The 109,826-nt window shown below is 69.7% G+C and carries 75 protein-coding genes and 3 pseudogenes (1 of these 78 cut by a window edge); 45 read left to right on the top strand and 33 right to left on the bottom strand.

All coding sequences use genetic code 11. The features are described 5' to 3' along the window. Window positions 1-408 carry the beginning of a hypothetical protein gene (locus QHF85_RS02780; RefSeq protein ID WP_281325452.1) on the bottom strand. The gene continues 921 nt to the left of window position 1, outside the view, so only the first 408 of its 1,329 coding nucleotides appear in the window; its start codon is at window positions 406-408; its stop codon lies off the left edge, out of view. A 246-nt stretch (window positions 409-654) separates the two neighbouring features. Here QHF85_RS02780 and QHF85_RS02785 point away from each other — a divergent pair, with 246 nt between their 5' ends. The 3 genes from QHF85_RS02785 to QHF85_RS02795 are packed head-to-tail and all read left to right on the top strand — an operon-like array spanning window position 655 to window position 5,767. After that, on the top strand, window positions 655-3,168 hold the full coding sequence (locus QHF85_RS02785) for a serine protease (protein ID WP_281325453.1): 2,514 nt from the start codon (window positions 655-657) through the stop codon (window positions 3,166-3,168). Between the two features lie 18 nt (window positions 3,169-3,186). Next, complete coding sequence (locus QHF85_RS02790) at window positions 3,187-5,283, top strand: caspase family protein (protein ID WP_281325454.1); 2,097 nt, start codon at window positions 3,187-3,189, stop codon at window positions 5,281-5,283. 37 nt (window positions 5,284-5,320) lie between these two features. After that, a complete protein-coding gene (locus QHF85_RS02795) occupies window positions 5,321-5,767 on the top strand; it encodes a CoA-binding protein (protein WP_281325455.1) in 447 nt (148 codons plus the stop codon). Between the two features lie 10 nt (window positions 5,768-5,777). Here QHF85_RS02795 and QHF85_RS02800 read toward each other — a convergent pair. Then, a pseudogene (locus QHF85_RS02800) lies at window positions 5,778-6,197 on the bottom strand (hypothetical protein); the annotation flags it as partial. Window positions 6,198-6,209: 12 nt separating this feature from the next. Continuing rightward, window positions 6,210-6,608, bottom strand: coding sequence for a hypothetical protein (locus tag QHF85_RS02805; protein ID WP_281325456.1), 399 nt, complete (start codon window positions 6,606-6,608; stop codon window positions 6,210-6,212). 112 nt (window positions 6,609-6,720) lie between these two features. Here QHF85_RS02805 and QHF85_RS02810 point away from each other — a divergent pair, with 112 nt between their 5' ends. The 6 genes from QHF85_RS02810 to ftsH all read left to right on the top strand — a co-directional run bounded on the left by QHF85_RS02810 (window position 6,721) and on the right by ftsH (window position 15,847). Continuing rightward, window positions 6,721-9,435, top strand: a complete 2,715-nt coding sequence (locus tag QHF85_RS02810; protein WP_281325457.1) for a serine/threonine protein kinase — start codon at window positions 6,721-6,723, stop codon at window positions 9,433-9,435. A gap of 12 nt (window positions 9,436-9,447) precedes the next feature. Further along, window positions 9,448-10,842: a sigma 54-interacting transcriptional regulator gene (locus tag QHF85_RS02815; protein WP_281325458.1), complete on the top strand. Its 1,395-nt coding sequence runs from the start codon at window positions 9,448-9,450 to the stop codon at window positions 10,840-10,842. Between the two features lie 198 nt (window positions 10,843-11,040). Further along, window positions 11,041-11,586, top strand: a complete 546-nt coding sequence (locus tag QHF85_RS02820; RefSeq protein ID WP_281325459.1) for an AgmX/PglI C-terminal domain-containing protein — start codon at window positions 11,041-11,043, stop codon at window positions 11,584-11,586. Window positions 11,587-11,632: 46 nt separating this feature from the next. Continuing rightward, on the top strand, window positions 11,633-13,474 hold the full coding sequence (locus tag QHF85_RS02825; protein ID WP_281325460.1) for a VCBS repeat-containing protein: 1,842 nt from the start codon (window positions 11,633-11,635) through the stop codon (window positions 13,472-13,474). Between the two features lie 49 nt (window positions 13,475-13,523). After that, a complete protein-coding gene (locus tag QHF85_RS02830; RefSeq protein ID WP_281325461.1) occupies window positions 13,524-13,838 on the top strand; it encodes a hypothetical protein in 315 nt (104 codons plus the stop codon). 110 nt (window positions 13,839-13,948) lie between these two features. Further along, window positions 13,949-15,847, top strand: a complete 1,899-nt coding sequence (ftsH, locus tag QHF85_RS02835) for an ATP-dependent zinc metalloprotease FtsH (protein WP_281325462.1) — start codon at window positions 13,949-13,951, stop codon at window positions 15,845-15,847. On the opposite strand, the gene QHF85_RS02840 is transcribed toward ftsH, so the two are convergent. After that, a complete protein-coding gene (locus tag QHF85_RS02840) occupies window positions 15,742-16,200 on the bottom strand; it encodes a hypothetical protein (RefSeq protein ID WP_281325463.1) in 459 nt (152 codons plus the stop codon). The genes ftsH and QHF85_RS02840 overlap by 106 nt on opposite strands. Before the next feature lie 185 nt (window positions 16,201-16,385). Here QHF85_RS02840 and QHF85_RS02845 point away from each other — a divergent pair, with 185 nt between their 5' ends. From QHF85_RS02845 to QHF85_RS02900, 12 genes are all read left to right on the top strand, one after another. Further along, window positions 16,386-17,144, top strand: coding sequence for a class I SAM-dependent methyltransferase (locus tag QHF85_RS02845; protein ID WP_281325464.1), 759 nt, complete (start codon window positions 16,386-16,388; stop codon window positions 17,142-17,144). A 134-nt stretch (window positions 17,145-17,278) separates the two neighbouring features. Beyond that, complete coding sequence (locus tag QHF85_RS02850; RefSeq protein ID WP_281325465.1) at window positions 17,279-17,761, top strand: CheW domain-containing protein; 483 nt, start codon at window positions 17,279-17,281, stop codon at window positions 17,759-17,761. Next, on the top strand, window positions 17,758-19,248 hold the full coding sequence (locus QHF85_RS02855) for a CheR family methyltransferase (protein ID WP_281325466.1): 1,491 nt from the start codon (window positions 17,758-17,760) through the stop codon (window positions 19,246-19,248). The genes QHF85_RS02850 and QHF85_RS02855 overlap by 4 nt, the downstream gene beginning before the upstream one ends. A gap of 27 nt (window positions 19,249-19,275) precedes the next feature. Further along, the gene (locus QHF85_RS02860; RefSeq protein ID WP_281325467.1) at window positions 19,276-20,751 is read left to right on the top strand and encodes a CHASE3 domain-containing protein; all 1,476 of its coding nucleotides are present in this window, start codon (window positions 19,276-19,278) and stop codon (window positions 20,749-20,751) included. A 197-nt stretch (window positions 20,752-20,948) separates the two neighbouring features. After that, on the top strand, window positions 20,949-21,536 hold the full coding sequence (locus QHF85_RS02865; RefSeq protein WP_281325468.1) for a chemotaxis protein CheW: 588 nt from the start codon (window positions 20,949-20,951) through the stop codon (window positions 21,534-21,536). 22 nt (window positions 21,537-21,558) lie between these two features. After that, window positions 21,559-23,625, top strand: a complete 2,067-nt coding sequence (locus QHF85_RS02870; protein ID WP_281325469.1) for a response regulator — start codon at window positions 21,559-21,561, stop codon at window positions 23,623-23,625. Beyond that, the gene (cheB, locus tag QHF85_RS02875; RefSeq protein ID WP_281325470.1) at window positions 23,622-24,767 is read left to right on the top strand and encodes a chemotaxis-specific protein-glutamate methyltransferase CheB; all 1,146 of its coding nucleotides are present in this window, start codon (window positions 23,622-23,624) and stop codon (window positions 24,765-24,767) included. Before QHF85_RS02870 ends, cheB begins: the two co-directional genes overlap by 4 nt. 30 nt (window positions 24,768-24,797) lie before the next feature. Continuing rightward, window positions 24,798-25,892 (top strand): response regulator, encoded by a 1,095-nt coding sequence (locus QHF85_RS02880; RefSeq protein ID WP_281325471.1) that lies wholly within the window; start codon window positions 24,798-24,800, stop codon window positions 25,890-25,892. Window positions 25,893-25,922: 30 nt separating this feature from the next. After that, window positions 25,923-26,252 (top strand): hypothetical protein, encoded by a 330-nt coding sequence (locus QHF85_RS02885; RefSeq protein WP_281325472.1) that lies wholly within the window; start codon window positions 25,923-25,925, stop codon window positions 26,250-26,252. Next, window positions 26,179-27,000: a Smr/MutS family protein gene (locus QHF85_RS02890; protein WP_281325473.1), complete on the top strand. Its 822-nt coding sequence runs from the start codon at window positions 26,179-26,181 to the stop codon at window positions 26,998-27,000. The genes QHF85_RS02885 and QHF85_RS02890 overlap by 74 nt, the downstream gene beginning before the upstream one ends. Before the next feature lie 110 nt (window positions 27,001-27,110). After that, window positions 27,111-28,031 carry a branched-chain amino acid transaminase gene (locus tag QHF85_RS02895; protein WP_281325474.1) on the top strand — a complete coding sequence of 307 codons (921 nt, stop codon included), beginning with the start codon at window positions 27,111-27,113 and terminating at the stop codon, window positions 28,029-28,031. A 2-nt stretch (window positions 28,032-28,033) separates the two neighbouring features. After that, a complete protein-coding gene (locus QHF85_RS02900) occupies window positions 28,034-28,693 on the top strand; it encodes a hypothetical protein (protein WP_281325475.1) in 660 nt (219 codons plus the stop codon). Here the strand turns inward: QHF85_RS02900 and QHF85_RS02905 are convergent. The 3 genes from QHF85_RS02905 to QHF85_RS02915 are packed head-to-tail and all read right to left on the bottom strand — an operon-like array spanning window position 28,690 to window position 31,261. Next, window positions 28,690-29,310 carry a hypothetical protein gene (locus QHF85_RS02905; RefSeq protein WP_281325476.1) on the bottom strand — a complete coding sequence of 207 codons (621 nt, stop codon included), beginning with the start codon at window positions 29,308-29,310 and terminating at the stop codon, window positions 28,690-28,692. The genes QHF85_RS02900 and QHF85_RS02905 overlap by 4 nt on opposite strands. A 17-nt stretch (window positions 29,311-29,327) precedes the next feature. After that, window positions 29,328-30,419 carry a hypothetical protein gene (locus QHF85_RS02910; protein ID WP_281325477.1) on the bottom strand — a complete coding sequence of 364 codons (1,092 nt, stop codon included), beginning with the start codon at window positions 30,417-30,419 and terminating at the stop codon, window positions 29,328-29,330. Then, window positions 30,416-31,261, bottom strand: a complete 846-nt coding sequence (locus QHF85_RS02915; protein WP_281325478.1) for a hypothetical protein — start codon at window positions 31,259-31,261, stop codon at window positions 30,416-30,418. Before QHF85_RS02915 ends, QHF85_RS02910 begins: the two co-directional genes overlap by 4 nt. A 556-nt stretch (window positions 31,262-31,817) precedes the next feature. Between QHF85_RS02915 and QHF85_RS02920 the strand changes: the two genes are divergently transcribed. Then, window positions 31,818-32,672: an OmpA family protein gene (locus QHF85_RS02920; RefSeq protein ID WP_281325479.1), complete on the top strand. Its 855-nt coding sequence runs from the start codon at window positions 31,818-31,820 to the stop codon at window positions 32,670-32,672. Between the two features lie 25 nt (window positions 32,673-32,697). Here QHF85_RS02920 and QHF85_RS02925 read toward each other — a convergent pair whose 3' ends face one another. Then, the gene (locus tag QHF85_RS02925; RefSeq protein WP_281325480.1) at window positions 32,698-33,459 is read right to left on the bottom strand and encodes a hypothetical protein; all 762 of its coding nucleotides are present in this window, start codon (window positions 33,457-33,459) and stop codon (window positions 32,698-32,700) included. A 57-nt stretch (window positions 33,460-33,516) separates the two neighbouring features. On the opposite strand from QHF85_RS02925, the gene QHF85_RS02930 reads away from it, so the two are divergent. Beyond that, window positions 33,517-34,908: a cytochrome P450 gene (locus QHF85_RS02930; protein WP_281325481.1), complete on the top strand. Its 1,392-nt coding sequence runs from the start codon at window positions 33,517-33,519 to the stop codon at window positions 34,906-34,908. 1 nt (window position 34,909) lies between these two features. Here QHF85_RS02930 and QHF85_RS02935 read toward each other — a convergent pair whose 3' ends face one another. Next, window positions 34,910-35,587: a VTT domain-containing protein gene (locus tag QHF85_RS02935; protein ID WP_281325482.1), complete on the bottom strand. Its 678-nt coding sequence runs from the start codon at window positions 35,585-35,587 to the stop codon at window positions 34,910-34,912. A gap of 46 nt (window positions 35,588-35,633) precedes the next feature. Further along, complete coding sequence (locus QHF85_RS02940) at window positions 35,634-36,254, bottom strand: hypothetical protein (RefSeq protein ID WP_281325483.1); 621 nt, start codon at window positions 36,252-36,254, stop codon at window positions 35,634-35,636. Between the two features lie 607 nt (window positions 36,255-36,861). Here QHF85_RS02940 and QHF85_RS02945 point away from each other — a divergent pair. The 3 genes from QHF85_RS02945 to QHF85_RS02955 all read left to right on the top strand — a co-directional run bounded on the left by QHF85_RS02945 (window position 36,862) and on the right by QHF85_RS02955 (window position 40,668). Next, window positions 36,862-37,596, top strand: coding sequence for a hypothetical protein (locus QHF85_RS02945; RefSeq protein ID WP_281325484.1), 735 nt, complete (start codon window positions 36,862-36,864; stop codon window positions 37,594-37,596). A 119-nt stretch (window positions 37,597-37,715) separates the two neighbouring features. Continuing rightward, window positions 37,716-38,795 carry a hypothetical protein gene (locus tag QHF85_RS02950; RefSeq protein ID WP_281325485.1) on the top strand — a complete coding sequence of 360 codons (1,080 nt, stop codon included), beginning with the start codon at window positions 37,716-37,718 and terminating at the stop codon, window positions 38,793-38,795. A 112-nt stretch (window positions 38,796-38,907) separates the two neighbouring features. After that, entirely contained in the window at window positions 38,908-40,668 is a 1,761-nt protein-coding gene (locus QHF85_RS02955) for an amidohydrolase family protein (RefSeq protein WP_281325486.1), read from the top strand. A 7-nt stretch (window positions 40,669-40,675) separates the two neighbouring features. Here the strand turns inward: QHF85_RS02955 and QHF85_RS02960 are convergent, their stop codons facing one another. The 9 genes from QHF85_RS02960 to QHF85_RS03005 form a co-directional block, all read right to left on the bottom strand. Continuing rightward, window positions 40,676-41,500: a nucleotidyltransferase domain-containing protein gene (locus QHF85_RS02960; protein ID WP_281325487.1), complete on the bottom strand. Its 825-nt coding sequence runs from the start codon at window positions 41,498-41,500 to the stop codon at window positions 40,676-40,678. An 8-nt stretch (window positions 41,501-41,508) separates the two neighbouring features. Further along, window positions 41,509-42,774 (bottom strand): nucleotidyltransferase domain-containing protein, encoded by a 1,266-nt coding sequence (locus QHF85_RS02965; protein WP_281325488.1) that lies wholly within the window; start codon window positions 42,772-42,774, stop codon window positions 41,509-41,511. Between the two features lie 63 nt (window positions 42,775-42,837). Then, window positions 42,838-46,716 (bottom strand): hybrid sensor histidine kinase/response regulator, encoded by a 3,879-nt coding sequence (locus tag QHF85_RS02970; RefSeq protein WP_281325489.1) that lies wholly within the window; start codon window positions 46,714-46,716, stop codon window positions 42,838-42,840. Window positions 46,717-46,777: 61 nt separating this feature from the next. After that, on the bottom strand, window positions 46,778-48,757 hold the full coding sequence (locus QHF85_RS02975) for a vWA domain-containing protein (RefSeq protein ID WP_281325490.1): 1,980 nt from the start codon (window positions 48,755-48,757) through the stop codon (window positions 46,778-46,780). A gap of 328 nt (window positions 48,758-49,085) precedes the next feature. After that, complete coding sequence (locus QHF85_RS02980; protein WP_281325491.1) at window positions 49,086-49,763, bottom strand: hypothetical protein; 678 nt, start codon at window positions 49,761-49,763, stop codon at window positions 49,086-49,088. 734 nt (window positions 49,764-50,497) lie between these two features. Then, the gene (locus QHF85_RS02990) at window positions 50,498-51,010 is read right to left on the bottom strand and encodes a hypothetical protein (protein WP_281325492.1); all 513 of its coding nucleotides are present in this window, start codon (window positions 51,008-51,010) and stop codon (window positions 50,498-50,500) included. 66 nt (window positions 51,011-51,076) lie between these two features. Then, window positions 51,077-51,580 carry a hypothetical protein gene (locus QHF85_RS02995; RefSeq protein WP_281325493.1) on the bottom strand — a complete coding sequence of 168 codons (504 nt, stop codon included), beginning with the start codon at window positions 51,578-51,580 and terminating at the stop codon, window positions 51,077-51,079. 203 nt (window positions 51,581-51,783) lie between these two features. Next, a complete protein-coding gene (locus tag QHF85_RS03000; protein WP_281325494.1) occupies window positions 51,784-52,674 on the bottom strand; it encodes a hypothetical protein in 891 nt (296 codons plus the stop codon). 263 nt (window positions 52,675-52,937) lie between these two features. After that, entirely contained in the window at window positions 52,938-55,781 is a 2,844-nt protein-coding gene (locus tag QHF85_RS03005; RefSeq protein WP_281325495.1) for a CHAT domain-containing tetratricopeptide repeat protein, read from the bottom strand. A 50-nt stretch (window positions 55,782-55,831) separates the two neighbouring features. Here QHF85_RS03005 and QHF85_RS03010 point away from each other — a divergent pair, with 50 nt between their 5' ends. Genes QHF85_RS03010 through QHF85_RS03035 form a run of 6 tightly spaced genes read left to right on the top strand, consistent with a single transcriptional unit; the run spans window position 55,832 to window position 67,091 of the window. After that, window positions 55,832-59,572: a DUF4132 domain-containing protein gene (locus tag QHF85_RS03010; RefSeq protein ID WP_281325496.1), complete on the top strand. Its 3,741-nt coding sequence runs from the start codon at window positions 55,832-55,834 to the stop codon at window positions 59,570-59,572. Next, window positions 59,569-60,654, top strand: a complete 1,086-nt coding sequence (locus QHF85_RS03015) for an AAA family ATPase (RefSeq protein WP_281325497.1) — start codon at window positions 59,569-59,571, stop codon at window positions 60,652-60,654. Before QHF85_RS03010 ends, QHF85_RS03015 begins: the two co-directional genes overlap by 4 nt. Before the next feature lie 4 nt (window positions 60,655-60,658). Then, window positions 60,659-62,899, top strand: coding sequence for a DUF5682 family protein (locus QHF85_RS03020; protein WP_281325498.1), 2,241 nt, complete (start codon window positions 60,659-60,661; stop codon window positions 62,897-62,899). Next, window positions 62,896-64,029: a VWA domain-containing protein gene (locus QHF85_RS03025; protein ID WP_281325499.1), complete on the top strand. Its 1,134-nt coding sequence runs from the start codon at window positions 62,896-62,898 to the stop codon at window positions 64,027-64,029. Before QHF85_RS03020 ends, QHF85_RS03025 begins: the two co-directional genes overlap by 4 nt. Continuing rightward, entirely contained in the window at window positions 64,026-65,858 is a 1,833-nt protein-coding gene (locus QHF85_RS03030; RefSeq protein ID WP_281325500.1) for a hypothetical protein, read from the top strand. Before QHF85_RS03025 ends, QHF85_RS03030 begins: the two co-directional genes overlap by 4 nt. Window positions 65,859-65,867: 9 nt before the next feature. Next, on the top strand, window positions 65,868-67,091 hold the full coding sequence (locus tag QHF85_RS03035; protein ID WP_281325501.1) for a pyridoxal-phosphate dependent enzyme: 1,224 nt from the start codon (window positions 65,868-65,870) through the stop codon (window positions 67,089-67,091). A 9-nt stretch (window positions 67,092-67,100) separates the two neighbouring features. Here QHF85_RS03035 and QHF85_RS03040 read toward each other — a convergent pair whose 3' ends face one another. Both QHF85_RS03040 and QHF85_RS03045 read right to left on the bottom strand, forming a co-directional pair. Beyond that, window positions 67,101-67,802, bottom strand: coding sequence for a hypothetical protein (locus tag QHF85_RS03040; RefSeq protein WP_281325502.1), 702 nt, complete (start codon window positions 67,800-67,802; stop codon window positions 67,101-67,103). Continuing rightward, on the bottom strand, window positions 67,802-68,608 hold the full coding sequence (locus QHF85_RS03045) for a hypothetical protein (protein WP_281325503.1): 807 nt from the start codon (window positions 68,606-68,608) through the stop codon (window positions 67,802-67,804). The genes QHF85_RS03040 and QHF85_RS03045 overlap by 1 nt, the downstream gene beginning before the upstream one ends. A 115-nt stretch (window positions 68,609-68,723) precedes the next feature. Here QHF85_RS03045 and QHF85_RS03050 point away from each other — a divergent pair, with 115 nt between their 5' ends. Together QHF85_RS03050 and QHF85_RS03055 are read left to right on the top strand one after the other, a co-directional pair. Next, the gene (locus QHF85_RS03050; RefSeq protein WP_281325504.1) at window positions 68,724-70,505 is read left to right on the top strand and encodes a VCBS repeat-containing protein; all 1,782 of its coding nucleotides are present in this window, start codon (window positions 68,724-68,726) and stop codon (window positions 70,503-70,505) included. A 74-nt stretch (window positions 70,506-70,579) separates the two neighbouring features. Continuing rightward, window positions 70,580-71,449: an SDR family oxidoreductase gene (locus tag QHF85_RS03055; RefSeq protein WP_281325505.1), complete on the top strand. Its 870-nt coding sequence runs from the start codon at window positions 70,580-70,582 to the stop codon at window positions 71,447-71,449. A 10-nt stretch (window positions 71,450-71,459) separates the two neighbouring features. Here the strand turns inward: QHF85_RS03055 and QHF85_RS03060 are convergent. Next, window positions 71,460-71,765: pseudogene (locus QHF85_RS03060) on the bottom strand (ArsC family (seleno)protein); the annotation flags it as partial. Between the two features lie 200 nt (window positions 71,766-71,965). Between QHF85_RS03060 and QHF85_RS03065 the strand changes: the two are divergent. The 3 genes from QHF85_RS03065 to QHF85_RS03075 are packed head-to-tail and all read left to right on the top strand — an operon-like array spanning window position 71,966 to window position 75,087. Beyond that, window positions 71,966-73,270, top strand: coding sequence for an APC family permease (locus tag QHF85_RS03065; RefSeq protein ID WP_281325506.1), 1,305 nt, complete (start codon window positions 71,966-71,968; stop codon window positions 73,268-73,270). Window positions 73,271-73,312: 42 nt separating this feature from the next. After that, window positions 73,313-74,344, top strand: coding sequence for a C-type lectin domain-containing protein (locus QHF85_RS03070; RefSeq protein ID WP_281325507.1), 1,032 nt, complete (start codon window positions 73,313-73,315; stop codon window positions 74,342-74,344). Then, on the top strand, window positions 74,341-75,087 hold the full coding sequence (locus QHF85_RS03075; protein WP_281325508.1) for an alpha/beta hydrolase: 747 nt from the start codon (window positions 74,341-74,343) through the stop codon (window positions 75,085-75,087). Before QHF85_RS03070 ends, QHF85_RS03075 begins: the two co-directional genes overlap by 4 nt. On the opposite strand, the gene QHF85_RS03080 is transcribed toward QHF85_RS03075, so the two are convergent. Further along, a complete protein-coding gene (locus tag QHF85_RS03080; RefSeq protein ID WP_281325509.1) occupies window positions 75,084-76,394 on the bottom strand; it encodes a glycosyltransferase family 4 protein in 1,311 nt (436 codons plus the stop codon). The genes QHF85_RS03075 and QHF85_RS03080 overlap by 4 nt on opposite strands. A gap of 149 nt (window positions 76,395-76,543) precedes the next feature. On the opposite strand from QHF85_RS03080, the gene rseP reads away from it, so the two are divergent. Both rseP and QHF85_RS03090 read left to right on the top strand, forming a co-directional pair. After that, window positions 76,544-78,217, top strand: coding sequence for an RIP metalloprotease RseP (gene rseP, locus QHF85_RS03085; protein WP_281325510.1), 1,674 nt, complete (start codon window positions 76,544-76,546; stop codon window positions 78,215-78,217). Then, window positions 78,210-79,559 (top strand): transcription antitermination factor NusB, encoded by a 1,350-nt coding sequence (locus tag QHF85_RS03090; RefSeq protein WP_281325511.1) that lies wholly within the window; start codon window positions 78,210-78,212, stop codon window positions 79,557-79,559. The genes rseP and QHF85_RS03090 overlap by 8 nt, the downstream gene beginning before the upstream one ends. 25 nt (window positions 79,560-79,584) lie before the next feature. Here the strand turns inward: QHF85_RS03090 and QHF85_RS03095 are convergent, their stop codons facing one another. From QHF85_RS03095 to QHF85_RS03115, 5 genes are all read right to left on the bottom strand, one after another. Continuing rightward, window positions 79,585-80,973 carry an FAD-dependent oxidoreductase gene (locus QHF85_RS03095; RefSeq protein WP_281325512.1) on the bottom strand — a complete coding sequence of 463 codons (1,389 nt, stop codon included), beginning with the start codon at window positions 80,971-80,973 and terminating at the stop codon, window positions 79,585-79,587. Window positions 80,974-81,064: 91 nt separating this feature from the next. Then, the gene (locus QHF85_RS03100) at window positions 81,065-81,619 is read right to left on the bottom strand and encodes an ion channel (RefSeq protein ID WP_281325513.1); all 555 of its coding nucleotides are present in this window, start codon (window positions 81,617-81,619) and stop codon (window positions 81,065-81,067) included. Between the two features lie 3 nt (window positions 81,620-81,622). Next, window positions 81,623-83,797: a flotillin domain-containing protein gene (locus QHF85_RS03105; protein WP_281325514.1), complete on the bottom strand. Its 2,175-nt coding sequence runs from the start codon at window positions 83,795-83,797 to the stop codon at window positions 81,623-81,625. Window positions 83,798-83,896: 99 nt separating this feature from the next. Then, window positions 83,897-84,727, bottom strand: a complete 831-nt coding sequence (locus QHF85_RS03110) for an OB-fold-containig protein (RefSeq protein ID WP_281325515.1) — start codon at window positions 84,725-84,727, stop codon at window positions 83,897-83,899. Window positions 84,728-84,776: 49 nt separating this feature from the next. Beyond that, window positions 84,777-86,291, bottom strand: coding sequence for a hypothetical protein (locus tag QHF85_RS03115; RefSeq protein WP_281325516.1), 1,515 nt, complete (start codon window positions 86,289-86,291; stop codon window positions 84,777-84,779). A 192-nt stretch (window positions 86,292-86,483) separates the two neighbouring features. Here QHF85_RS03115 and QHF85_RS03120 point away from each other — a divergent pair, with 192 nt between their 5' ends. Both QHF85_RS03120 and QHF85_RS03125 read left to right on the top strand, forming a co-directional pair. Further along, window positions 86,484-87,575 (top strand): hypothetical protein, encoded by a 1,092-nt coding sequence (locus QHF85_RS03120; RefSeq protein ID WP_281325517.1) that lies wholly within the window; start codon window positions 86,484-86,486, stop codon window positions 87,573-87,575. 17 nt (window positions 87,576-87,592) lie between these two features. Then, window positions 87,593-88,546 carry an amidohydrolase family protein gene (locus QHF85_RS03125; protein ID WP_281325518.1) on the top strand — a complete coding sequence of 318 codons (954 nt, stop codon included), beginning with the start codon at window positions 87,593-87,595 and terminating at the stop codon, window positions 88,544-88,546. Here QHF85_RS03125 and QHF85_RS03130 read toward each other — a convergent pair. From QHF85_RS03130 to QHF85_RS03140, 3 genes are all read right to left on the bottom strand, one after another. After that, a complete protein-coding gene (locus tag QHF85_RS03130) occupies window positions 88,538-89,305 on the bottom strand; it encodes a DUF1295 domain-containing protein (protein ID WP_281325519.1) in 768 nt (255 codons plus the stop codon). The genes QHF85_RS03125 and QHF85_RS03130 overlap by 9 nt on opposite strands. A 3-nt stretch (window positions 89,306-89,308) precedes the next feature. Next, a complete protein-coding gene (locus tag QHF85_RS03135) occupies window positions 89,309-90,289 on the bottom strand; it encodes an SDR family oxidoreductase (protein WP_281325520.1) in 981 nt (326 codons plus the stop codon). A gap of 121 nt (window positions 90,290-90,410) precedes the next feature. Continuing rightward, window positions 90,411-92,888, bottom strand: coding sequence for a tetratricopeptide repeat protein (locus QHF85_RS03140; RefSeq protein ID WP_281325521.1), 2,478 nt, complete (start codon window positions 92,886-92,888; stop codon window positions 90,411-90,413). Between the two features lie 444 nt (window positions 92,889-93,332). Here QHF85_RS03140 and QHF85_RS03145 point away from each other — a divergent pair, with 444 nt between their 5' ends. Next, window positions 93,333-94,127, top strand: coding sequence for an enoyl-CoA hydratase-related protein (locus tag QHF85_RS03145; RefSeq protein WP_281325522.1), 795 nt, complete (start codon window positions 93,333-93,335; stop codon window positions 94,125-94,127). A 113-nt stretch (window positions 94,128-94,240) separates the two neighbouring features. On the opposite strand, the gene QHF85_RS03150 is transcribed toward QHF85_RS03145, so the two are convergent. Next, window positions 94,241-95,137, bottom strand: coding sequence for a 3-hydroxyacyl-CoA dehydrogenase NAD-binding domain-containing protein (locus tag QHF85_RS03150; RefSeq protein ID WP_348652708.1), 897 nt, complete (start codon window positions 95,135-95,137; stop codon window positions 94,241-94,243). A 312-nt stretch (window positions 95,138-95,449) separates the two neighbouring features. Between QHF85_RS03150 and QHF85_RS03155 the strand changes: the two genes are divergently transcribed. From QHF85_RS03155 to QHF85_RS03165, 3 genes are all read left to right on the top strand, one after another. Then, window positions 95,450-106,687, top strand: a complete 11,238-nt coding sequence (locus QHF85_RS03155) for a tetratricopeptide repeat protein (RefSeq protein WP_281325524.1) — start codon at window positions 95,450-95,452, stop codon at window positions 106,685-106,687. Between the two features lie 89 nt (window positions 106,688-106,776). Further along, window positions 106,777-107,382: a lysophospholipid acyltransferase family protein gene (locus QHF85_RS03160; protein WP_281325525.1), complete on the top strand. Its 606-nt coding sequence runs from the start codon at window positions 106,777-106,779 to the stop codon at window positions 107,380-107,382. A 20-nt stretch (window positions 107,383-107,402) separates the two neighbouring features. Continuing rightward, window positions 107,403-108,281 (top strand): aminotransferase class IV, encoded by an 879-nt coding sequence (locus QHF85_RS03165; protein ID WP_281325526.1) that lies wholly within the window; start codon window positions 107,403-107,405, stop codon window positions 108,279-108,281. 58 nt (window positions 108,282-108,339) lie between these two features. On the opposite strand, the pseudogene QHF85_RS03170 reads toward QHF85_RS03165, so the two are convergent. Continuing rightward, window positions 108,340-109,826: pseudogene (locus tag QHF85_RS03170) on the bottom strand (hypothetical protein); the annotation flags it as partial.

A 109,826-nucleotide genomic window follows, 5' to 3' on the forward strand; every position in this document is an offset into this window, starting at 1 on the left:
GCGGTAATCGAGGCCGCTCTGATCCAGGATCTGAGCGAAGTTCACGTTGATGTTGTTCTGAACGCCGATGATCTCCTGGCTCATGCTGCCGGAGTTGTCGGTCAAGATGATGACGTCGACCGGCTTCTTCACGAGCGTCGCCTCGGAGCTCTGGCTCACGCAGGCGCTGTCCTCCGTCAAGCCGCCGTCGCCCGGCCCGGCGTCGAAGAAGTTGATATCGCCGCCGCCATTGCCGCCGCCCCCTTGCCCATTACCGCCGCCGCCCTGCGACGAGCCGGACGAGTTGCCGCCCGTGTTGGCCGAGCCCGAGGCCGAGTTCTCACCGCCGGAGCAGCCCACGCCGAGCGCCGCGCCGCCGAGAGAGAAAGCAGCGAACGCGCAAAGGAAAAAGGTTCGTTTCGTGCGCATGTTATTCCTCCGAGCTCCAAGCATCGGGCAGGGCGCTCCTGAATGCAAGGACTCGAAGCCCGAAGCAGCGGCAAAACCACACCCGCCCGCGGGGCCTTTCGTGGCGCTCGGCACCCCTGGCCCTCGAAGATCCAGTGACATCGGCCGTCCAAGGGGACCGCGCGAAGCACCGTTCGCGGCCGGGGGTTTCTGAACGGCCCCGAATTTGGTATGGGTCGAGAGCGGTAGCGCGCTCGGAGGAAACACATGGGCAAGCGATGGTTCGGCAAGGTGGGCGGGTCCTCGGGGTACGTCGCGGCGGCGATCCTCGGGCCCCTCGTCGCGGGTTGCGGCGGCGCGACGCCCGCGCCTCCGCCCGATCCCGCGAGCGCGAAGAGCGAACCTGTCGCCGCCGCGAAGGCCGCGAAAGCCGACGCGCCGAAGGCCCAGGCGCCGAGCTCCGCGCGCGTCCCGAGCCGCGGCATGCTCGACCTCTTGCGCCGCGCCGAGCTTTTGCCGAGCCCCGACGCCGCCAGCACGAAGAGCGCCCTCGCGTCCTTGCCCGAGGGCGGCAAGGGCGACGTGCGCGAGAACTACCGCGCCGTCGCGCCGGCCACCGTGATCATCCGGACGCCCACGGGCCTCGGCACCGGCGTGATCGTCGGCCCCACCGGCTGGATCCTCACGAACAACCACGTCATCGACAGCGGCGAGCGCGAGGACTTCCGCATCAAGGTCTCGGTCGAGCTCGGCAAGATCGACAAATCGGGCGCCATGGAGCGCACGAACAAGCCGATCACGGCCTGGGTGCACAAGGCCGATCCGGTGCGTGACCTCGCGATCATCAAGCTCGAAGGCAACCCCAAAGACCTGCCCTTCATCCGCCCGGCGGCGAAGGATCCGGCCCCTGGCGAGCCCGTCGCGAGCCTCGGCCACGCCGGCTCGGGCCTCGTCTGGGCGATCAAGGACGGCGAGGTCGCGGCCGTCGGCAAGCTCGCCACGCACCTCTCGCAGCTCGTCTCGCTCGAGTGCAGCGGAGCCGAAACCGCGGGCGACGACGCATGCCCGAAGCGCAAGCAGGAGATGTTCGAGGGCCTGAAGAAGGTGTTAGAACACGACAAACCCCTCATGGTCGTGCAATCCACCTGCCCGAACTGGCCGGGCGACAGCGGCGGCCCGCTCGTCAATCGTGGGAACGAGCTCGTCGGCTTGAACAGCTTCGGCTACGGCAACAGCGAGAACCGCGCGACCTTCCACGTGCACGTCTCCGAGATCCGCGCGTTCCTCTCGGAGATCCCGGTCCAGCCTGCGGACGTCCTGCCCGACCCGTGGTTCGACGGCGGCGAGGAGGCGACGATCGAGGACGCGGATCTCGACGGCCGCTACGACGTCCTGCGCACCGAGGGCCGTGCGGCCATGGCGCGGTTTTACGATCTCGACCAGAGCACGATCGGCGAGGGCGCGGGCAAACCCGACGTCGCCGCGCTCTACGGCAAGCGCGGGTTCGACGCGGAGGTCATCTACCTGGCCACGCCGGCCGGCAGCTTCGCCTGGTACGACACCGACGACGACGGCCGGTACGACGTGGTTCTTCATGACGAACGGGGCTCGGGCCGCGTCACCCACGGCTACCGCATCGGCAAGAACGGCAAGCTCGGCCGCGACGACGCGCTCGGCTCGGGCGGCCCCATGATCCAGCCCGATCTCGTCGGACAAACCGCCGAGCGAAGCGCGCTCGCGCGGCTCGGGGCGATCACGCTCGGCGCGTCGATGGTCGAGTCGCGCGGCGGCGAGCTCGCGGAAAACCTCCCGAGCCCGCTGCTCGGCGGCGGCCGCGAGGTCGCGATCGAGGACATGGACGGCGACGGCCGCACGGACACGCTCGTCACGCGCTCGGTCTACAGCCATGGATTCGTCTTCGACGTCGATCAGGGCACGCTCGGCGAGGTCCACAAGAACGACGCGGCGCAGGCGCTCCTCGAAAAGCAGGCGGTGGACGCCGAGGCCACGATGATCGCGCAGGGCCCGCGGCTCTGGGTCTATTACGATCGAAACGACGACGGCAAATTCGATTTCCTCACGTACACGAGCCGCGTCGGCACGGGCGTCGCGCTCGAAGCGTACCGCCTCGGCCCCGACGGCCGGAAGGAGCCCGCGCCCGAGCACGTGGGCCGCAAGATGTTGCGCCCGCGCCTGCTCGAAAATGGCACGCTCGCGACGCGGCTCGGCCGCGTGGCGGTGCGCGCCATTCCCTCGGCGACCTCGGCGATCGCCGACGACGGGCTCGACTCGTTCCCGGATCCGCTGCGGCACGGAGGCATTTATTTCAGCTTCGGCGACACCTCGCGATGGAGCACCGCGTTCGGCCCGAAGACCGGCTGGGACAAGGCCGTCATCGTCTCGGCGGGCATGACGTCGACCTCGCTCATCGTCGACGTGAACAAGGACAGCCCCGCCCCGGGCAAACTCTCGGCGCAGGAAGTGATCACGGGCGGCAAGTTCAAGCCCGAATTCGCGTTCCTGCATCGCGACGGCGCCGAGTGGACCTATTACGACACGGATCAGGACGGCCGCTTCGACCTCGTCCTTTTCACCGGGACGCCCTCCGCGGGCGTGGCCGACCGCGCGTATCGCATCGACGCGAGCGGCGCCGTGACGATGGATCCTGCGCTCGCGGGCGGCAAGATGGTGCGGTCTTCGGTCTTCGCGAAAAAGCCCACCCAGGCGCAGTTCAAGAAGGTTGCCGGCGAGCTCTTCCAGGCCCGATCGCTCGAACAATAATCGTCGAGGAACGTCACCATGAGCGTCTCCGGTCCTCTCGCAGGTCTCTCGCTCGTATGGGCCGCGGACGGCGTCCGCCCCGAGGGCGCGACGCTCTGGCTCGATCGAAAGGCCGCGGCGGGGCACGATTCGCTCTCGCTGCTCGTCTTTCGCGGCGAGGCCCCGTTCGCCGCCGAGGGGCCCGCGCTCGAAGGCGCCACGATCGCGATTCGATCGTTTCCGCACCTCGACGAGGTCTGGGCGCTTTACCTGCTCACCTGCAAGCGCCGCGGCGAGCCGCTCCCGGCCGCGTGGGAGGCGATGTGCCGGTATGCGGGCGACGTGCGCCAGGGCCTCTGGCCGGACCGCGTCCTACCCGAGCACGCGACGCAGGCGGTCTACCTCGCGCTCGCGCAGCACCATTTGCTCGAAGACCCGCCGCGGCGGGAGGCATTCCTGGACGACGCGCTCGCATTTTGCGCGATCGTCGGGAAAAAGCTCGCCGCGGGCGCGCGCCTCTATGACGACGACCTCGTCGCGGGTGAGGCGCGGCTCGAACGGTTCGTCGCGCTGCTCGCGCAGGACCACAAGCTCTACGAGGAGGACCTCGGTCGGAGCCTGGGCTTCGTCGCCGCATTGCCTGCGTCGATGAGCGGCGGCGTCGCGCGGACGCTCCCGCTGCTCTGCATTCAGCGGCCGATCGCGACGCAATTCAAGCTGTGGGCGAGGACGGACGCCCGCGCGCCGGGCGGTCGTGGATATCCGCTCCTGCTCGTCGAGCAGGAGAACAAGATGATCGTCCTCAGCGCCGATCCCGCGAGCCGCGCGAAGGTCGGGCTGCTGGCGAAGGCGCTCGGGGAGCGGGAAAACCGAGCGCGCGCGGCGCAAGGGAAAGAGGCGGCGCCCTGGTACGACGGCAAGGATCACGGCGGCACACTCGCGGCGGCGCCGCGCGACGGGACGGCGCTCTCGTTCGAGGAGGTCGTCGCATGCCTCGAAAAGGAATTGCGGCTCCGGCCCATTCGAAAGGGGAACGGGCGCGGGCGGCTCGTCGCGGCGGGCGCGCTCGCGGCCGCGGCGCTCGCGGGGGCGCTCGGGGTTGGTTTTTTCCTGCGCAAAGAGGACAAACCCGCGGCGGTCGCAGACGCGCGGCCGGCGGCCCTTTCGGACGGCGATACGACCGAAGCGACCTCTCCCGCGAAAGAGGGCCGTCCGCGGGGCAGCAAGGGGGATCCGCTGCCTGCGGCGGAGGTGATCAGCCTCATCGCGAAGAATGACGGCCCTCGCTCGATCGAGCCTTACGCGCTCATCGCGGGCGTGTGCGGCTACGAGGGCGAGCACGCCTTGCATTCGCCTTGCCGCGACGCGCGGGCCATGCGCGATCTGCTCGTCCACAAATACGGCTACAAGCGCGAAAACATCATCTACCTCGTCGACCAGCCCGCGCCGGGCGACAAGGCGGACGGCGCTCCGACGGCCGAGGGCCTCAAGCTCGCCGTGGAGAAATTCCGCGCGCGGTTCGGCGACAAGGAGGACAGCTCGTTCCTCTTTTATTACTCGGGCCACGGCGGTTACATCAAAGGCGCGCGCCAGGATTACGGCGTCCTCCAGCCCGCGGAGTTCTTCGGCAAGCTCGCGAGCCTGCCGAGCTCGCACAAAGGCTGGGACATGCAGGACCTCGTGAGCGACATCCGCAAAGGCGTGCCCTCGAAACACGTGATGCTCCTGCTCGATTGCTGCTACAGCGGGTGGGCCGTGGGCGCGAAGGGCGACGACGAGCTCGAGACGCACCTCGGCTCCTTGTGGAAAGAGCGCGCCGAGGTCGTGCTCACGGCAGGCAGCAAGGGCCAGCGCGCGTGGGAGGACGACCCGGACGAGCGCGCGTGGGCCTGGGGCGGGCATTCGGCGATGACGGCGTTCCTCCTCGAAGGGCTCAGCGTCTCGGCCGCGGGCACGGCGGGGGCCGACGCGAACGAGGATCACGTGGTGACGGACGAGGAGCTCGCGAAGTTCGTCAAGGAGCGTGTTCCCCGCTCGGTGCAGGACAAGAAGGACGCGAAGCAGACGCCGACCCTCTTCCGCTTCGACGCGAGCTTGCCGAAGAGCGGCCAATTCCTGTTCGTCCCGAAGCCGTGACGTGCGCGCCCCGGCGCCCGTGGTTAGGCTCCGCCGCATGGCCACAGCCGAACCGAAGGGACGCATCGTCACGGACAGCCGGCGCATCGCGGAGATCGCCCGCCATGCAAAGCGGGTCGCCGTCCTCGGCATCAAGACCGAGCAGCAATCCGACCAGCCCGCCCATTACGTGCCCGCGTATCTCCAGGGCGCGGGCGTCGAGGTCGTCCCCGTGCCCGTGTATTACCCCGACGTCACGCGCATCCTCGGCCAGCCCGTCTATCGGCGCCTCGCGGACGTGCCCGGCGAGATCGACATCCTCGACGTCTTCCGGCGCCCGAGCGACCTCCCGCCGCACGTGGACGACATCCTCGCAAAACGCCCGAAGGTCGTCTGGCTACAGTCGGGCATCCGCAACGACGAGGTCGCCGAGCGCCTCGCCGCCGCGGGGATCGAGGTCGTGCAGGACCGTTGCTTGATGGTCGAGCACCGGCACGCGCGCTGAAACGAATTTGCTATTTGGCGAGCTCGGCCTCGATGGCCTGGACGATGGGGTTCGTCTCGAAGCTGTCATTCGGGTTCTGGGGATCGTCGCCGGGATAGGTCGACGAGGTCCACTGCGCCACGAGCTTTCCGTCCTTCGAGATGAGGTACTTGTGGAAGTTCCACAAGGGCTCGATCGTGGGCGCGGGGCCGGGGTTTTGCTGCGCGAGGATCCATTGCCACACGGGCTGCGGCGTCTCCGGCCCGGCGCCGTCCGGATCCTTCACGTGGCCGATCGCGAATTGCTTGAAGCTCAAATGATAGCTGTCGATGCACCCGCCGATCTGCTCGTCCGAACCTCCTTGATTGCCGAAGTCGTTGCTCAAAAAGCCGAGCACGTGGAACGCTTGACCGCTGAACTTTTCCTCCAAGACCTGGAGGCCCGCATATTGCGGTGTATAGCCTCAAGCGGCCGCGGTGTTGACGATGAGCAAGACCTCCCCGCGGTACTTGCAGAGCGGCACCGCGTCGATGTCGTTCACGTCGTAGGACTCGACCGCGTGCTCGTAGAGGCTGCCCGGCTCGGCGGGCGGGTCGCATACGAACCCCATCGATCCGCCGGCGCCGCCGGAGCCCACGCTCGCCGATGAGCTCGCCACCGCGCCCACGCTCGACGACGACGACGCGACCGCCATCGTCCCCGCATTGCCGCCCGAGCCCGGGCCCCCAACGCCCCCAACGCCCCCCGCGCCAGCCGTGCCGCCGCCGCCCGCGCTCTCGCCGCCGCCCGAAGAGCAAGCGAATGCGCCGAGCGTGATGGCCAGGGCGACGCACCATCGCTTTCCATCCTCCAAGGTAACCATCGCGAACCTCTCCGCGGCCCGAGGCCGCTGCCAAAGGATTCGGCGAGTATACCAAAAAGATACCTCGCCTCCGAGAGACCGTGCAGAATCCGGCTCGCTCGATCACGTCCCCATGCTCCCCGAGAACACGGTCTTCGCCGGACGTTACCGGCTCGTACGTCGAATCGCCGCGGGCGGCATGGGCGAGGTCTACGAGGCGCGGCACCTCGAGACCGAGCGGCCCTCGGCGCTCAAGGTGATGCTGCCGCACGTCGCCGAGAGCCCGGCGCTGCGCGAGAGGTTCCGGCTCGAAGCGCGCGCCGCCGCGCTCGTCGAGAGCGCGCACGTCGTCGAGGTACTCGACGCGGGCGTCGACGAGGCGACCGAAAGCCCGTTCCTCGTGATGGAGTTGCTGCGCGGCGAGGACCTCGGCCGCAGGAAAGCGCGGCTCGGCCCGCTCCCGCCCGAGGAGGTCGCGACGTGGATCACGCAGACCGCGCGCGGGCTCGACGCGCTGCACGCCGCGTCGATCGTGCATCGCGATCTGAAGCCGTCGAACCTGTTCGTGGCCGAGCGCGCGGGCGAGGCGCCGCGCATCAAGCTGCTCGATCTCGGCGTGGTGAAGCGCGTGGCCGAGACGGCAGGATCGACCGCGGCCGTCGGGACGCCGTTCTACATGGCGCCCGAGCAGCTCCGCAACGGCAAGGTCGGTCCGCAGGTGGACGTGTATGCGCTCGGCATGGTCGCGTATTCGCTGCTCGCCGGGCGCGAGTACTGGGCCGACGAGGCGAAGGCCTCGGAGAACACGCTCTCGTTCGCGCTCGTGACGCTCGACGGGCCGAAAGAGCCCGCCTCGACGCGCGCGGCGAAAGCCGGCGTCACGCTGCCCGCCGCGTTCGACGCGTGGTTCGCGCGGGCGACGGCGAAGGAAGCCGTGGATCGTTTCCCGAGCGCAGGCGCGGCGGCCGAGGCGCTCGCGTACGCGCTCGACGTGAAGGCGGAGAGCGCGATGCAGGCGGCGCCGGAGCCACGCGCGCGCGTGGCCTCGCCGGACGCGGAGACGGTGCCCGAGGTCGCGGACGCGGAGCCGCGGACGCGGACGCTTTCGTTTGGGGGCGAAGAGAAGAGCGCCGCGCCAAACCCGAAGGTCGTCACCGTGAAGGAGGCCGCGGCGATCTCGCAGGCGCCCGCGGACGAGCCGAAGGCGAACGGGCGATCGCTCGGGCGGAGGATCGCGGCGGCGCTCGGGATCGCGGCGCTCGCCGTGAGCGGCGTCTTGCTCCTGCGACGAAACCCGGAGGCCCCGACGCCGCCTCCGCGGCCCGCGCCCCCCGTGATCGTCGAAGCGGTCCAGTGCACGGCCGCGACGATCACCGGGCCGGGCGCCACGGAAAAGCTCGGCGACGCGCTCGGCAAAGGGGCTTGCGCGCGCCTCGCGGTCGAGCTCGGCGTGGTTTGGAAGAACGAACCCGCCACGCAGCTCGACGTGACCGCGGAGCTTGGCGACGGCACGACGAAGGTCACGCTCGCCATCGCCGGCAAGCGGGCCGAGGGCAAGGGCGAGACGCCGATCGCCGCGACGAACGCCGCGATCCAGGCGCTCCTGCCCGCGCTCACCCGGCCGGCTCCGTCGAAGGAGTACCTCGTGCGATGGGGCGCTTCGGACGAGGCGAGCGCGTTCCGGATCGAGCGCTTCGTGCGGCGGCGCGCGTTCGGCTTCGCGGCGCGCGACGGCGTCGAAGCGGAAGCGCTCGTCCGGACAGACCCAGGATCGGCCGTGCCGCATGCGCTCCTCGCGTATGATCTGCGGAACAAGGAAGATCCGGCGAAAAGCCGGGCGGCGAAGGAAGCCGCGCTCGGGCGCCTCCAGGGTTTGCCCAAGGGTCGCGCGAGCGTCATCGAAGGCCTGCTCCGCACGTACGTACAACCCGCGAACGACGACGAGGTGGGCCGGGGCGTGACGCTCCTGCTCCAATCGTACGGCGAGCTCGCGGAGGACCCGGATTTCGCGGCGCTCTACACGTCGTGCGGGTGCATCGTGACGGATCAGACGTTGCCGATGGCGGATTGGCTCGCCAAACGCTGGCCCACGATGGCGCTGCCGATCCTGTACTGCGCGCTCCCCTCGGCCGACGAGGACGACGCGCGGTTCTCGCGTTTCCTCGGCTGGACGAGCGCGACGCTGCCGGAGCTCCGGGGCATGTGGGTCCCGACGCTGCTCAGCGCAGGCCGGATCGAGGAGGCGCGCGAAGCGGAGGCGCTCCGGCGGATCCTCGGCGTGGAGTCGGCGACGCGCGCGGGGCTCGCGCGGGATCGCGCGCTCATCGCGCTCGCTTCGCTCGACGGGGCGGCGGCGATCACGGCCGCGGAGGAGCTCCTCGGCGAGCCCGATCCCGAGGCGAACCACGAAGGCGCCACGCTGCGCATCGGCGCGATGCTCCTCTCCGGGCGCGTGGACGACGCGCTCGAAGCCTGGAGACTCGAAGGCGGGCGTCAGAAGGCCCTCGGGCGCGAGAAACAAGCGGAGGCGCTCGCCAAGGACGAGAAGCGGATCCGCCGCTTGCTCGGGCGCGAGAAGGGAGCGGCCGAGGGCAAGCGAGGGTCTTTCGAAGAGGCCCTCGCGCTGGAGACGCGCGGCGCGAAGAAAGAAGCGGAGGAGGCGTACCGGGACTGCCTCGTGCTCCCGTGGCGTGCGCCGTTCGACGCGATCGCGGCGCGCATCCGGCTCGCGGAGATGCTCCGCGCGGCGGGCAAGCCGGACGAAGCGCGCGAGCTCGACGTCGCCGTGGACAAGGCCTGGGCCGGGGCGGATCCGGGCCTGCGCGACTTCGTTCGCCGCATGAAGTAAAACGGCTCTTCGATGACGAGCAGCGACACGAAGACGCTCTCGCCGACGCGAGACGCGGGCAGCGATCGCGGGGTGATCCGCGCGCCGCTCCTGTTCCTCTGCCTCGAGAGCCACCGCCCGTTCGCCCCCGCCGCGCGCCTCTCGCTCGCGGGCCTCGACGAGGTCACCTTCGGCCGCGGCTCCGCGCGATCGTTTGAGCACGTACCATCACGGCGGCTCGCCGTGCGCGTGGACGACGCCTGGATGTCCACGAACCACGCGCGCATCGGAAAGGTCCTCGGCCGGTTCACGATCGAGGACAGCGGCTCGAAGAACGGCACGCGCGTGAACGGCGAGACGATCACGCGCGCGGCGCTCGCGGACGGAGATCTGATCGAGCTCGGCCGCACGTTCTTCGTCTTCCGCGAGGGACTCGGCGTCGCGCCCGACGATCCGCCCATCGTCGAGGTCTCGTGGGACAAGGCGAAGGCGCCCGGCCTCGCGACGCTCTTGCCCGCGCTCGGCCGCGCGTACGAGACGCTCGCGGTGATCGCGCGGGCGACGCTGCCGATCCTGGTGACGGGCGAGACGGGGACGGGCAAGGAGGTCACGGCGCGCGCGATCCACGCGCTCTCGGGGCGATCGGGGGCGTACGTCGCGGTGAACTGCGGCGCGCTGCCGGAGTCGCTCGTCGAGGCGGAGCTCTTCGGGCATCGGCGCGGCGCGTTCTCGGGTGCGCTCGAGGATCGTCCCGGCCTCGTGCGCGCGGCCGATCGCGGCACGTTGTTCCTCGACGAGATCGGCGAGCTCCGGCCGCCCGCGCAGGCGGCGCTGCTCCGCGTGCTCGAAGAGCGCGAGGTGCGGCCCGTGGGGGCGACGGCGCCGGTGAAGGTCGACGTGCGGTTCGTCTCGGCCACGAATCGCGGCCTCGAACGCATGGTGGAGGCGGGCACGTTCCGCGCGGACCTCTTCCATCGGCTCGCGGGTCATCGCGTCGAGCTCTTGTCGCTGCGGGATCGTCGCGAGGATCTGTGGCTCGTCGCGGCCTCGCTGATCGAGCGTCACGCGGGGGCCGAGGCGGCGCGCGTGCGGCTTCATCCGTCGGCGGCGCGCGCGATGTTCGAGCATGCGTTCCCGGGCAACGCGCGCGAGCTCGAGAAGGTGCTCGGCGCGGCGCTCGCGCTCGCGGCCGGGGGCGAGGTCACGCTCGACCACCTGCCGTCCTGGGCGCGCGACGAGGCGCCCGCGGAGGCGCCTGCGACGGCAAAGGACGGCGAAGGCGAGCCCTTGCGCGAGGAGCTCGTGCGGCTCTTCCGCGAGCACAAGGGCAACGTCTCGGCCGTCGCACGCGCGACGGGCAAGGCGCGGATGCAGGTGCAGCGCTGGATGAAGCGGTACGGGATCGACCCGGAGGCGTTCAAGAAGTAGGGGTGCAACGGGTGCAACGGGTGCAACAGGGGGGTGCAACCGGTGCAACCACCACGCGGCAGCCGAAAATGGGCGCGTTTCGGAGGGCCAGCCCACGAATCCTCGTGCTACGGCGCCCATCTTGGCCTGGCACGCCCGCTGCAATGGCTCCTCCACGAAGCCAGCGACAACCCCGGCTGAATGAATTGGAGGTATCCCATGACGACGCTCAAGCTCTCGCTCCTCTCGCTCACGATTGGCCTTTTCTCGGCGATGTTCATCGGCGGCTGCGCGGCCGAGGCGGCGGGTATCGACGAGGACACGACCGCGGAGGCGGCCTCCGAGGCGGGCGACGCGAAGAAGGGCGATTACGGGTATGAAATGAAAGACCTCCGCCTCGTGTCGGGCGAGGCCGTGCCCGCGGCGGACGCGGTGACGCCGGATGGGCGCGTCGCTCCGGAGGAGGTCATGCGCCAGGCGACCGCGAAGATCCCGGCGCTCCGGGCCTGTTATGCGGAGGCGTTGAAGAAGGAGCCGGGCCTCGGCGGCAAGGTGATCGTCCGGATGCACGTGGAGAAGGACGGCTCGGTGAGCTCGTCGCGCGTGAGCGGCGGCTCGATCGGCGACGCGGCGCTCGGGAGCTGCCTCGCGAAGGAGCTCGGCGCGATGACGCTGCCGGCCGCGACGAAGGGCGCGCTCGAGGTGATCTATCCGATCGAGCTCGTGCCCGAGGACGTGACGAAAAGCGCGCCCTCCGGCGCCTGATGCCCGAGCGCTCGACATCGGGGCGCGTGCCGCTACCCTGCGCGGCATGCGCCCTCGATTCTCAGCTTGTCTCGCCCTCCTTACCCTCACGAGCGTCCCCATCGCCGCGAACGCCGCGCCGCTCTTCGTCGAAAAGACGGAGAACCTCGGCTCCCCGCAGCCCTGCGCCGCCTCGAACGAGGGTTGCTACTCCCATTACGTGCTCCTCGTCGACCTCGACGGCGACAAGGACCTCGACGCCGTGTTCGCGAACGGCGGCGGGTATTACACGCCGTCCACCGCTGCCCCGCTCGCGGCGTACCTCAATGACGGCGCGGGCCAGTTCACGGAGGTCGGGGGCACCTCGTTCGGGGGTTTTTCCGGGCGCGTGCGGCAGATCGCGGCGGCCGACGTGGACGGCGACGGCGACCTCGATCTCTACGCGCCGGACTCGTACGGCATGCAGCCCGACGCGCTCTTCGTGAACAACGGCCAGACGCCGCCCATGTTCACGAACGAGGGGGCGACGCGGATCGGCGTATCGTCGCGCTCGGCCGGCGCGCGGTTCGGCGACCTCGACGGCGACGGCGACCTCGACCTCGTCTCGACGGAATGGGGGTCTGCCCCGCCAAACTCAGCCGGCACCGCGCGGGTCTACCTGAACGACGGCGCCGGGTTTTTCCAGGAGAAGGCCGAGGCCGTGCCGCAGGGCACGGACGCGATCGGCACGGGGCCCATCGACGCGGACCTCGTCGACGTGGACGGCGATTTCGATCTCGACCTCTTGCTCGCGAGCCGCCAGGGGGAATCGCTCCTGTTCCGGAACGACGGCACGGGCACGTTCGTCGACGCGAACGGCGATCTGCAGGATCAACCGGGCCCGTACGTGTATGGCCCGGACGCGTGCGACATCGACGGCGACGGCGACCTCGATCTCTGGCTCGACAACGGCGCGGCGAACCTGCGCGAGCAGCTCCTCGTGAATGACGGGAAAGGCGTCTTCGCGGACGAGACGGCGGCGCGGGTCGTGGGAAACCCGAGCGCCGACGACAACGAGGTGCAATGTGCGGACATCGACGGGGACGGTGATTTCGACGCGGTGATCGCGTCGCTCTCGGGGAACGAGCGGGTCCTCGTGAACGACGGCACGGGCCATTTCACGCTCCTCGCTTCCACGTTCCCCACGGTGAACGACGCCACGCTCGGGCTCGATCTCGGCGACGTGAACGGCGACGGGATCCTCGACGCGATCACGGCGCAGGGCGAGTTCGGAGATTTCCTCAACCGGCTGTATTTCGGGGTGGCGCCGCAGCCGGTCGACACGGTGCCGCCGGTGATCCGCGCCGTCGAGGCGCTGCCGAGCGGAATGCCGGGCGGCGAGCGGGTCGTGCGTTTCGCGGTGAGCGACGTGTCGACGACGGACACGGGGCCGCGGCTCGGAAAAGCCTTCGTCGAGCTGGAGGCAGCGGGCGGCGTCGCGGACGCGCACTTCATCGGGGGTGATCTTTTCCGGGCGACGTTCGTGGCGCCGGGAGACGCGACGGTCGTGTATCGGGCGTGCGCCGAGGATCGACAAGGAAACAAGGCTTGCAGCGCGTCGCAGAGCTTCACGACGGGAAACGGGAACGGTAGCGGAGGCGCAGGCGGCAGCGGCGGCGCGGGCGGCAGCGGAGGCGCAGGCGGCAGCGGCGGCGTGGGCGGCAGCGGCGGCGGAAATGGTGGAATGGGCGGCGCGGGCGGCGGGGACAAACCCGACCTCGAGATCGACGACGACGCGGGGTGCGGCTGCCGGATCCCCGGATCCCGAGGGCCCGAGGGCGGCACGCTCGGCCTCGCCGCGCTCGCCTTCGCCTGGCTCCTCCGGCGTGGAACCTCGCGTGACCACGCGATATCACGCCGGAAACGTTGAAATCGAGCCGCGGGTCGCGCGCGGGGCGCTCTTCTGGTACGATCGGCCCATGAAGAACTTGCTCCTTTCCGCGATCCGCCCGCTCTTCCTGCTCACGTTCCTCGCCGCGGCCCTGCCCGCGTGTCGCACCGACGCCGAGGCCGTGTGCGACTTCAAGTGCGAATGCGAGGGCTGCAGCCCTTCCCAGGCCGACGACTGCTATCGTCACGCCGCGGACGAAGAATTCGAGGCCGACCGCCGCAACTGCCTCGATTACTGGGACGATCTCCAGGCGTGCGAGTACGACACCGGGCGCTGCGGGGGCTCGGATTGGACGACGGCCTGCAAGGTCGAAAAAGAGCGCTGGGACAATTGCAGGAAGTGACGCGCGTTCGGCCGCTTTCCCCCGGATGATCCCGGCCGCTCCTTCACCATGGAAAGCGTGGGCGCAAGCGGGTTACGGAGGCGCCTCGTCGTCTCCATGGCCCCCTCGGAATGCCCGAGGTCAATCCAAAACCGCGCGCGTGGAGCTGGCTTTTCTATGCGTTCCTGATCTTCGCGGCGCTCGCGTTTTCGGGCGTCTTCGGGCCCACGGGCGCGCGCACCGTGCCCTACGACGAGGCCGTGCGGCTCGTCGAACAAGGGCGCGTCGAATCCGCCTCGATCACGGCCGATGACGTCGTCCTCCGGCTGAAGCCGGAAGGCCCGCCCCCCGCCGAGACCTCGAAAAAGCCGTCCCTCTTGCCCACGCCGCCCCCGAAAGGCGAGGAGGTGCGCACCGGCCGCATCCCGGGCGTCGAACAAGAGCCGCTCGTAAGCGCCCTGCTCACGAAAGACGTCGCCGTCGACGCGCAGCCCTCGCGCACGCCGTTCTGGGTCATGGCGCTCTGGTGGATCGTCCCGCTCGTGGCCATCAATCTCCTGTTTTTCGCGGCCTTCCGGCGTGGGGCCGGGGGCGGCGTGGGCGGGCCGCTCGGGCTCACCCGTGCAAAGACCCGGCTCTACGACCGCGCGGCGCGCGAGCCGGTCCATTTCTCCGACGTCGCCGGCGTGGACGAGGCCAAGGACGAGCTCGTCGAGGTCGTCGACTTCCTCAAGCGCCCGGCGCGCTACCGGGCGCTCGGCGGGCGGATCCCACGCGGGATCCTGCTCGTCGGACCGCCGGGGACCGGAAAAACCCTGCTCGCCCGGGCCGTCGCCGGCGAGGCCGAGGTGCCGTTTTTCTCGCTCAACGCGAGCGAGTTCGTGGAGATGTTCGTCGGCCTCGGCGCCGCGCGCGTCCGCGACCTCTTCAACGAGGCCCGCAAGAGCGCGCCGTGCATCGTGTTCATCGACGAGATCGACGCCGTCGGCCGCAGCCGCGGCGGCCTCGGCGCGCTCGCGACGCACGACGAGCGCGAGCAGACGCTCCAGCAGCTCCTCGCCGAGCTCGACGGCTTCGATCCACGCGCCACGGTCATCCTGATGGCCGCGACGAACCGGCCCGAGGTGCTCGATCCCGCGCTGCTCCGGCCCGGTCGCTTCGATCGGCAGGTGATCGTCGATCGACCGGATCTCGCCGGGCGCGAGGCGATCCTCGCCGTGCATGGAAGGCGCCTGCCGCTCGGGAGCGACGTCAACCTCGGCGCGGTCGCGCGGCGCACGCCCGGCATGGCAGGAGCGGATCTCGCGAACATCGTGAACGAGGCCGCGCTCGCCGCGGCGCGCAGGAGCGGCACCGAGATCACGCAGGCCGATTTCGAGGACGCGCTCGACCGCGTGCAGCTCGGCCTGCGCCGCCGCGGCATCATGATGACGCCCGGCGAGCGGCGTCGCGTCGCCGTCCACGAGTCGGGCCACGCCCTCGTCGCGCTCGCCTTGCCCGAGGCTGATCCCGTCGAGCGCGTGTCGATCGTGGCGCGCGCGGTCTCGCTCGGCGTGACGATCCAGGTCCCGCGCGACGAGCGGCACGTGCTCACGGAGACCGAGCTCGAAGCGCGCGTGATGGTGCTGCTCGGCGGCCGCGCGGCCGAGGAGCTCTGCGATGGCTCGCCATCGACGGGGGCGCACGACGACCTCGGGCGGGCGACCGCGATCGTGCGGGAGATGATCACGCGCTTCGGGATGAGCCGGCGGCTCGGGCTGCCCGCGCTCACGCGCAACGTGGGCGCGCCGCTGCTCGGCCTGACGCAGGAGGAGCGTCTTTGCAGCGACGAGACCGCGCGCGAGATCGACGAGGAGGTGCGCGACCGGCTCGCCGAGCTCTTCGGTCGTGCGAGGGCCTTGCTCGAAGGCCAGCGCGCTGGGCTTCAGGCCGCGGCGGAGGCGCTGCTCGAGCGCGAGACCTTGACGGGCGCCGAGCTCAAACGCGTCGCGGACGAGGCGACCGCGCGCGAGCGAGCGGGCGCGGCCTGAGCGCGGAGGGCCGGGACGAGCCCAAAGGCGCCGAGGGCGAGGAGCGGGTATCCCGCGAGCAGGAAGGCCGCGTCGCCGACGAGGAAGCCGACGAACAGCATCATCAGCACGATGCACATGCCCACGAGCGCTTTGTCGCGATAGGACAGGCGCGGATCGACGGCCGCGAGGCCGACGGCGGCGACGCTCGCCGCGACGGAGCCGATGGAGCCGGCGATCAGGACGCCGAGCCCGCCGCGACCGATGATCACGGCGGCGAGCCCTGCCGCGGTGAAGATGCTCGCGAGGACGAGGTCCTTTCGGGGCGAGAACAGCGCAGCCTGTCCATGCTGCGTCGATTTCGTGCGCTCCATGAACATCCCCGCTGTGCACCTCGCGTGCCCGCCCGGATCCAGTGGGAAAAACGGCGGGCAAATCGCGAAAAACTCACGCTACGGCAGGCGCGCGGATTGCGCGTCACGTGCATGATTTGCGTTTCGATTGCGGGACGATGACATGATATCGTTACGCAACGAAAGTACGTTCGATGGAGCCTTCGATGCCTGATCATGTCGAGAAGAACCGGAAGTACTGGAACCGAATCGCCGGCGAATACCAGAAGGAGCACGCCGAGCAGCTCGGCATCAAGGAGCCGACCTGGGGCGTGTGGAGCATCCCGGAGCGCGACCTCGGCATCCTCGGCGACGTCGCTGGCAAGGACGTGCTCGAATTCGGCTGCGGCGGCGCGCAGTGGTCGGTGGCGCTCGCGCGCCGCGGGGCGCGCGTGACGGGGCTCGACCTGTCCGACGAGCAGCTCCGCCACGCGCGGGCGCTCGTCGAGCGGGAGGGCGTCTCCGTGACGCTCGTGCAAGGCAGCGCCGAAGCGGTCCCCCTGCCGGATACGAGCTTCGACCTCGTGTTCTGTGATCACGGAGCGATGACGTTCGCCGATCCGTACAAGGCCGTCCCGGAAGCGGCGCGGCTCCTGCGCCCGGGCGGGATGTTCATCTTCAACATGGCGACGCCGCTGCTCTACCTCGTCGTCGACAAGGCCACGGATCGGGTGGTGCCCGCGCTCGTGAACGATTACTTCGGCATGAAGACGTGGGAGGACCTGGACGGCGCGACGACGTTCCAGCTCCCGTACGGCGAGTGGATCCGGCTCTTCCGGCGCTCAGGGTTCGTGGTCGAGGACCTCGTCGAGATCCGGCCGCCCGAGGACGCGAAGACGACGTACGAGGGGTATGTGCCGCTCGAATGGGCGCGGAAGTACCCGGCCGAGCACGTCTGGAAGGTGCGGCGCGAGCCGGCGCGGTGAAACGACATCACGCCGACACTTGACCAGCCATTCGCGGTTTACCGAGCCCGCAGGGTCGATGTTTTGACGCTCGGGAAACACCCCATATCCGCTTTACAAGCGGTGTCGGCGCGTGCGATGGAGGAAGGTGGCATATGTGGGATCCCACGGGTCGACGCACCGTTTTGCTCGTCCGGGCGCGCTCGTGGGTTTGCGCGTTGCCCGCGTCGTCGGTCATCGAGACGATGCGCCCGCTTTCGATCGACCCCGTCGCGAACGCGCCACGCTTCGTCGTGGGCCTGTCCGTGATCCGTGGTGAGGTCGTTCCCGTCGTCTCGTTATCGTCCGTTCTGGGTGGAGGCGCGCGCGAGGAGGCGCGGCGGCTCGTGCTGGTGCGCGCCGGCGAGCGGCGGATGGGGCTGCTCGTCGAGGACGTGGTGGGCGTCGAGGAGCTCGACCTCGCGCGCCTCGAAGCGCTGCCGCCGCTGCTCGGCGAGGCGCTGCCCGCGGAGGTCGAGCGCCTGGGTTCGCTCGATGGCCAGGCGCTCGCGGTGCTCGACGCCGCGCGCCTGCTCCCGCAAGCCACGTTCGCCTCGCTTCCGGGCGGCGATTCCCTCGCCGCCGCCGCGTCGAAATGAACGCCCCGCGCGACGCCAAGGGCATCGAGGACCTCGTCGAGGCCCGCTTCGGCCTCGCGCCCTCGGGCTTTCAGCGCGATCGCATCGAGATGCTCCTCGGCGAAAAGCCGGCCCGCAGCGGCGGGCCGATCCCGCTCGAACGCCTGGTCGAGGCGGTGACGGTCGGCGAAACCTATTTTTTCCGCGAGCCGATGCAAATCGACGCGCTCGTGCGGCGGGTCCTCCCCGAGCGCGCGCTCGTGGGGGCGCGCGGGCGCAAGCTCCGTATCCTCTCGGCGGGCTGCTCCTCCGGCGAGGAGCCCTATACGATGGCCATCGCGGCCGAGGTGGCCACGCCGGAGCTCGCGCCGCTGCTGTCGATCACGGGGCTCGATCTGAACGGGGCGGCCATCGAGAAGGCCAGGCGGGCGCGTTATTCGTCCTGGGCCGTGCGCGGGGCCTCGCAGGGGATCCGCGAGCGGTTTTTCAAGAAAGACGGCGAGACGTTCGTGCTCGAGCCGCGCATGCAGGGCCGCGTATCCTTCGAAGAGGGTAACCTGCTCGAGCTGCTCGCGCGCGTGCCGGAGGCGACGTACGACGTCGTCTTTTGCCGCAACGTGCTCATTTATTTCTCGGAGCGCGCGCTCCACCGTGCGCTCGCGGGGTTTGCCCGGGCGCTCCTGCCGGGCGGGTACCTCTTCCTCGGCCACAGCGAGTCGCTCCGCGGGATCTCCGACGATTACGAGCTCGTCCACGAAAACGACGCCTTTTACTACCGATTGAAGAGCGCGAGCGCGTCCTCGGCGTCGACGACGGCGCCGCTCTTCCCGCGTCCGCCCTCGGAGCCCCCGATGCGCGCGCCTTTGCCGGCGCCGGAGGAAGGGGCGGTCTCGTGGGCCGAGGAGATCCAGCGCTCGACGGAGCGGATCGCCCGGATCGCGGAGACGCGGGAGGTCGAGGGCGCGGCGAGCCAGGCGCGGGCGGCGGAGAGGCCTTCCGCGCTCGCGCGCGTGCTCGACATGCTCGAAGCCGAGCGGCACGACGACGCGCTGCTCGTGGTGACGGCCGCGGGCCCGGACGCGCCGCCGGAGCTCGAGCTTTGCCGGGCGGCCATTTACGGGGAAAAGGGTCGACTGCGGGACGCGGAGCGCACGCTTTGTGCTCTGCTCGCGCGGGGGCAATGCGAGACGGGCGCGCATTACCTGCTCGGGCTCCTGCGCGAGAACGAGCGCGACATCGAGCGGGCGGCGTGGCATTACGGCGAGGCGAAGCGGCGGGATCCGCGCTTCTCGCTGCCGCGCTTGCGGCTCGGCATGGTGCTCCGGCGCTCGGGCCAGGGCGAACGAGCGCGCGCGGAGCTCGAGCACGCGCTCGAGTTGCTCGAACGCGAGGAGCGCGCCAGGATCGTGATGTTCGGCGGGGGGTTTCGCAGGGAAGTATTGCTCGAGTTGTGCAAGGCCCAGCTCTGCTCGCTGGGCGTCCCGCAGCGGGATCCTTCGCCCGTGTGATCGTTCTCGGGGAGGGAGGTAGGATTCGTGGGCAAGTCATGGACGGTCGGACAGCAAATCGCGGCGGGCTTCTTGCTCCCGCTCCTCATTCTGATCGCGCTCGGCACGTTCTCGTACCGCAGCACGCAGCGGCTGCTCGCGACGAGCGAGTCCGTCACGCACGCGCACGAAGAATTGACCGGTTTGTCGAGCTTCCTCGCATCGCTCGACGAGACCGAGACGGGCAAACGTGGATACGTGATCACGGGCCGCGAGGATTTCTTGCAGCCCTATCACACGGGTAAAAGAGGCGTCACCGCCGAGCTCCGGCAGCTCGAGGAGCTCTTCGGCGCCGACGCCGATCAGAAAGAGCGCATCGTGCAGCTCCGGCCCCTCGTGGAGGAGCGCCTGCGCGAGATCGACGAGACGATCGAGGCGCGGAGGATCCGCGGGTTCGACGCGGCGCTGAAGCTCGTGGTCGAAGGCAACGGCCCGAAGGTGATGGAGCAGATCCGGCGCATCGTGACCGACATGAAAACGCACGAGCAAAAGCTCCTCACGGAGCGGAACAGCGAGGCGAAGCAGGCCGCCATGTGGCTCAGCCAGATCCTGCTCTTCGGCACGCTCGTGGCCGTCGTGATCGTGGCGGGCGTCGGGATGCTCGTGACCCGCGGCCTCGGTGCGCGGATCGGCGCGGCCGTGCAGCACATCCGGAGCGCGGCGGCGGAGCTCGAAGCGGCCGCGACCCAGCAGGTGAAGGGCGCGAAGGGACAGGTCTCCGCGGCGACCGAGGTGAGCACGACGGTGCGCGAGCTCGTCACGACTTCGCGCCAGATCTCGGACAGCGCGCAGCGGGTCACGCAGGTCGCGAGCGAGACGGCGCTGGCCGCGAGGGGCGGCAACCAGACCGTCGAGGGCGCGCAGGAGGCGATCGAGGTGGTGCGGCGGCAGGTCGATCAGATCGTCGCGCACATGCTCGATCTGGGGCGCAAATCGCAGGAGATCGGCGGGATCCTCGACATCGTCTCGGAGCTCAGCGAACAGACGAACATCCTCGCGATCAACGCGACGATCGAGGCGGTCGCCGCAGGCGAGACGGGGCGGCGCTTCGGGGTCGTGGCGGGCGAGATCCGCAAGCTCGCGGATCGCGTGGGTGGTTCGGCGAAGGAGATCCGCCGGCTCATCGAGGAGATCCGGGCCGCGGCGAACACGACGGTGATGGCCACCGAGGACGGCGCGAAGGCCGTGGAGGCGGGGACGCGCCGGTTTGGCGACGTGGCGCAGAGCTTCCGGCGGATCGTCGAGTACGTGGGCTCGACCGCCGAGGCGTCCCGCGAAATCGAGCTGAGCACGAAACAACAAACGAGCGCGATGGAGCAGGTGGCCTCTGCCATTGCAGACGTCGCGCAGACGGCGCGCGAAAGCGAGTCCGGTTCGTCGCAGACATTGAACACCGCGTCCCAGCTCTCGGGGTTGTCCGGGGATCTCGTGCGCCTCATCCGACGCGAGGAGCTGCCTGCGTGAGCCGGAGGCGATCATCGCGGCGCCATGGCCCAGACGCCCGCCGGACGCTCGCATTGCAATCGTCGAAACGGAGGGGCGCTCCTGCGGGAAAACGACATGCGCAAGGACCGAGCGGAATCGGACGAGGGCAAGGGATTGTGCGGGCCCGAGGGCCCGTGGTATCCTCGTGATTCTTTTTTGCGGATCGAGGGGGCAGGATGAACGTTCATTCGCAAGAACGGGACAAGCCGAGCGAAGGGGCACAGCGTCCCGGGGTCGCCATTGCATCCGAGCGACACGTGGCGGAGCTGCGCCGCGCATTCGACGCCTCGTTCGCCGCGCCGCCCCGCGACGCCGAGCGGTCCGGTGAGCTCGTCCTCGCCATTGAAGCGGGGGGCCAGGGCTACGCGATCCGGCTGTCCGACATCGACGGCGTCCACGAGTGCCGCAAGCTCGTGCCGCTGCCCGGCAGCCCGCCGGGCTTGCTCGGTCTCACGGGGATCCGCGGCCGGCTCTTCGCCGTGCACGCGCTCGGGTCGCTCCTCGGTCTGCCGGCCGCAAACGAGACGCCGCGCTGGCTCTTGATCGCGGGCGGCGCCGAGCCCGTGGCCATCGGCGTCGCGTCGATCGAAGCCTGCCTCGAAGTGAACCCGGCCGATCTCGTGCAGGTCGAAGCCATGGACGGCGAGGGGCACGTCCGCGAGATCGTCACGCTCGCCGGGCGAGCGCGCGGCGTCCTCGCCCTCGAATCGCTCGTGGCGATCGCGAAGCAGCGGGCCGGGGATCACCGCGAGGGGGCGCAATGAGGGCATCCCGGGAGAATCGGCGATGAACGGGCTCGAGGACTATTTTCGGAGCGAGGCGAACGAAATCGTCGAAGGGCTCACGCGGGACCTGCTCGCGCTGGAGAAAAACCCCGTCGATGCGACGATCCTCGCCCGCTGCCTGCGGCTCGCCCACACGCTGAAAGGCGCGGCGCGGGTGGTCCGGCAGACGCGCATCGGCGAGATGGCGCATACCATCGAGGACGCGCTCGCCCCGTTCCGCGACGGCGAGGACACGATCACGAGCGATTACGTGAGCGACCTCCTGCGCATCCTCGAAAGGATCCGCGAGGAGATCACGAAGCTCGGGCCCGCGCGCGCGCCGGCCGCGGAGGACCCGGGCGCAAGCGTGGCCCCGTCGCCGCCGATCGAGGATCGGCTGGAGACGGTGCGCGTCGACATCGCCGACATGGACGCCTTGCTCGAAGGTTTGTCCGAGGCGTCCATCCAGATCGGCCCGTTGAACGGCGGCCTCGTCGCGCTCCAGCACGCGCTCCGGCTCGCGGGCGTCGTGCGGCAGGAGCTCGAGCTCGGGCAGGCCACGGGCGATCGCGGCCGAGGCGCGCGGCTCGGCGCCACGATCACCGAGATCGCGCAGAGCCTCGCGCACGCCGAGCGGGACATCGGCGCGGCGCTCGGTCGGATCGAGCGCGAGCTCGGCGAGGTGCAGTCGCGCGCGGCGACGCTGCGGCTCCTTCCGGTGGGCGCGATCCTCGGCACGCTGGAGCTCGCGGCGCGCGACACGGCCGAGACGCTCGGCAAGAACGTGAGCTTCTCGGCGCGCGGCGGCGACGTGCGCCTCGAAGGGCACGTGCTCTCGGCGGTGCGCGATGCGCTCCTGCACGTGGTCCGCAACGCGGTGGATCACGGCATCGAGGCGAGCGAGGAGCGGCTCGCGCAAGGCAAGTCGGAGATGGGCCGCATCCACCTCGACATCGAGCGGCGCGGCCGGATGGTGGCGTTCCGCTGCACCGACGACGGGCGCGGGATCGACGCCGCGGCCGTGCGGAGAGCGGCCGCGCGCCGTGGCCTCGCCACGGGCGGCGAGGAGCTCGACGAGGAAGCGACGCTCGCGCTCGTCTTCCGCGCGGGGCTCACGACGGCCGCGGAGGTGACGGAGTTCTCGGGGCGCGGCGTGGGGCTCGACGTCGTGCGCGAGGTGGCGAGCCGGCTGCGCGGATCGGTTCACCTCTCGAGCAAGCTCGGCGAGGGCACGACGATCGAGATCGAGGTGCCGGTGTCGCTCTCGTCGATCCCGGTGCTGTCGGTGATGTTCGGCGGATCGACGGCGCTCGTGCCGCTCGACGCCGTGCGCGGCACGCGGCGCGTGACCCAGGCGGAGCGGATGCAGGGGCCTGACGGAGAGCGGATCCTGTTCGGGGATCGGGCCGTGCCGTTCACGCCGCTCGGCGCGGTGCTCGCGCCCGAGGGCGAGGGGCACGATCTGCCGCAGGCGTGCTCGGCGGTGATCGTGCAGTCGGGCGAGACGTGGATCGCGCTCGGCGTGGATCGGCTGCTCGGCACGATGGACGTCGTGCTCCGGCCCTTGCCGCCGGGCGCAGGCGCGCCGACGGCCGTGGCGGGCGCGGCGTTCGACGCGCAGGGGGATCCGCTGCTCGTGCTCGATCCGCCTGCGCTCTCGCGCGCGAGTGCGCGCAAGGCGACAACGACGGCGACCACACGTGTGGCGCCGAAGCGGCTGCCGATCCTGGTCATCGACGACTCGCTCACGACGCGCATGCTGGAGCAGAGCATCCTCGAGGCGGCCGGCTACGAGGTGGACCTCAGCGCGTCGGCGGAGGAGGGCCTGCGCAAGGCGAAGGCGCGCAAGTACGGCCTGTTCATCGTGGATGTCGAGATGCCGGGCATGGACGGCTTCGAGTTCACGGCGACGACGCGCGCGGATCCGACGCTCCGGGACGTGCCCGTCATCATCGTCACGTCGCTCGCCACCACGAAGGATCGCGAGAAGGGCTCCGCGGCCGGAGCCTCCGCGTACATCGTGAAGGGGGAGTTCGACCAGAAGCACTTCGTCCGCAAGGTCGCCGAGCTTCTGGGAGTGGCCTCGTGACGAAGACACGCGTTCTCGTCATCGAAGACTCGCGCACGGTGCGACGCCGGCTCGTCCAGGCGCTCGAGGCCGATCCGGGCTGCGAGGTGGTGGGCGAGGCCGAGGACGGGGCGCGGGGCATCGCGCTCTGCGAGTCGCTCCGCCCCGACGTGGTGACGCTGGATCTGATCCTGAAGACCGGCACCGGCGTCGAGGTCACCGAGCACATCATGGCGTTCTGCCCGACGCCGATCGTGATCGTGTCGGCCTCGTTCAACCGCGGCGAGATGATCAAGACCTACGACGCGCTCCGGGCCGGCGCGCTCGAGGCGATCGAGAAGCCGACGGGGGACGAGCCCGACGAGGCCTGGTCGCGGCGCTTCGTCGAGACCGTGAAGATCGCCGCGAAGATCCGGGTGATCACGCATCCGCGGGCGAAGCTGAAGACAAGTGCGAACGCGCTGGCCCAGCCGCCGAGCCCGCCACGCCCGCGGCCGCTGGAGCGTTTGCCCGAACGTTTGCCCGCGCGCGTGCCTGTCGCAACCACGCCCATGCCGCTCGCCGAGCCGGGCGCGTCCCCCTCGCTCATCGCGATCGGCGCCTCCACCGGCGGGCCGGGCGCGCTCGTGCAGATCCTGCGCGAGCTGCCCGAGACCTTCCCGCTCTCCGTGCTGCTCGTGATCCACATCGGACAGCCGTTTGGTCGCGCGTTCGCCGAGTGGCTCGACGGCATGGTGCCGCTCCCCGTCATGGAGGCGAAGCACGGCGAGCTCCTTCCTCCGCCGGGCGCGGCGCGCGTCCTGATGGCGCCTCCCGAGCGTCACCTCATCGTGCGCGCGGGACGGCTCTGGCTCGACGACGGCCCCGAGCGGCACTCGTGCAAGCCCTCGGTCGACGTCCTGTTCGAATCGGTCGCCGAGGAGATCGGCAGGACGGCGATCGGCTGCCTGCTCACGGGGATGGGCAAGGACGGCGCGCTCGGCCTCCTCGCCATGAAACGCGCCGGGTCGATGACCCTCGTGCAGGACGAGTCCACGTCGGTCGTCTTCGGCATGCCGCGGGAGGCCATCCGGCTCGGCGCCGCCAGCCGCATCCTCCCGATCGGCGACTTCGGGCGCACCCTGCTCACACTCAGTCGCCCAGGTCGCGGCGGAACCGTGTAAAAAGGGAAGATCGGGCACCAAGGGGGTTCGATGAAACCGCATGTCCTCGTGGTCGACGACAGCCTCACCGTCCGGATGGATCTACGCGGCGCCCTCTCGGCCGCGGGCTTCTCCGTGACCACCTGCGAGACCAAGCGCGACGCGGAGAAGGCCCTCCGCGAGCGCACCTTCGCCCTCGCCGTGCTCGACGTGATCCTCCCCGACGGCAGCGGCATCGATCTGCTCCGCACGATCCGCGCGAGCGCGGGACTCTCGCGGATGCCCGTCATCGTCCTCTCCACCGAGGCCGAGGTGCGCGACCGCGTGAAGGGTTTGACCACGGGCGCCGACGAGTACGTGGGCAAACCCTACGACATCACCTACCTCGTCCACCGCGCGCGCTCTCTCTGCGAGCGGACGAGCCACGAGGGGACCGGACCCGTCGCGGCCGCGCGCCGCATCCTCGCCGTCGACGACTGCCCCACGTTCCTCATGGCGCTCGCGTGCAAGCTGCGCGAGGACGGCCACGACGTCGTGCTCGCGCGCTCCGGCATCGAGGCGCTCGAGCTGCTCGCCGTGCAGTCCGTCGACTGCGTGGTGCTCGACTTCGTGATGCCCGACGTCGACGGCCTCGAGACGCTCCGCAGGCTCCGATGCTTGCCCGGCCGTGAATCCACGCCGGCGGTCATGCTCACCGCGAGCGAGGATCCGACCGTCGCGCGTCGCGCCACGGACGCGGGCGCGTCCGACTTCGTCCACAAGAGCCTCGACCTCGACGCGGTGCGCGCGAAGATCAGGAACCTCCTTCGCAACCGTCGCGCCGCGCAGACCGCGGCGCCGCCCGCGCGCGCGTCGAGCGCCGATCGACCGCCCGCCTCACGCCCGAGCGGACCGACCTCGGAAGGCCCCTTGTTCCCGCGCATCGTCGCGGCGACGGGGCTCTCGCCTCTGCTCGCGCGCAGCGTGCTCTCGAAGGCGTGTACGCGCGCCGGCGTCGACGCGAGCGCGCTCGGCGTCGAGGGACTCAGGCGAGCTCTGCCGTGCATCCGCGAAGCGCTTCAGATGTTCTACCCGGCGGAGGAAGTGCAGCGTCGCGCGCAGGCGATGGCTGCGTTGATCACGCCCGCCGATCATCCGGAGGCGTGACACCTCGGCCCTTTTGCTACGCTCCGGGCCATGAATCGTGCTCCGGACGAACGGCAGCTCTTCGAGCGGATCCTCTCCCTCGTCGAAGCGATGGAGGAGAACCAGCGGCAGAAGGTCCTCTCCCTGGCGCGGCGCCTCCTGCCGGGGCTCACGCCGGAAGACATCCGGAATCCTCATGATTTCCCGGACCTCGATGACCCCGACTGGCACTTCGAAGATGGGCAACTGACGGGAATTCAGTCCGTGCGGTTTGCGCTACGGGCGCTCTCGGGTGAAGTTCTGTCTCATGGCGACCAAGGCGCGAGCCGGGCGGACGAGCACAAAGAAGACGCAGAAGAAGCCGAGCAAACAGGCGGCTGATAGCCCCTTCTTCCGCCCGTTCGCGAAGCTCGCGTCGAAGGGACGCAAGGGCAAAGCGGAGAAGGGCGACAAGCCCGAGAAGGCCGAGAAGCCCGAAAAATCTGCGTCCTCCGCGAAAGCAGAGAGCGGGACGAAGAAGCAGACGTCGTCACGTGTACCTGTACAGTTGGCGGCCGAGCAGGCAGAGCCCGAGGCGCAACCGAGCGACGCCGAGACGTTCGCGATGTACATGGCGGGCGTGCGCACGCTCGAGGATCGCAAGGCACGCGTCCCTCGCTCCGCGACGCCGATCGAGCCGAAATCCAAGGCTCCGCGCGTGACGAAGGACCACGATGCCGACGCGCGTCACATGCTGCACTCGCTCGTCGCCGAGGGCGTCCGCTTCGAGGTCACCGACGACGGCGAGCGCATCGAGGGACGCAGGCTCGACGTCGATCCGCGCGAGGTGCGCCGCCTTCGACGCGGTGCGTATACGGTCGATGGTCGGCTCGATTTGCATGGGATGAACGCAGGCGAGGCGCGTCGTGAGGTGGAGAAGTTCGTGCGCAAGCGTCGCGCGGACGGAGATCGCGTCGTGGCTCTGATCCACGGGCGTGGAAACCACTCGCCGCGAGGAATCGGCGTGCTGCGCGGGGAAATCGCGGCGTGGTTGAGCCAGGGTCCGGTCGCCCACCATGTGGCTGCGTTCGCGTCGGCACCGGAGGACGAAGGCGGCACGGGAGTCGTGCTCGCGCTCTTGGCACGATGACGGGATCGGGCTACTTCCTCTCTCGCACTCCCCCCTCGCAGCGGACGGCGAACGCGGGGGAAAGGGCATCGAAGGAAGCTCGGAGCGACGAACCTCCGAAGGAGCGCGCGATGGTCGACAAGCTGAAGAAGATCTGGATGGAAGGCGAGTTCGTCGACTGGGACGACGCCAAGGTGCACATCCTGACGCACTCCTTGCACTACGGGCTCGGCGCCTTCGAAGGGATCCGCGCCTACCGCAGGGCCGATGGCGGCACGTACGTGTTCCGGTTGAAGGAGCACATCGATCGGCTCTTCGACACGTGCAGGCTGCTCGCGATCCAGCCGCGGTTCACGCGGCAGCAGGTCGCCGACGCGACGGTGGAGACCCTGCGCCAGAACGACATGCAGGAAGGCTACATCCGCCCGCTCGTGTACATGGGCGACGGGCCGATGGGCGTGTACGCGCACGACAACCCCGTGCGCACGACGATCGTCGCGTGGCACTGGGGCCAGTACCTCGGCAAGGGCGCGACCGAGAACGGCATCCGCGCGAAGATCAGCGCGTTCGCTCGGCACCACATCAACGTGGGTTTGCCCAAGGCGAAGATGATGGGGCAGTACACGAACAGCTCGCTCGCCAAGCGCGAGGCGCGCGTCGCCGGCTACAACGAGGCGATCCTGCTCGATCCGAACGGCTACGTCAGCGAGGGCTCGGGCGAGAACATCTTCGTCGTGCGCCGCGGCCGGCTGCTCACGCCGCCGCTCTCGGCCTCGATCCTCGAGGGCATCACGCGCGACACGATCCTCACGCTCGCGCGCGAGGAGGGCATCCCCACGTCGGAGGAGATGATCACGCGCGACCAGCTCTACCTCGCCGACGAGGCGTTCTTCACGGGCACGGCCGCCGAGGTCACGCCGATCCGCGAGGTCGACGATCGCACGATCGGCGAGGGCCAGGTCGGACCGATCACGCGCAGGCTCCAGCAGCGCTTCTTCGGCATCGTGCGGGGCGAGGACAACTCGCACCCCGAGTGGCTCACGCGCGTCTGACCGTGCGCGCGCCTCTCGCGCTCGCCTTTGCGCTGCTGCTCTGCGGATGCGGCAGCGCGCCCCATCCTCCCCCGACAAACCCGCCGCGCCCGCTCCCCTCCGCGGGGAGCGCGGCGGCCCCACGCCAGGCACCGGATGCGATCGCGGCGGCCACGTCCTTCAAGACGTTCGCCTCCGCGCGCTTCGACCTCTCGCTCCCGCTGCCCGACGGCGCGGCCTTCCGCGTCGACGATCAGACCGAGCGGTGGCTCGTCGCCCGGCACGACGCGACGAGCTCGGTCCTGCTCGTGCGCACGTGGCGCGAGGACGACGTCGGGGGCCGCGCGCGATGCGAGGCGCGGGCGCGCACCTGGCGCGACCTGCCCGCGCGGGAAGGAAGCCGCCTCGTCTCGGCGTCGCGCCTCGCGGTGCCTCCGGATCACGACACCCTCGCCGAGGTCCTCCTCGGCCCCCGCGCCACGAACGGCGAGGGCACGGACGGCTTCGTGCTCGCCTTCGGCGGCTGGGCGAAGCGGTGCTTCGCGTACGTCTTCAGCACGCGCGGCGCGAGCGAGCGCGTCGTGATGGAGCGCCTCGCGGTCATGGTGGACGGTTCGCTCCGGCGCATGCGCTTCCAGAGCGAGCTCTCGCCTGCGCGTCCTTCGCGCGGGGGTTTGCCCTAGAGCCCCGCGAACGTCTGGCAGAACTTGCTCGTCTTCGCCTCGTCCTCCACGAGGATCCACGTCCCCTGCGAGACCTCCCCGTTCGGCGCCGCGCCGAGCATCTCGGGCAGGACCAGACAAACCACCTCGTACTGCCCCTCGATCACGCCCGCGGGGAACGCCGCGTCCGTCGTCTCGAACTTCCCCGTGAGCTTGCCGTACGACGTGCGCAGCGAGAGCGTACCGGGACCGATGATCTCCGCGCCGCTCTGCGACAGCTGCGCGAGCGTTCCTCCGCCGTACCCGTCCGACAGCGCCACCGAGAAGGTCTGCTCGAGCAGCTCCTCCGTAGTCACGTCGAACGCGATGCTGAGCCCGTAGCCGCGTCGATCGGCCGTCGAGAGCGTCACCGACGCCGTCGCTGGAGGGCCGTTCGGCAGCGGCGCCCGGATCTCGATGCTCGCCGGATCGCCTCGGAAGATGCGCCCGTCGGGCAAACGGATCGTGAGGTCGTCGTTCACGGTCGGCGTCCGAAACGCGAACAGATCACTCACATCACCCACCGAGCAGGCCGTGGTGCTCATGGCGGCGGACGCGGCACACACGCCCAGTAAGAAAAGGTTTTTCTCGTCCTTCATCGACGTATCCTCTGGCTTCAGCACCCGCAGTCGAGCACCTGGATGGTGAGCGGGTTGTGGATGACGTTGTCGCTCTCGGAGCTCTCCACGACCGCGTTGCCCGCGTCGACCTGGTGGTAGAGCCAGTACAAACCCTTCGGCGTCCCGCACGGCACCGTGGTCGTCACGCTCGGGTGGACCTGCTTCTCGGCGTTGACCGTCGCGCCGAACCACGTCCCGAGCGTGATCCCTGCCCACGCGTGTGCGGTCGGGCTCGGCGCGATGAAAAAGCGCTGGTCCGATGCCACGGTCTTCGTCCCCGTGTTGGCCGTGGTGAAGTGAAACGAGAACGTGTCGCCGCGACAGCGCTGGATCGTTTGCCACGGCGCCGTGCTGCGGATGTTGCCGCTCGTCAGGCGCTGCGCGGAGGCCATCAGGTTCGTCTCGCCGACCGTCGACGGGTACAGAAAGCGCCCGCCCGCGGCGTCGTCGGGCATGGGCTGGGCGAACATCGCGCTCGGCCCGCCGCCGAGCGGCACGGGCGGCGAGGGCCGCATGATCGTGAAGTCGAGCGTGTGGTTGTCCGGTCCGCCCGGGGACGAGATCGAGAGCCCGTGCGCGTGACCGAGCTCGTGGAGGAACGTGGACCTGCCCGTCCGCGTCGGGCTGTACGGGCATGCGCCCGAGGCGAACGCCTCGTCGGGGTTGTCGAAGCTCTGCGTCGAGAGGTTCGCGAGCAGCACGTTCACCTCGTCGATCTGATCGCAGTTCCGCACGACCACCGTCGTCCCGAGCGAGCCGTCGATGCTCGACGCCTCGACGAGCGCCACGTCGTTCCAGCCGTCGTCGAGGTCGACCCAGCAGTGGCTCGTGGACCAGGACCCGTAGTGGTAGACCATGTCCTGCATGCCGCCGACGCCGCGCCACTGCCCGATCGCCGCGGCGTAGGCCTTCGCCTGGCTACTGCCCGAGGGGATGCTGCAAAGGTTTTGCACGAGCCCGAACGACGACTTCCACCGGACGTTCTTGCCGTTGCAGGTGAGGTAGCGGAACGCGTCGGCGCGGCTCGTGAGCGTCAGGCACGCGAGGACGACGCACGCGAGGACGACCAGGAGATGCATGCGCATCACGGCGCACCTCCGTCCTCGCACACGGCGAGCTCCTTCGTCGACGTGTCGGCGAGGCCCACGGGCGGGTCGTCGAAGCACGCGAGCAGGCCCTCGGTACTCGCGGGGCTCTCCGTGGGCGTGGGCGCGCGCCACGTCGTCACGCGCCGCCACGGACCTGCCGACATCGGCGCGGGCGAGAACGAGCCGTTCGGCCACGCGCCCGTCGCACGGGCGAAGATGCGCAGCCCCTCGGCGAGCTCCTCGGCGTCGAGCGCGCGCTCCACGTCCGCCTCCGTGATCCACGTCGAGAGCCGCGGCGGCGCCGATCCATCCACGGCGCCGCTCGGCTGCGTCCAGAGCAGTGGCCCGGCCACGATCTCGGTCGCGCTCACGCCGGCGATGAGCCGCCCGTAGGCGTCCACGAGCGCGCGCTTCGTCCCGACGGTGTCCACGCGGAACACGTGCCCGAACGCGATCGGCGACAGCGTCCACTCGGTGTTGCGCAGAAACAGGAAGTACCGTTTGCCCGGGGCGAGCTCGGGCACGTGCGTCGCCACGATCTCGCGACCGTCGGGCAAGTACCCGCCGAACGATCGGATCACGACGGAGCTCGGCGTCGATTTGCCGAGCGAGCCGAGGTGGACGAACACGTTCGTCACGGTCGCGATCGTCCGCGGCCCTTCGACCTCGTCGAATTGGAAGCTCACGTCCTCCACGTCGCCTTCGATCACGGCGGCGGTTTGTCGCAGCACGTCGGCGAGCGTGTCCGCGGGCGAGGGCAGCGGAGAAGCGTGGGCGGCGTGGGCCCCGAGCGACGCGCTGACGATCACGGAAGCGATGAAACTCGGACGGACGGATCGCATCGAACCTCCGGCGGTTGGGTCTTTTTCGACGCGGCGGCGCGGCCTTCCTCGCGCGCGGCGTCGAAACCACCGCGCCTCGTCCTGCCTGCGCGGCGGCGTGACCGGGCCGGGACGAACGTGGTCCCGACGAACGCGAAGGATCTGCCGCATCGGGAATAAAAGGACCATCGGGCAGTCGGGGCCGTGTGTTCGAGGATCTTCCCGTCTTCGTAGGGAAAACGATGTACACGCCCCGGACCCTCGCGATCGCGCGGGGGATCTCGGGTCCGCCCGGTTTGTCCTTCTGGAGCCTGGTTTGTCTGTCTCGACGTGCCGGTTTGTCCTTCGCGGCGGCAGCGTGCGAGCAAGATCACGTCTCGGGTGCGGACCGGAACCATCCCGCAGGGGGCTCCCCGGCCCTTCGAAGCAAGAATCCCTACATGGAGGCCCGAGAGCGCGGGATCTGCCGGGGACCTCCGTCGGAATGGACTTTCGCGGGACGGACGACCTCGCTACCGTTCAAGGATTGCTCGTCCCAGGGACGTATTTTCCCCTGGGATGCACCGGGGAGAATGTCATGAACGTGCGCATCCTTGCTGCCTCCACGCTCGCCGCGGCGCTCGCTGTGAGCGGCTGCGGGTATTCCGAGGAAGAGTGGCAGGCGCAGCTCGGCAAGTACAACCAGCTGCTGGCCGACAAGAACGCGAGCGATCAGGCCGCGGCGGCCGCGCAAAAGAAGCTCGCTGAGGAGCTCGCGGGCGAGCAGGCGAAGGTCTCGGAGCTGACGAAGAAGCTCGCGGACGCCGGCGTCGACATCAGCAAGCTGAACGAGAGCCTGCAGGCGTCGGCGACGAAGGTGTCGGCGCTGAGCTCGACCTTGGAGGAGCGCGAGAAGGCGCTCGCCGAGTACAAGGCGCGCGCCAAGCAGCTCGAGCAGATCAAGGCGCGGTTCGAGATGCTGCGCAAGAAGCTCGACGAGCTCACGAAGCTCGGCCTCGCGGTGAACATCCGCAAGAACCGCATGGTCATCTCGCTCCCGGGCGACGTGCTCTTCGACTCGGGCCGCGAGACCCTGAAGAAAGAGGGTCAGGAGATCCTCACGAAGGTGGCGGGCATCATCAAGAACGACGCCTCGCTGCTCGGCCGCGACTACCAGGTCGCGGGGCACACGGACAACAAGCCCCTCGCGGGCGGCGTCTTCCGCGACAACTGGGGCCTCTCGCTCATGCGCGCGCGCGAGGTGCTGCTGTACCTCGTGAGCGAGAAGGGCGGCAACATGCCGACCGCGAAGTGGAGCGCCGCGGGCTTCGGCGACACGGACCCGATCGCCACGAACGACACGGACGAGGGCCGGCAGAAGAACCGCCGCTGCGACGTCATCGTGGTGCCGAGCGTCGAGGAGATGCTCGACCTCAAGGCGATCACGCAGTAGCCCGCGCCGCCTCCCGCCCCCCGCCTCAGGGACAGCCGCCGTCGTCGTACCAGGGATTCTGGCTCTGGATCAGGCTGCACTGATCGAAGCACGTCCCGCCGGCGCACCCCTTCCCCTTCGCCCCGGTCACCGAACACGAAATGGGCATGCCCCAGCAAACGCCCGTGGCCATGGGTGAACACGCGTTCGCCTCCGCCACCATGCGATTGCAATGACGCGTCCCGGGGCAAGGCGTCTGCGGATCGCAGGCCAAGGCCTCCGCCGCGGGGCAGACCCCCGCTGATTTCACGCTCGACCCGAACACCTCGGCGATCTCCGCATTCCAGTACGTGACGCCGTCGCACCCGCACGCGGGGTCCCGCGCCTGCGATTGCAGCCCCGGCGGCGGCTTCTGCGCGCACACCCCCGCCCCGCACCCGGGCGCCTTGCAATAAAGACCCGGATCACAACCGCCGACGCCGCCATTGCACGGCGCCCCGACCCCATTGCCGCCCCCCGCGCCGCCGCCGCCGCCGCTCGCGCTCCCGCCCCCGCTCGCGCTCCCGCCGCCGCTCGCGCTTCCGCCTCCGCTCGCGCTCCCGCCGCCGCTCGCGCTCCCGCCTCCGCTCGCGCTCCCGCCCCCGTTTCCGCCGCCGCCGCTCCCGCCACCGCCCCCGGACGCACCCGTTCCCGCGCCGCCGGACGCCCCGCCCCCCGGGGTCCCCTCGCCCTCGTCGGTGCAGGCCGAAACGACGGCGCACAGGCCGGCTGCAAATATCACCGAAATCAGGATCGATTGCGCTCGCATACGGCCATCTTACACCGGATCTCCCCGCCACGCGGCGTCGCTGATACGCTGCCCCCCGTGACAACCGCCTCGCGCCCGCCCTCCGCACCCGCCGCGCCGGGACCTCGGGGAATGCCGCTGCTCGGCAACCTCCCCGCGCTTCGCCGCGACCGGATCCGCATCTTCCTCGACGCCGCCCATACCTACGGCGACGTCGTTCGCTTTCAATTCGGCCCCGGCGCGAAGCGCACCGGCCACCTCCTCCGCCACCCCGACCACATCAAGCACGTCTTCGTCGACGCCGCCGAGCGTTTTACCAAGCAAACCCCCGGCGTCCGCGAGGTCCGCGCGCTCCTCGGCGACGGCCTGCTCACGAGCGAAGGCCCCCTCTGGCGCAGGCAACGCCGCATTGCCCAGCCGGCCTTTCACAAGCAACGCATCGCCGCGTTCGCCGGCGTCATGGTCCGCGCCGCCGACGAGCTCGTCGACGGCTGGATGCGCAGGCCCCGCCCCGACGCGCCCGTCGACGTCGCCGGCGAGATGATGCGCGTCGCCCTGCGAATCGTCACCGAGACCCTGCTCGGCACCGACGTGCCCATCGACGCCGCCGCGACCGCGGGCGCCCTCGACTTCATCCTCGAGGAGACACGCAAGAACCTCACGCGCGTCCTCCGGATCCCCCGGAGCGTCCCCACCGCCGACAATCGTCGATTCCTCGACGCCGTCGCCGTCCTCGACCGCGAGGTCCTCCGCATCATCGAGCACCGCCGCAAGTCGCGCGAGATCGGCACCGACCTCGTCTCCATGCTCATGGCCGCCCGCGACCCCGAGACGGGCGAGGGAATGACGGACCGCCAGCTCCGCGACGAGGTCATGACCATGTTCGCCGCGGGGCACGAGACCACCGCGAACGCGCTCACGTGGACCTTTTATCTGCTCTCCACGCACCCCGACGTCCGGCGCCGCGCCCGCGACGAGGTCTTCCGTGTCCTCGAGGGCCGCCTCCCGGATTCCGCCGACGTCGGCGCCCTCGACCTCGTCGGCCGGGTGTTTCAGGAATCGATGCGCCTCTATCCGCCGGCGTGGATGATTACCCGACGCGCGGCCGAAGACGACGTCGTCGGGGGGTATTTGATCCCCAAGGATTCCCTCGTCCTCTTGAGCCCCTACGTCACGCACCGCCATAACGCGTACTGGGAGAACCCGGAGGGCTTCGATCCCGACCGCTTCGCCGGCGGCGCGCTCGCGCGGATGCCTCGTTTTGCTTATTTTCCGTTCGGCGGCGGGGCGCGCCAGTGCATCGGATCGAGCTTCGCCACGGTCGAGGGGACGCTCGTGCTCGCCACGATTTTGCGCCGCGTCCGCCTCGACCTCGTCCCCGGACAGATCATCGAGACCGAGCCGGGCATCACGCTCCGGCCCCGGGGCAGCATTTACATGCGCGTCGTCCCCGAGCCGTTGCCTACCTGAATTACGACGACTTCGCCTTCTCCGCGCCCGCCGCCTTCTTCGAGGCGAGGTGCGTCCGGACGGCGCCGACGATCGGCGGGAGCACCGAAATCACGATGATCAGGTAAACGACCTTCTCGATCTCCTTCGCGCCGAGCACCTTGCCGAGGAAGTAGCCGAGGAACGTCATCGACACGACCCAGCCGATGCCGCCGAACACGTTGAACGTGATGAAGCGGCGATAGCTCATCTTGCCGATGCCGGCGACGACGGGCGCGAACGTGCGGGCGAACGGCATGAAGCGGGCGAGCACGATCGTCTTGCCGCCGTGCTTCTCGTAGAACTTCTGCGTGGCCACGAGGTAGTCGCGCCGGAAAAACAGGCTTTGCTCCCGGCTGAAGAGCTTCGGGCCCGCCTTGTACCCGATCGAGTAGCCCACCGTATCGCCCACGATCGCCATCACGCAGAGCACGGCGTTCATGAGCAGCAGGTTCGAGAACGTCGAGAGCTCGAACGGGTTGATCATATTCGCGTTGACGAGCACGCCCGCCGTCACGAGCAGCGAGTCACCCGGAAGGAAGAACCCCACGAGGAGCCCGGTCTCGGCGAAGATGATGGCCATGAGCACCGGGTAGCCGCCCCAGGTGAGCAGCTCCTCGAGGTGGCGCAGCTTGGAGAAGAACTCGCGTAGAAGATCCACGGCCGACCGACTAGCGCACCTTCGGGTTTTTGTCGACGTTCGAGCGCTACTCCCAGCTCACCTCGCGCCGCACGCACACCACGTCCATCCCGTGCGCGCGCCCCTCCGGCACCTGGGAAAGCCAGCGATGCCGCACCCGCCGCGCTCCCGCGAGCTCGAGCGCGTGCACGACGCCGATCTCCGTCGCCGCCATGTATGCGGGCGCCGCGACCGCCGGGACCCCCGAGGCGCTCGACGCGAACGTCCTCGGCCGGACCTCCGCCACGTCCACGCGCACGAAATCGTAATACGTGCCGCTGATGCGAGCCAGGTTTCGCATGGTCATTTCGGGCGAGGCCATCTTGAGCAAGAACCTGTAGAGCCCCGTGAACTGCCGCGGGATCCGCGCTCGGGAGATCATTCGAATGACCTCCAGGAAGGGCTGCCCCGCCACCATGGACACCGATCCGTGCATCGCGAGCAGTGGAAACACATCGTACCAGCCGCCGACCACGAACACGCGACCCAGGAATTCACGCAGCGCGGCATTCGTCACGCGCTCGAGGACCGCGGCCCGACCCCCTCGCACGTTCTCGTCGATGAAATCGAGCGTATCGACGTAGAGCACGCCTTTGCAGCGGAACGGCGAGGTGCCCGGCGCGAAGGGAATGCCATCCATCGAGAACATGGTCCCCCACCTCTCTCCCGCGTGCCCCGGGCCGAGCGCCCATCTTGCACCCGATCACGGACGAACGGCAAGATGGTCGGAATCGACGCCGGCTTTTCGCCGCGCCCCGCCCCGTGGAGCTTCTCCCGCCTGTCCGACGTCCGCGCGCAGAGCGCGAGGTCCTGCCCGGGCCACGAGGGGAAACGCCTAGGGCCCCTCGCGTCGCCCTGACCTCCTCCTCCCCGCGCCCCAGGGGCTCGCGACTGCGCCTCCGCCGCGATTTTCCTCGATCGCGCCTCGAATGGCATCCCCGGGTTTCCGCTCCTGACGCATTGGCCGCGACGTGCCGCGTCGGGGGATGCCACCGCGCACGGACGGACACCGGGCGGTTCCGTATCGGTCGGGCGTGAGGGTCCGTGCCGGTCATGTGCGGAATCACGCCCGCTCCCTGTATCCGTCCGTGCCGCACTTTGCGGGACGCAGGAGCGCCGGGCCCACGATTCACGCGGAAATACGCGCGGCGCCGGGGACGGCAGGAGCCTTGCAATCGTGTCCCGCAGCGTGAACGAAGCCGGTCGAGGCGCGCTCGCCCGGTCTCGCCACGTGAAACGAAGTGGAGGAGGATCCCATGCTCAAGCACATCGCAGCCGCCGCTCTCGTCTCGACCTTCGCTCTCGGCGCCACGGCATTCGCGCAGGGCGCTGGCCAGAACGCGGGGCTCAAGCAGCTCTCGTGGCAGCAGCTCCAGTCGGCCTGTCAGAACCCCGCGGCGTTCCAGAGCCAGCGCCAGCCGAATGCCATCCGGCTGACCTGCGAGGACACGCAGCTCGTCTGGGAGGCGGAGCAGACCGACAACGTGGAGATGGATAACTCGCGGCAGATCACGGCGTCTCTGAGCTCGGACAAGTATTACATCATTCGCCAGGACCAAGCGGTGCCGATGAGCGTGTCGCAGACCATGTGTCCGCGATTCAAGGAGGTCCAGGTCTCGTTCACGCAGAGCTTCTCGCTCTCGTGCCAGGAGATCCAGAGCTTCCAGGGCAACATGAACGACTTCTGCAAGGCCCGCCTCGACTCCGCGGTGAAGGGCAATCAGCAGCTCGCCACACGTACGGCCACGGGTCGCGTGTACGACATGTGCGCGGCGCCCGCGCTCGTGAACGAGCCCCCGAAGGCCCCGGCGCAGCCGGCGCAGCCGTCGCAGCCCGCGGCCCCGGCGCAGAGCGGCGGCGGCAAGGCGGCCCCGGCGGCCCCGGCCCCCGTGCAGCCGGTGATCCCGAGCCGCCAGCTCGGCGCGCGTCGCCCGGGCATCGGCGGACAGCTCCCGGTTCTCCCGGGCCTCGCCGGTCGGAAGTCGCGCTGAAGAGTCGCGCTGAAATGAAATGAGCGCGCTCGTCAGGCGGCCGGGCCGCGTGGCTCGGCCGCCTGACCTTTTTCAAAAATCCCCTGAGCATTCCGGGACAACCTCCAAGGAGAGGGCTCATGGCGATTCGTATCGTGACGACCTCCACCATCCTCGCGATCGGCCTCGTAGGCGCCGGTTGCGGCACCGGCGGCTTCTTCGGCGACGGCCAACCCGATTGCGAGCAGACCGGGGATTGCCCAGACAATACCGGCGGACAGGGCGGGGGCGGCGGAAGCGGCACCGGCGGAAGCGGCACCGGCGGAAGCGGCACCGGCGGAAGCGACACCGGCGGCGGCGGGAGCACCTCGGTGGGGCAGCCGCTCTACTGGGTCGAGAAGGGAGAACGCACGGCGGAAGCAACCAAGAAGCCCTGGTCGTCGTGGTGGTACCCGCTCTGGGAGGACACGCTGTTCCAGGGGAAAAACGAAGAGCCTTCGACGCTCGAGAAATACGACGCCTGGGCGAAGGAATTCGAGAATACCCAGACGTCGGCCGCGGCCTACGAGCGCAAGGAGCTCTACCAGCCGCGCGCGGCCTCGTGGTCGGGCCTCTGCGACGCGTGGGCCCTGGCGGCGATCCTCGAGCCCGAGCCGACGCGCCCCGTGAAGCGCGGCGAGCTGACGTTCTCGGTCGCCGACCAGAAGGCGCTCCTTCTGAAGACGTACGAGAAGGTCCCGCCGCTCAAGTTCGTCGGCAGCCGATTCAACGGCGAATGGGACGACGTCTACGAGGACGTCCTGCCCCACGAGCTGCACCGGGTCCTCGAGACCGAGCTCATCGGCCGAAAGCGCGCGTTCATCATCGACGAGGACGCGGGCCCCGAGGTGTGGAACGAGCCGGCGTGGAAGACCATCACGCGGGTCGAGCAGGACCCGAAAGACAAGAGCGTGGCGCACGTGCGGACCTGGCTCTACCTGGCGAGCCCGCACGTGGAGGATCGCAATTTCGTGGGCATGGTCGAGGACACCCGCGAGTACACCTACGACCTCAAGGGCAAGTGGCAGGGCGATCGATTCGGCGTATCGTCGAGCGCCTGGACCGACCGATCGCAATGGGATCACCCCGATTACGTGATCCTCGTGCCCGACCGCCTCGCACGCGGCAGCCACAACCCGCAGATCCGAGCCGAGTTCGTCGACCGCATCCGCGGCCGGTGAATCACGGCCCTCCGGGTCGTTCCCCGCGAGGCCCTCCGTCCGAGGCGCGCCCCCGGGCCCGGGATCCGAATGCCCTTGCCAGGGCCTCGGGCTTCGGCCGATGATCGGCGCCATGTACGACGTCAAGATCGTGGGCGGCACCCTCGTCGACGGCACGGGCGCGCCGGCGTATTCCGGCGATATCGGCATCAAGGACGGCAAGATCGTCGACGTCGGCGACTGCCCCGAGGGCGCGGAGCGCACGATCTCGGCCCATGGTGCCCTGGTCATCCCGGGGTTTGTGGACATCCACACGCACTACGACGGGCAGATCTCGTGGGACGAGGAGCTCGCGCCCTCGTCGCTCCACGGGGTCACGACGTGCGTCATGGGCAATTGCGGCGTCGGATTCGCGCCCGTCCGGCCGACCGACCACGAGAAGCTCATCGAGCTCATGGAAGGCGTGGAGGACATCCCCGGCAGCGCGCTCGCCGAGGGCCTCACGTGGGGCTGGGAGAGCTTTCCCGAGTACATGGACGTCCTCGAAAAGAGGCGCCGCGCGATCGATTTCGTCTGCCAGGTCCCGCACGACGCCCTGCGCGTGTACGTGATGGGCGATCGCGCCATCGCCGAGGAGAGCGCGACCGAAACCGACATCGAATCCATGCGCGCCCTCCTCCGGGAGGCGCTCCTCGCCGGCGCGGCCGGCTTCTCCACGGGCCGCACCGACAACCACAGGAGCGCCCGCGGCAAACCCACGCCCGGCTCCGAGGCCCGGGGCGACGAGCTCGCCGGCATCGCCCGCGCGTTCGCGGGCCTCTCGCACGGCGTCGTCCAGGCCGTCAGCGATTTCGACATGTTCCGCGGCGAGGACTGTTTCCCGGCCGAATTCGACCTGCTCGAACGGATGGCCGAGGCCTCCGGCCGCCCGCTCAGCGTCTCCACCATGCAGCGCGACCACGCTCCGCGGCAATGGGAGCGCATTTACGAGCGCGCCGAGCGCGCCGCCCTCGCGGGCCGGGACATTCGTTGCCAGGTCGCGGCGCGGCCCATCGGCGTCTTGCTCGGCCTCACGGCCACGTTCCACCCCTTCATGGGATTCCCGAGCTACAAGGAAATCGCCTCCTTGCCGCTCGACGCGCGCGTCGCGCGGATGCGCGATCCCGCCTTCCGCGACCGGCTCCTCTCCGAGAAGAGCGGCAAGGTCGCCGGCGACGGCAGCCCCTTGCCGCCGCTCGCCGACTTTTTCCTGGCGAACCCGCTCCTCGTGGCGATGCGCCTCTTCCGGCTCGGCGAAGTGCCGAACTACGAGCCGTCCGGCCTCACGAGCCTCGCGGGCGACGCGTCGCGCGGGGGTTTGCCGCTCCTCTCGGTCATCTACGACGCGATGCTCGAACAGGACGGCCGCGCGCTCCTCTACTTCCCGCTCTACAACTACACCGAAATGAACCTCGACGTCGTGCGCCGCATGCTCATGCACCCGCTCTCGCTGCCGGGCCTCGGCGACGGCGGCGCGCACGTCGGCACCATTTGCGACGCGAGCCTTCCGACGTTCCTGCTCACGCACTGGGCCCGCGACCGGGCCGAGGGCAAGATCGCCATCGAGCGCCTCGTGAAAATGCAGGCGCACGACACCGCGCGGTTCCTCGGGCTCGACGACCGCGGCGCCTTGAAGCCGGGGCAGCGGGCGGACATCAACATCATCGATTTCGACAACCTGCGCCTCCGATCCCCGTTCATGCAGCGCGACCTGCCGGCCGGGGGGCAGCGCCTCATGCAGCAGGCGGACGGTTACATCGCCACGCTCGTGGCCGGCGAGGTCATCGTGGAGAAAGGTCGATTCACGGGGGCGCGGCCGGGGCGGCTCGTGCGGGCGGGGAAAGGGCGGGGCTAGGGCGCAGTCAAAACCGCTCTTTGCGAAGCGCGACGAGCCACCCCGAGAGCGCGCGAAACGCCTCGTCCGAAGGCTTCTCCGGCAGGACCGACGTATCGCGCGACGCTTCGAGCAGGCGCATCGCGCGGTCGAGGCACTCGCGGAGCCGCTTCACGTCCTTCGCGGAGAGCTTCGTTCGTTCGCCGGCGCGCTTCACCGCGACGAGCGCGCTCGCCTCCTCGAAGCCGTATTCGGGAAACAACCTCCCCACGTCCGTCACCACCTCCCCCGCGCGGAGCAGGTGCGTCCCCGTCAGCGCCGTGCGCAGCACGTAGAGCACGCGCTTCGCCGTCGTCCCGCCTTCCTCCTCGGCGGCCTTGCGCTGGTTCTGGGCGAACCCTGCGTAATGCCGGTACACGCGCCGCGACAGCGCCGCGCGCACGAGCGGGCGCAGCCCCTCGAGCAGCGGGCTCTCCACGAGCGCGGGCGCGCCGAGGATCCGCTCCACGTAATTGCCATTTCCGCCGAGGATCCCCGCGAGCACGGGGCCGACCTCGTTCGAGGTGTAATCGATCTCCACCCCCTCGATCACCTCCATGCGGTCCCGCGCGGCCGGCGCCATTTCGAGCCCCACGAGCAAGGGCGTCGGCGCCACGTGCACCGCCTTCAGATCGAGATCGCTGTCGGGCGAGGCGAACCCATAGGCATGCGCGCCGCTCAAGAGGACGACGAGGTGCTCGCGGGCCTTGCCCTCTTCTTCCAGGACGCCGCGAGCCACCCGCGCTTGCTCGTCGGGCAGGACATCGAAATGCGTCGCGTGCTCGATCGCCTGCTCTCCATGTTCCTTCGTCATTGCATCCCTCATTCGTCCCAGCGCGCCTCCGGTGCGGTTGGCGCGTCCTTGCCGAAGGGCCCCTCCCTGCCCTCGAAAAACCTCCGCGCCGCCTCCTCGCGGACCTTGCGCAGCGCGACCTCGGCCCGCCGCACGTCCGCGCGCCGCGGCAGCTTGCTCTCCCGCCGCGCCGCTTCGAGCTCCGGCGTGAGCGACTCCGCCAGCGTGATCACCTCCGCGAGCGGCACGCGCCCCTTTTTGATGTCGAGCAGCATGGGCCGGAGCTCGTCTCGCACCCGCAGCTCCGGCTCGCCCGTCCGGAGCCACCGGATCGACAGATCGATGAGGCGCACCAGGTTGTAGGCATTCTTCGGCCGCAGCTCGCGCGGCGTCGGCAACGAGGCGCTCTCGCCCGCGCGCGCGTACGCGGCGAGCGCCGTCCACTCGCGCCCTTCGAGCAGGCCCTGATCGGCCATCGAGCGATAGAGCTGCTTCAGATACTCGCGCGCCCGGAGGAGCGCGTCCTCGGGCGTCGGCGCCACGATGTGCGTCTCCTTCGCGAGCCGCGCGGCCGCTTCGTCGAGCGCGAGCGTCGGATCGTCGCGCAGCCAGCCGAGCACGATCGCGCGGTGCTCGGCGAGGCGCGTGTCGTGCGACAACCGCGAGAGCTGCGAGAGCGCGTACCGCCCGAAGCTCGCGTGAATCTCCACCGAGACGAACGCGTCGCGCGCCTCGACGAGCCAGCGGCCCATCGGATCCTTCTCGCTCGCGGGCTGCGACGCGGCCGCGAACAGCATCTCCAGCGTGTTCGGATCGGCCCGGAGCGCCTGCCGGATCGCCTTGCCCATCTCCCAGTACGTGCGGCTCCCGTCCTCGGACACAAGGTCCTGCGGCGGCTCGACGAGCCCGCTCGTGAACGGGAACGGCAAGACGAACACGCCGCGCCGATCCTCGTCCGAGGTCTCGTCCGAGAGCCCCCACGTCCGCGAGCCGACGACCGCGTCGACCACCACGCAAGGCAGGAGCAGAGACCACGCGTCCTCGCGCCGCCGCGCATACCGCACCTGGCCGACCTTGCGCGGCACGAGCTCCTCGCGCGAATACCGCACCGTCCCCACGCCGACGACGAGGACATCAAAGAAGCCGTCTCCCGACCCGACCACGCGCCCGAGCGCGCCTTGCGGGACCAGCCGCTCGCCGAGCGTCCGGTCCACGCGGGTCGTCACCTCGGTCCCATGCGGGAGGGGTACGGCGAGGGGATCGACGTCCCCCATGCCGGAGAGCCTTCGCGACATGGGGCCGAGCTTATCGCTGCCGCGCGGCGCGAGCCACACGAATGCGGCGCGCGACCCATGGGCTCACCTTGGCCCGAGCTTCTCCTGGAGCTCGCGAAGGCGATACGTCTCGGCGAACGCTCGCACCTCGCTCACCCACGCAGAGAGCTGCTCGTCCTCTGCTGCGAGCGCCTGCAACGCCTCGAGCAGCTCCGGGATTCGTCCTCGCTCGGCGAGATCCGACAACTGCGCCACGACGTCCGGAGGCGGCTCGATCCGGGGCGCGGGCGCCTCGTCCCGAGGAGCCTCCTCCATCGCGCGCGGCGCGCGGATCCAGGTGAGGCCCAGGCGCCGCGCGAGCAGCGCGAAGAGCGCCGCGAAGCGCACCGGCTTGGGGAGAAACTCGTCGCAGCCGGCCTCCTGTGCGCGTCGCCGCTGCGCCTCGTCGCCGCTCGCGGAGCAGGCGACGATGGGCATTCCCTCGAGCGCGGGAAGCCGACGCAGGCGGCGCGCGACCTCGTCGCCGTGCATGTCCGGCAGGACGAGGTCCAGGATCACCAGATCCGGCTCCCTTTCCTCGACCCGGGCGAGGGCGCGCGCGCCGTTCTCGGCCTCCTCCACCAAAAATCCGAGCGGGCCGAGCGTGTCGCGCAGGAGCGCCCGGTTGTTCTCGTTGTCGTCGACCACGAGCAGCACCCGCCGCGCGCCCTCGTAGCCCGTGATCGGCTCGGAGGGACGCTCCTCGATCGCCGTCGTTTGCTCCGAAACGCCGGGCAGGCGGAGCGCGACCGTGAACGTGCTGCCCTCGCCCAGCACGCTCTCTACCTCGATTCGACCGCCCATCTGCTCGACGATGGCGCGGCTGATCGACAGCCCGAGCCCCGCGCCCTCGGCGCGCGCGCGCCGATCCCCCGATTGCTCGAAGGGCTGGAAGATGCGCGCGACGTCCGCAGGCGCAATGCCCGGCCCGGTGTCTTCGACGTGAAAGAAAAACGCCTCGCCCCGAGCCTCGACGCGGAGGATGACGCTCCCCGTCCGGGTGAATTTGATCGCATTGCCGAGCAGATTCAGGAGCACCTGGGTGAGCCGCTTCTCGTCGGCCCGCACCCAGGTCGGCGCGCCCTCGGCGGGCAGGTAATGAAATGCGATCCCCTTGTCCTCTGCGCGCACCCGGCAGAGGTCCACGACGCCCTGCACGAGCAGGGGCAAATGGACGTCCCCCGGGGCAAGCTCCATCTTGCCTGCCTCGATCCGGGCCAGGTCGAGCAGGTCATCGATCAACGCGAGCAGGTGCTCGCCCGACCTCTGCACGACGCCGAGCCTTTCGACGTTCTCCCGTGACACTTCAGACGATCGGGCGACGAGCTGCGTGTAGCCGAGAACGCCATTGAGGGGCGTGCGCAGCTCGTGGCTCATGCTGGCGAGAAAGCTCGATTTCGCGCGGTTTGCCCGATCGGCCGCCTCCTTGGCGGATTTCAACTCCGCCGTGCGCTCCTCGACCTGCCGCTCTAGCTCCAGATTCCGCCTCGCGAGCGCCCGGAGCCGCACGCGCACCCCTCCCCAGACGAGCCCCGAGAGCGCGAGCGCATACCCGAGCCAGGCCCACCACGTCCGCCAGGGCGCGGGTTTGACCTGGAAGGCCATCGATACGGGCCCCGCCACGTTCCCGGCATAGTCGCGCCCCCAGACCTGAAAGGTGTACGCGCCTGCGGAGAGGTTCGTGTAGCGCGCCTTGACGTCCGTGCTCCAGTCGCTCGGCGAGGGGTCGAAGCCGGCCATCTGCGTGCGATAACGCGTGTCGCGCTCGCGGAAGAAGGAGAGGAGCGCGTAATCGAAGGACACGGTGTTCTCGTCCCAGGCGAGCGCCATCCCGGGCTGGAGCGCCCCGCCCGACGTGCGGCCCGCGGAGAGGACGAGCGGCTTCGGCGTCATGTCCTCGAGCTCGTCTGCGGGATCGAAGACGGCCGCTCCTCCCGCCGTCGTCACCCAGATGCGGCCCCGGCTGTCGACGAGCGAGCCGTTCTGCTGGCAATCGTTGCTCGGCAGCCCGTCGTCCGTGGTGAAGGTATACATGGAAAACTCCGCCGGGTCCTCGGGCGTGGGCGCGCGCGGCGAGAGGCGCGCGATGCCGCGGGCCGTGAAGAGATAGGTGCGGCCCCGTCCGTCGGCGCGCACTTGCATGATGTTGTCGTCTGGCAGCGCCGGGCGGCTCTTCGTATCGAGCCTGCTGAGCCACGCCTCGGCGTCGAGGTCATAACGAGCGACGCCGCCGCCCAGGGTGCCGATCCAGAGCACGCGCGCCCCGCGCCCATCACGAAGCTCGCCGAGCGTCATCACGAAATCGGAGCCGAGCGGCGCGCTCGCGGCGGTATGATTCGTCCACGCGCCCTTCTCCATACGCGACAGGCCCTTGCCCGTCGCAAACCACGTGCTCACCCCGCCCCCCGGGCGGGTCGTCTCCAGGACGGCGTTCACCTGGTCATCGACGAGGGGCGAGCTCTTTTTCTCGAAGAGCGTAAAGGCGCCCTGCTCGTCGATACGCGCGGCGCCGCTGAACGTCCCCACCCACAGCGCGCGCCCGTCGAGCGACTCGCGCAGGTCATACACGGCGTGCCCCGGGTGCAGCGCGCCGTGGTCGTCGTAGCGCGTCAAGCGGCCGGCCTCCCAGCGGTGCACGCGGGTGGTGTCGCTGCCGATCCACACCACGCCGGGCTCGCGCTGCGACGGCAGGATACTCGTGATCACCGTGCCCAGCGTGTCCGTCGCCGCGGGAGGGAGGACCGGCGAGAATCCCTCGTCCGAGAGCCGGAGCAGTCGGTTCTCCGCGCCGAACCAGATCTCGCTCTTTCCCGCCGCGTCGCGCACCTCGCTCAGACCGAGGATCGTGCCGGTGAGGGGCGAATTGCGCGGGGTGAACGCCGTCCACCCGTCGTGCCGGAGCCGCCCGAGGCCGCCTGTATTGGTGCCGATCCAGAGCACGCGGCCTGTCGTCGCGAGCGAGATGACGTAATCGTCGGGCAAACCGGAGCTCGCCGCCGTGAGCGTCGTCCATGCACCGTCCGAGAAGCGAGCGAGGCCGCGGCGGGAGGTGCCGGCCCAGATCGTTCGCTCCCCCGCGCCATTCACCGTCTCGGCCAGCGCCATCACCGGGTCGCCCTGCACGGGCGAGGACGGGGGCGAGACGCTCTCCCAGTGCCCGTCCGCGAGGCGGACCACCTCCCCCTGCGTCGCGGCCCACAGCTCGTGCCGGCCCCCCGCGCCCGTCGTCTGCAAGAGCGCGCCGATGTGCTTGGCGAGGGTCGAGGCGCCGTCCGCCTCGAAGGGAGCGCAGCGCCCCCTCTCGCAATGAAAGAGACCGGCCCACGTGCCGGCCCAGAGCGTCGGCTCGCCGGACGGTAATGTCCCCTCGCGAAGGGCCAGGACGTCCACATGCTCGGCGCCCGGCCCGAGATCCACCCGATGAAAGCGCCCGCTCTCGAACCGATAGAGCCCATCGAGGGTGCCCACCCAGACCGCAGGCCCGCCCGGCGCGCGCGGCGCGACCATGGCCCGGATCGGGCGCGCATCCGTGAGACCCTCGGCGGCCCCGAACCGGTGGAAAGAGCCTTCCGCGTGACGGAGGACCGTGCCGTCGACCATCCCGAGCCAGACGGAGCCGTCCTCGCCCGCGGCGATGGCCTGCACCCAGCTCGAGGCGCCGGTCGGGAGGGGCAAGGCCGTGAAGCGCTGGCCATCGTGGTAGGCCGCGCCGCCCATCGTGCCGATCCACACGCGGCCCGTGCCAGCCACGGCGATGGCATTGACGGATCCGGGCACCTTCTCGTCAGGGCTGATGGTGCGAATCGTGGGCGCGCCGAACGTGGCGATATCGGCGGCGTGGGAGGGGCGCGCACCCGACAGGACGAGCCCCAAGCCGAGGGAGGAGAGCGCGCGGCGATGGCGGGAGGAGGGTCGGACGGTCACGCGGCGCGCATGTTACGCGCGTTCGCAGGTCGCGGGGGAACCCATGCTCGTACGGACCCGCTCAGGGCTGCTCGACGTATTCCTGGCAGCAGCAGAACTCGGTCGTGGTGGTCGTGCTCGATTTGCTGCCGCAGATCACCTTCTCGAGGAGAGCCTGGAAGCCATTCAGCGTGTCCTTCGAGGTGAACGCCTTGCCGCCCGTCTCCGTGGCCACGCGCGCGAATTCGTCCTCCAGCGCCTTGCGCTGCTTCTCCTTCGCGCCGCTCGTGCCGAGGTAGGTGTGAACGCGGACGTCGCTCTTCTTGGCGGCGTCGATGGCGCGGCTCGCCGCGGAGATATCGTCCTTGTCGACGTTGCCGCCGCCCTCGAAGGCCTCGTCGCCGAGGAAGAAGATCGCGCGCTTGGCGTCGGGCCGCCAATCGTAATGGGCGACGACGTCCTCGATGGCGCGCGCGCCGTCCTCCTGCGCGCCGCCGCCCGTGACCGTGCCCTTCTTGCGGCCTTGCAGCGCGGCCTCGTCCGCCTTGGCGACGTCGGTCAGGTACTTGCGGACCGTGGTCTCGAAGCGCGTGCTCTTGAACGTCCCTTCAATGCCCAGGTACGTGACGCGCAGGTCCGAGGGGCACTTGGTCTTGGCCGCCTCGATGGCCGCGCCGACGGCCTGGTTCAGCGCGTCCGCCTCGTCCTTCATCGACACGCTCGAATCGATGACGACGACGAGATCGACCGCAGGAACCGAGGTGCTCTCCTCGGTGGCCGTGGTCCCCGTGGCGAGCTTCGGGAAGTCGATCGTCTTGCCGAGATAGCTCTGCGGGCCTTCGCCGCCGATTCCGGTGAGCTGCGCCGGCAGGGTGGTGTCGGCGGTCAGGCTGCAGATCCCCTTGGCCGGGGTCCCGGTGACGAACGTGAAGCGTTTGTCCTCGCCCTCCGGATCGAAATAGAACGTCTGGACGTGGCTCTGGTTGATCGTGCCGACGATCTTGTCGTTATAATAAAACGCGGTCAGCTTCGGCGGGCCGCCGTCGGCCGGGGTCTCGTAGGTGAAGCAGCCCTTGCCCGCGATCGAGCCGTCCGGGTTCTTCACGGTATAGGTATGGCTGGTCGTGGTCCCCGGCTTCCCGGGGTCCTTGATCACGACCGTGGGTGTGGCCGGCTTCGCGGGCGTGGGCGGCTCGGCAGCCTTGGGCGGCTCGGCGGGCTTGGCCGGCTCCTGGGCCTTCGGCGGCTCGACGGGCTTCGGCGGCTCGGCGGGCTTGCGCGGGAAGGCGGAGGCGACGTACAGCCCCGAATTGTCGATGCGCGGCCCCCAGCTCCCCGCGATCGGGTAGATGTCGTAACTCAAGCGCAGGGTCTTGCAGCCGGCCGCGTCGAGCCGCACGAGGCCCATCACGGTGTCGATCGAATTGGCCTGGCCCCCGGGAGCCGGCCTGTTCGTTCCTTGCAGCACGCCGTTCGCGAGGCTCAACTGCGCGCTCGGCTGATTGCCCCCCGCCGTGTTCGGCGCGACGCCGCCATTATACAGCTTCCAGCCTGCCGGGCTCACGGCGCCGCCGCCTTCGCCCGTTCCGGTGATCGTGACCGTCGTCTTGGCGTACGTCAGGCCCGCGTAGATGTCGCTCACGCCGATGAGGGTGTTTTCCCCCGCGACGCCGTCTTTGCCCCCGACCTTCGAGCCCTTGTAGCGGGTGAAATCGAGCTCGACCGTGAAGTTGTTGCGGGCGGCGGTGAATTGCTTGTTCGCCTGCATGCGGATGGCATTGACGCTCGGCGACGCCATGTTCGCCTGCTCGTTCTTCCCGAACGACGAGGCGCCGGTGCCGTCATGGACCGAGCCGTGCGGGGGCACGCCCCCGAGGTTCCAGTCGAAGGTGCCGAAGCCGGCGCTGACGCCGAATCGAATGCCGATCTCGCCGCCCAGCCCGTCGGGGATGTAACGCCACTGGTTCCAGTCGCCGGGGCCATTCCACCGGTACCCCGACGGGTCCCAGAAAACGAGGTCGAGCCCTTCGGCGGCCGAAGATTGCGTATTGGATGCTGACATGACGGTTCCTTCCTCCCTATCAGGGATGCGCTCCCTGATGTCTTCGCGTCCTTTACGACGAGCCCGCGGACGCCGGATATAGGACCTTGGTCCCATGGGCCTCGCGTCCGGCCGGATTTACAAGGGTCCGACCGGAACCTTCCCGGGGAGGAACGAAGAATGAGCACGATTTCCGCATCCGATGTCCACGCGGCGCGGGATCAGCGCGGTCGTCGTCGACACCTACGATCCGGAGCAGGGCGGGGAATATCCGGCCTATGTCGTGGGCCTCGACGCGGCCGGCAATCTGGTGGGATGGAAGAGCGCCGTCATCTGGACTGACGAACCCTCACGCGGTGGGAGCCACCATCTTCGTAGGCTTCGCCGTCGGGCGGTCGGGGATGACGGCATGGATCTCCGCCTCGCTGAACCCCTCGATCTTGTAAAGCCTCTTCAAATTCGACAGCTCCGCGTGCACGACCCTGGCAAGCGAGGTGCGGACGCGGCCCAGGACTTTGAGCTGCGCCGCGGGCTTGCGGGCGGCCTCCACGGCGGCGCGCAGAGCGTCGCTCTCCGCCTTGATCTCGGCGGCAGCGCTCGCCGCGGTCGCGTGGGAGAGCTTCGGGTGAATGCCCGATTGCAAAAGCTGCACGAGGACATCCATGCGCTCGGGCTGCTCGCCGGTGTCGCCCTCGGCGTAGGAGGCGATGCCGTCGGGGAAAATCACGGAGAGAGCCGCGTCGTAGGCGGGACGGCCAATCTCGTTCCAGAGGATGTCGTAGACCTTGCCGATGGTCTTGTCGGCCTTGTCGTTGCGGGTGTCGATCTGGGCGCGCAGCGGGGCGAGCGTCTCCTCGGCGGCATTGCGCTGGGCTTCGACGCTCGCGTGCAGGGCGAGCGCAGAGCCGAGGCGCCCCTCGGCGAGCTCATGCCAGCGGCCGCCACGGGCCCTGGCCTGGGTGAGGGTCGTCTGGGCGTCGGTGATGATGTCGCCCGCCGCCGCGTTCTTGCGAATGATTTCTCCCACGGGAATACCTCTCGAAAGGGTTACGGGGATGGTTACGGCGGGGTCAGACGGAGCGGAGAAGGGACCGATGCGGGCGGAGGGCGGCCAAATCGTGCTCGCGTGAGCGCGGAGGGGGACTTGCGGCGCCGCAGGATGGGGGGCGCACGGCGCGTTCGGCGACCTCAGATGCCGCAGGACTGAAAACGGGCTCGCGGAGGGGGACTTGCGGCGCCGCAGGGGGGCGTTTTCGGGGCGGGATCGGCGACCTCGGGCGGTGTGGATCGGGTGCGGGTGAGCGCGGGGGGCGGCCTCTAGCGCCGCAGCGGGGAGGACGCGCCCAGGGACCCGGGGTTCACGACGCAGCAGATCGGGGGACGCGCGGCCGGGGGCCGGGTTGCGGCGGGGCAGGGCCAGCCTGGGAGTCTCAGCCTGCACCTCTCGGCCGAATGCCAAGGAGCGCGAGCGCGTCGGCCCAGAGGGGCCAGAGCGTCCGGAAGGGATGCGTCGCGAGGAGGACGCCTCCGTTCGGGAGGCGGCGGACGTGGTAGGGGCGTGCTGCTCGATCAGGCGCCGGTGTTCGACCGTGTGCACGAGCTCGTACGTCTGCCCTCCTGCCTGCTTCCTTTCAATGGCCTTGCGGGCCAGCGGCTCGGCCGCGCGCCACACGTCGTCGCGGAGGGCAGACGCCGACGCTTCGAGCGCGTCGAGCAGCGTACTCGGCGGCGTCGCGAGCGCCCGTAACACCTCCTCGCGGGTCAGCACCTCGTCGCCACCGCGTCCGCCTGCACGCCGAAATGGTCGAGCAAGCTCGCGAGCTCGTCCTTCAAGTCCTGCACGCTCTTCTTCAGGTCCGCGAGAAGCTGCTCCAACGCGGCCCGCGTGGCGTCGTCGACCAGGTCGCCGTATCGCTCCAAGATCGCGTCGAGGTCCACCTCGCTGATCTCGTCCAGCGGCCGAGACACGAGGTCATGCAATTCCGTGTCGAGCTGCTGGAGCATGTCGAGCCGCTCGGCGAGGTTCGCGGCCTCGGTGGCGTGCTCGATCAGCCATTTTCGCTCGGCCGCGATCTCGACCTCCAGGGTCGCGATGGCCTGCGCGAGAGGCGGGTTGATCTCCGAGAGCGTGAGGCCCACCTGCGTGCTGCCGCTGAAGGCGGTCCCGTCGCGGCGGACGTTGAACAGCGGCTTTTGGATCCCGAGCGGGAGCGAGACGAGGGTCACGAAGTTCTGCTGCCGGACGCAGGCATCGTTGCCCGTGGTGTTCGACACGCGGGACGAGTCATCGTCCGCGCCCGTCCGCAGAGCACGGAGTCGAACGGCTCCTGCGCCGCCGCCTCAGCCCGACTTCGTCGCGAACCCCGCGGCCCCGAGCTCGGCGGAGACGATCGAGGTGAGGAAGACGCGTCCTGGCTCCGTGATCGACTTGTAGATCTCCAGCCACGGATTCATGTACCGGCCTCCCGGGCCATAACGGACATAGGGCTCGTAAATCGGCCCGGCGATCTCGTTGATCCACCACTCTCCGCCGCTCGCCTTGCGCATGACCTCACCGGCATACGCGATGAGACCCGGGAACAGGTTGGGGATTTCGAGGATCCGCTGCTTGGGGCGGGTCTTCTTCAAGGCCTTGTCGACGAGTTGGAGGCTGTCGAAGGAGCTGTCGAGCGATTCGCGGTGGATTTCGAGGATCTTGGCGAGATCGTCGATGAGCGAGGGGACGGCCTCGACGAAATGGGCTCCCTGGGGAAGGTTGCCTTCGAGCATGTGAAAGGAACGGGCGGGCTTCTTGACGTGCTCCGCTTGTTTCTCCATCATCTCCTGGCGTGACGCATAAAGCATTCCGTTTCCACTAGCAAAGGTGGTGAGCAGCTCGCCCCGGTCGGAGACATAGCTAATCCAGAGCATATCGGTGTGTTCGGGGTCCGGTGTCCACTCTTCTTCGGCCAAGAGGGTCTCAATCTCGGATTTTGTGACCTTCCAGCACTTGCCGAAAGGGTGCACATCAGGCCGTCGGTTTCGGGGATCATTTTTCATGCATTCTCTCAGTGGGGGCGGGTGTTGCCAGGCGTCCCCGGGTGACCGACGAGGCCGTCGTCGAGGATCGGCTTGTCGAGGCCCCGATCGCCCGAGCTGCTCAAGTTGTGGACGTAGAACGACGGGCCGTAGAGCGTCGCCGGAAGCTGTTTGCCTTGAAGGATGGCGTGGCAGTTGAGGCAGCGAGGGGCCGCCACCTGGAGCTTGCCGCCTCCGTGGTCGAGGACCGGGGAGAGCCAGATCAGGATCCGGAGGGACGCAGCATAGTCCTCGATGTCCGTGCCGATCGACGTGTCGCCGGTCACGACGAAGTAGAGCGAGGGATAGGCCCGATCTGGCCCCGTGGAGGACGCCGCCTGCGACTTGGAGAGCGCGTCGAGCATACCGAGGATCTGGTACTCGGCGTACGCGAGGTTGACGACTCCCTTGACAGCCTTGACTTCCACGAACGTGCTCTCGGGGTGGGTGCTGATGACTGGCGGGAGCGTGCCATCAAACCCTTCGGCGGCGCCGGTCACGCCGTCCGGCTTCACACCGCGAAAGCGCTTGCCGGTCTTCTGCGAACGCAAATCCGACTCAAACGTCTTGTTGTTCGATGCCAGCACCTTCGGCCCCGGCAACGCCCCGAGCACGTCTCTCTGGAACCGAAGCCCCACGGCCCGGTTGTACTCGATACCGCTCAACCGGTTCGGATTCCCATAATACTCCCGCAGCTTTGCCGTCGTCACCATGTCGGAGATCGCCGGCATGTCGTCGACCATGCATCCGGCGGTCGAGACGACGATCGCGACCCATCCGACCGCGAAGACCAAGAACCGCGCGAACAGCCTCCACGTCGCTCCCACCACGCCCGGCGCCGCGACGACGAGCGCCGCGACGAGAAGATCCCCTCGTCTCATCTGGAACCCCCTCCTGCGATGAGCTGTGGCCTATCTATCAGGAGGACGAATGGGTCGGGCAAGACAAAAGACGAGGCGGGGGGACGTTGTCTGCCCGGGATCGGACCCCCTCTGCCGACCCTCGCCGCGCCCGGGCAACGCCCCGGCGCGGCGGCTCCTCGATGAGACCCATGCTCAGCTCGAGAGGGATGGGGGTGAGGGAATCGCTCTTCGTGCGCGGGACGTCCCCCATGCCGGAGAGCCTTCGCGACATGAGGCCGAGCTTATCGCTGCGCTCGCGCGCGAGCCCCACGAATGCGGCGCGCGACCACGAGCGCGACGAGCGCCGCGGCCCCGCCCCAGGCCGCGCGTGTTCCCTCGTCCCTCCCCGCGACCTCGCATCCGCAGCCCCGCGCCCCGCCTGGCGGAACCGCGCCGCGCGCCGCCGACGTGGCCTCGTCCTTCGCGGGCGTCACGCCTTCGAGGGGCCCCCACGCGCCGGATACGATGAAGCTCGCCCAGTAGTACGGGTGGCTGTATTCCGAGCGCTCGAGCAGGGCGAGCTGCGATTCTCGCATCGCCTCGGTGCGCCCTTTTCCTTCCCGGAAGAGCTTCTGGTAATAACTCGTCATGAGGTCCCGCGTGGCCTCGTCGTCCACCTGCCACAGGCTCATCACCTGCGTCTCGGATCCCGCGAGCACGAGCGCGCGCCGGAGGCCCCGGATGCCCTCGCTCCCGGCCCGTTTGCCGAGGCCCGTCTCGCACGCGCTCAGCACCACGAGCTCCGTGCCCCCGAGATCGAGCGACGAGGCCTCGTACGCCGTGAGAATCCCGTCGTCCACCTGCCCTTTGCGCACGTTCGCGCCGGCGAGCGCGATTCCCGAAAGAAACATCGGATGCGGCACCGGCAGCTTTTTCCCGTCCACCTCCGACGTGATCTTCGGCAGGCTCTCGGGCGGCACGTCGAGCTCGAGCCCGCGGCTGGTCCCCTGCCCGGCTCTCCCGTCGCCATCCAGAAAAAACCCGTGCGTCGCGACGTGCAGGATCCGCGGCGACGACGCCTGCTTCAGCGCCGTCTCCGTGGCGACCCTTTCGAGCCGCACCGAGGGATCGGGCATGAAACGTCGAATCGCCTCCGCCTCCTCCGCGGTGCCCGGGAGCTCGGAGAACTTGATTCGCGCAATCCTGGGCAGCGAATTCTTCGGCGCGTCGGGCAGCGCCGCCGCCCCCGCCTCGCCCGGCGCATCGTAATCGGGGTTCGCGACGAGCAGCGGCGGAGACCGCCGGGCCCCGCTCGCGCCGAGCCGCAGCAAATCACGCCCCGTCGACAGATACGTGAACGAGTATTTGGAGATCAAATACTTGTTGTCATGCCCGATGAGCGCGCCGAAGGGGATCCGGGCGAGCTCCGCGTCGGGCGAGATCAGCACGTGCTTCACCCCGCCGAGCCTCGTGGCGACCAGCCCGAAGACGACGTCGTGCAGGAGGACGAGCTGCCGACCCACGTCGTCGAACCGCACCGTGGGATCCTGCAAACCCCTCCGGATGATCTCCACCTTCCGCTCGACCTCGAACGCGTCGACGCTCAACTGGTGGTACCAGATGTCGCCGTCCGGAAAGAGCACGTAGACGATGTACCGCGGCGGACCGAGCGTCTCGCTCGCCGCGCTGTAGAAATGGGTGTCGCGCGGCACGTACCGAACAAACTCCATCAGCACCGCGTCCTTTGGAATGCGGGCGGCGACGGCCTCGATCGTCACCTTCGCCGTGGCGCGTCGATACCCCGCGCTATGCTCGGCGATCCGGGCCTCGATCGCGTCGGCCTCCGCGCGGAGCCGGTCCGTCTCGGCGTTGTGCTCGGCCACGGTCATTCCGCGGGGCCCGCGCGTCATGGCGGCCGCGTAGGCGCCGCGCACACGGGCGAGGTCGTCCAGCAATTTGCGGTCCTCGGGGCTCATGCGCGCGCGCAGCGCGCCGATGTGCCCGGCCGACGCTTCGAGGACGCGCGCCTTGTTCCGCAGCACCGCGCCCAATGCCATGCGCATGGCCTCCGGCCGTCCCGCTCCTTGGCCCCCGTATTCGAACGAGACGACGCGATCCATGAGCCTCTCCAGGCGCTTCGCGTAGAGCGTCTTGTCCTCCTCGCTCCCGCCGACGAGCGCGCTCTCCAGCCATTGCTCCTCGATATCGAGCGCCTTCTGGTTGAGCTCTGCGGTCCGCTTCCAGTCGAGCCGAGCCCAGAGGAGCGCCCAGTCGCTATAGAACGTGGCGAGGTCGGGGTGCCGGGGCCCGAGCGTCTTCGTGAGGATCGCTTCGCCTTTTTGAAAATACTGCTCGGCTTGGTCTTTCTGGTTCGACCCCGTCAAGAACACCCCGATGTTCTGGTACAGCCGGCCCACGTTGGGGTGGTTCGTCCCGTGCACACGCTCGGCGATCGGCAGCGCGCGGTTGAACTGCTCGGCGGCCTTGCCGTATTGGCCCAGGCCTCGGTACAGCGCGCCGAGGCTGCCGAGGTCGACCAGCAACGAACGCTCGGGGCCGGTTTTTTCGTGGAACGAGATCGCCCGCAAATAGAGCTTTTCGGCCTGCGCGAGCTTCCCGGTCGCCATGTAAAGCCCGGCGAGATTTGCGAGCACCGTCCCGAGCGCCGATGCGCGCGGCGCTCCGCCCTTCTCTTCGAGGGCGATGGCGCGCTCGTACGCCTTCTCGGCGGCATTCCAATCGCCCTTGGTCTTGAGCAGCGTGGCGAGATTGCCGAGGGCCGTGGCGAGCAGATCGTCGGGCCCCTTCGAGGCCTCCAGGATCTCGACGGCGCGGCGCAAGAACCCCTCGGCCTTCGGGTAATCGCCGGTCGAGAAGTACATCCCGCCGAGATCGGAGAGCGCCGAGCCCGTCTTCGCGTGCTCCTTGCCGAATTTCTGCTCGCGCAGCGCGACGAGCTTCTGCGCCGCCGCGAGGGCCTCCGCGAGCTTTCCTGCGGCGTAGAGCGCCTCGACGTCCTTTTCGAGCTTCTCGTCGTCGGCGAGCGCCGCGGCCGGCTTCGCGGGGGCGTCCGCGCCCGCGGCCCCTCCCGCGAGCGTGCCGAGGGCGAGGGCGAGGGCGAGGGCGACGTTCGCGAGGCGGCGCATCGCTTTCGGTTCTACCATCGCTCGCCGGGCGCGTGGTAGCCTCCCGCGCCATGCGTCGGTTCGAGTTCATCGAAGGGTCCTCGAAGAAGTTCTGGCAGATCGAGCGCGATGGCTCGCAGCTCTCGATCCAGTGGGGCAAGATCGGCTCTGCCGGTCAAAGCCAGATCAAGGATTTTCCGACTGATCCGAAGGCCCAGGCCGAGCACGACAAGCTCGTCGCCGAGAAGACCAAAAAGGGCTACGTCGAGGTCGCGGCCCCGGACGCAGCGGCGACGCCGGCCCCGGCCCCCAAAAAGCCCGCGGCCGCAGCGGCGCCGGCCGCCCCGAGCGCGACGGAGGCCCCGGCCCCGAAAGCGGCGAGCGCCCCCTCCGCAGACGAACCCGCGACCGCGCCTTTGCCTCTGCAATCGGCGCCCGTCGTCGTCGACAGCGCTCCGCTCGAGGACATTGGTCCGAACCTGCGCATGCCCCATCGCAAAGGGGCCCTCCGACCCACGGCCGAGGAGCTTGCGGCCGACCCTTGGCAGACGCTGCAAAGCGCGTGGAGCGCCCTGGCACGCCATTACGCTTGGGACGACATGACGATCCCCGCCGAGCTCGTGCCCACCGTGCGCGAGGTCGTCGCCTGGTTCCAAGGGAAAGGCCCGGCGCCGCTCTCGCCGCTCGCCGCCGCCTCGGTCCTCACCATGCTCGATGTCCCCATGGGGACGCCCGCTTTGCCTTTCTTGCGTGCCGTCGCCGACGCCTCGATCGCCAAAGACGGCCCGGCGTGGCTCATCGACGCGGTCCTTGCCACGATGCGCGTCCGCGTCGACCCCTACCCGTCCCAGGTTCTCAAGGGCGAGGCCAAAGCGTTCCAGGCATTGGTTCTTCACCCGGAGACCACGGGCCCCTTCGAGCTCGCATGGGCGGGGAGCACCGTCTTTTCGTTTTATACGCAAAACCTCCCCGAGGACACGTACGCCGCCGTCATCGCGGCCCTCACGGCCCGCTGGCACACGTTCTCTTACTGGCAAAAGCGCCTCGTCCTCACCTTGACCCCCGACCACACGCCGCTCGCGGACGCGCTCGGCGAGGACTGGCTCGCCTGCGACGGTCACATCGAGGGGTACGTCCGGGCCTCGTGGGACAAGGACGGCATGAAGCCGGATTTCCATTTCGCGTACTCGCGCCCGATGCTCGTCAAGCTCGCGAAGAAGACCGTCGGGATGTCGTTCTCCGGCGGCTACCTCGGGGGATATCTCTGGACGCTGCTCGACCTCTGCGGCGCGGACGTCGTCCCGGTTTGCCGGCTCCATTGCGACAGCGCCGATTACCCGGGCAGCATCGTCGAAGGCCTCGAGGTCGCGGCGTACGTCCGCGGGCCCGAGACCGCCTCGCTCATGGTCTCGCAGCTCGCGCAGAAGCGCGAAGTCGCCCAGGTCGCCGAGGCATGGCTCACGAAAAACCCCGCGCTCGCTGTTCCTGCGCTCGCCGACGCAATCGCCGCGGCCTCGGCGATCGGGGATCGGGCCGCGCCGGTGTTCCTCGGGATCGACCGCGCGCACCCGGGCCTCGCCGACAAGGTCGACATCCGCCCCGCCGCGCGAACCGCCGTCCAGAAACTGCGGGAAAAAATGGCCCCGCGGGCCGAGGCCTCGCCGGAGGAATTGCCCCGCGTGCTCGCCAATCCCCCCTGGCTCTCGGGCCGGAAGGCCGCCGCGCTCCCCGTCGTCGCGAATGTCGCGATGAAGGCGTATCCCGACGCGCTGCACGACCCCTACGGGGAGCTCGCGCTCGCCAAAACGGACCGCACGCAGACGAGGAAACACACGAAGACGTCCTTCGAGGAGGCGTCCGAAAACCTCGGCCATCGCTGGGCCGGCAAGTACGTCTCGGGCCGGCTGAACGAGCTCTCGGACGCGGACGTCAAGCGTGCCTTCACCGAGTGGCCCGTGCGCGCGTGGGACGCCGGCAATGGCCTGCTCGTCCCGCTCGTGGTCCTCGGCGAAGACGCGATCGCCGGATATCCCCGCATCGCCAATGGCAATGCTGCACTCTTTTCGGCCGCCCTCGCCGACATCGTCGAGTCCCCGCGGCTCGCGACGTTCTTTGCTCACGCGCGCGCCCTGAAATCGGCGCGCAAATCGGCGCAGCGGTGGTTCTTGAAGTTCCCGAAGGCCGCGGCCGTGGGCCTCATCCCCGCGGCCGTCGCGCAACCGACCCAGGCGCGGGAGCGCGCGGAGGAAGCGCTGCGCTTCCTCGTCACGAAGGGCCACGGTGAAATCGTCCGCGAGGTCGCCGAATCCTACGGCCCCGAGGTCGCGGCCGCCGTGAAGGCCGCCCTCTCCGCGGATCCGCGCGATCGCGTCCCCACGAAGCTGCCGAAGATCGGCGATTGGTGCAAGGCGGAGGCCCTGCCGCCCTTGCTCCTCGCGGGCCGCGCGAAGGCCTTGCCGCGCGCCGCGGTCGAGGCCGTCTTCGTCATGCTGACGATCTCCACGCCCGAGAACGTGTATGCCGGCATCGAGGACGTGATCACCGCCTGTGATCCGGCCTCGCTGGAGGAGTTTTCCTGGGCGATCTTCAATGAATGGCAGCGCGCCGGGGGTCCTTCCAAGGAGGCGTGGGGCTTTCAGCAGCTCGCGCTCCTCGGCGGCGACAACGTCGCGCGCAAGCTCACGCCGCTCATCCGCGCCTGGCCCGGGGAAAACCTCCAAGCCCGCGCCGTCTCGGGCCTCGACATCCTCGCGCGCATCGGCTCCGACCTCGCGCTGATGCACCTCAATGGCGTCGCGCAGAAGGTGAAGTTCAAGGGCCTGCAGGAAAAGGCCCGCGAGAAAATGGACGAGGTCGCGCAGAACCGCGGCCTCTCCGCCGACGAGCTCGCCGACCGGCTCGTGCCCGACCTCGACCTCGACGCGGACGGCTCGCGCACGCTCGATTTCGGCCCGCGGCAGTTCCGCGTCGGATTCGACGAGGCCTTGAAGCCGTTCGTCGTGGATGGGTCCGGGAAAAACCTCTCGGATCTTCCGAAGCCGAACAAATCGGACGACGCCGCGAAGGCAAAAGAGGCGGACGCCACCTGGAAGACGCTCAAGAAGGACGTCAAGGCGATCGCCCAGAACCAGATCACGCGGCTCGAGCTCGCGATGTGCGCGGAGCGGCGCTGGGAGGTGAATTCGTTCCGCGCCCTCTTCCTCGAACATCCATTGCTCGTGCACCTCGTGCGGCGGCTCGTCTGGGGCGTCTACACCGAGGAAGGAAAATACCTCGGGGCCTTCCGTGTCGCCGAGGACAGCTCGCTCGCCGACGCCGACGACGCGGCCTTCGATTTGCCCGACGGCGCGTACGTCGGCATCGTCCACCCGCTCGCGCTGCCGGACGCGACGCGCGCGGCGTTCGGCCAGGTCCTCGGCGATTACAACATCGTCCAGCCCTTCCCGCAGATCGGCCGCGATACGTATGCCCCGACGAGCGCCGAGGCGACCGAGAGCGGGATCAAGCGCCGCGCGGGGCAATTCGTCCCCGTGGGCAAGCTCCTCGGCCTCGTCGAGCGCGGCTGGCGCAAGGGCGAGCCCCAGGACGCGGGCTGGATCTGGGACATGGGAAAACGTTTGCCCGGCGGCGTGGAGGCCACGCTCGGGCTGCGCACCGGCATCAGCGCCGATATGGAGATGACGGAGCCGAAGCAGGAGCTCGGCGAGGTCTACGTCTCGAAAAACCGCGACGGTTTCAAGCTCGGCGAGCTCTCGCCCGTGGTGTTCTCGGAGCTCGTGCGCGACCTCGTGCAGCTCGGGAGCGCCTCGTGAAAAAGAAGCAGGCGGGTTTGCAGCGTGCTCCGGCGGAGATCCATTTCAAGGACGAGCTCGCGCGGCTCGCCGCGGAGGACACGGGCCCGCGCCCGCCCGGGTGGAAGCTCTCGCCGCGGGCGGTGCGGGCGTTCGTGCTCGGGGATCCGGCGCGTGACATCAAGCCGAAGTTCGTCGGCCATTCCGCGGTGATCGATCGGGCCATGGTCTCGCTCGCGACCTCGCGCGGGCTCTTGCTCATCGGCGAGCCGGGCACGGCGAAGAGCTGGCTTTCGGAGCTCTTGGCCGCGGCGATCTCCGGGCAATCGACGCTCACGGTGCAAGGCAGCGCGGCCACGAGCGAGGACCAGATCAAGCATTCGTGGAACTACGCTTTGCTCCTCGCCGAGGGCCCGGGCGAGCGCGCGCTCGTGCCCGGCCCCGTGCTCACGGGCATGCGCGACGGCAAGATCGTTCGATTCGAGGAAATCACGCGGTGCCCGGCCGAGGTGCAGGACGGGCTCCTTTCGATCCTCTCGGATCGCGTCCTCACGATCCCCGAGCTCGGCGAGCAAGGCGTGGTCTTCGCGCGGGAAGGGTTCAACATCATCGCCACGGCGAACACCCGCGACCGCGGCGTCAATGAAATGAGCGCCGCGCTCAAGCGCCGCTTCAATTTCGAGACGCTTTTCCCGATCGGCGACCTCGCGGCCGAGATCGAGCTCGTCCGCCGGGAATCCAGCCGCCTGCTCGACGCCTCGGGCGTGAAAATGAGCCTGCCCGAGCCGGTGCTCGAAGTCCTCGTCACCACGTTCCGCGAGCTGCGCACGGGGGTCTCCGGCGACGGCCAGCCCGTCGAGCGGCTCTCGACCGTCCTTTCCACGGCCGAAGCGGTCTCCGTGGCGCACGCGGTCGGCGTCCGGGCGGCGTTCCTCGGCGACGGCGCCGCGCACCCGGGCGACGTGATCGATTGCCTCGCGGGCGCCGCGGTGAAGGACAGCGCCGAGGACCTGGAGAAGCTGCGGCGGTATCTCGAGACCGTCGTGAGCAAACGCAAGGCGCCGCATTGGGTCGCGCTGCACGCGGCGCGGTCGAGGCTCTAGGCCCGTGTCCGGCAGGCTCCACGTCGTCGGCGTGCGGCACCACAGCCCCGCGTGCGCGCGGCTCGTCGAGGCCGTGCTCGCGCGCGTCGACCCGGCCGTGGTGCTGATCGAGGGCCCGTCGGACTGGAACGTCAAAATGGCGGAGCTCGCGCTCGACCACGCGCCGCCGATCGCGATCTTCACGCATTACCTGGCCGAGGACGGCCCGGTCTCGTCGTTCACGCCGTTCTGCGCGTTTTCCCCGGAGTGGGTCGCGCTCCGCTGGGCCTTCGAGCGAGGGAAGACCACGCGGTTCTGTGATTTGCCCTCGTGGAGCAAGGCGTTCGTCGGCGTCGAGAACCGATACCGCGATGAGGACGACCGCTACGAACAGGCGATCGAGGCGCTTTGCCGCCGCACCGGCACCTCGGACCTCGACGCCTTGTGGGATCACCTGTTCGAGGGCCGCTCCCCGGACGAGCTCGAACCTGCGCTCGAAGCCTATTTCAAGCAGATCCGCGGCGATACGGAGGCGGGCGAGCGCGACGCGCCCCGCGAGGCATTCATGCGCGATTATGCCTCGTGGGCGCTCACGCGCGGCGACGTCGTCCTCGTTTGCGGCGGGTATCATGCGCCCGCGCTCGCCTGCATCACGCCGGGCGGCCCCGAACCCATCCCTCCGGCGCACCCGCTCGGCGGCCAGAGCCACCTCGTGCCCTGGACCTATGCCCGCATGGACAACTTCGCCGGATACCAGGCCGGAATGCCCTCGCCGATGTGGTGGGAGCTCGAATGGAAGCTCGGGGCGGGCGTGGCGGACGCGATGCTCGATCGCAGCCTGGAAGCCTTGCGCAAGAACACGCAAAGGCCCACGGTCGCCGACCATATCGCGGTTCGTACGGGCATCGGGGCGCTCGCGGCCTTGCGGGGGCACGAAACGCCGAAGCGCGTGGACGTGCTCGACGGGCTGCTCTCCGCGCTCATCCGCGAGCCGCTCCCCGGGCCGCCGCCATGGTCGCGGCGCGGCCTCGTGACGGGCGATCTGCACCCCATTCTGGCGACGCTCCTCCGCGCATTCACGGGGGATCGCGTGGGCCGACTGTCCGCGGAGACGGAAAGGCCGCCGCTCCTCCGCGACGTGCACGAGACGCTCGCGCGCCTCGGGCTCTCGCCCCCGAGAAACCCGCAAACCGTGGCGCTCGATTGGCGTATCGAGGGGGATCGCGAGCGGCTCCGGGTCCTGCATCGATTGCGGCTCCTCGGGATCCCGGGGTTCGTCCGGGTCCAGGGTCCGGCGTGGGGCACGGACGCGCGCATGGCCGAGGCATTCAAGCTCGTATGGCGGCCGGATCAGGATCCGGCGATCATCGAGGCCTCGCGCTGGGGCTCGACGCTCGAAGGCGCGGTCGCCTTGCTCCTGTCGCACCGGCTGCTCGCGGCCGATTCGCTCGGCGCGCGCGTGGACGCGCTTGGAGACGCGGCGTTCGTGGGGCTCACGAAGCTCGCCGGCGAGATCATCGAGCTCGTGGCGAACGCGGTCGCCACCACGCCCTCGTTCGGCGCGCTCGGGCCGGCGATCGAAAAACTGCTCGGCCTGTGGCGTCACGGGGAATGGCTGGAGGTCGTCGGCGCGCCGCTCTTTTCGCCGGTGCTGCGCGCGGCCGGCGAGCGGAGTTTGTCGCTGCTCGCAGGCATTCAGGGGACGGATTTGCTCCCGGCCGATCTCACCGCGATGCGCTCGCTCGCCGAGCTTTTGCGCCATGGCGAGGCGCTCGGCCTCGGGCCGGACGATACGCGCGCCGCGCTCGCACGCAGGGCCTCGGACGGCGCCGCGCCCGCGATGCTGCGCGGCGCCGCGCTCGGCGCGATCTGGCTGCTCGATACCGAGGCCGCGCCCGTCGATTCGGCCGTCGACGGCGCGCTGTTCGCCTCCTCGGAGGGGCGGCTCGGCGATTACCTCGCGGGCCTGTTTGCCCTCGCGCGTGGGCCCGCGCTGCGCGACGATCGGCTCATCGGCGCGGTCGACGCGGCGCTCGGCAAGCTCGGCGACGACGCGTTCCTCGCCGCGCTCCCCGCATTGCGGCTCGCCTTTTCGTGGTTTCCCCCCGCCGAGCGCGCGCGGATCGGCGCGCTCCTCGCCGCGCGCTGGGGCAAACGGCCAGATGCTTCCTGGATCGGGGACGTCCCCGCCGACGTTTTGCAGGCCGGCCTCGCGCTCGACGCGCGGGTGCTCTCGTGGGGCCGCGCGCTCGGGGTGCTCGAATGAGCACGTACGACGCGGAGACGCGGTGGCGGCTGATCCTCGGGCCGGCCGGCAAGGACGGGCTCGGGGCCGCGGACGCCGGAGAAGGCGAGACCGCGGACCTCGAACGCGCCCTCTCCTGGCTTTACGATCGCGAGACGGACGGCGAGGCGAGCCGCTCGATCGCGCGCGGCGGCCCGGGCAGCGGACCCGAGCACCCGCTCGACGTGCCCGAATGGATCAATCAGATCCACGAGCTCTTCCCGAAAGAGGCCATCGAGCGGCTCGAATCGGACGCGCTGCACCGTTATGGCATCCTCGAGGTGGTCACGCGCAAGGAGGCGCTCGAGAATGCCACGCCTTCGCTCTCGCTCATCGAGGCGATCCTGCGCTGCAAATCGCGCATGGATTCCCACGTGCTCGACGCCGCGCGCGCGATCGTGAACAAGGTCGTCGAGGAGCTGAAAAAACGACTCTGTGACGAGATCGAGCACCGGCTCGGCGCGACGCCGTTCCGGCACCGGCGCTCGCGCTTTCGCGTGGCGCGGAACCTCGACGCGCTCCGGACCATCCGAAGAAACCTCCAGCACTGGGACCCGGACAAACGCCGGATCGTCATCGAGCGCCCCGAGTTCTTCGCCCGCGTCCGGCGCTTCGGGCCGCGCTACCAGGTCATCGTGGTCGTCGATCAATCCGGCTCGATGGCGCGCAACATCATCCACGCGGCCGTGCTCGCGTCGATCCTGTGGAAGCTCCCGTCCACGCGCGCACACCTCGTCGTGTATGACACGGAGGTCGTCGATCTGACGCCCTACGTGGACGATCCCGTCGAGCTCCTCTTGCGCGTGCAGCTCGGCGGCGGCACGGACGGGGCGAAGGCGCTGCGATACGCGTCGGAGCTCGTGGACATGCCGCACCGGACGATCTTGCTGTGGATCACCGATTTCGAGGACCAAGCGGACAAACTCGTCCGCGAGGTGACCGCGCTCGTCGGCGAAGGCGTGACGGTGTTCGGTGCGGCGTCGCTCGACGATCAGGTGCGCAATGCCTACGACCACGGCGTCGCGCAGGCGGTCGCGGACGCGGGCGCGCACGTGGCCGCCACGACGCCGCGCGAGCTCGTGGGCTGGCTCGTGGAGAGGATCCGGCGATGAGGGAGGACCTCGCGGCCCTGACGCCCGAAGCACTCGCGGCGCTCGCGAACGTGGGCCTCGTGAAGCGCGCCCAGCGGGAAATCGAGGCCGGACAGGGGCCGAAGGTCGAGGAGGAGGAGAGCGGCGTCGTCGTCGCGACGTTCCCGGACGGCATTTCGACGCGGCTCTTGCCGGGCAAAACGCTGAAGGACACGCCCTGCGGCTGCGGGGCGAAGACGGTGTGTCGTCACCGCATCGCGGCGGTGCTCGCCTATGCGGCGGCGGCCGGATCCGAGACGCGGCCTCCGTGGGAGATCGGCCCCGAGGAGCTTTTGGTTTGGCTCGGCGAACGGGCGCCGCTCGTGGACGCTGCGGAGGCGGCGGGGGTCGAGGTCGAGCTCGGGACGAACCCGCCGATTGCGCGTTTCTCCGGGTGCACCGTGCGCTTCTTGGCGGGGGCCGATCTCGCGCACGCGCGGTGTGATTGCGCGTCGCCGAGGTGCGCGCACGTGCCGCTCGCGGTCCGGGCGTTTCAGCGGCTCTCCGCGGAGGAGCGCGCGCGAGGCACGGGGCAGGTGCGCCTCGGGCCGCCCCCGAGACCCACGATTCCCACGGCCGTGCTCGCGGACGTGGAGGGGTTTTTCGGGCGAACCCTCGCGCGCGGGCTCGCGGACGCGCGTGGGCTCGCGCAGGCGCGCGAGGAGGTCCGCGCTCGATTGAAGGAATACCCCTGGCTCGACGGCTTGATCGAGGACGTCGAGGCGCAACGCGAGGCGTGGGAGATTCGCTCGGCGCTGCACGACGCCGGCGAGGTGCGGAGGCTCTTCACGGAAGGATGGGCGCGCCTGCGGGCGGCGAGGAGCGGCGGGGATCCCGCGGCCTTGCTCGGCCTCGGCGAGCCGCTCGAAGTTCCGCTCGATCGGGCGCGGCTGCTCTCGCTCGGCGCGCGGCTCTCGGCGGCGGGATCGGCGCGGTCGCTCGAGGTGCTTTTCTGGGACGGCGCCACGGTCGTGGCGTGGAGCGTGGCGATCCCCGACAAGGTCGATCCGGCCTCCATGATCGCCGTTGCGGGCACGCCGCTCGGGGTCATGGCCGGGGGGCAAGTCATCTCGCGTCACCTCGTGCGTTTGGCGCGGCGAACCATCGAGATCCGGCGCGGGAAGGACACCACCGTGGTCCCGCAGCGCGGCGCGTGGGGCGACATCCCCGCGCCCTTTGGTTTCCCCGGGCCGAGCGCGCTCCTCGCCGATGAAGCGGGGCGGCCGCCCTCGTTCCTGCGCCCGCGCGCGCGCACGGCGGCGCTCCGGGTCGTCGCGACGAACGGGGGTGTGCAGGGGTTGTCGTGGTCCCCGGGACGCCAAACGCTGTCGGGGTGGATCGAGGACGAGGCATCTCGGCTCCGCGTGGAGCGGGCGCACGAATGGTTTGCCCCCGGCGCCCTCGCGGCGCTCGCGGAGGCGCTCCCGTCGGCGAAGTACGTCTCGGGCTGGCTGCGTGAATCACGCGGCGGGCGGGTGCTCGAGCCGATCGCGGTGGTCACCGATCACGTGATCATCCCGGATCTCGCTCCTGCCGCGCCGATCCCCGCGCTGCCGATCGCCGCGCCCGAGGCCGAGGATCTGCTCGGCGCCGCGCTCGGGCGGCTCGAATCCGCGCTCGACGCGCTGGCGCAGGACGGCGTGCTTGCGGCGCGCATTCCGCCGCTCGCGCCGGCGCTCGCGACGCTCGGATTGCGGGCGATGGCGGCGACGTATTCGCGGCTCGAAGCGGCGCGGGCGGCGGGGGATCTCGGCGAGGCGACGAAGGCGTGGGCGGACGCGGCGATTTCCGTGGCGCTCGCGCGGGCGTGAGGGGGACGATTGAAGCTGACCCGGCGCACATTCTCGGCCCTCGCGCTCGGCACGCTGGTCGGGTGTGAGGAGCGGACATCCGCACCCGCATCCGCTCCCGCATCCGCTCCCGCATCCGCTTCCGCATCCGCTCCCGCTTCCGCATCCGCTTCCGCGCCCGCTCCCGCGGATTACGTCCCTCCCCTGTTCCGCGCCCATCCTGGCCTCGCGCCGCACCTGCCGCGCCTTCCGCTCGGCCTTCTGCCCACGCCCGTCGAGCGCGCGGCGAAGCTCGGTGAGAAAGCCGGAATCGCGGGGCTCCACATCAAGCGAGACGACATGGCCGGCGCCGCGTACGGCGGGGGCAAGACACGCAAGCTCGAGTTTTTCCTGGCCGAGGCCCGCGCAAAAGGCGCGCGCGAAATCGTCACGTTCGGCGCCTTCGGGTCCAACCAGGCGGTCGCCACGGCCCTCTACGGCGCGGCGCAGGGTTTTTCGGTCACGCTGCTGCTCGCCCCGCAGACGCCGAGCTCGTACGTCCGGAAAAACCTGCTCGCCGCGCGGCGCGCCGGGGCCACGATCCGGGTCGTCACCGGAGGCGTCGCCGAGGCCGAGGCCCTGGCGAAGCGGGCGGCGAAGGCGGCGAAGGGCGTCGCGCCGTATCTCGTGCCGCCCGGAGGATCCTCGCCGCTCGGAAACCTCGCGTTCGTCAATGCCGGCTTCGAACTCGCCGAGCAGGTCGGCGCCGGCCATTGCCCTCTGCCCGATTGCGTCTACCTCGCGATGGGCACGATGGGCAGCGCCGTCGGCCTCGCGCTCGGGCTCGAGCTCTCGGGGCTGCGGACCGAGGTCGTCGCCGTGCGCACGTCGAGCCCCGAGACGTCGAGCGAGGCGCGGTTCTTCGCGATGGCCCGGGAGACCGTGGCGTTCGCGCGTTCGCTCGATCCGACCTTCCCGGACGTGCGCCTCGGCCGCGCCCGCGTGCGATTCTCGACGAACCACCTCGGCGCCGGGTATGGCGCGCCGACACGAAAAGGAGAGCGGGCGATCACGCTCGCCGCCGAGACGGAGGGGATGGCGCTCGAACCGACCTATACGGGAAAAACCCTCGCCGCTTTGCTCGACGACGCCACGCGCCTCGCGGGGAAGATCGTGCTCTTCTGGAACTCGCAAAATAGCCGGCCGCTCGTGACCGAGGGCGTCACGCCCGAGGACTTTCCGCCGATCCTCCGTGGAATCGTGGCCGATCGCTGAATGCCGTCGTCAAGGCGTCCAGCTCACGTCGACGGTGCGGCTCACCATGAACCACGCATAAAGACCGATCTGCGTCGCCGGCGGGGCGATCGGCTCCTGGAACGTCGCGGTCCGCACGAGCGTCACCTGGAGCGGGCACGGGCCGGGCTTCGCCGGGTCGAGGGGCGTGAGCTCGGCCTGGGAAATCTCGTATTGGCCGACGTCGTTCGGCAACGTGCGGCTCAGCGGCTTGATGCACGTGCCAAAGGCCACGAGGCCGAGCACGTGGTTGCCCTCGGGCGCGGCATTCCAGGTGAGCTTCAGCGGAGAATCCCCCATCAGCGGCTCCGCCTTGAGCCCGATCGGCGGCGGCACGGGGATCACGCGGCCGACGATGCTGCGGTCCGCGCGGCGCGAAAGGTCGAGCGTGAGGTCCCCCGACAAACTCTCGACCTCGGCCAGGTACACGGGGCGGGCGTCCTCCTCGACCTCGCGCAGCGCGAGCGGCTCTCCCCCCATGCCGAGCCGCAACGTGTCGCCGTCCGACAAACGCAAATCCCCGACGGGGCTCGAAATCCTGACGCGCACCGTCGCGCCGTTCCCCTCGTCCGTCGCGTCGAGCGAGAAGAGCATGTCGAGGGTCGAGACGTCGGTCGAGCGCACGGGCTCGTCCTTGCACCCCGCGAGCGCCGCGAGTGCGAGGAGGCCGAGGGAACACGCGCGCGCCTTCATCAGAACACCACGAGCCCGGCGAAGACGCCTCCGCCAATCGATCGATAAAGCCGCACAGGATCGCCGCCCCGCACCTCGTCGACCCGCACGCGCGCGCCGAGCTGCAGGAGGCCCGTGCTCACGCCGAGCTCGACGTCGTGCTCCTGCAACGAGAGCTCGTTCGTGGTGATCGGGACGAAGCGGTAAGCCGTTTGAAGGCCAACGGTCTCGGTCGGGAAGATCCGGAACCGCGCGAGGCCGAACGGAGCGCCGTGATAGCCCGGCTCGAGCCAGACGGGTCGGCCGTACTCGAACGTGCCGCCCACGCCGAGGACGAACGAGCCCGGCGCTCGGCCCTGCCACCGGAGCGGCGCGACGAGGCCCGCGCCGGAGAGGCCGATCTCGACCTGCGCATTCTCGTCGAATCCGATCGGGCCGCCGTTCAGGTGAATCTCGAAGCCGAGCCGCTCGTGCGGGAAACGCACGACGTCGAGGTCGATGAAGCCGACGAGGACCTGGTAGCGCGCGAGCGTCCCGAGCCCGAGCATTTTCAGGCCCCGGACGTACATGACCCCCGCGTCGAGCCGCGCCATCTCGACCGTCGAGCGCTCCTTTGGCTTGCCATTGCTCGCGGCCGGCGCGGAAGGCGGCGCGGCGGGCTCGGGCGGCGGCGGGAGCTCGGGCAAGGGCTCGGCCGGAGGCGCGGGCGCGACCTCGTCGGGTGACGCCGCGCCGAGCACGAGGGGCGCGAGGATGCAGAGAAGAGCGCACGCGGCGCGGCGCTCCTCCAGTCGTAAAGCTCGATTCTCCGTGGCAGACGCGCGCATGGCTCACCGGGTTCGCACGAGGCGACCTTACCACGCCCGGACGAAGTTTGATATCCTCGGCCCCGCCGCCGCTGGGGGCGGACGCGGCTCCTTTCTTTTGCGCGACGAGGACGACATGACCGACCTGCGCTCATTCCATCGCTCGATGTCCCGGCGGGGCAAACCCCTCCTCTTCTTGCTCCTCGCCTCGGGCCTCTCCCTCACGGCCGCCTCCTGCGGCGACGGCGAGGGCGGCCCCGGGGGCCGAAGCGGGGGCTCCACGACCGGCGGAACGCGCAACACGACGTGCGAGAAGGGCGAGAGCAAGGGCGAAGTGATGGCGCCCGAATACAAGATGACGCTCTCCGGCGAGACGAGCTGGTTCGCCTCGCCCATCGTGCGGGACCTCGACGGCGACGGAAAACGCGAGCTCATCGCGGCTTATTATTCGGTCTTCGTCCACGACGCGGAGGGCAACGTGCTCGCGAAAGCCGAGGGCGGCGAGGGGCGCGTGTATGCCCCGCACGTCGTCGCCGATCTCGAAGGCGACGGGCTCGTGGACATCGTGTACGGCAGCGATCACGAGGTCTGGGCGTACGAATACAAGGACAAGGCGCTCGTGCCGAAGGCGGGTTTCCCCGCGAGCACGACGACCGCGGACAACGCGCCCGAGGTGCGCGGCATGGCCGCGGGAGACCTCGACGGCGACGGCGCGCTGGAGATCGTCGTGACCACGACGCAAACGGCGAGCACCGAGGAGGGCGGGGCGCAGGTGTTCGTGTTCCGCGCCGACGGCTCGCTGCACCAGCCCGCGGGCCTCGGGTTTCCGGCGTGGCCTCGCTACAACAACCTGACGGGCGCCGGGAACGACGCGGATCGCAATGGCATGGGGCACGCCGGGTACGGCTGCTACGGGCTCAACGTGGCGGTCGGGAACATCGACGACGACCCGGATCTCGAGGTGCTCGCGACCTACGACAACCACCACATCCAGGCCTTCAACCACGACGGCGTGGCGATCGACGCCGCGCCGTTCTTCACGAACCGCGCGAACGAATTCGAGGGCGAGCGCCTGACCTGGGGCCAGTTCATCCGCTGGGCGGATCCGAAGATCGAGGCGGACCATTACAACCTGCACACGGGCGAGTGGCCGCACCCGTCGTTCGCCGAATGGCTGCAGTGGACCGCGTCGCCGCCGAACGTGGTCGACCTCGACGGCGACGGGAAGAACGAGGTGCTCGGGTTGCCGAACGTCGAGAAAAACGAGCCGTACGAGACGCAGGCGTACGCGGTCATGGTGCTCGAAGGCGCGCACGGCGACGGGAGCCGCTCGGCGATGCGAAAGCCCGGCTGGGAGACCTTGCCGCGCGGGGAAAAACCCATCCAGGTGGAAGGATATTATCCGCCGGGCGGCGTGCCCGCCGCGACGACCGTGAACATCCAGGGCGACGACAAACCCGAGATCGTGGCGCCGTTCAACGACGGGTTCGTCTATGCGTTCGGCGCGGACGCGAAGCAGATCTGGCGCTTCAATTACACGCACGGAAAGTCGATCATGTTCGCGACCGAGGTGACCGTCGCGGACCTGAACCAGGACGGCTCACCCGAGCTCGTTTTCGCCACGTACGGGGATCCGAACGTGCTCGACTCGGGGTATCTCGTGATCCTCGGCGCGGACGGGACGCTCTTGCACGACGTGCCGCTGCACAACACGGGCGAGCAAAATGGAAATGGCAACGGCGCGCCCGCGGCGCCCGCGATCGGGGACCTCGACGGCGACGGGCAGGTCGAGATCTTCGTGCAAACCTTCGAGCACGGGCTCGACGTGTTCACGGTGCCGGGATCGGCCGAGAATTGCCTGCTCTGGTCCACCGCGCGCGGCGGCCCGCTCCGCATGGGTCAGCCCAACGGCGATTGAGGCTCGATTTTTGCCCCTTCTCCTCGGCGCGGAGTCCTGATTAGCTAGCCCCTTTCCCGAGGGAGGAAAACCCGATGAGCCAGAACATCTTCGTCACCGGTACGAACAGCGGCTTCGGCCGCCTCATCACGCACACGCTCGCGAAGAAGGGTCACACGGTCTTCGCGACGATGCGCGACATCGCAGGCCGCAATGCGGCGGCCGCCGAGGAGCTCACGAAGGCCGAAGGCGGCCGCGTGCACGTCCTCGAGATGGCGGCGACCGACGATGCGTCGGTGAACAAGGCCGTGGCCGCGGCGCTCGAAAAGGCCGGGCACCTCGACGTCGTCGTGAACAACGCCGGATACGGGTCGCTCGGCCTCGAAGAGACGCTGACGAGCGAGGAGCTGCTCCGGCAATACGACGTGAACGTGGTCGGCCCGCACCGCGTGCTCCGCGCCGCGTTGCCCTCGATGCGCGCGCGGGGCAAGGGCCTCGTGCTGCAGGTCTCGAGCGCCCTCGGGCGCCTGGTCTTCCCGGTGCTCGGGGCCTACGGGTCGAGCAAGTTCGCGCTCGAAGCGCTGAGCGAAGCGTATCGTTATGAGCTCAAACCGACGGGCGTCGAGCTCACGATCGTGCAGCCCGGCGCGTTCCCCACCGACTTCGGGCAGAAGATCGCCGTGGGTGGGGATCAGGAACGCGCCCAGGGCTACGGGCCGTTCGCGAACGCCGTGGAGATGATGAACAAGACGTTCGAGCAGATGCTCACGGGCGACCACGTGCCGAGCCCGCAGCTCGTGGCGGACGCGGTCCTCGCGCTCGTCGAGTCGCCCGCGGGCACCCGCCCCGCGCGCGTGGTCGTCGACCCGATGCAGGGGCAGGCGGCCGAGGGGCTGAACAAGGCGCACGCCGACGTGCAAAAGGCCCTGCTCACGGGCATGGGTATGGGCAACCTGGCCGATTGAGCCGGCCCGCTCACCCCTTCCCGAGCTCGAGGACCTCGGCGTAAACCTCGGGATCGAACCCCACCACGAGCGTTTGTCCTACCCGCATCGTCGGGGCCCGCAGGCCGCCGGTCGGCCCGAGCATGGCCCCGAGCACGTCCGCGTCGGGCGGACGCGCGCGCAGGTCCAGCGTGACGCGCTTCTTTCCTTTCACCGCGACGACACGCTCGGCCTGCCGGGCGAGCGCGAGCGCGCCCTCCTCGGCGAGCTTCAGCTTGCCCGCGTCTGCCATTTCCGCGATCGACACATTTTCTTGCGCGAGAAACTCCCGCGCTCGGGTGCACGAGGTTCACCCCTTGCGGTGATAATACCAGTCGGCTCGCTGGGTCATGCCAGATTCCTCCTTTGCCGGACGATGAAGGGTTTTACCGGGAACGTCAAGTCGAACCGCGATCGAGGGGGTTGCCTCGCGCGGCGCAGGCGTCCTAGACTGGCGGCCCGCTTCGGTCGTCTTCCTCCTGCCACGGGGTCCGCATCATGAGCGTCTCCTCCCTCGACGCCTCGGGCCAGGCCCAGGCGCCCTCGCTGCGGCGCAGGCTCACGTTGTTCGACGTGCTCTGCATCGGGGTCAACGCCACGGTGGGATCGGGCGTGTTCGCGCTGCCCGACGACATGCACCGCGTGATGGGCGGGTTTTCCCCGCTCTCCTTCGCGCTCTGCGCGTTGCTGCTCATGCCGGTCGCGCTCTGCTTCGCCGAGCTCTCGGGCAGGCACGCCGATACGGGCGGGACATACCTCTATGCGCGCAATGCGTTCGGCGACCGGGCCGGCTTTCTCGTCGGCTGGTTTTGCTGGGCGAACACGTTCGTGAGCTGGGCGGCGAACGCGAGCCTTTTCGTGGAGCTCGTGGGGATCCGCGCGCCGTTCGTGGGGTCGGCCGTCGCCGCGGCGGTCGTGGTGGCGCTCGGGGCGGTGAATTATTTCGGCGTGAAACCAGGCGCGTGGGTCGTGAACGCGATGACGCTCGGCAAGATCGGCGCGATCCTGTGTTTCCTCGTCGTGGCGGTGTCGCTCTTCGATCCGTCGCGGCTCGGGGGAAAACTGCCGCTCGGCGCGCTCGGCGTGGGGCAAGGGGTGTATCTCGCGCTTTTCCCGCTGCAAGGGTTCGAGGTCGCGCCGATCGCGGCGGGCGAGACGCAAAACCCCGAGCGCAACGTGCCGGTCGGGACGCTCGGCGCGCTGTCGATCTCGGCGCTGCTCTTCATCGTGGTGCAGGCGGTGCTGGTCGCGACGTACCCGCGCATCGGCGAGGAGTCGGGGCAGCCGCTCGTGGACGCGGCGCGGTTCATCGGGCCGACGATCGGCGCGATCGTGGTGATCGGCAGCCTGCTCTCCGTCGGCGGATTCACGGCGGGCAGCGCGCTCGGGTCGCCGCGGTATGCGCAGGCGATCGCAGCGCACGGGCTCATGCCCGCGGCGCTCGCGCGGATTCACGGGCGCTGGGGGACGCCGCACGTGGCGATCTTCTGGACGACGGGCATCACGGCGGCGCTCGCATTTTTCTTCGATTATCGGCGCCTCGTGGGGATGTCGAACATCACGATCGTGATCCAGTATCTGTTCACGTGCCTCGCGGTGCCCGTGCTGCGGAAGAAGGACGGCGCATCGAAGGGGTTTCGGGTGCCGGGCGGGACGATCATTCCTGTCGTGGGCGCCGTCGGATCGGTGGCGCTGCTCGCGGGCGCGGAGAGGCCGGAGTTCATGTTCGCGGGGGCGACGCTGGTGCTCGGGATCCTGGTGCTCGTGGGTACGAAGCGATTCGCGCGCGCCGAGGGCGCGTGAATGCCTTGACAGGCAGGCCCGGGGGCTGATGCGATCCGGACCATGCGGAGGTCTGGTTCGTTCGTTTTGCTCGTCCTTCTGGCCCTCGCCGGCTGTGGTCCAGGCCCGACGGTCGTATCGAACCCCGACGAGGCGCTGATACCACGAGCCTTTGCGTCGGCGTCCGCGTCCGCGGCCCCGTCGGCTTCCGCTTCTGCTTCCGCGCCGGGAAAACCGCCGCTCGAAGTGGCGAACGGAGCGCCGCTGCCGCTTCCTCCTTTTTCGTGCGGCAAGGGCAAGGAAATCGTGGCCGCGACGGGCACGTATTGCGTGTTCACGGAGCCGCGCGCGTGGCAGGACGCCGAGCGGCATTGCGAGGAGCACGGCGGGCACCTCGCCTCGATCACGTCCGAGGCCGAGGCGCAAGCGATCCGCGCGGCGATCGTGTCGCCCGTGACCGGCGAGAACGTGTGGATCGGCCTCGTCGAGCCGACGGAGGGGCGATGGCTCGGCCCTGACGCGAAGCCCGCGCGGTTCTTCGCATGGAACGACGGGGAGCCGAACAACGACGGCGCCGGGGAGAACTGCGGCTCGTGGCTCGTCGGGAGCGGGCGGTGGAACGACGTCGATTGCTTCGTCCCGCGCATGGCGCTCTGCGAGAGCCGGTCGCCCGCCGGGGCGAAAAGCGCGTTCAAGTGCGATGGGGCCAGGCGGATCGTCGTCGGAAAACGCGAGTATTGCTTGCAGGACGCCGCGACGTGGCAGAATGCGCAGGCGCGGTGCGTGCAATCGGGCGCGGACCTGGCCATCATCGAATCGGCGGAGGAGAACGACGCGTTGTTCGCCGCGATCGGCGCGAAGATCGACGTCGGTTCGATGTGGATCGGCCTCACGGACGTGGCGCAAGAAAACGATTTCCGGTGGGCCTCGGGGGAGGCGCTCGGCGCGCCGCCGTGGCGAGGCGGAGAGCCGAACAACCTCGGCGACGAGGATTGCGCCGAGTGGCTGCCGCAGGACGGGCGCGCGAACGATCTGCCTTGTCTGGAAAAACGGGCGAGTTTGTGCGAGAAGCCCAAGGCGAGCGTCGCGAAATGACGGGGACCACGAAGGCGACGTTCGTCCTGGTGCATGGCCCTTTCCTCGGCGGATGGGGTTTTCGGCGCGTCGCTTCGTGGCTCGAACGCGCGGGGCACAGGGTCTTCACGCCGACGCTGACGGGCATCGGGGAACGCGCGCACCTGCTCGGTCCCGACGTGGGGCTGTCGACGCACATCGACGACATCACGAACGTGCTCGTGTACGAGGATCTTCGCGACGTGATCCTCGTGGGGCAGAGCTACGGCGGCATGGTCATCACTGGCGTCGCGGATCGCGTGCCGGAGCGGATCACGCAACTCGTGTACGTCAACGGGCACGTGCCGACGAACGGGCGCAATGCAATGGGCGGACTCGGCGGGACGTCGCACAAGCTCGGCGAGATGACGGGCAACGAGGGGCCCCGGCTCTTGCCGCCGTTTCCCTTCGAGGCGATGGGCATTCACGACCCCGCGGACCAGGCGTGGGTCGGGCCGAGGCTCTCGCCGCATCCGATGAAATGCCTCGAAGAACCGATCGTACTCACGCGCGGAGAGCCGCGGATGCCCCGCGCCTACGTCCTCGGGACCGCGCGTGAGGCGCTCATCGCCTTCCTGAAGGCCGATCCGCTCGCCCATTTCGTGGAAAAAGCGCGCGCGGACGGCTTCGTGTTCCACGAGCTGCCCGCCGGGCTGTTCCCCATGATCAGCCACCCGGAGGAGCTCGGCGCGGTGCTCGAAAGGATCGCCTCCGCCGCGCGTTAGGCGGCCGATGGCGTGCTCGTTCGTCGCCGCGAATCGGCGATCTCGCGGACGATCTCGGCGAGGCGGCCAGCGATCGCGCGGCGGTGGAAGGGTTCTAGGCCCTCGGGCCGGCCAGGAAGGAGCGGCTCGCCGCGCTGGAACGAGCGCGCGATGCGTTCGAGCGCCTCGGCAATGGCGGCGGGCTCGCGCGGGTGAACGACGACGCCGAGGCGGTGATGCTCGACGAGGCGCGAGAGTGCGCCCTTGGGCGCGAGCGCGAGGCAAGGCCTTCCCACCGCCATGATGTCGAAGATCTTGCCCGGATAAATGGCCGCATTGCCAGGGATGTCGTCGACGACGACGAGCGCGAGGTGGCTCTCGGCGAGGAGCGAGAGCGCCTCGTCGTGCGGGCGAAAGCCGAGGTGGCGGACCATCGGGAGGGGGTTTTCCTCGAAGACGGCGCGCTCGGTGTCGACGACGCGGCCGACGAATCGAATGTCGAAGAGGTTCGCGAGCCGAGGCGCGCGTTCCGCGAGGAGGCGGAGGCCGGCGAAGAGGCCACGCGGTGAGGTGTGCCAGAAGGTCGTTCCGGCATAGGTCGCGACGAGCTTGCGGCCGGGCGCATACGGCGGCGGGGGCGCCGCGACGATGTGCGCGAAATCGTCCGGATCATAGCCGTTCGTCAAGGTGATCACGCGGCGCTCGTCGAGGTCGCGATAACGCGCGAGCAGGTTCTGCCGGAAGTCCTCGGTGGCCGTGAGGATTCGCGCGGCGCGCCGGACGAGGGCGGGCTCGATCGTGTCGATGGCGCGCGCGAGGAGCGGCCCGCCGTGCATTTCGTAGGTGGCCGCGGTGCGCCATTCGTCGCGATAATCGAGGAGGAACGGGACGCGCGCGAGCGGGCCGAGCAAGAAAGGCGAAAAGGGTGGGCCGCTGACGAGGACGGCGTCGACGTTCGCCGAGAGGCGGCGAATCGCGGCCGCGGCCGCGGGCAACCAGAGGATCTGCGGGTCCGGGACGAGCGCGGCGGAGGCGATGCGCGCAAGAGCGCGGCGCGCCCCGGCGAAGCGGCCCTTCGAGGCGGCGCCGCGCCAGACGGCGGCCTTTTTCTCGTAGCTCGGTTCGAGGGTCCGGACGCGAACGACGTTCACTTCGGCCGGGACGTCGCGGAGCAAGCTTTCGTCCCGGATGGGGACGGACGGGTTTTCCGCCGTGAGCACGGTGGTCTCGACGCCGCACGAAGGCAGGTACTTGGCGAGCTTGGTGACGCGCTGGACGGCGACGCCGCCGACGGGCGGAAAAGCGTACGAAACGATGAGCAGGCGCAAGACGGTTCCCCCCGGTCGATTGCAGGGGCCAACGATTGCACGGCGGTGCCGGCCGGGCAAATGGGGTCCCGCTGTGAGCGAAAAGAGCGTCCTGGGCGCGGTTTTGTCCTTGGCGCCTCGGCAGGATCTCGCGTAGAGATACCCGAGCCGTGGATCTGCTCTACTTCGCGCTTCTCTGCTCCGTGCTGATCTTCGTGCACGAGCTCGGCCACTTCGTGTGGGCGAAGATCTTCGGCGTGAAGGTGCTCACGTTCTCGATCGGTTTCGGGCCGAAGGTGCTCCGGTTTCGAGGACGAGAGACGGAGTATTGCGTGGGGCTCCTGCCCCTCGGCGGCTTCGTGAAGATGCTCGAGGAGAACCGGCAGGAGCCGGTGCTGCCCGAGGATCGCAAGCGTACGTTCGAGGCGCAGGCGCTCTGGAAACGGGTGATCATCGTCATCGCAGGCCCGGCGATGAACATCTTGTTCCCGGTCCTCCTGTATTTCTCCGTTTACGTGGGGGAGACGCGATTCTCGCCCCCCACGGTCGGCTTCGTTTTGCCCGGACATCCGGCGGAGGGAAAACTCTCGCCCGGCGATCGGGTGCTCGAAGTGGACGGGGAGCGTATCTCGACGTTCGCCGAGCTCGCGCGGATCATCGGAGAGAGCCCCGGCAAAGAGCTGCGGCTCCGCGTGTTCCGCAACAACGAGCACGTCGAGGTCGTGGTGGTGCCGGAGGAGAAGGTCGTCCGGAAGCCGCTCGACATCGTCGAGAAGGTCGGCGAAATCGGCATCAAGCCGAGCCGGCCCGCGGCCGTCGTGGGGATCTCGCGGCCCGATTCGCCGGCCTACCGCGCGGGGCTCCGGACGTTCGACCTCGTGACGGAGGTGCGCGGGCGGCCGGTGAAGACGTTCGCGGACCTCGAAACGGCGCTGTCGGAGAACCACGGCGAGACGGTGCCCGTGACGTATTTGCGGCCGGTGAAGGTGCCGCGCGCGTTCGGCGGGCTCGCGGACATGGCCGTGTACGAGTCGGGCGTGGCCGCGTTGACGCCGGAGGCGAACGGGCACGGCGATCTGGAGGAGCGGACGGGGATCGAATCCGCGGACCTTTACGTATTCGACGTGGCGGAGGGTTCGGCGGAATGGAGCGCCGACATGCGGCCCGGGGATCGAATCGTGGAGGTGGACCAGACGGCGGTGACGGCCTGGGCGACGTTCCTCGAACGGCTGCTCGTGGCGCCGGATCGGCCGCACGTGGTGACGTGGCTCCGGGGCGGGGTGAAGAAGAGCGGGACGATTCTTTTGCGGCGCGAGGACTGGATCGACGAATACGGGCAGCATCGGCCGCGGTATTTCGTGCGGGCGTCGAACTGGTCGCCGGTGGTGCCGGAGGCGTACGTGGAGCACGCGTCGCTCTTGCCGTTCGCGCTGCGGAGCGCGCTCGACGAGACGTACGACGTGATCCGGTTCATCGTGGTCGGGATCGTGCGGATCGTCGAGGGCAAGGTGAGCATCTCGACGCTGGGCGGGCCGATCACGGTCTACGACGTGGTCGGCGAGGAGGGCTCGAAGGGCGTCTCGTACTTCGTGTGGGCGATGGCCGTGATTTCCATCAACCTCGGGCTCGTGAACCTCTTGCCGATCCCGGTGCTCGACGGCGGTCATCTGCTGTTTTTCCTGTTCGAGGCCGTATCGAGGCGGCCTCTGCCGCTCCGGGTGCGGGAGATCGCGAGCCTCGTGGGCCTGCTCGTGCTCTTTGCATTGATGGGGGTGGCGTTCAAGAATGACGTGGAGCGGCGGTGGGACGTGATTCAAGGGCAGTTGAGGGAGCTCGTTGATTAGCGACGCAAGGATCATCGCGGCCCGCGTGCTCGCGCGGGTGTGGGGCACGGAGGCGTTCGCGGCCGCGGCGCTCGACGCCGAGCTCGGGCGGCATTCCGGAATGGATCCGCGCGACGCGGGGCTCGCGACCGAGCTCGTGTACGGGGTTTTGCGGACGGAAGCCGCGCTCGTCACGAGGCTCTCGGCATTGACGCCGAAGAACAAGCTCGACCTGCCGTCGCCGATCGCGCGGGCGCACGTGCTCATGGCGGCGTATGCGATCTGCTTTCTCGATCGCGTGCCGGCGTTCGCCGCGGTGAACGAGGCGGTGGGGGCGATCCGCTCCGAGGGGGACGTGCGGACGGGGTCGTTCGCGAATGCGATTTTGCGGAAGCTCGCGTCGGAGGTCGAGGCGAAGGGGCGGCCGTCGCTGCTGGAGGCGGCGAGCGCGTCAGCGCCGGGGTGGCTGCGCGGATCGCTGCGCCGTTCGCTCGGGCGGAGCGCGGCGGAGGCTTATCTTGCGGCAGGCCCGGTGCCGCCGCCGCTGGGTTTGTCGCTCGCGCTCTCGGAGGATCGGGCGGCGTGGATCACGCGATTGCGTGAGGTTTGTCCGGGAGGCACATTCGAGGAGGGGCACGCCTCGCCGCGGGCGATCCTCGTGCGCGGCGCCGGGGACGTGCGTCGATTGCCGGGCGCGGGGACCGCGTGGATCGTGCAGGAGGAAGGGGCGCAGGTGGTGGCGCTCGCGCTCGGGGCACGGCGGGGCGAGCGGGTGCTCGACGCCTGCGCGGGGCGAGGAAACAAGACGTGGCTGCTCGCGGACGAGGTGGGGCCCGAGGGCGCGGTGGACGCGGCGGACCTCTATGCGGCGAAGCTCGAACGCTTGAAGGAGGGCCCGGCAGGGCGAGCGGCGCGGGCGACGTACGCGGTCGACTGGGCGGCGCAGACGGGGGCGTTCGAGGAGGTGCCGCGCGCATACGACCGGGTGCTCGTGGACGCGCCGTGCTCGGGCGTGGGGACGCTACGGAGGCGGCCGGAGATCGCGCTGCGGCGGACGGCCGAGGACGTGAAACGTTTGTCGGAGCTGCAAACTGCGATCGTGCGGAGCGCGGCGACGCGGGTGAAAGACGGGGGTCGGCTGGTCTTCGCGGTGTGCAGCGTGCTGCGGGAGGAGGCCGAGGAGGTGGTCGAGCGGCTCGCGGGGGAGCCGTCGGGGACGGGGGTTCGGCTTGAAAGACTGCCGATCGAGGCCGAGCTTCCGCGGGAGATCCTGAGCGAGGGGGCGACGAGCTTCCGGCTCCTGCCCCACGTGCAGGGGACGGATGGGTATTTCGTGGCGGGGTTTTTGGTGCGGAGAGGCTGACAGGCGGCGGGGGGACGAGAGACCCCTATCGCGAAAGCTGCCCCCGCCACGCGCTCACGGCGCCACGCGTGGCCCGCTCGATCACCCGGCCCGCCACGTCCGGCGCGAGCAGCGACGAGACCGGGTCGAGCATGTGCTGCACCCGGACGAACCGCTGGAACACGAGCTCGTCGTTCGGAACGGTATTCATGAGCCTGTCCATGTACTTCCCCACGACGCGGCTCACCGCCCCGGGGCGCTCGCCGCGCGTCGCCGCCCAGCGGAAATCCTCGGCGAGCGCCATTCCCCATACCTCTTGCAGGCGTCGCGCGAGGCGTCGCTGGAATCGGCGCGACAAACCCACGAGGCTCGGGCCGCCGATGCGCTCGCGTTGCTCCACGAGGCTTTCGCCGAGCTCGAGCGCGCCGAGCACCGCCATCGTCATGCCCTGGCCGTACATCGGGTTGAACGAGGCGACCGCGTCGCCGAGCGCCACGAAGCGGTCCGGGAAGCGCTTCATTTCCTCGAAATGGCGGTGCCGATTTTCCCCCTTCGCCGAGCCGTAAATCGGCGAGGCCGGCTCCGCTTTCTGCACGAGATCCCAGACCTCGGGGAATCGCAGGGCGCGGATCCAGGCGTTGAATCCCTCTTCGTCGAGCGGCGTGCGTTCGCCCGCGATGCCCATCAGCGTGACGAACCACTTGTCATCCTCGCACGACATGTAGCCTCCGCCCCGCGGCAGGTCCGGAGGGCTCGGGAGGTCGACCACGAGGTTGTACCGCGAGAGGCTGCGAGGTCCGCGATACCAGCGCGTCGAATACGTCAGCGCCGCGTCGACCATTTCCTCACGCGGCGCCGGATACCCGAGCTCCGTGAGCCACGTGTCCACCCGACCCTCGCGGCCGCACGCCGCGACCACGAAGTCGGCCCGCAAAACGTCCTCCCCGCGGCTGTCGCGAAACCTGACGCCCGAGACGCCATGGCCCTCGCCGACGAGGCCCTTCACCTGAATGCCATTGCGGAACTCGACCCGGCCGCCACGCACGAGCCGACTCCGCATCGTGTGCTCCCGGAACGGACGGCTCGCGAAGCTCACCTCGACGCCGCTCGTCGAGCTCGGCAGGCGAAAGATGGGGAAATTCACGAGCGACGTACCCGCATAGTCGCCCCACGGCGCACCGGCCGCGGTAAGCTCCTCGCGGAGGCCCGGGAAGAGCGCCTCGAGCGCCTGCTCGCCGCCCGCGAGCAGGATATGGACGTGCCGGGCCTGAGGGACCCCCGCCCGGTGTTCGGCGCCTTCCTGCGGTTTGTCGCGCTCGAGCACGGTGACGCGGTCGAAATGCTCGGTGAGCACACGCGCGGCGGAGAGGCCGGCGATGCCACCACCAATGACGATGGCATGCCTTCCGGATCCGTGCGCTACGGGTAACGTCATGGCGGTCCTCCTCGGTAAACCGGAGCGGGCGGCCAGGCGAGGGCCCGCGGTCCGGGAGAGGCCGCACATCATAGCCGAAACGAAATTTCTGTCAGCCCCGCACGTTCCGCTCGGGCACCGGCCTCACGCCCTGGAGCTCGGCGAGGATCGCGTCCAGCCGTGCGAGAATGGCTTTTTGCAGGACGATCGACTCCGCCGTAACCGCGGCAACCTGCGCATCCGCCCCATTGGAAGCCGGTCGGGCGGACGCTTGTTGCGCTGCAGCAGGCGGGGCAAACGCGTTCGCCGCGACGCTCGGGCCAAATGTCATGAGGAACGCGGCGAGGGCCTTGCCCGATTCGGTCTCCGCGAACTTGTTGTCGTAGCCCACGGAAAGGCAGGTCGAGACGAACACCACGGCGTCCCAGAACGTGCGGCACCGCGGGTTCTTGTCCTTCTCGGCGAGCCAAAAGAGGTAGGCCCCGCCAAGCACGGAGACGAGGAGCGTGTCCAGCGGATCCCGCTGGACGAGCTCGCGAAAACCTTGCTTCCAGGTGCCATACCCGAGCGCGCCGCCCTGCGCGCCCGGGGTCGAGACGAGGCCACGCGCGATCTGCGCGAGCGCAGAGAGCGCAGCTTCATCGGGGTCTCTGCGAGGCGTGTTCATCGGTCACTCGCCAGGGAGCGGGGGCGCAGGCGGGATCGTGGGAGGGTCGATCTCGTGGACCTGGATGCCGGCGCCCGAGGGCACGGCGCGGCCGACGCCGAGGTCGTCGAGCTTCTTCGCGAGCTCCGGGTCCTTGTCGATCACGGCGCGGAGCTCGGACGGGAGCGTGGCGAGGAAGGAGCGGGCCTTGTCCGCGAGGCCCCGCTCGTCGACCTGCGAGAAGGCGAGCATCTCGCGGAGGAGCGGGTACGCGGCGCCCGCTTCGAGGATGGTCTTGAGGACGGGCGAGGCGACGTTGCCAAAGGGCGCGCTCGGGGCGCCCTCGCCGTTTGCCGCGGCAGACCCGCCCGTGCCCTGGAGCTGGAGGACCTTGATCTCGCTGATGGCGCGGGCCGGGGTCATGAGCTCGCGCGTGACGGCGGGCAGGACGTCGAGCGCCTTCACGGCGACGTCGCGGAGGAGGAACTTCGTGGCGACGGCGTTCTCGGCCTCGACGAGCCTGCGCTTGGCCTCGGCCTCGGCTTCGCCCCTCTTGCGCGTGGCCTCGGCGAGGGCGATCAAGGCCTGTGCTTCCTGCGAGGCGGCCTGGGCCTTGGCCTCGGCGGAGATGCGGACGCGGTCGGCGTCGGCCTCGGCGCCCTTGCGCATGACGTTCGCGTTCGCCTGCGCGTCGAGCTCGCGCGACTGCGCGAGGCCCTGCGCGCGGGCGATCTCGCCCTCGGCGGCGGCGCGTTTGGCCGCGGCTTCGCCTTCGGCGTGGGCCTTGAGCGTGGCGGCCTGCGTCTCGGCTTCGAGCTTGAGCTTGAAGGCCTCGCGCTCGGCGGCGATGCGCGAGCGCTGCGCGTCCTCTTCGCTCTTGATGACGGCGATCGCCTTTTCGCGGTTCGCCTTCGCGGTCTCCTCGACCGTGATGATGCCCTGCATCGCTTGCTGTTGCTCGGCCTCGGCCTGGGCCTTCAAGGCGGCGGCGCGCGCGGCTTGCTCCTCGCTCTGCGTGACGGCGATTTGCTTCGCGATGCGCGCGGTCTCGACGGCCTGCTGCTTGACGATCTCGGCGCTCTCGACGGCCTTTTGCTTGTCGATCGAGGCGGTCTCGAGGGCCTTTTGCCGATCGACCTCGGCGGCCTGGACGACCTTCTCCTTCTCGATCATCGAGGCCTCGATCTCGCGCTGCTTGGCGATCTCGGCGGCCTGCTGCGCCTTCTCGGCGGCGATCTGCGCCTCGCGCTGGCCTCGCTGGCGCGCGGCCTCGGCGACGGCGATCGCTTGCTCTTGCTGGATGCGCGCGGTCTCGGTCGCCTTGCGTTTTTCGAGCGCGGCGAGCTCCTGGGCCTGCTCCTGGACGTAGACGGCCTTCGCGGTCTCGGCCTTCTGCGTGGCGGCGTATTCGGAGACGCGGCGGGCCTGGTCGGCCTCGGCTTGCTTTTGATCCTGCTCGATCGTGAGGGCGCGTTTCTTCGCCTCGGCGTTCGTGAGCTGGATGGCGAGCTCTTTTTCGCGCTGGATCTTCGTGGTCTGCTCGGCGTTCGACTGGACGCTGTCGGTGATGGCGCGCAAGCCCTCGGCGTCGAAGACGTCCTGCGGGTCGAGCTCCTTCACGGGGACCATCGCGAGCGCGGTGATCGAGACGTTCTCCAGCGTGAGGCCGTTCTTCTTGAGCTCGTCGGAGAGCGTGCTCTGGATGTGCTCGGCGAACTGCTTGCGCTGGCCGTGCAGCTCCATGAAGGTCTGGTTCGCCGAGACGGAGCGGAGGGCGTCGGTGAGTTTGCCCTCGATGAGATCGCCGATCGCCTGCTCGTCGAAGTTTCGCTCGCCGAACGAGCGCGCGGCGGCGAGGACGTCCTCGGCGATGGGCTCGACCTTGATGTAGAGCTCCGTCGTGACGTTGGCCTTGATCTTGTCCTTCGTGACGAGGGCGTTTTTGCCCGAGCGCTCGACGGAGAGCTTGATCGAGTGGAGCGAGACGCGCAGGAGCTGGTGAAGGATCGGATAGACGGTGATACCGCCGCCGATCACGACCTTGTTGCCGCCGGCGCCGGTGCGAACGAGGGCCTCGTCCGCGCCGCAGCGCCGATAGAACTTCGCCAGGGTGACGAAGAAGGCGACCAGGAGGACCAGGAAGCCGACCGTTCCGAGGGCGAATAACTGAAACTCGGGTTTCTGGAAGAGCTGAGGCATGGCTCGAATGCTCCGATGGAGAAAGCACCAACCGCGAGGACGACGGTCGATGAGACCGCCTCGCAGGGGGCCGTGGCAAGGGAGAACGCGCTCGCCCGCTCAGGGCGCGCGGCGTACGTGAGATTCGTCTTTCATTTCCGAGGCCTCCGCTTCGGCCTCCGCTTCGGTCTCGGCCCGCGTGTCGCCCGCGATGCGGAGCGCGGGCGCACGGGGGGCGTCGTCGTCGTCGAGGGGCGCGACGAAGATGCGACCGTCCTTGCTGTCGTAATCGACGATGACAACCTCGCGGCCGGCGCCGATGGCAGGCTCGCCCTCGCGAATGCGGCAGATGACGTGCACGAAATGCCCCGCGCGGTCCTTGGCACGAATCTCGCCGAATTCGCTGGTGACGCGGGTCGAGATGACGACACCCGCGCAGCCCACGAGGTTCCTGCGGCTCGTGGCCTCCTCGCCCGCCGGCGCGACGACCTTGCCGAGGAGGCGCGAGGCGGTGCGCGTGACGAGGTACGCGACGAGGAGGGAGGCCGGCAGGCTGAGCGCGAGGGTCGAGGGCGCGAGGGCGCCGGCGCGGCCGAAATAGAGGGTGTTGAGGGCGAGTCCGGTGATGCCGAAGGTGACGGCGAAGGTCTGCCAGAGGACCGAAAACGGGACGCGGCCGGCGCCGAGATCGACGAGGATCTTGCCGCCGAGGCTCGCGTCGTTGTCGTGGTCGGCGTCGTGATCGTGGTCGTGGTCGCCGTCCGCGTCGACGTCGTGATCGGCGTCCGCGTCGACGTCGTGATCGTGATCGGCGTCCGCGTCGTGATCGGAGCCCCCGACGAGCAGGCCGAGGACGCCGGTCATTTGCAGGAGCGCGAAGAGGATCGCGACCGTGAATACGATGGCGTAGGGGAGGTTCGCCCAGACGAAGAGAGATGGGAGGAAGTCCAAGCGGCGCGCCTCGACGGTGGCCAGATCGTGTGGCCGCGCGAGGGCGCGGTCAAGATGAATGCGGTTCGATTCGCGCGATGGCTTGCTGAAGGTCGAGGTTGTCCATGCGCCGAAGCGCGTCGAGCCCGCGTGGAGTGAGGTCGAGCTTTCGGCACGCTTCGAGCAGGGCGATGTGGACGGACCACGTCACGAGGGGCGGCGCTTCGAGGAGCGAGAGGAGCGTTTCCAGCTCGCGAGCGGCGTCGAGCTTCGTGAGGTTGTCGATGGCGTCCTTGCGGATCGCCTCACGCTCGTCCATCGCGAACGCGACGAGGCGAGGGATGGCCTCCTCGGCGGGCGCGTGGGCGACGTAGGTGTCGAGGGTTTCGTAGGCGTGGGTGCTCGTGACGCCCGGATCCAGGAGGTGGCGAAGCGCGCAGGCGGCGACGTGGGGGCTCGGCGTCGTTTTGCCCAGGTAATACATTGAACTCTTCGATACGAAGAAGCGCAGGTCGGCGAGCAGGGCGATGAGCGCGTCGTGGCGATGCCACGCCCCAAAGAGGCGCGCGCCGCCGCAGCGTACCTCGGGATCGGGGTGCTTCGTGAGAAACGGGACGAGGCGTTCGATGTCCGAAGGGGAAAACGCGGCCGGGTCGGCCCGTTGCAGGCGGCGTTTCTTTTGGGCCCAGAGGCCGCTGGGGTCGGAAAGAGATATCAAGAGCTCGCCCGCGGTGACGACATCATGGACAGGGTTCGTTCGGACGAACGATTCCGGTGGCTCGTAGCGTATCTCGTCATCGTCGAATGCCAGGATCGACCAGACCGGCCGCATCCAGGCGAGGAGCGCCTCGCGCTCGGCGCCCTCGGCGGACTGGAGGGCCGAGGCGAATTGAGAACGTAACGCGTCGAGGCTATATTTTGCCTGGTCGCCGAGTTTTCCCTCGCGTGACGAGAGCTCGGCGAGGCGCGCGAGGGTGCGGCGGGTCGGATAATACTGGAGGGTATCGGCCGCGGCGACGGCGACGCGCTCTTCGGCGTCGTCGAGCGCCGCGAGCAAAGGCTCCTCGGCGGCGACGGGTTCGTCCCAGAGGAGCACGTCTGCCGCGGTTTCACGCACGCTCGGATCCGGATGCGAGAGGGCCGCGATCTTGAGGGCCTGGAAGCGCGGCTCCTGGAATGCCCACATCATGGCCCGGATGGCATCGCGGTGGAGGGGATGGCCGGGATCACGCGCCATGGACTCGACGAGGTCGGCATGACGGTGATCCATGCCGAGGACGGCATACCGCTGCACGATGAGGTCGCCGTCACGCAGCATTGCCGGGAGCTCGAATCGATTCTCTGCTCCGCACGCCCGGAGAACCGAGCTCGCGACGTCCCGTACGCGCGGAGACGCCGCGTGGTCCTGGAGCAACACGAGGAGCCGCGGCTCAGCCCGAGGATCGTCGAGGATCTGGAGCGTATGGGCGATCTCGTCGCGCTCGTCCTCAGGCGTTTCGGGATCAGCGAGGCAGGCGAGGAGGGCGAACGTGAAGGAGCGGTCCTCGTCCTCGCGAATCTTGTCGTGCGGGAAAGAAGGCGACATCGAGAGGAGGGTACCACGGCGCGGAGAGGGTCTGTCGCGCGGCGGGCGTTCGAGGCATGCGGAGTCGTGATGCACGACGTCGGGGAGGTTTGCCCAGACGATAGAGAGATGAGAGGAAGCCCAAGCGGCGCGCCTCGACGGTGGCCCGATCGGCGCTTCACGGCGGCGAAAAACGCGGGTAGCATCCCGTCGGTGGCCCCGTCTCGACGTTCCTGGTGGATCGGCGCGATGCTCGCGCTCGCGTGGAGCCTCGCCCCGGGGGTCTCCCGGGCCTGCTTCTGCCGGCCCCCGCCCGTCGAGAGGTTCCTGCCGGGAGACGGCGCGCACCTGCCCTCGAATGCGCGCGGTGTCACGTTCTTCTCGTCGTACCGCCGGACGATCTTCGAATGCGAGCCGCCGTTCTGTGATCCGGAGATGCAGCTGGCCTCCCGCACGCCATTGCCCTCCGCGGGCGATTTCCGCGTGCAAATCGTGAATGGATCCCGATACGAGGCCGTTCCGTTCGTGGTCGAGCCGGTGGTCCTCTCGGTGCGCGATACGCCCGGCTACCGTTATGCTGACGAGCTCTTGGTAGCGCCGCGCGGGGGGATGCGTCCCGGCGCGACCTATCGCTTCGAGGGACCAGGCGCGGTGATCCACGTGTTCGTGGACAAAGAGCCGCTCCGCGCGGGGACCCGGCTGCCGCTGCGGGTGAGCGACCCCGTCCGCATGCAGCTTTCGCTGTCACACCCGGCCGCCTGCTCGGTCGAGCTCGACGCGGAGACGCGGACGGTGAGCGTCGATTTGCCCTCGCCGGACTGGGCGAGCGCGCTCTGGTTCGCGACGTTGGTGGACGGAGCGGTCTGGTCGTTCCGCCACGACGATTGCGATGTCCACGTGCCTCGATCGAGCTGGATGGGGCCGGGGCTGGATCTGCTGTTCGAGGTTTGTTATGGCAAAGGCGACATCTCCGCGGGGTTTCCCTTCGAGGGCGATTCGCTTGTCCACACCGTGCAGATGGTGGCCGTGCTCCCGGGGACGAACGTGCGGCTCGAAAGCGAGGTCGTGACCTTCGGCGAGGGGTGCGCGCAGCCGAAGGCCGTCGAGACGGCGCCGAAAACGACAGCGAGGCGAGCGGAGCCGATCGAGAAGCCGAGGGAGGCGCTGCCGCCGGGCGGCGCGTGCGGGAGTTGCCGGGCGGGGGCGAGCGACGCGGGGCGATGGGGAGCGGTCTTCACGCTCGCTCTTCTGGTCGTCGGAGGGGGCCGGAGGTTTCGCAGGCCCTGTCGCCCGGGCGCGTGTTGAGGCAAGCTCGCGCCGTCATGCACGACTGTCCCCTGCCCTGCCTCGCCGATCACGCGCCGCCCAAAGAAGCCTTCGGTGGGTGGCTTTCAGCCGATCGGGCCCCGCTGCCCGCTGCGAACGACGAGGAAGGTGAACGATTGTCGTCGTCGTTGCCCGAGGTGATCGACGCGCACGTGCACCTGTTCCCCGAGCCGGTGTTCGAGGCGCTCTGGCGGTGGTTCGATCAGTATGGATGGCCGATCCGGTACAAGCTCCGGGCGCAGGAGGTGGTGCAATTCCTGCTTTCGCGCGGGGTTTCGAGAATCGTGGCGCTGCATTACGCGCACAAGCCGGGGATGGCGCGGGCGCTGAACGATTTCGTGGCAGGTCTCTGCCGGGAGGAGCCGCGCATCCTGGGGCTCGCGACGGTGCTGCCCGGGGAGCCGGGCGCGAAGGAGATCCTCGCGGAGGCGTTCGGGATGGGGCTCCGGGGCGTGAAGCTGCATTGCCACGTGCAATGTTTTTCGCCGGACGAGGAGTCGCTGCACGACGTGTACGAGGCGTGCGTCCGGGCAAACAAGCCGCTCGTGGTGCACGCGGGGCGGGAGCCGAAGAGCCCGGCCTACAAGTGCGATCCGTACGTGCTCTGCTCGGCCGAGCGGGTGGAGCGGGTGCTCGCGGAGTATCCGGGTTTGAAGCTCTGCGTGCCGCACCTCGGGGCCGACGAGTTCGACGCGTACGAGCGGCTGCTCGAACGGTACGACAATCTCTGGCTCGACACGACGATGACGATGGCCGAATACTTCACGGGGCCGCCGCCCGTGCGGCTCCTTCATTGCCGGCCGGAGCGGGTGCTTTACGGGTCGGATTTCCCGAACGTGCCGTACGCGTGGGACCGGGAGATCAAGCGGCTCGCGGCGCTCGATTTGCGGGAAGATGCGCTCGTGGCGCTCGTCGGGGGGAATGCGAAGAGGCTGTACGGGTCAGAATAAGCCCGGGACGAGGGCCTTGCGCTCGGGCGGGTAGTCCGGGAATTTTTCGCGGTACCAGCGGTGGTGGGAGCGCGCGCGCGGCAAGAGGTTCGCGATCGTCCAGAGCGCGAACGCGAGGCCCGGCAGCGACCAGGTGCAGATCGCAAAGCCGATCCATTCGATGATCTCGCCGAAATAATTGGGGCAGCTCACCCACCGGTAGAAGCCGCCGCGGGGGATCTTGTAGCCGGTCTCGCCAGGCTTGCGCAGGTGGAGGAGGATCCAGTCCGCCTGCTGGTTGATCGCGAATCCCGCGAGGAAGATGGCCGCGCCGAGGAAGAAGCGGGGATCCGAGAGCCAGGCCGAGGCATATCGATCGGGGCCCGCGAAGCCGAAGAGATAGCGGCCATTGAGGTAGGCGTTGGTCGAGGTGAACGTGAACCCGAGCGCGGCAATGGCGATCGGCATTCGCTTGGGGCCGCTCTTCAGGCGGAACGGGAAGATGTAGGCGCGGTGGACGTAATGGAGCTGCCAGAGGAAGAGGAACGCGAGCGAAGCCGGATCCGTGGGGCAGCCGCCGAGGTAATAGCAGGCGAAAAAGACGAGAACCGACGGCGACTCCATGAAGAGCCAGCCGAGGCGATTGTGGATCGTGGGGCCCCACGATTTCGTCTCGTGGCGGCCGTACGGCGCGGTGATGAAGAAGAGGGCCGCGAAGGTCAGGGCCGCGACGGCGAGGAAGCCCCAGAGGAGGTATTGGTAAAACGCGAGCTCGGCCATGGTTCAGCGGGGAAGCATGCCGGTCTCGCGGAACCATGCATAGGTCGCCTCGAGGGTCTCCTTCGTGGGGCGAGGCGTGAAACCGAGCTCGGTCTCGGCCTTTTTATGGCTCGTGTAGCGGTGAATGCGGAGCGCGTGCAAGGAGACGCTGTTGAAGAGCGGGTCGGTGCGGAGGAGCTTCGCAATGCCCCCCGCAGCAGGGGCGACGGCGCGCGCGAGCCACATGGGCGTCGTGAGGCGCGGCGGGCGGCGGCCCGTGACCTCGCCTGCGACCGTCGCGAGCTCGGCAAAGGTGAGCCAATGGCCCGAGAGGAGGTAGTTTTCACCACGGCGGCCGCGGGTATCGGCCGCGAGGGCCGCTGCCACGATGTCACGGACGTCGACCCAGGAGAAGCCGCCCTCCACGAGCCCAGGCATGCGGCCGCGGGCGAGCGATAGAAGGACACGGCCCATGCGCGAGGGCATGTAATCGTGCGGGCCGAGGACGGCCGCGGGATGCAAGACGACAGCGTCGAGGCCTTTCTCGACGGCCGAGAGGACGACGCGGTGGCCCGCGGCCTTGGAGCGGTCATACGGGGGCTGGCGAGGGTCGGTGATGAGCGGGCGCGTCTCGTCGAGGACCTCGGTCGCAGGTTCGGTGGAGAAGGCGTGGATCGAGCTGAAATGCACGAGCCTTCGGACGCCGTGGCGCAGGCACGCGTTCGTGATGTTGCGGACGCCGTCGACGTTGATGGTCTCGACTTCGGGGTCGACCGACTCGAGCGATATCTTGGCGGCGCAGTGATAGACGAGCTCGGCGCCGCGGATGACGCGATCGACGGCGTCAGGGTCGCGGACGTCGCCGGAGGTTCGCTCGCAATCGACGCCGTCGAGCGCGCTCGGCCCGTGTCGATAAAGCACCCGCACGCGATGGCCGCGCTCGACGAGTGCGCGCGTGAGGTTCGCGCCCACGTGCCCCGTGGCCCCAGTAACGACGACGTCCATGGCTGATCGGTCCTCCGTGCGCCCGGCACTATACCGGGCGCGAAGGACACGCCATCCGTTTTTTCGGGAATTCGAGCAGCGAAGCTGCTCTGCGAGGCCGCATAGCGACCTCGCCTCGGGACTAAAGAATGCCGGGGAACTCAGTGTTGACGTCGTCGATGAGGTCCTGACGACCGATGCGCAGCCAGGCGTCGCGCGACGCGAAGAGGTGCTTCTTGAAGATGTCCGGGTCCGCGGCGACCTGGGCCAGGCGGTAATGCGTCCAGCCGATCGAGTAATCGTCCGCCAGCGTCGAGAAGAGGCCGAGGGCGGTCTCGTAATGCGACCGGGCCGCGTCGTGCTCGAACTGCGTGAGCGCGATGTCGCCGAGGCTCTGGATGCAGTTCGCCTCGCCCATCTTCTCGCCGACCTCGCGGAGGAGCGGGAGCGCCGCGAGGTAGTAAGCGTGCGCGTCCTCGATCTCCGTGCACGCGAGCGCGACGTCGCCGAGGGTCGACAGGCACGTGCCCTCGGCGAGTTTGTCGCCGAGCTCCTTCAGGATGGGCAGCGCCTTCTGGTAGTGCCCCTCGGCCACGGCGTGCTCGCCGAGCGCGAACGCGATGTCGCCGAGGTTCTGCAGGCACTGCGCCATCGAGAGGCGATCGCCGAGCTCTTCGAGGAGCGGGCCGACCTCCTGGTAGAGCGCGCGCGCCTCGTCGTACTGCGTGCCCTGGAAGGCGATGTCCGCGATGCCCTTCATGCAGGCCGCGCTCGAAGCCTTGTCGCCGAGCTCGTTGTAGATCGGCAGCGCTTCCTTGTACCGAGCGCGCGACTCCTCGTAGTCGTCGCGCAGGGCCGCGATCTCGGCGAGGTTGCGCAGGCAGTTGGCCTCGCCGAGCTTGTCGCCGATGTGCCGGTAGTACGGCGCGGCGTCCGTGTAGCGAAGCTTCGCCTCGTCGTACTCGTCGCGCTCGCTCGCGATGTCGCCGAGGCGCATGAGGCACGACGCGATGCTGAGGCCCGCGCGCGCCTGGTGGAAGAGCGGGAGCGCGTCGAGGTAGCGCGCGCGCGCCTCGTCGACCTCACCACGCGCGAGCGCGATGTCGCCGAGCGCCTGCGTGCAGTCGGCCTCGCCGAGCTTGTCGCCGCCCTCGCGAGCCGCGTCGCGCGCGCGCTCGACGACGCGCGGCGTGCAGTGGCCCGAGGAGCCGATGAACGTGGCGAGCGCGACGGAGGCGTCGATGCACGCGATGCGATGCGGGCCGTCGAAGCCGCGCAAGATCATCGCCTCGATGTTGTCGCTGTCCAAAGCGAGGCGCGCCGCGCTCTCGTCGCCAGCAGGCCATCCGACGTTCGGGCCGTTCGAGAGCGCGAGGCCGGTGTACCGCTGCGTGGCCTTCGCCGACTCCTCGGCGCCGGGGCGCTGCGAGCCGACGATCTCACGCGCGGCGCGGCGCAAGCGGTAACGCTTCGATGCATCCTGCGCGAGGCCGAGGGCCACGAGCGCGGCGCCCGCGTCGGCGGTGCCCGAGGACGCGAAGGTCGCGAGGTCCTCGGCGCGGACGCCATTCGGCAGCGCGGCGAAGAGCGGCGCGAGGCGGCGCGCTTCGTCCGAGAGGCGGCCGCTCGCAAGCGCGAGCGCGACGGCGATCTCGATGGCGCTCGCCGACTCGGGGCCGTCCTCGCGCATGAGGAGCTCGTTCTGCTTCTGGTGCCAGGCGCGGACCGCGAGGTCGAGCGGACCATCACCGGCCGCGCGCGCAAGCAACGCGAGCGCGAGGGGGTTGCCCGCGGCCTCGGTGAGCGCGAACGAGAGGCCCGGATCGGAGCGGCGTGCGTCGCCGGCGATCGCGAGGAACGCTTGCCGCGCGGAGGCCTCGTCGAAAGGTTTGACGGCGGCGACGTGGAAGCCGTCGGGCCGCGCCGCGCTCGAGCGCGACGTGGCGATGACGGCGACGCCGGGGATGGCCGTGAGCCTCTGGAGGAGGTCGCGCACGTTCGCGGGATCCTTGCCGAGGGGCACGTCGAGATCGTCGAGGACGACGAGGGCCGGCGCGCGGCGCAGCGTCTCCGCGATGCGATTGACGAGCGGCGCCTCGGGCGTGACGCCGAGCGCGCGGCTGACCTCGACGACAGCAGCTTCGGTGTCGGCTGCCGTGTCGAGGTGCGCGACGTACCTGCGGCCGCCGAAGCGACGGACGGACGCGTCCGCGTGGAGGAGCGCGAGCGCGAGCGTCGTCTTGCCGAGGCCTGCGTCGCCGACGAGGAGCACGGGCTCGGGCGCGTCGCGATGGATGTGCGCCGCGAGCTCGGCGAGGAGCGCGTCCCGACCCACGCAGGGTCCTGCGTCGGGCACCGGCGCTCCGGCGACGCGTTTGTCCTCGGCGAGCAGGTGCTCGTTGCGAGCGACGGCGACGGGATGCGCGCCGGAGAGCTTGTCGAGCAGAACCTTGAGATCGGCGTTGTCCACGAGGAGCGCGATCTTGCCGGCCCGATCCGCGCCGCGCGCGACGCGCCGGGCGATGGAGCCGAAGTTCTGTGCGACGAACGCTTCGACGTCTGCGTCTTGAGGCAGGACTTCCGCGAGCAGCCGGTTCAGACCGGCCTTGGTAAGGACCATACCCGGCAGTTTCACCCCGAGACGCACGCGGGTACAAGATCGGTTGCGTTCCGGTCGAGCCTCGAAGCGCTGTTTGGAGGCCGGCCCGCGGAGGGACCACGCATCGCGCTGCCAAAGGCTCGCTCCTCTCGGTTCTGCCCGCTTGGCCATCTTCCGTCGTCACGTAGTCCCCAGCACAACGAGTGCGCATGGAGGAGTCACCCCTACCGTCACGTGACGTCGCGAACGTGGAAGATCGGCCCGGTCGATCGTCGTTTCCGTGCACGAGTCGCGCACTTGCGCTCGACAAGGAGCGCGCGGGTGTCACACTCCAACTCGTCGCGCGCGTGCCGGTCCGCCCCCCCCAACCGGTGCGCTGCGCGACTTTTTTTTGCCCTCACGGCAACCCGCGTCGGCCGCTCGTCCGGTCTTCCCACCGAGGCCGCGTCCTGGTAACGCGGCGCCATGACGGAGACCGACCTCGTCCTCGTGGAGCGGACCGGCACGATCGCGACGCTCACGATCAACCGGCCTACCAAGCTGAACGCGCTGAACGCGCACCTCGTTGCGGAGCTCGCGCGGGCGTTCGAGGCGCTCGCGGCCGCGGGCGACGGAGAGGACGCCGTGCGCGCGGCGATCCTCACGGGCGCGGGCAAGGCGTTCGTGGCAGGCGCGGACATCGGGGAGATGGCGGAGATGACGCCGGTGGCCGCGAAGCGGTTCGCCGATGCGGGGCAGCGGCTGTGTCATCGGATCGAGGCGCTGCCGTTCCCGGTGATCGCCGCGGTGAACGGGTTCGCCCTCGGCGGAGGCTCCGAGCTCGCGCTGGCATGCGACTTCATCTATGCGGCCGAGGGCGCGAAGCTCGGGCTGCCCGAGGTGACGCTCGGCGTGATGCCGGGGTTCGGCGGGACGCAGCGGCTGCTCAGGCGCGTGGGCGCGGCGCGGGCGCGGGAGCTCGTGTTCACGGGCGACATGGTGACCGCGGAGCAAGCGCTCGCGATCGGGCTCGTGAACGCGGTGCATCCGGCGGCGGAGCTTTTGAGCCGGGCGAAGGACACCGCGCTGAAGATCGCGTCGCGCGGGCCGCTCGCGGTGGCCGCGGCGAAGCGTGTGATGCTGCACGGCGAGGGGGTCGACCTCGCGTCGGCGTGCGAGCACGAGGCGCAAGCATTCGCGGGGCTGTTCGGTTCGGAGGATCAGCGCGAAGGGATGAAGGCGTTCCTCGCGAAGACGAAGCCGACGTTCGTCGGGCGCTAGCGCGAGTGCGACTCGATCGCGCTGCGAGGTCGCGTAGCGAGCTCGCCTCTAGGGGGTGAATCGGCCGGGCTAAGCCTCGGCCGAGAGGGGGACGCGAGGCGTCCCCCACGGGACTAACGCGCGAAGCTGTTTTTCGTTCGCTGGCCCTTCTCGTCGTACACGTAGAACCCGCGGCCGCTCTTCTTGCCGAGCCAGCCGGCGGCGACGAGGTTCCGGAGCAGCGCGGCGGGGCGGTACTTGTCCTCGCCGAGGTCCTTGTGGAGCACCTCCGCGATCGCGAGGACGGTGTCGAGGCCGATGAGGTCGGCGAGCTCGAGCGGGCCCATCGGGTGGTTCAGGCCGAGCTTCGCGCCCGTGTCGATGTCCTCGGGGCTGCCCACGCCCTCCTGCAAGGTGAAGCACGCCTCGTTGAGGAACGGGATCAACATGCGGTTGACCAGGAAGCCCGGTCGATCCTCGGAGGTGATCACGGTCTTGCCGAGACGAACCGACAGCTCGTGGACGAGCGCGTAGGTCTCGGGCGAGGTCTGCACGCCACGCACGATCTCCACGAGCTTCATGAGCGGCACGGGGTTCATGAAGTGCATGCCGATGACCCGCTCGGGCCGCGAGGTCGCTGCCGCGAGGCGCGTGATCGAGATCGACGAGGTGTTCGACGCGAGGATCGCGCCGGGCGCGAGCGCGGCGTCGGCCTTGCGGAAGAGGTCGATCTTGAGGTCGACGTTCTCCGTCGCGGCCTCGACGGCGAGCTCGACGGACGCGAAGGGGGCCATGCTGCCGGCAGGGACGATGCGATCGAGCAATGCGCGATGATCGTCCGCCGACATCTTCCCCTTCTCTACGAGCTTTCCGAGGATACCGCCGATCAGCGACTTGCCCTTGTCTGCGATTTCCTGGGATGCGTCGCAGAGGACGACCTCGATCCCGGCCGCCGCGGCGACCTGCGCGATGCCGCGGCCCATCTGGCCCGCGCCGATGACACCAATCCGTTTCACGGAGGAAGCGTTCATGGGGCCGCTTGATAACCCAAGGTGCGGCCGCGTGGAACGGCCCGAGGACACGCCAGGAGAGGACGGGGGCTTTCCCGCGGGTTTGCCGCGCCGCGAGCGGACGGCCGGACCGGGATGGAAACGCTGCCTTGAAACGCCGGTCGAATGCAGCGTAGAGTCGGCTCGCGTCAAATAAATCCGAGGATCCTTCTCTCGAGACGCATGGCGGGAGAAGGACGAGCTGTCTGGTCCAAAGTGCCCGCGTTGCACGTCGAGGTGCAGCGTCGGGTGACCGGATGATCGTGTCGTTGAGCTTCGCCGACCGGGGTAACGATGAGCGTTGAGAAAATTCGCGTGGCCCTCGGGGTCCTGCAGTCCGATCCCGAGAACGAGGCGGCCTGGAACGATCTCGCGGAGGCAGTGACGGCCCCCGACACGTCGACGAACGACGTGGAGCGTCTCCTGGGGCTCGCGCGGGCCAAGCAAGAGGAGCGGAAAGAATGGGGCGCGGTCGCCAAGCTCCTCGAGCTGGAGATCTCCTTCGCCTCGGGGACGCCCGTCGAGCCGCCGATGCAGGCCGAGCTCGCGCGCATCTACAACGAGGAGCTCGTCGACGCCGACAAGTCGCGAGCCGCCTACCAGCGCTTGCTCGAGCTGCAGCCGGATCACGAGGCCGCAGCCGAGGCGCTGGAGAGCGATACGACGAAGCGCGAGCGGTGGAGCGAGATCGTCGACCGCTACGTGGCCGAGTCCGAGAACGCGGACGGGCCCGCCTTCAAGAGCTCGCTCCTGGCGAGCGCGGCGGACGTGGCGCTGCGCTACGGGCACGCCGAGGCGCGTGATCGAATCGACGAGCTCATCGGGCTCGCGCTGGCGCTCGATCCGAAGAACAGCCGCGCGACGCGGCTGCTCGAGCGCGCGAGCGCGAAGGTCTCCGACTGGGACGGCGTGACGCGGGCGCTCTCGTTCACGCTGCGCGAGGGCGCGACGAAGGAGGACCGGATCGCGGCAGGGCTCAAGCTCGGTCGCGTCGCGGCCGAGAAGATCGGCGACAAGGGTCGCGCGCGCGACGCCTTCGCGCAGGTGCTCGACATGCAGCCCGGTCAACCGGACGCGCTCGCGTTCCTCGCCGACCATTTCACCTCGAACGAGCAATGGGACGAGCTCGTCGCGCTCTACGAGGATCAGCTCAAGGGCGGCGGCGTGAAGCCGGGCGAGGAGCTCGGCGTGCTCATCCAGATCGGCATGGTGCACTGGAGGATGCGGGGCCAGCCGCAGGCGGCGGAGGCGTACTTCGACCGCGTGCGTCGCGCCGATCCGACGCACGCCGGCATGCTCGCGTTCTTCCGGGAGCACCTGCTCGCCAAGGGCGACAAGGCGCGGCTCTACGCGGTCCTCACCGACGCGCAGCGCGCGCTGCCCGACGGGGCCGACAAACGCGCGATCGCCGGGGAGCTCGCCAAGCTCGCCGAGTCGACCGAGAACGCGCACAAGGCGATCGATCAGTACAAGAACATCCTGCGCACGGACCCGGACAACCGCGACGCGCGCGACGCCCTGAAGCGGCTCTACATGCAGACGGAGGGCTACAACGCCCTCGTCGAGCTCTACCGGCAGGAGCTCGAGCGCACGCCGCAGACGGACGTGCAAGGTCGCATCCAGGTGCTGCGCGACATCGCGTCGGTCTACCGCGACCGCGCGAAGAACGACGCGGCGCTCGTCACGGCGCTCACGCAGATCGTGCAGCTCGACGAGCGGGACATCGACGCGGTGCGTGAGTTGACGCGGGTCTACGAGACCCTCGGTCGCTGGCGTGACCTCCTCGCGTACCAGCAGAAGCTCGCCGAGCTCAGCACGAGCGACGCGGAGAAGGCGAACCTCTACCGCGCGGTGGCGCGGCGCTGGGTCGACCAGTTCTCGAACGTCCAGAACGCGGTGGGGGCCTACGAGTCGCTGCTCGCGGTGGCGCCGGGCGACGAAGAGGCCGAGTCGCGGCTGAAGGAGCTCTACCTGAAGCGGCGCTCGTGGGCGCAGCTCTACGCGCTCTACGAGGCGCAGCTCCCGAGGACGGAGGACGCGGCGCGCATCGAGCTGCTCGGCGAGATGGCGAAGCTCGCGGCCGAGCGCCTCGATCGCGGCGCGGACGCGATCGCGCACTACAAGCAGATCCTGGAGCTCGACGCGAACGCGCCGGGCGTGCTCGACGCGCTGGAGAAGCAAGCCGAGCGCGACAAGGATTTCGCGACGGTCGCCGAGGTGCTCGAGCGCCGCGTGGACGCGGCGACGGACGACGCCGGGCGGCTCAACGCGCTGCAGAAGCTCGGCGCGGTGTACGCGGAGCGGCTGAAGGATCCGGTGGCGGCAGCGCGCACGTGGCGTCGCGTGCTCGTGCTCTCGCCGGGGCACGCGCGCGCGCTCCGCGTGCTGCGCGAGTCGTACGTGGCGTCGGGCGACTGGGACGGGCTCGAGGAGCTCTACGCGTCGCAGAACGACTGGGAGGGGCTCGTCGAGTTCCTCTCGGGCGCGGCGGACAAGACGACCGAGCCGAACGTCAAGCTCGACATCTCCTTCCGCGCGGCGCGGATCTACGAGGATCAGCTCGGCGCGCCGGAGCGGGCCGTGCGGTCGTACGAGCGCGTCCTCAGCGTGTCGCCGACCGACGCGCGCGCGGCGGCGGCGCTCGTGCCGATCTACGAGAAGGAAGAGAAGTGGGCGCGGCTGCCCGCGCTCTACGAGATCCTGCTCGGCGCCACGCAAGACGTGGAGGAGCAGGTCTCGATGCTGCGCAAGCTCGCCGCGGTGACGGGCGGGCCGCTCGCGGACAAGCAGAAGGCGCTCGGCTATGCGCGGCGCGCCTACGAGCTCGACGCGAGCGAGGACGGGCTGTCGCTGCTCGAAGCGTGGTCGCGCGCGGCGAGCTCGTGGGGTCCGTTCGTCGAGGCCGTCGAGGCGCGGCTGAAGCGCGACGAGGAGATCGACGGCGCGACGCGACGCGCGCTGAAGCTGCGCCTCGCGGAGGTGTACGCGCGCGAGCTCGGCAAGGTGGACGAGGCGGCGGCGACGTACCGCGAGCTCGTCGAGGCGGATCCGACCGACGACGAGACGATCCGCGAGCTCGACGCGCTGCTCCGCGCGAACGAGAAGAAGGACGACCTGCGTTGGCTCTTCCAGCTCCGCGCCGATCAGGTCGAGGGCGAGGCCCGCGCCGAGATCCTCGAGGAGTGGGCGACGCTCGAAGAGGAGGTCTTCGGCGACAACGCGCAGGCGATCCTCTTGCTGCGCAAGGTCGTCGAGGTGACGCCCGCGCGCGGCGAGGCGCTGCGTGCTCTGTCGCGCTTGCTCATCGCGGCAGGCGAGGCGGCGGCCGGCGCCGAGGTCGTGGCGCGTCATCGCGACGTGTCCGAGGGTGACCAGCGCGGGCGGTGCGAGGTCGAGCTCGCCACGCTGTACCTGGAGAAGCTCGAGCGGCCGGTGGACGCGTTCGACGCGGCGGTGCGCGCGCTGGAGATCCTCCCGCACGAGCCGGACGCGGTCGGGATCCTCGCGCGCTTGCTCGACAAACCGGAGACGCGCGCGCAGGCGGCGCAGGTCCTGTCGAGCGAGTATGCCGAGACGGGCGACGCGCGTCGTGAGGCGCACGCGCTCAAGGTGCTGCTCGAGACCGAGACCGACACGTCGACGCGGCTCGCGCTCTTCCTCAAGCTCGCGGACGTCAACGAGCAGAAGCTCCGCGCGGTGGGCACGGCGCTCGACGTGGTGCTCGGCGCGCTGAGCGAGTTCTCGAGCGAGCTCACGGTGTGGGATCGCGCGTCCGAGCTCGCCGCGCGGGCCGGTCGCCCGACGGATCTCGCCGAGGCGTACCGGACGCACCTCGTCACGGCGCGGAACGAGGACAGCAAGAAGCTGCCCGACGACGTGGAGATCGAGCTCTGCGAGCGCGCGGCTATGCTGCACGACGAGCAGCTCGGCGATCCGGAGGGCGCGATGCCCTACCTCGATCGCGTGCTCGCGGTGGACCCGACGAACGAACGCGCGTTCTCGCGCCTGAAGCAGATCCTGACCAACGCGGAGCGGTGGAGCGAGCTCGAAGCGCTCTACGACAAGGCCGCGCAGGGCACGCCGGATCAAACGACGCGGATCTCGCTGCTCAACGACGTCGCCGTGATCGCCGAGGAGATCATGGGCGATGCGGCGAAGGGCATTCGCTACTACGAGCGCATCCTCACGCTCGACGCGTTCTACGAGCCGGCGCTCGACGCGCTGCAGAGGCTCTACGAGCGCGAGGGGCGGTGGAAGGACCTCGCGGCGCTCCTCGAGCGGCGTCTGGAGACCGCGACCGACGAGGAATCGGCCGACATCAAGCTGAGCCTCGGGCGGATCTACCTCGATCGCCTGCACGAGCCGGCGCTCTCGCTCGAACACCTCGAGCGCGTGCTCGAGCACCGGCAGAACGATGCGGAGGCGCGCCAGCTCGTCGAGCGTCTGCTCGAAGTGGGCAGCCTGCGCCTGCGCGCCGCGCGCGTGCTGGAGGTCGTGTACGAAGCGCGCGACGAGGTGCGTCAGCTCGTGCGGGTGCTCGAGATCCGGCGCGAAGGCGCGCAGGAAGAGCACGAGCGTCGCGAGCTTCTGCGCCGCGTGAGCACGCTGCGCGACGAGCGTCTGCGCGACGACCCGGGCGCGTTCGCCACGTTGAGCGAGCTCGTCCCGCTCGAGCCCGACGACGCGATCGTCCGCGAGCGCTTCGTGGACATCGGCCGCAGGCTCGCCGAGCACGAGAAGATGGCGACCGTCCTCACGGCGGCCGCCGACGCGTGCAGCACGCCGCCGACCCAGGGAGAGATCCTCATGGTCGTCGCGGAGATCTACGCGGACATGCTGGGCGACCGGGATCGGGCCGAGACGGTCTACCGGCGCGTGCTCTCGATCGACGAGACCGATCCGAACCTGGTGATCCCGGCGGCGCGAGCGCTCGCCGGCATCTACACGAGCAAGGGGAAGCACGAAGCGCTCGCCGAGGTGCTCGGCATCGAGGTGCGCCTCGAAGAGGACCTCGAGAACCGTCGCAACCTCTACCGCCGTATCGGCGAGGTGTACGAGTCGGTCCTCGAAGCGCCCGACAAGGCGATCGGGGCCTGGCGCGCGCGTCTGTCCGACGATCCGGAGGACCTCGAGGCGCTCTCCGCGCTCGAGCGCCTCAACGAGCGCACGGGCGAGTGGCGCGAGCTCGTCTCCATCCTGGAGGCGCGGCAGACGCTCTCGAACGACGCGAACGAGCGCAAGCGGACGATGGTGCGCGCGGCCGAGACGCTCGCGAGCAAGCTCGGCGACGTGGCCGGCGCGATCAACGGCTGGCGCAACGTCTCCGACGAGTTCGGCCCCGAGCCGGCCACGCTCTCGGCGCTCGAAGCGCTCTACGAGAAGGCGGAGCGCTGGTCGGATCTCGCCGACACGCTCGACGTGCACCTGTCGCTCGCGAACGAGCTCGAAGAGCGGCTCGATCTGTTCGCGCGGCTCGGCGACGTGCGGCGCCTGCACCAGAGCGATCTGCCGGGCGCGCTCGACGCGTATCGCCAGGCGCTCGTCCTCGATCCGGCGAACGCGCGCTGCAGGAGCGCGCTCGAAGCTCTGCTCGAGGATCCCGAGGCGCGGCGCGACGCGGCCGAGACGCTGCACCCGCTCTACGAGGCCGACGGCGACAGCGACAAGCTGCTCCGTGTCCTCGAGATCGAGGTGGAGACGGCGGACAGCACGGGCGAGCGCCTCTCGAACCTGCAGAGCGCGCTCCGCACGGCGGAGGGTCCGCTCGGCGACACGGGCCGCGCCTTCGGGTACGCGGTGCGCGGCGTGCGCGAGGCCGCGGGCGAGGCCGAGGTCGGCGATTGGATCCAGACCGTCGAGCGCCTCGCGAGCACGACGGGCCGGTGGGCGGAGCTCTCGGAGCTCTACCGATCGGTCGTGGACTCGATCCTCGACGGCGACGTGCAACAGGACGTGCGGCTGCGCGTCGGCGAGCTCGCGCGGACGAAGCTCGACGACAAGGCGCTCGCGGTCGAGTGGTACAAGAACGCGCTCGAAGCGAGGAGCGACGATCGCCGCGCGATGGTGGCGCTCGAAGAGCTCTACAGCGAGGCGAACGACGCGCCGAACCTCCTGGAGATCCTCCGGCAGCGCGTCGACAACGCCGCGGACGACGTCGAGAAGAAGCGCCTGCTCTTCCGCCAGGCGGAGCTGCAGCGCGACGCGCTGAAGGATCCGAGCGGCGCGATCGAGACGTACGAGGCGCTGCTCGACGTCGAGCTCAACCCGAAGGCGATCGACGCCCTGGAGACGCTCTACAAGGAGTCGAAGCGCTGGGAGGACCTCATCAAGCTCTACGAGCGTCAGCTCGATGGAGGGGTGGGGGCGCCGGCCGAGCTCCGCGTGAAGATCGCGAAGGTCGCGCACGAGCGGCTCGAAGACGTGTCCCGCGCGTTCGACGAGCTCGCCGAGGCGCTCGTGATCGACGCGGCGCACGTGGGCGCGGTGGGCGAGCTCGAAGCACTGCTCGAAGCGTCGGAGAACCCGGCGCACCGGGCGCGCGCGGGCGAGATGCTGGAGCCTGTCTACCTCCGCCGCGCCGACTGGGCGCGCGTGAAGATGGCCCTCGACGCGCGGCTCGCCGCGAGCGAGGACCCGTCGGAGCGGCGCGAGCTGCTCACGCGCCTGGCGACGCTGCACGAGGAGCAGCTCGAGGACTACAAGGCCGCCCTCGAGACGGTGGCGAAGCTCCTGCACGAGGACCTCGGCGACGAGGGCGTTTGGCACGAGCTCGAGCGCCTCGCGAAGGTGGCGAGCGCGGAGCGGAGGCTCGCCGAGATCTACTCGGCCGAGCTCGGCGAGATCACGGTCGACGACGCCCAGAGCGCCAAGCTCTGCCGCCGGACGGGCGAGATCTACGCGGACCTGAACGACGTCGCGAGCGCGCTCAAGTGGTACCGGCGCGCGCACGAGTTCGAGCCGGAGTCGCGCGAGCTGTTCTCCGCGATCGACGGCCTGCTCGTGAGGGAGCGCCGCCACGAGGAGCGCGTCGAGCTCTACCGCTCGTCGCTCGACTACCGCTACGACAAGGAGCGGCTCGACGCGCTGCACACGATCGCGCGCCTCGAACGGATCGAGCTCAAGCAGCCCGAGAAGTCGATCGAGACGTACCGGGCGGCCCTCGACGTCGACGACGCCGACGCGCGCGCGCTCGACGCGCTGACCGAGCTCTACGCGGAGCTCGGCCGCGATCAGGACCTCGCCGATCTCTACCTGCGGCGCGCCGAGGCCGCGGCGAACGGCGAGGCCGGCGCTCCGTACCGCCTCGCGCTCGCGCGGCTGCTCCGCGACAAGATCAAGGACACGTCGGCCGCGATCGATCAGCTCGAAGCGATCGTCTCCGACGTGCCGTGGCACCAGGAGGCGATCAAGGAGCTCGAAGCCCTCACGCGCGACGAGGAGCACAAGGCGCGCGTGGTGGAGATCCTCCGCCCGCTCTACGAGCGCAGCGACGACTGGCGCCTGCTCGTGAAGCTGAACGAGGAGCGCTACCACCTCGCGAGCGAGGTGCACGAGAAGGTCGCCGTGCTGCGCGAGACCGCGCAGCTCTGGGAGACGCGCGGCAACGACCGGAGCCTCGCCTTCCGCTCGATGCGCGCGGCCTTCGCCCTCGACCCCGAGGATGGAGAGACGCGGGCCGAGCTCGAGCGCCTCGCGACGATGCTGGGTGCGTGGGAGCGGCTCTCCGAGAGCTACGAGCAGGGCATCGGGAAGACGACCGACGACGTCGTGAAGCGCGAGCTCTTGCTTGCCGTGGCCAAGGTCTACGACGGGAAGGTCGACGACCCGCGGCGCGCCCTCGGCGCCTACCGGAGGCTCAGCGAGCTCGATCCGACCGAGCGTGATCCGCTCGAGGCGATCGACATGCTGTCGATGCTGCTCTCCGACTGGCAGACCTTGATCGCGGTCCTCGAGAAGAAGAGCGAGCTCGCCTCGGACGACGAGAACGCCGCCATCTGGCGCCGGATCGCCGAGACGAAGCTGCAGATGCTCGACGACGAGGAGGGCGCCATCAAGGCGTACGAGCGCGCCCTCGAGCTCGATCCGGAGAGCACGGTCACGGTCGACGCGCTCATCCCGCTGTACGAGCCGCGCGACGCAGCCCAGCGCCTCGTCGAGCTCTACGCGCGTCGCGTGGAGCTCGCGGGCTCGGGCGAGGCCGACCTCCGGTACGACCTCAACGTGCGCGCGGCCGAGCGTTACGAGAAGTCGCTCGACAACCGTCGGGAGGCGATCAACGCGCTCAACGCGGCGCTCGACGCGCGCCCCTCGGACGCGGCGGTCCTCGCCTCGCTCGAACGGCTCTACCGCGCCGAGAAGATGTGGGACGAGCTGCTCGACAACCTGAAGCTCCAGGCGAGCACCGCGGAGACCCGCGAGGCGCGCGTGAAGCTCCGGACTGCGATCGGCGATCTCTACGCCGCCGAGCTCGCGAGCCCGCAGGACGCGCTCGAACACTACCGCCTGGTGCTCGACGACGACGCCACGAACGATCACGCGATCAAGGCGATCCGCGCGATCGGCGAGGGTCGCGAGGAGCTCCGCCTCGACGCGGCCGACGCCCTCGAGCCCGTCCTCCGCGCGGCCTCGCGCTGGGAGGAGCTCGTCGGCGTCCTCGAGATGCGCCTCAAGGCGCAGACCGAGGGCATCGACCGCGCCCGCACGCTCCGCGCGATCGCGATCGTCGAAGACGAGAAGCTCGGAAAGGCGCTCGCCGCAGAGGGCGCGCTGCTCCGCGCGCTCGAAGACACGCCGGACGATCCCGAGCTCCACACCGAGATCGAGCGGCTCGCCGAGCGCTCCGAGGGCTTCGGCCGTTACTGCGACGCCCTCTCGCAGCGCGCGGCGGCGACGTTCGACGCCGTCATCGCGAAGGATCTGTGGCTGCGCGTCGGGCGCATCGCCGAGGACAAGCTCAAGGACGATCGTCGCAGCGTCGAGGCGTACGCGAAGGCCGTCGAGCAAGCTGGCGACGAGCCCGCGCTGCTCGAATCCCTCGACCGTCTCTACTCGCGGCTCGGGGACAACAAGGCGCTCGCCGATGTCCTCGAACGTCGCGTCGCCGCGATCTCGGACGAGCGCGAGCAGGCGAACTTCCACCACCGGCTCGCCACCATCCAGATCGAGTCGTTCGGCGAGAAGTCGCAGGGCCTCGCGACGTTGAAGCAGGCCCTCGAGCGGGCGCCCGATCACGGGCCCTCGCGCGCGGCGCTGGAGAAGCTCACCGACGAGCGGTCGCTCTTCGAGGAGGCCGCCGAGGCCCTCGAGAGCGTCTACAAGTCGCAGGGCGATCACGCGGCGCTCGCGAAGCTCTACGAGAAGCGCATCGGGTTCGTCGGGACGCCCGCCGAGCGCGTGCGGCTCCGGCTCGATCTCGCCAAGGTCCTCGAGGATCGCTCCGGTGATCCGAAGGCGGCCCAGGGCGCGCTCGAAGCCGCGCTCAAGGACGACCCGGCCGACGTCGACGTGCTCGCCGAGCTCGAGCGCCTCGCCCCGATCACGGGCGGGTGGGCGGGCGCCGCGGACGCGCTGGAGAAGGCCGTGTCCGAGAAGAGCGATCTCTCGACGGACGCGGCGCGCGACCTGTGGATGCGCATCGCCGAGTGGCGCAAGGACAAACTCGCCGACAACGCCGCTGCGGAACGCGCGCTCGAGCAGGCGCTGAAGCACGACCCGACGAGCGAGACGATCCTGCGCAACATCGAAGGCCTGCAGCGCGCGGCTGGCCGCGAGCGTGACCTCGTGGGCACGCTGCGCCGCCTCGCCGGGCTCGACGGCCTCGGCCACCTCGCCTCCGACCTGCGCCGCGAGGCGAAGGGCCTGGCCGAGGGCGTGCTCGCGGACGACGCGCTCACCGAGGCGATCCTCCGCGACATGATCAAGGCCGACGACAGCGACGCGTGGGCGCTCGCGGAGCTCACGAAGGTGCGCGACAAGGCCGGCGACGCGAAGGAGGTCTTCGATCTCCTCGTGCGCCAGGCCGAGCTCGCGGCCGAGGGCGACAAGATCCGGGACCTCAAGCACCGCGCGGCCTCGGTCGCCCGGGAGAAACTCTCGGACGACAAGAAGGCCCTCGACCTCTACAGCCAGATCTTCGAGGACGAGCCGAACGACGCGAAGGCCTCCGACGCGCTGCGCGAGCTCTACGCGAAGGCTGGCAAGAACAAGGAGCTGCTCAACGTCCTGTCGCGCCTCGTGGACCTCGCGGAGACGCCCGCGGCCCGCGCCACGCTGCGCCTCGAGAGCGCCCGGATCTGCATCGAGAAGCTCGACGCGACGAGCGAGGCGATGGAGCACCTGCGCGCGATCCTCGACGAGGAGCGCACGCACGAGCAGGCCACGCTCCTCCTCTCGCAGCTCCTCGAAAAGACGGGCCGCGACGACGAGCTGGCGGAGCTGCTCAACACGCAGATCGACCTCGCCAAGGAGCGCGGCGATCTCTCCGCGGAGCTCGTCTACAGCGTGCGCCTCGGTGAGGTCTTCGAGAACCGCCTGAACAACGTTCCGAAGGCGATCGAGACGTACAAGGCGGTGCTCGAGCGCGACGGCAGCCACAAGGGCGCGCTGCTCTCGCTCGCGCGTCTCTACGAGAAGAAGGGCGACAAGGCCGAGGCGGCCAAGGCGCTCGAGACGGTGCTCTCCTCCGCCAGCGGTGAAGAGGCCGTCAAGACGTCGCTCCGCCTCGCGGATCTGTACACGGCGCTCAAGGACGAGGCGGCGGTCCGTCGCGTCCTCGAAGCTGGCCTCAAGGCCGACGAGCGCGCCGCGGACATCCGCAAGAAGCTGCACGCGCTCTACGAGAAGCAGCAGGCGTGGGCCGAGCTCGCCGACCTCGTGAAGGGCGACGCCGAGGCCGCGACCGAGGCGGGCCAGAAGGTGCAGCTCTATCGCAAGGCCGCGGACATCCATCTCGGCAAGCGGAGCGATCCGGGCGCCGCGGCGGACCTGCTCGTGAAGGCCTCGGAGCTCGCCCCCGGCGATCGGGAGCTGCTCCTCGCGCTCTGCGACGCCTACAGCGCCTCGGGCCGCGGCAAGCAGGCCGCGGAGGTGCTGCAGAAGATCGTGGAGTCGTACGGCGGCCGTCGCTCGAAGGAGCTCGCGACGATCCATCACCGGCTCGCCAAGGCGTACCTCGCCGAAGGCGACAAGGAGAAGGCGCTCGCGGACCTCGACATCGCGTTCAAGATCGACCCGGGTTCGATCGCGATCCTGCGCGACCTCGGCGTGCTCTCGATGGAGCTCGGCGAGGCCACGGAGGAGAAGGCGGGGCGCGACGCGCACTTCGAGCGCGCGCAGAAGACCTTCCGCGCGCTGCTCCTGCAGAAGCTCGACGAGAACTCGCCGATCTCGAAGGCCGCGGCCTTCTACTACATCGGCCGGATCCTCCACGCGCAGGGCGACGACAAGAAGGCGATCCAGCAGCTCGATCGCGCGATCGATGCCGACAAGAACTTCGCGCCCGCGAAGGAGCTGCTCGCCAAGCTGAAGAAGTGACCGCTGGGGGTTTGGGGGCGAAGCCCGACTTGCTCGGGCGTAGCCCCCAAGCGTCGAATACGCGGCGACGACGAGCCCTCGGCCACGCTGTGGGGCTCGTCGCCCGCCTCCTCCTCCGCACCGTCCGCTTCTCCCTCCTCACGCACCCCGATCTCGACGGAACCGACGGCACTCCCTGGGTGCTCGCCTTCTGGCACGGCCAGCAGTTCGCGCTGCACCGCTGGCCCAAGCGTCGCCGCACCGCCGTGCTCGTCAGCCTCTCCGACGACGGCGAGATCCAGACCGGCGCGCTCGGATCGCTCGGGCTCGTCGTCGAGCGTGGTTCGTCCTCCCGCGGCGGCGCCATGGGCCTCAAGGGCATCGTCCGCCGCATGCGACGAGGTCATGACGCGGCTTTCGCCGTCGACGGCCCGCGTGGCCCGCGCGGCGTCGTGCGCGGTGACGGCGATCGCGTCGGCGCGATCCTCGCGGCGCACCTCGCCGGCGGACTCGTCGTGCCCCTTGCCTCGGCTTGCTCCTCCGCGTGGGTCCTCGCGCGGACGTGGGACAAGTTCGAGATCCCCCGCCCCTTCTCGCGCGTCGCCGTCGCGCTCGGCGCGCCGCTCGATCCACGCGGCCTCGACGGCGCGACCTTGGCGCGCGCGATCGACGCGGCTCGCGAGACGGCCCAACGCGCGCTCGGCGTCGATCCGTGACACGCTCTCGGGCGACGACCATGAGCCGCATCGCCTGCATCGACGGAAGGCTTCACGCGCCCGAGGACGCCAAGGTCTCGGTCTACGACCGCGGCTTCCTCTACGGCGACAGCGTCTTCGAAACCATCCGCACCTACGGCGGCCGCCCCTTCGCGCTCGACGAGCACGTGCAGCGCCTCGAACGATCGGCCGCGCAGGTCGGGATCCCCATGCCGATCGATCCGCCCGCGTTTGCCGCGGAGATCGAGCGTGCCCTCGCGGCTGCGGCGAACCCCGAGAGTTACGTGCGCGCCACGCTCACGCGCGGCTCCGGCCCGCTCGGCCTCGATCCGCGGCTCGCGGCGCATCCGCTCCGCGTGATCCTCGTCGAGCCGCTGAAGCTCCTTCCGGCGTCGATGTATCGCGACGGCGTCTCCGTCATCACGCATCGCACCGAGCGCGCCTGCGATGCGGCGCACGGCGCCAAGGTTGGCAACTACCTCGCCAGCGTGCTCGCGATCCGCAAGGCGTGTGACGTCGGCGCGCACGAGGCGCTCATCATCAACACCGCGGGGCAGATCGTCGAAGGTACGACCTCAAACGTTTTCGTGGTGCAGGGAAAAACGCTGATCACGCCACCCGAGGAGGCGGGGATCCTCGCGGGGATCACGCGCGGGCACATCCTCGCGATCGCGGGCGAGGCAGGGCTCTCCGTCGCGCTACGCCCGCTCGTTCCGGAGGACGTGCGCGCGGCGGACGAGGTGTTCCTGTCGTCGAGCTTGCGAGAGATCCTGCCCGTCGTCGCGGTCGACGGCGCGCCGATCGGCAACGGCAAACCGGGTCCGCACACGCGAGCGCTGCACCTCGCGTTTCGACGGCATGTAGGGATGGGCGACGCAAAAGCGCCGTGGGAAGGCTGAGCTCCCTTCCCCCCTCTTCACGGAGTGGAGAGGGGGGTTGGGGGGTGAGGTCTGGCGATCAGGTGGAAGCTTCTTGCGTTCCTTCGGCCGGCGCAGCCTGCGGAGCTTGCGGCCCGAGCGGCGCCACCGGGATGCGGAGCGAACCGCCGCCCTGATGCGCGAGCACGCTGATCCCCTTCTGGAAGAAGCCGACCAGGAACGGGATCTCGTTCGGCGGCGAAGTGATCAGCCCCGCCTCCTTCACCGCGCGCGCGATCGCGAGCACGTCCGCCGCGCGGTCGTTGCCCTTCCGCGCGCGCACCGAGATCGCCGCGTCGCGCATCCGCGTCGCGACGATCGCGCGTGCTTCCGGCGAGAAGAAGCGATCCGTCGCGGCCATGATCTCCTCGCGCAGCGCCTCGTTCACGGCCTGCGGATCGCGCACGCCCTCCGGCCCGAGCCGCTGACCGAGCCGCTGGAGCAGCTCTTCGAGGCTCCCGCGATCGGGCATCCACGACCGGAACTCCGGCTCCTCGTGCAGCGTCGCCGACCCGGGCGCGCGCGCCCAGGCGAGCTCGCTCGTGATGTCCGCTTCGAGATCGGCCACCGGATGCGCCGGCTCGGCCTCGGGGCACGGCTCCACGAGCTCGCGGCAGCCCTCGAACCCGAGCGGCACGATCTGCCCCGACGTCGCGTTTTGCTTGCGGGCCGTGGCGATCCGATGACGCGCCCACTCGAGCGGCACGGGCGCCGGCGACACGCCGAGCCCTTCGAGCGCGCGGTTGCGGCCTTCCTTGAGCTGCGAGCCGCTCATCCAGGCGCTGCCCGCGTTCAGGATGCCGATCGGCTCCCGGACGATCACCTCGGCCAGGTGGTACCGACCGCTCGCGTCACGGCTCGTGATCGAGATGGCCGACGTCCCGCTCCCATCGGGCGGCAGGAACGTCGCTTCGAGCGTCGCCTCGGCCCGCGTGTCCACGCGCGCCACCCGCTGCCGCGTCGGGATCGCCGTCCCGCGCGACTTCAGGATGTTGATCGCTCGACGCGCGGCCTTGCGCGCGACGCCCGGCGCGTCGTCCGCGTCGGCCACCGCCGCGATCGCCTCCGCGTTCGAGGCCGCGATCCACGCGTCCACGAGGGCCGCGCTGCGATCCCCTGCCTTGCGCGCGGCCTCCACGGCCGTGTCCCAGCCGGCCGACAGATCGGCCGCCTCGAACGTCGGGGCCGCTGCGGCCGCCGGGGCCTCGGCGGCGCCTTCCGCCTTCGCGGGCTGCGCCGGGGCCTTGCCCTTCGCTTGCTGCGCGGCCTTCGCCTTCGCGGCGAGCGCTTCCTTCGCCGTCAGCGCCGGCTTCGGCGCGGAAGCCTTCGGGCCGCCGCTCGCCTTCGGGGGCGGCGCGATGATCGTCACGATGTTCGGCTTCGGCGCGGCCGGCTTCGCGGCGGGCGCGGGCGGCGCGACCGGCTTCGGCGCGGGCTTCGCGGCGGGCGCGGCGGGCTTCGCCTGGGCCTCACCAGCAGCAGCAGGCGCGGCGGCGCTCGGCGCGGCGGCTTGCGGACGATCGCGAC

It is taken from the genome of Polyangium sp. 6x1, assembly GCF_029946515.1.
In the GTDB taxonomy this organism is placed as follows: Bacteria; Myxococcota_A; Polyangia; order Polyangiales; family Polyangiaceae; genus Polyangium.

Excerpts from the sequence above, each read along its gene's own strand:
- QHF85_RS02785 (WP_281325453.1), top strand. The coding sequence starts at position 655 with ATGGGCAAGCGATGGTTCGGCAAGGTGGGCGGGTCCTCGGGGTACGTC.
- QHF85_RS02790 (WP_281325454.1), top strand. The coding sequence starts at position 3,187 with ATGAGCGTCTCCGGTCCTCTCGCAGGTCTCTCGCTCGTATGGGCCGCG.
- QHF85_RS02795 (WP_281325455.1), top strand. The coding sequence starts at position 5,321 with ATGGCCACAGCCGAACCGAAGGGACGCATCGTCACGGACAGCCGGCGC.
- QHF85_RS02805 (WP_281325456.1), bottom strand. The coding sequence starts at position 6,608 with ATGGTTACCTTGGAGGATGGAAAGCGATGGTGCGTCGCCCTGGCCATC.
- QHF85_RS02810 (WP_281325457.1), top strand. The coding sequence starts at position 6,721 with ATGCTCCCCGAGAACACGGTCTTCGCCGGACGTTACCGGCTCGTACGT.
- QHF85_RS02815 (WP_281325458.1), top strand. The coding sequence starts at position 9,448 with ATGACGAGCAGCGACACGAAGACGCTCTCGCCGACGCGAGACGCGGGC.
- QHF85_RS02820 (WP_281325459.1), top strand. The coding sequence starts at position 11,041 with ATGACGACGCTCAAGCTCTCGCTCCTCTCGCTCACGATTGGCCTTTTC.
- QHF85_RS02825 (WP_281325460.1), top strand. The coding sequence starts at position 11,633 with ATGCGCCCTCGATTCTCAGCTTGTCTCGCCCTCCTTACCCTCACGAGC.
- QHF85_RS02830 (WP_281325461.1), top strand. The coding sequence starts at position 13,524 with ATGAAGAACTTGCTCCTTTCCGCGATCCGCCCGCTCTTCCTGCTCACG.
- ftsH (WP_281325462.1), top strand. The coding sequence starts at position 13,949 with ATGCCCGAGGTCAATCCAAAACCGCGCGCGTGGAGCTGGCTTTTCTAT.
- QHF85_RS02840 (WP_281325463.1), bottom strand. The coding sequence starts at position 16,200 with ATGGAGCGCACGAAATCGACGCAGCATGGACAGGCTGCGCTGTTCTCG.
- QHF85_RS02845 (WP_281325464.1), top strand. The coding sequence starts at position 16,386 with ATGCCTGATCATGTCGAGAAGAACCGGAAGTACTGGAACCGAATCGCC.
- QHF85_RS02850 (WP_281325465.1), top strand. The coding sequence starts at position 17,279 with ATGTGGGATCCCACGGGTCGACGCACCGTTTTGCTCGTCCGGGCGCGC.
- QHF85_RS02855 (WP_281325466.1), top strand. The coding sequence starts at position 17,758 with ATGAACGCCCCGCGCGACGCCAAGGGCATCGAGGACCTCGTCGAGGCC.
- QHF85_RS02865 (WP_281325468.1), top strand. The coding sequence starts at position 20,949 with ATGAACGTTCATTCGCAAGAACGGGACAAGCCGAGCGAAGGGGCACAG.
- QHF85_RS02870 (WP_281325469.1), top strand. The coding sequence starts at position 21,559 with ATGAACGGGCTCGAGGACTATTTTCGGAGCGAGGCGAACGAAATCGTC.
- QHF85_RS02880 (WP_281325471.1), top strand. The coding sequence starts at position 24,798 with ATGAAACCGCATGTCCTCGTGGTCGACGACAGCCTCACCGTCCGGATG.
- QHF85_RS02885 (WP_281325472.1), top strand. The coding sequence starts at position 25,923 with ATGAATCGTGCTCCGGACGAACGGCAGCTCTTCGAGCGGATCCTCTCC.
- QHF85_RS02890 (WP_281325473.1), top strand. The coding sequence starts at position 26,179 with ATGGCGACCAAGGCGCGAGCCGGGCGGACGAGCACAAAGAAGACGCAG.
- QHF85_RS02895 (WP_281325474.1), top strand. The coding sequence starts at position 27,111 with ATGGTCGACAAGCTGAAGAAGATCTGGATGGAAGGCGAGTTCGTCGAC.
- QHF85_RS02905 (WP_281325476.1), bottom strand. The coding sequence starts at position 29,310 with ATGAAGGACGAGAAAAACCTTTTCTTACTGGGCGTGTGTGCCGCGTCC.
- QHF85_RS02915 (WP_281325478.1), bottom strand. The coding sequence starts at position 31,261 with ATGCGATCCGTCCGTCCGAGTTTCATCGCTTCCGTGATCGTCAGCGCG.
- QHF85_RS02920 (WP_281325479.1), top strand. The coding sequence starts at position 31,818 with ATGAACGTGCGCATCCTTGCTGCCTCCACGCTCGCCGCGGCGCTCGCT.
- QHF85_RS02925 (WP_281325480.1), bottom strand. The coding sequence starts at position 33,459 with ATGCGAGCGCAATCGATCCTGATTTCGGTGATATTTGCAGCCGGCCTG.
- QHF85_RS02940 (WP_281325483.1), bottom strand. The coding sequence starts at position 36,254 with ATGTTCTCGATGGATGGCATTCCCTTCGCGCCGGGCACCTCGCCGTTC.
- QHF85_RS02945 (WP_281325484.1), top strand. The coding sequence starts at position 36,862 with ATGCTCAAGCACATCGCAGCCGCCGCTCTCGTCTCGACCTTCGCTCTC.
- QHF85_RS02950 (WP_281325485.1), top strand. The coding sequence starts at position 37,716 with ATGGCGATTCGTATCGTGACGACCTCCACCATCCTCGCGATCGGCCTC.
- QHF85_RS02955 (WP_281325486.1), top strand. The coding sequence starts at position 38,908 with ATGTACGACGTCAAGATCGTGGGCGGCACCCTCGTCGACGGCACGGGC.
- QHF85_RS02960 (WP_281325487.1), bottom strand. The coding sequence starts at position 41,500 with ATGACGAAGGAACATGGAGAGCAGGCGATCGAGCACGCGACGCATTTC.
- QHF85_RS02965 (WP_281325488.1), bottom strand. The coding sequence starts at position 42,774 with ATGTCGCGAAGGCTCTCCGGCATGGGGGACGTCGATCCCCTCGCCGTA.
- QHF85_RS02975 (WP_281325490.1), bottom strand. The coding sequence starts at position 48,757 with ATGTCAGCATCCAATACGCAATCTTCGGCCGCCGAAGGGCTCGACCTC.
- QHF85_RS02995 (WP_281325493.1), bottom strand. The coding sequence starts at position 51,580 with ATGCTTTATGCGTCACGCCAGGAGATGATGGAGAAACAAGCGGAGCAC.
- QHF85_RS03000 (WP_281325494.1), bottom strand. The coding sequence starts at position 52,674 with ATGAGACGAGGGGATCTTCTCGTCGCGGCGCTCGTCGTCGCGGCGCCG.
- QHF85_RS03005 (WP_281325495.1), bottom strand. The coding sequence starts at position 55,781 with ATGCGCCGCCTCGCGAACGTCGCCCTCGCCCTCGCCCTCGCCCTCGGC.
- QHF85_RS03010 (WP_281325496.1), top strand. The coding sequence starts at position 55,832 with ATGCGTCGGTTCGAGTTCATCGAAGGGTCCTCGAAGAAGTTCTGGCAG.
- QHF85_RS03025 (WP_281325499.1), top strand. The coding sequence starts at position 62,896 with ATGAGCACGTACGACGCGGAGACGCGGTGGCGGCTGATCCTCGGGCCG.
- QHF85_RS03030 (WP_281325500.1), top strand. The coding sequence starts at position 64,026 with ATGAGGGAGGACCTCGCGGCCCTGACGCCCGAAGCACTCGCGGCGCTC.
- QHF85_RS03040 (WP_281325502.1), bottom strand. The coding sequence starts at position 67,802 with ATGAAGGCGCGCGCGTGTTCCCTCGGCCTCCTCGCACTCGCGGCGCTC.
- QHF85_RS03045 (WP_281325503.1), bottom strand. The coding sequence starts at position 68,608 with ATGCGCGCGTCTGCCACGGAGAATCGAGCTTTACGACTGGAGGAGCGC.
- QHF85_RS03050 (WP_281325504.1), top strand. The coding sequence starts at position 68,724 with ATGACCGACCTGCGCTCATTCCATCGCTCGATGTCCCGGCGGGGCAAA.
- QHF85_RS03055 (WP_281325505.1), top strand. The coding sequence starts at position 70,580 with ATGAGCCAGAACATCTTCGTCACCGGTACGAACAGCGGCTTCGGCCGC.
- QHF85_RS03065 (WP_281325506.1), top strand. The coding sequence starts at position 71,966 with ATGAGCGTCTCCTCCCTCGACGCCTCGGGCCAGGCCCAGGCGCCCTCG.
- QHF85_RS03070 (WP_281325507.1), top strand. The coding sequence starts at position 73,313 with ATGCGGAGGTCTGGTTCGTTCGTTTTGCTCGTCCTTCTGGCCCTCGCC.
- QHF85_RS03075 (WP_281325508.1), top strand. The coding sequence starts at position 74,341 with ATGACGGGGACCACGAAGGCGACGTTCGTCCTGGTGCATGGCCCTTTC.
- QHF85_RS03095 (WP_281325512.1), bottom strand. The coding sequence starts at position 80,973 with ATGACGTTACCCGTAGCGCACGGATCCGGAAGGCATGCCATCGTCATT.
- QHF85_RS03100 (WP_281325513.1), bottom strand. The coding sequence starts at position 81,619 with ATGAACACGCCTCGCAGAGACCCCGATGAAGCTGCGCTCTCTGCGCTC.
- QHF85_RS03105 (WP_281325514.1), bottom strand. The coding sequence starts at position 83,797 with ATGCCTCAGCTCTTCCAGAAACCCGAGTTTCAGTTATTCGCCCTCGGA.
- QHF85_RS03115 (WP_281325516.1), bottom strand. The coding sequence starts at position 86,291 with ATGTCGCCTTCTTTCCCGCACGACAAGATTCGCGAGGACGAGGACCGC.
- QHF85_RS03125 (WP_281325518.1), top strand. The coding sequence starts at position 87,593 with ATGCACGACTGTCCCCTGCCCTGCCTCGCCGATCACGCGCCGCCCAAA.
- QHF85_RS03130 (WP_281325519.1), bottom strand. The coding sequence starts at position 89,305 with ATGGCCGAGCTCGCGTTTTACCAATACCTCCTCTGGGGCTTCCTCGCC.
- QHF85_RS03135 (WP_281325520.1), bottom strand. The coding sequence starts at position 90,289 with ATGGACGTCGTCGTTACTGGGGCCACGGGGCACGTGGGCGCGAACCTC.
- QHF85_RS03140 (WP_281325521.1), bottom strand. The coding sequence starts at position 92,888 with ATGGTCCTTACCAAGGCCGGTCTGAACCGGCTGCTCGCGGAAGTCCTG.
- QHF85_RS03145 (WP_281325522.1), top strand. The coding sequence starts at position 93,333 with ATGACGGAGACCGACCTCGTCCTCGTGGAGCGGACCGGCACGATCGCG.
- QHF85_RS03150 (WP_348652708.1), bottom strand. The coding sequence starts at position 95,137 with ATGAACGCTTCCTCCGTGAAACGGATTGGTGTCATCGGCGCGGGCCAG.
- QHF85_RS03155 (WP_281325524.1), top strand. The coding sequence starts at position 95,450 with ATGAGCGTTGAGAAAATTCGCGTGGCCCTCGGGGTCCTGCAGTCCGAT.
- QHF85_RS03165 (WP_281325526.1), top strand. The coding sequence starts at position 107,403 with ATGAGCCGCATCGCCTGCATCGACGGAAGGCTTCACGCGCCCGAGGAC.